111 protein-coding genes, 1 tRNA gene, 2 pseudogenes and 1 riboswitch (2 of these 115 running past the window's edge) are annotated in these 108268 nt (G+C 70.0%); of the genes and pseudogenes, 51 read left to right on the top strand and 63 right to left on the bottom strand.

What is annotated here, in order from left to right:
- Positions 1-140: the beginning of a LysR family transcriptional regulator gene (locus tag AC07PU_RS07020; RefSeq protein WP_495316347.1), read on the bottom strand. Its footprint begins 838 nt before the window's first position; 140 of the gene's 978 nt are visible here — the first part of the coding sequence; the start codon lies at positions 138-140; its stop codon lies beyond the left edge, outside the window.
- Between the two features lie 113 nt (positions 141-253).
- On the opposite strand from AC07PU_RS07020, the gene AC07PU_RS07025 reads away from it, so the two are divergent.
- The 7 genes from AC07PU_RS07025 to AC07PU_RS07055 all read left to right on the top strand — a co-directional run bounded on the left by AC07PU_RS07025 (position 254) and on the right by AC07PU_RS07055 (position 5065).
- Positions 254-1240, top strand: coding sequence for a tripartite tricarboxylate transporter substrate-binding protein (locus tag AC07PU_RS07025; protein WP_495316349.1), 987 nt, complete (start codon positions 254-256; stop codon positions 1238-1240).
- Between the two features lie 25 nt (positions 1241-1265).
- Positions 1266-1808 (top strand): 4-hydroxylaminobenzoate lyase, encoded by a 543-nt coding sequence (locus AC07PU_RS07030; RefSeq protein ID WP_479672168.1) that lies wholly within the window; start codon positions 1266-1268, stop codon positions 1806-1808.
- 3 nt (positions 1809-1811) lie between these two features.
- Positions 1812-2534 (top strand): nitroreductase, encoded by a 723-nt coding sequence (locus tag AC07PU_RS07035; RefSeq protein WP_495316351.1) that lies wholly within the window; start codon positions 1812-1814, stop codon positions 2532-2534.
- Between the two features lie 73 nt (positions 2535-2607).
- Positions 2608-3753: an aromatic ring-hydroxylating oxygenase subunit alpha gene (locus AC07PU_RS07040; RefSeq protein WP_495316353.1), complete on the top strand. Its 1146-nt coding sequence runs from the start codon at positions 2608-2610 to the stop codon at positions 3751-3753.
- A gap of 90 nt (positions 3754-3843) precedes the next feature.
- The gene (locus AC07PU_RS07045; RefSeq protein WP_431512380.1) at positions 3844-4158 is read left to right on the top strand and encodes an ArsR/SmtB family transcription factor; all 315 of its coding nucleotides are present in this window, start codon (positions 3844-3846) and stop codon (positions 4156-4158) included.
- A gap of 2 nt (positions 4159-4160) precedes the next feature.
- A complete protein-coding gene (locus tag AC07PU_RS07050; protein ID WP_203205444.1) occupies positions 4161-4625 on the top strand; it encodes an SRPBCC family protein in 465 nt (154 codons plus the stop codon).
- 23 nt (positions 4626-4648) lie between these two features.
- Positions 4649-5065 carry a GFA family protein gene (locus AC07PU_RS07055; RefSeq protein ID WP_495316356.1) on the top strand — a complete coding sequence of 139 codons (417 nt, stop codon included), beginning with the start codon at positions 4649-4651 and terminating at the stop codon, positions 5063-5065.
- A 125-nt stretch (positions 5066-5190) separates the two neighbouring features.
- Here AC07PU_RS07055 and AC07PU_RS07060 read toward each other — a convergent pair.
- The 3 genes and pseudogenes from AC07PU_RS07060 to AC07PU_RS07070 form a co-directional block, all read right to left on the bottom strand.
- Positions 5191-5823: pseudogene (locus AC07PU_RS07060) on the bottom strand (FABP family protein); the annotation flags it as partial.
- 58 nt (positions 5824-5881) lie between these two features.
- Positions 5882-6856, bottom strand: a complete 975-nt coding sequence (locus AC07PU_RS07065; protein ID WP_495316358.1) for a Bug family tripartite tricarboxylate transporter substrate binding protein — start codon at positions 6854-6856, stop codon at positions 5882-5884.
- Positions 6857-6873: 17 nt separating this feature from the next.
- Complete coding sequence (locus AC07PU_RS07070) at positions 6874-7659, bottom strand: IclR family transcriptional regulator (protein WP_057596327.1); 786 nt, start codon at positions 7657-7659, stop codon at positions 6874-6876.
- Positions 7660-7841: 182 nt separating this feature from the next.
- On the opposite strand from AC07PU_RS07070, the gene AC07PU_RS07075 reads away from it, so the two are divergent.
- The 8 genes from AC07PU_RS07075 to AC07PU_RS07110 are packed head-to-tail and all read left to right on the top strand — an operon-like array spanning position 7842 to position 15999.
- On the top strand, positions 7842-8522 hold the full coding sequence (locus AC07PU_RS07075; RefSeq protein ID WP_495316361.1) for an NIPSNAP family protein: 681 nt from the start codon (positions 7842-7844) through the stop codon (positions 8520-8522).
- 45 nt (positions 8523-8567) lie between these two features.
- Entirely contained in the window at positions 8568-9407 is an 840-nt protein-coding gene (locus AC07PU_RS07080; RefSeq protein ID WP_495316363.1) for an alpha/beta hydrolase, read from the top strand.
- Positions 9408-9431: 24 nt separating this feature from the next.
- Positions 9432-10910, top strand: a complete 1479-nt coding sequence (gene iaaH, locus AC07PU_RS07085) for an indoleacetamide hydrolase (protein ID WP_495316365.1) — start codon at positions 9432-9434, stop codon at positions 10908-10910.
- Between the two features lie 8 nt (positions 10911-10918).
- Positions 10919-12325: an FAD-dependent oxidoreductase gene (locus AC07PU_RS07090; protein ID WP_495316367.1), complete on the top strand. Its 1407-nt coding sequence runs from the start codon at positions 10919-10921 to the stop codon at positions 12323-12325.
- Positions 12325-13167, top strand: coding sequence for a sugar phosphate isomerase/epimerase family protein (locus tag AC07PU_RS07095; protein ID WP_495316369.1), 843 nt, complete (start codon positions 12325-12327; stop codon positions 13165-13167). Before AC07PU_RS07090 ends, AC07PU_RS07095 begins: the two co-directional genes overlap by 1 nt.
- Positions 13154-14023, top strand: coding sequence for a shikimate dehydrogenase family protein (locus tag AC07PU_RS07100; protein ID WP_495316371.1), 870 nt, complete (start codon positions 13154-13156; stop codon positions 14021-14023). The genes AC07PU_RS07095 and AC07PU_RS07100 overlap by 14 nt, the downstream gene beginning before the upstream one ends.
- Positions 14020-14958 (top strand): alpha/beta fold hydrolase, encoded by a 939-nt coding sequence (locus AC07PU_RS07105; RefSeq protein WP_495316373.1) that lies wholly within the window; start codon positions 14020-14022, stop codon positions 14956-14958. Before AC07PU_RS07100 ends, AC07PU_RS07105 begins: the two co-directional genes overlap by 4 nt.
- 48 nt (positions 14959-15006) lie before the next feature.
- Positions 15007-15999, top strand: coding sequence for a tripartite tricarboxylate transporter substrate binding protein (locus tag AC07PU_RS07110; RefSeq protein WP_495316375.1), 993 nt, complete (start codon positions 15007-15009; stop codon positions 15997-15999).
- A gap of 9 nt (positions 16000-16008) precedes the next feature.
- Here AC07PU_RS07110 and AC07PU_RS07115 read toward each other — a convergent pair whose 3' ends face one another.
- Complete coding sequence (locus AC07PU_RS07115) at positions 16009-16404, bottom strand: winged helix-turn-helix transcriptional regulator (protein WP_203205431.1); 396 nt, start codon at positions 16402-16404, stop codon at positions 16009-16011.
- Positions 16405-16506: 102 nt separating this feature from the next.
- Between AC07PU_RS07115 and AC07PU_RS07120 the strand changes: the two genes are divergently transcribed.
- On the top strand, positions 16507-16824 hold the full coding sequence (locus AC07PU_RS07120; protein ID WP_495316378.1) for a DMT family transporter: 318 nt from the start codon (positions 16507-16509) through the stop codon (positions 16822-16824).
- A gap of 5 nt (positions 16825-16829) precedes the next feature.
- Positions 16830-17462, top strand: a complete 633-nt coding sequence (locus tag AC07PU_RS07125; RefSeq protein ID WP_495316380.1) for an FMN-dependent NADH-azoreductase — start codon at positions 16830-16832, stop codon at positions 17460-17462.
- Here AC07PU_RS07125 and AC07PU_RS07130 read toward each other — a convergent pair.
- Together AC07PU_RS07130 and AC07PU_RS07135 are read right to left on the bottom strand one after the other, a co-directional pair.
- Positions 17459-17989, bottom strand: a complete 531-nt coding sequence (locus tag AC07PU_RS07130; RefSeq protein WP_495316382.1) for a DUF2878 domain-containing protein — start codon at positions 17987-17989, stop codon at positions 17459-17461. The two genes, AC07PU_RS07125 and AC07PU_RS07130, sit on opposite strands and share 4 nt — an antisense overlap.
- A gap of 41 nt (positions 17990-18030) precedes the next feature.
- On the bottom strand, positions 18031-18984 hold the full coding sequence (locus tag AC07PU_RS07135; RefSeq protein ID WP_209540817.1) for a GlxA family transcriptional regulator: 954 nt from the start codon (positions 18982-18984) through the stop codon (positions 18031-18033).
- A 110-nt stretch (positions 18985-19094) separates the two neighbouring features.
- Between AC07PU_RS07135 and AC07PU_RS07140 the strand changes: the two genes are divergently transcribed.
- From AC07PU_RS07140 to AC07PU_RS07170, 7 genes are all read left to right on the top strand, one after another.
- A complete protein-coding gene (locus AC07PU_RS07140; protein WP_495316385.1) occupies positions 19095-19931 on the top strand; it encodes an SDR family NAD(P)-dependent oxidoreductase in 837 nt (278 codons plus the stop codon).
- 119 nt (positions 19932-20050) lie between these two features.
- Positions 20051-20434, top strand: a complete 384-nt coding sequence (locus AC07PU_RS07145; RefSeq protein ID WP_490877998.1) for a DUF427 domain-containing protein — start codon at positions 20051-20053, stop codon at positions 20432-20434.
- Positions 20435-20661: 227 nt separating this feature from the next.
- Positions 20662-20982, top strand: a complete 321-nt coding sequence (locus AC07PU_RS07150) for a hypothetical protein (RefSeq protein WP_495316388.1) — start codon at positions 20662-20664, stop codon at positions 20980-20982.
- Positions 20960-21502 carry a hypothetical protein gene (locus tag AC07PU_RS07155; protein ID WP_495316390.1) on the top strand — a complete coding sequence of 181 codons (543 nt, stop codon included), beginning with the start codon at positions 20960-20962 and terminating at the stop codon, positions 21500-21502. The genes AC07PU_RS07150 and AC07PU_RS07155 overlap by 23 nt, the downstream gene beginning before the upstream one ends.
- Positions 21503-21550: 48 nt before the next feature.
- The gene (locus AC07PU_RS07160; RefSeq protein WP_495316392.1) at positions 21551-22072 is read left to right on the top strand and encodes a DUF2199 domain-containing protein; all 522 of its coding nucleotides are present in this window, start codon (positions 21551-21553) and stop codon (positions 22070-22072) included.
- 85 nt (positions 22073-22157) lie between these two features.
- Entirely contained in the window at positions 22158-22745 is a 588-nt protein-coding gene (locus tag AC07PU_RS07165; RefSeq protein ID WP_495316394.1) for a hypothetical protein, read from the top strand.
- Complete coding sequence (locus AC07PU_RS07170; RefSeq protein WP_495316396.1) at positions 22742-23119, top strand: hypothetical protein; 378 nt, start codon at positions 22742-22744, stop codon at positions 23117-23119. The genes AC07PU_RS07165 and AC07PU_RS07170 overlap by 4 nt, the downstream gene beginning before the upstream one ends.
- Here AC07PU_RS07170 and AC07PU_RS07175 read toward each other — a convergent pair.
- Positions 23095-24105 carry an AraC family transcriptional regulator gene (locus AC07PU_RS07175; protein WP_495316400.1) on the bottom strand — a complete coding sequence of 337 codons (1011 nt, stop codon included), beginning with the start codon at positions 24103-24105 and terminating at the stop codon, positions 23095-23097. The two genes, AC07PU_RS07170 and AC07PU_RS07175, sit on opposite strands and share 25 nt — an antisense overlap.
- Before the next feature lie 220 nt (positions 24106-24325).
- Here AC07PU_RS07175 and AC07PU_RS07180 point away from each other — a divergent pair, with 220 nt between their 5' ends.
- The 7 genes from AC07PU_RS07180 to AC07PU_RS07210 are packed head-to-tail and all read left to right on the top strand — an operon-like array spanning position 24326 to position 30854.
- A complete protein-coding gene (locus AC07PU_RS07180) occupies positions 24326-25897 on the top strand; it encodes a long-chain-fatty-acid--CoA ligase (RefSeq protein WP_495316402.1) in 1572 nt (523 codons plus the stop codon).
- A 44-nt stretch (positions 25898-25941) separates the two neighbouring features.
- Positions 25942-27126: a lipid-transfer protein gene (locus AC07PU_RS07185; RefSeq protein ID WP_495316404.1), complete on the top strand. Its 1185-nt coding sequence runs from the start codon at positions 25942-25944 to the stop codon at positions 27124-27126.
- Between the two features lie 29 nt (positions 27127-27155).
- Positions 27156-27596: a MaoC family dehydratase N-terminal domain-containing protein gene (locus tag AC07PU_RS07190; RefSeq protein WP_093342793.1), complete on the top strand. Its 441-nt coding sequence runs from the start codon at positions 27156-27158 to the stop codon at positions 27594-27596.
- Positions 27597-27608: 12 nt separating this feature from the next.
- Positions 27609-28028, top strand: coding sequence for a MaoC/PaaZ C-terminal domain-containing protein (locus tag AC07PU_RS07195; protein WP_093342794.1), 420 nt, complete (start codon positions 27609-27611; stop codon positions 28026-28028).
- Positions 28029-28060: 32 nt separating this feature from the next.
- Entirely contained in the window at positions 28061-28891 is an 831-nt protein-coding gene (locus AC07PU_RS07200) for an SDR family NAD(P)-dependent oxidoreductase (protein ID WP_495316407.1), read from the top strand.
- Between the two features lie 3 nt (positions 28892-28894).
- The gene (locus AC07PU_RS07205; RefSeq protein WP_495316409.1) at positions 28895-29683 is read left to right on the top strand and encodes an enoyl-CoA hydratase/isomerase family protein; all 789 of its coding nucleotides are present in this window, start codon (positions 28895-28897) and stop codon (positions 29681-29683) included.
- Between the two features lie 19 nt (positions 29684-29702).
- Positions 29703-30854 (top strand): acyl-CoA dehydrogenase family protein, encoded by a 1152-nt coding sequence (locus AC07PU_RS07210; RefSeq protein ID WP_495316411.1) that lies wholly within the window; start codon positions 29703-29705, stop codon positions 30852-30854.
- 131 nt (positions 30855-30985) lie between these two features.
- On the opposite strand, the gene AC07PU_RS07215 is transcribed toward AC07PU_RS07210, so the two are convergent.
- A complete protein-coding gene (locus AC07PU_RS07215) occupies positions 30986-31366 on the bottom strand; it encodes a hypothetical protein (protein ID WP_057598380.1) in 381 nt (126 codons plus the stop codon).
- Between the two features lie 269 nt (positions 31367-31635).
- On the bottom strand, positions 31636-32436 hold the full coding sequence (locus AC07PU_RS07220) for an alpha/beta fold hydrolase (protein ID WP_495316414.1): 801 nt from the start codon (positions 32434-32436) through the stop codon (positions 31636-31638).
- A 131-nt stretch (positions 32437-32567) separates the two neighbouring features.
- On the opposite strand from AC07PU_RS07220, the pseudogene AC07PU_RS07225 reads away from it, so the two are divergent.
- Positions 32568-33470 (top strand): annotated as a pseudogene (locus AC07PU_RS07225) (LysR family transcriptional regulator); the annotation flags it as partial.
- A 22-nt stretch (positions 33471-33492) separates the two neighbouring features.
- On the opposite strand, the gene thmT reads toward AC07PU_RS07225, so the two are convergent.
- The 19 genes from thmT to AC07PU_RS07320 all read right to left on the bottom strand — a co-directional run bounded on the left by thmT (position 33493) and on the right by AC07PU_RS07320 (position 49279).
- Positions 33493-33684 (bottom strand): 2-hydroxymuconate tautomerase, encoded by a 192-nt coding sequence (gene thmT / locus AC07PU_RS07230; protein ID WP_495316416.1) that lies wholly within the window; start codon positions 33682-33684, stop codon positions 33493-33495.
- Positions 33685-33703: 19 nt separating this feature from the next.
- Positions 33704-34492 carry a 2-oxo-3-hexenedioate decarboxylase gene (dmpH, locus tag AC07PU_RS07235; RefSeq protein ID WP_495316418.1) on the bottom strand — a complete coding sequence of 263 codons (789 nt, stop codon included), beginning with the start codon at positions 34490-34492 and terminating at the stop codon, positions 33704-33706.
- Positions 34489-35532, bottom strand: coding sequence for a 4-hydroxy-2-oxovalerate aldolase (gene dmpG, locus AC07PU_RS07240; RefSeq protein ID WP_495316420.1), 1044 nt, complete (start codon positions 35530-35532; stop codon positions 34489-34491). Before dmpG ends, dmpH begins: the two co-directional genes overlap by 4 nt.
- A 13-nt stretch (positions 35533-35545) precedes the next feature.
- Positions 35546-36469 carry an acetaldehyde dehydrogenase (acetylating) gene (locus AC07PU_RS07245; protein ID WP_495316422.1) on the bottom strand — a complete coding sequence of 308 codons (924 nt, stop codon included), beginning with the start codon at positions 36467-36469 and terminating at the stop codon, positions 35546-35548.
- A 13-nt stretch (positions 36470-36482) separates the two neighbouring features.
- Positions 36483-37265: a 2-oxopent-4-enoate hydratase gene (gene dmpE, locus AC07PU_RS07250; protein WP_495316424.1), complete on the bottom strand. Its 783-nt coding sequence runs from the start codon at positions 37263-37265 to the stop codon at positions 36483-36485.
- Positions 37266-37294: 29 nt separating this feature from the next.
- The gene (locus AC07PU_RS07255; RefSeq protein WP_495316426.1) at positions 37295-38119 is read right to left on the bottom strand and encodes an alpha/beta fold hydrolase; all 825 of its coding nucleotides are present in this window, start codon (positions 38117-38119) and stop codon (positions 37295-37297) included.
- Positions 38120-38129: 10 nt separating this feature from the next.
- A complete protein-coding gene (locus AC07PU_RS07260) occupies positions 38130-39584 on the bottom strand; it encodes a 2-hydroxymuconic semialdehyde dehydrogenase (RefSeq protein ID WP_495316428.1) in 1455 nt (484 codons plus the stop codon).
- Positions 39585-39594: 10 nt separating this feature from the next.
- Positions 39595-40527 (bottom strand): catechol 2,3-dioxygenase, encoded by a 933-nt coding sequence (locus AC07PU_RS07265; protein ID WP_495316430.1) that lies wholly within the window; start codon positions 40525-40527, stop codon positions 39595-39597.
- Positions 40528-40554: 27 nt separating this feature from the next.
- Positions 40555-40896, bottom strand: coding sequence for a 2Fe-2S iron-sulfur cluster binding domain-containing protein (locus tag AC07PU_RS07270; RefSeq protein WP_495316432.1), 342 nt, complete (start codon positions 40894-40896; stop codon positions 40555-40557).
- A 297-nt stretch (positions 40897-41193) separates the two neighbouring features.
- Complete coding sequence (locus AC07PU_RS07275; protein ID WP_495316434.1) at positions 41194-42252, bottom strand: NADH:ubiquinone reductase (Na(+)-transporting) subunit F; 1059 nt, start codon at positions 42250-42252, stop codon at positions 41194-41196.
- A gap of 28 nt (positions 42253-42280) precedes the next feature.
- Positions 42281-42643, bottom strand: coding sequence for a phenol hydroxylase subunit P4 (locus AC07PU_RS07280; RefSeq protein WP_296777653.1), 363 nt, complete (start codon positions 42641-42643; stop codon positions 42281-42283).
- 53 nt (positions 42644-42696) lie between these two features.
- Positions 42697-44292 carry an aromatic/alkene/methane monooxygenase hydroxylase/oxygenase subunit alpha gene (locus AC07PU_RS07285; protein ID WP_495316437.1) on the bottom strand — a complete coding sequence of 532 codons (1596 nt, stop codon included), beginning with the start codon at positions 44290-44292 and terminating at the stop codon, positions 42697-42699.
- A gap of 58 nt (positions 44293-44350) precedes the next feature.
- The gene (locus AC07PU_RS07290) at positions 44351-44653 is read right to left on the bottom strand and encodes an MmoB/DmpM family protein (protein WP_203205412.1); all 303 of its coding nucleotides are present in this window, start codon (positions 44651-44653) and stop codon (positions 44351-44353) included.
- Between the two features lie 26 nt (positions 44654-44679).
- Positions 44680-45675, bottom strand: coding sequence for an aromatic/alkene monooxygenase hydroxylase subunit beta (locus AC07PU_RS07295; protein ID WP_495316439.1), 996 nt, complete (start codon positions 45673-45675; stop codon positions 44680-44682).
- Positions 45676-45722: 47 nt separating this feature from the next.
- Entirely contained in the window at positions 45723-46001 is a 279-nt protein-coding gene (locus AC07PU_RS07300) for a phenol hydroxylase subunit (protein WP_431512344.1), read from the bottom strand.
- Positions 46002-46202: 201 nt separating this feature from the next.
- Positions 46203-47909 carry a sigma 54-interacting transcriptional regulator gene (locus AC07PU_RS07305; RefSeq protein ID WP_495316442.1) on the bottom strand — a complete coding sequence of 569 codons (1707 nt, stop codon included), beginning with the start codon at positions 47907-47909 and terminating at the stop codon, positions 46203-46205.
- A gap of 91 nt (positions 47910-48000) precedes the next feature.
- Entirely contained in the window at positions 48001-48510 is a 510-nt protein-coding gene (locus tag AC07PU_RS07310) for an RrF2 family transcriptional regulator (protein WP_495316445.1), read from the bottom strand.
- Positions 48511-48583: 73 nt separating this feature from the next.
- On the bottom strand, positions 48584-49000 hold the full coding sequence (locus tag AC07PU_RS07315; RefSeq protein WP_495316447.1) for a cupin domain-containing protein: 417 nt from the start codon (positions 48998-49000) through the stop codon (positions 48584-48586).
- Between the two features lie 54 nt (positions 49001-49054).
- Complete coding sequence (locus tag AC07PU_RS07320; protein WP_495316449.1) at positions 49055-49279, bottom strand: hypothetical protein; 225 nt, start codon at positions 49277-49279, stop codon at positions 49055-49057.
- 161 nt (positions 49280-49440) lie between these two features.
- Here AC07PU_RS07320 and AC07PU_RS07325 point away from each other — a divergent pair, with 161 nt between their 5' ends.
- Positions 49441-50652 (top strand): NAD(P)/FAD-dependent oxidoreductase, encoded by a 1212-nt coding sequence (locus AC07PU_RS07325; protein WP_495316451.1) that lies wholly within the window; start codon positions 49441-49443, stop codon positions 50650-50652.
- A 22-nt stretch (positions 50653-50674) separates the two neighbouring features.
- Here the strand turns inward: AC07PU_RS07325 and AC07PU_RS07330 are convergent, their stop codons facing one another.
- Complete coding sequence (locus AC07PU_RS07330) at positions 50675-51088, bottom strand: hypothetical protein (protein ID WP_495316453.1); 414 nt, start codon at positions 51086-51088, stop codon at positions 50675-50677.
- Positions 51085-52194 carry a hypothetical protein gene (locus tag AC07PU_RS07335; protein ID WP_495316455.1) on the bottom strand — a complete coding sequence of 370 codons (1110 nt, stop codon included), beginning with the start codon at positions 52192-52194 and terminating at the stop codon, positions 51085-51087. The genes AC07PU_RS07330 and AC07PU_RS07335 overlap by 4 nt, the downstream gene beginning before the upstream one ends.
- A 157-nt stretch (positions 52195-52351) precedes the next feature.
- Between AC07PU_RS07335 and AC07PU_RS07340 the strand changes: the two genes are divergently transcribed.
- From AC07PU_RS07340 to AC07PU_RS07355, 4 genes are all read left to right on the top strand, one after another.
- A complete protein-coding gene (locus AC07PU_RS07340) occupies positions 52352-53116 on the top strand; it encodes a DUF1266 domain-containing protein (RefSeq protein WP_177239316.1) in 765 nt (254 codons plus the stop codon).
- A gap of 119 nt (positions 53117-53235) precedes the next feature.
- A complete protein-coding gene (locus tag AC07PU_RS07345; protein WP_495316458.1) occupies positions 53236-56433 on the top strand; it encodes a hypothetical protein in 3198 nt (1065 codons plus the stop codon).
- Positions 56430-58145, top strand: a complete 1716-nt coding sequence (locus tag AC07PU_RS07350) for an SWIM zinc finger family protein (protein ID WP_296777620.1) — start codon at positions 56430-56432, stop codon at positions 58143-58145. Before AC07PU_RS07345 ends, AC07PU_RS07350 begins: the two co-directional genes overlap by 4 nt.
- A gap of 278 nt (positions 58146-58423) precedes the next feature.
- A complete protein-coding gene (locus tag AC07PU_RS07355) occupies positions 58424-60364 on the top strand; it encodes a reverse transcriptase family protein (RefSeq protein ID WP_495316460.1) in 1941 nt (646 codons plus the stop codon).
- Between the two features lie 46 nt (positions 60365-60410).
- On the opposite strand, the gene AC07PU_RS07360 is transcribed toward AC07PU_RS07355, so the two are convergent.
- Positions 60411-61007 (bottom strand): PaaI family thioesterase, encoded by a 597-nt coding sequence (locus AC07PU_RS07360; RefSeq protein WP_093342839.1) that lies wholly within the window; start codon positions 61005-61007, stop codon positions 60411-60413.
- Positions 61008-61608: 601 nt separating this feature from the next.
- On the opposite strand from AC07PU_RS07360, the gene AC07PU_RS07365 reads away from it, so the two are divergent.
- Together AC07PU_RS07365 and AC07PU_RS07370 are read left to right on the top strand one after the other, a co-directional pair.
- The gene (locus AC07PU_RS07365) at positions 61609-62463 is read left to right on the top strand and encodes a PA4780 family RIO1-like protein kinase (protein WP_495316463.1); all 855 of its coding nucleotides are present in this window, start codon (positions 61609-61611) and stop codon (positions 62461-62463) included.
- A gap of 45 nt (positions 62464-62508) precedes the next feature.
- Entirely contained in the window at positions 62509-63435 is a 927-nt protein-coding gene (locus AC07PU_RS07370) for an ABC transporter substrate-binding protein (protein WP_495316465.1), read from the top strand.
- A 16-nt stretch (positions 63436-63451) separates the two neighbouring features.
- Here the strand turns inward: AC07PU_RS07370 and AC07PU_RS07375 are convergent, their stop codons facing one another.
- The 10 genes from AC07PU_RS07375 to AC07PU_RS07420 all read right to left on the bottom strand — a co-directional run bounded on the left by AC07PU_RS07375 (position 63452) and on the right by AC07PU_RS07420 (position 78260).
- A complete protein-coding gene (locus tag AC07PU_RS07375; RefSeq protein ID WP_495316467.1) occupies positions 63452-64720 on the bottom strand; it encodes an NUDIX hydrolase in 1269 nt (422 codons plus the stop codon).
- 37 nt (positions 64721-64757) lie between these two features.
- Positions 64758-66140: a cysteine--tRNA ligase gene (cysS, locus tag AC07PU_RS07380; protein WP_495316469.1), complete on the bottom strand. Its 1383-nt coding sequence runs from the start codon at positions 66138-66140 to the stop codon at positions 64758-64760.
- Positions 66141-66322: 182 nt separating this feature from the next.
- The gene (locus AC07PU_RS07385; RefSeq protein WP_495317248.1) at positions 66323-66907 is read right to left on the bottom strand and encodes a vWA domain-containing protein; all 585 of its coding nucleotides are present in this window, start codon (positions 66905-66907) and stop codon (positions 66323-66325) included.
- An 86-nt stretch (positions 66908-66993) separates the two neighbouring features.
- Positions 66994-68085 carry a magnesium chelatase ATPase subunit I gene (locus AC07PU_RS07390; RefSeq protein WP_495316471.1) on the bottom strand — a complete coding sequence of 364 codons (1092 nt, stop codon included), beginning with the start codon at positions 68083-68085 and terminating at the stop codon, positions 66994-66996.
- A complete protein-coding gene (gene cobN, locus AC07PU_RS07395; RefSeq protein WP_495316473.1) occupies positions 68082-71897 on the bottom strand; it encodes a cobaltochelatase subunit CobN in 3816 nt (1271 codons plus the stop codon). Before cobN ends, AC07PU_RS07390 begins: the two co-directional genes overlap by 4 nt.
- Positions 71898-71910: 13 nt before the next feature.
- Positions 71911-72972: a cobalamin biosynthesis protein CobW gene (gene cobW / locus AC07PU_RS07400; protein ID WP_495316475.1), complete on the bottom strand. Its 1062-nt coding sequence runs from the start codon at positions 72970-72972 to the stop codon at positions 71911-71913.
- Positions 72973-72983: 11 nt separating this feature from the next.
- Positions 72984-73661 carry an energy-coupling factor ABC transporter permease gene (locus AC07PU_RS07405; RefSeq protein ID WP_495316477.1) on the bottom strand — a complete coding sequence of 226 codons (678 nt, stop codon included), beginning with the start codon at positions 73659-73661 and terminating at the stop codon, positions 72984-72986.
- 70 nt (positions 73662-73731) lie between these two features.
- Positions 73732-75300, bottom strand: a complete 1569-nt coding sequence (locus AC07PU_RS07410) for a PepSY domain-containing protein (protein WP_495316479.1) — start codon at positions 75298-75300, stop codon at positions 73732-73734.
- Position 75301: 1 nt separating this feature from the next.
- The gene (locus tag AC07PU_RS07415; protein ID WP_495316481.1) at positions 75302-77497 is read right to left on the bottom strand and encodes a TonB-dependent receptor; all 2196 of its coding nucleotides are present in this window, start codon (positions 77495-77497) and stop codon (positions 75302-75304) included.
- A gap of 141 nt (positions 77498-77638) precedes the next feature.
- A riboswitch (cobalamin riboswitch) is annotated at positions 77639-77917 on the bottom strand.
- Between the two features lie 46 nt (positions 77918-77963).
- Positions 77964-78260 carry a hypothetical protein gene (locus AC07PU_RS07420; protein ID WP_281078545.1) on the bottom strand — a complete coding sequence of 99 codons (297 nt, stop codon included), beginning with the start codon at positions 78258-78260 and terminating at the stop codon, positions 77964-77966.
- Positions 78261-78514: 254 nt separating this feature from the next.
- Between AC07PU_RS07420 and AC07PU_RS07425 the strand changes: the two genes are divergently transcribed.
- Positions 78515-78919: a hypothetical protein gene (locus AC07PU_RS07425; RefSeq protein ID WP_093342855.1), complete on the top strand. Its 405-nt coding sequence runs from the start codon at positions 78515-78517 to the stop codon at positions 78917-78919.
- An 11-nt stretch (positions 78920-78930) separates the two neighbouring features.
- On the opposite strand, the gene AC07PU_RS07430 is transcribed toward AC07PU_RS07425, so the two are convergent.
- A complete protein-coding gene (locus tag AC07PU_RS07430; protein ID WP_093342856.1) occupies positions 78931-80673 on the bottom strand; it encodes a cation:proton antiporter domain-containing protein in 1743 nt (580 codons plus the stop codon).
- 287 nt (positions 80674-80960) lie between these two features.
- Positions 80961-81698, bottom strand: a complete 738-nt coding sequence (phbB, locus tag AC07PU_RS07435; RefSeq protein WP_093342858.1) for an acetoacetyl-CoA reductase — start codon at positions 81696-81698, stop codon at positions 80961-80963.
- Between the two features lie 206 nt (positions 81699-81904).
- On the opposite strand from phbB, the gene AC07PU_RS07440 reads away from it, so the two are divergent.
- The gene (locus AC07PU_RS07440) at positions 81905-82438 is read left to right on the top strand and encodes a CinA family protein (protein ID WP_495316484.1); all 534 of its coding nucleotides are present in this window, start codon (positions 81905-81907) and stop codon (positions 82436-82438) included.
- 12 nt (positions 82439-82450) lie between these two features.
- Here AC07PU_RS07440 and AC07PU_RS07445 read toward each other — a convergent pair whose 3' ends face one another.
- From AC07PU_RS07445 to AC07PU_RS07465, 5 genes are read right to left on the bottom strand one after another with little or no spacing between them, the layout of a single operon-like run.
- Positions 82451-83467, bottom strand: coding sequence for a tripartite tricarboxylate transporter substrate-binding protein (locus AC07PU_RS07445; RefSeq protein WP_208507527.1), 1017 nt, complete (start codon positions 83465-83467; stop codon positions 82451-82453).
- A 59-nt stretch (positions 83468-83526) separates the two neighbouring features.
- Positions 83527-84381, bottom strand: coding sequence for an HpcH/HpaI aldolase/citrate lyase family protein (locus AC07PU_RS07450; protein ID WP_495316487.1), 855 nt, complete (start codon positions 84379-84381; stop codon positions 83527-83529).
- Positions 84378-85559, bottom strand: coding sequence for a CaiB/BaiF CoA transferase family protein (locus AC07PU_RS07455; RefSeq protein ID WP_495316489.1), 1182 nt, complete (start codon positions 85557-85559; stop codon positions 84378-84380). Before AC07PU_RS07455 ends, AC07PU_RS07450 begins: the two co-directional genes overlap by 4 nt.
- Before the next feature lie 28 nt (positions 85560-85587).
- Positions 85588-86475 carry an HTD2 family dehydratase gene (locus AC07PU_RS07460; protein ID WP_495316491.1) on the bottom strand — a complete coding sequence of 296 codons (888 nt, stop codon included), beginning with the start codon at positions 86473-86475 and terminating at the stop codon, positions 85588-85590.
- 19 nt (positions 86476-86494) lie between these two features.
- Entirely contained in the window at positions 86495-87499 is a 1005-nt protein-coding gene (locus tag AC07PU_RS07465) for a tripartite tricarboxylate transporter substrate binding protein (RefSeq protein ID WP_495316493.1), read from the bottom strand.
- Positions 87500-87646: 147 nt separating this feature from the next.
- On the opposite strand from AC07PU_RS07465, the gene AC07PU_RS07470 reads away from it, so the two are divergent.
- Entirely contained in the window at positions 87647-88555 is a 909-nt protein-coding gene (locus tag AC07PU_RS07470; protein WP_495316495.1) for a LysR family transcriptional regulator, read from the top strand.
- 187 nt (positions 88556-88742) lie between these two features.
- On the opposite strand, the gene yghU is transcribed toward AC07PU_RS07470, so the two are convergent.
- Positions 88743-89624, bottom strand: a complete 882-nt coding sequence (gene yghU / locus AC07PU_RS07475; protein ID WP_495316497.1) for a glutathione-dependent disulfide-bond oxidoreductase — start codon at positions 89622-89624, stop codon at positions 88743-88745.
- A gap of 28 nt (positions 89625-89652) precedes the next feature.
- On the opposite strand from yghU, the gene AC07PU_RS07480 reads away from it, so the two are divergent.
- A complete protein-coding gene (locus AC07PU_RS07480; RefSeq protein ID WP_495316499.1) occupies positions 89653-90285 on the top strand; it encodes a glutathione binding-like protein in 633 nt (210 codons plus the stop codon).
- 25 nt (positions 90286-90310) lie between these two features.
- Here the strand turns inward: AC07PU_RS07480 and AC07PU_RS07485 are convergent, their stop codons facing one another.
- Positions 90311-91489 carry an acetyl-CoA C-acetyltransferase gene (locus AC07PU_RS07485; protein ID WP_057596639.1) on the bottom strand — a complete coding sequence of 393 codons (1179 nt, stop codon included), beginning with the start codon at positions 91487-91489 and terminating at the stop codon, positions 90311-90313.
- A gap of 44 nt (positions 91490-91533) precedes the next feature.
- The gene (gene phaC, locus AC07PU_RS07490) at positions 91534-93303 is read right to left on the bottom strand and encodes a class I poly(R)-hydroxyalkanoic acid synthase (protein ID WP_495316502.1); all 1770 of its coding nucleotides are present in this window, start codon (positions 93301-93303) and stop codon (positions 91534-91536) included.
- Between the two features lie 181 nt (positions 93304-93484).
- Between phaC and AC07PU_RS07495 the strand changes: the two genes are divergently transcribed.
- Complete coding sequence (locus tag AC07PU_RS07495) at positions 93485-93808, top strand: hypothetical protein (protein ID WP_495316504.1); 324 nt, start codon at positions 93485-93487, stop codon at positions 93806-93808.
- Here the strand turns inward: AC07PU_RS07495 and pgeF are convergent.
- From pgeF to AC07PU_RS07510, 3 genes are read right to left on the bottom strand one after another with little or no spacing between them, the layout of a single operon-like run.
- A complete protein-coding gene (pgeF, locus tag AC07PU_RS07500; protein WP_495316506.1) occupies positions 93740-94498 on the bottom strand; it encodes a peptidoglycan editing factor PgeF in 759 nt (252 codons plus the stop codon). The genes AC07PU_RS07495 and pgeF overlap by 69 nt on opposite strands.
- Positions 94498-95136, bottom strand: a complete 639-nt coding sequence (maiA, locus tag AC07PU_RS07505) for a maleylacetoacetate isomerase (RefSeq protein ID WP_208509974.1) — start codon at positions 95134-95136, stop codon at positions 94498-94500. Before maiA ends, pgeF begins: the two co-directional genes overlap by 1 nt.
- A 32-nt stretch (positions 95137-95168) precedes the next feature.
- Positions 95169-96086 carry a tetratricopeptide repeat protein gene (locus AC07PU_RS07510; RefSeq protein WP_495316508.1) on the bottom strand — a complete coding sequence of 306 codons (918 nt, stop codon included), beginning with the start codon at positions 96084-96086 and terminating at the stop codon, positions 95169-95171.
- Between the two features lie 172 nt (positions 96087-96258).
- On the opposite strand from AC07PU_RS07510, the gene AC07PU_RS07515 reads away from it, so the two are divergent.
- From AC07PU_RS07515 to AC07PU_RS07530, 4 genes are all read left to right on the top strand, one after another.
- A complete protein-coding gene (locus AC07PU_RS07515) occupies positions 96259-96960 on the top strand; it encodes a fumarylacetoacetate hydrolase family protein (RefSeq protein WP_208509969.1) in 702 nt (233 codons plus the stop codon).
- A gap of 21 nt (positions 96961-96981) precedes the next feature.
- Positions 96982-97533 carry an NUDIX hydrolase gene (locus tag AC07PU_RS07520; RefSeq protein ID WP_093342880.1) on the top strand — a complete coding sequence of 184 codons (552 nt, stop codon included), beginning with the start codon at positions 96982-96984 and terminating at the stop codon, positions 97531-97533.
- A 4-nt stretch (positions 97534-97537) separates the two neighbouring features.
- Positions 97538-98029, top strand: a complete 492-nt coding sequence (locus tag AC07PU_RS07525; RefSeq protein ID WP_495316511.1) for a CreA family protein — start codon at positions 97538-97540, stop codon at positions 98027-98029.
- A gap of 152 nt (positions 98030-98181) precedes the next feature.
- The gene (locus AC07PU_RS07530; protein WP_495316513.1) at positions 98182-98691 is read left to right on the top strand and encodes a murein hydrolase activator EnvC family protein; all 510 of its coding nucleotides are present in this window, start codon (positions 98182-98184) and stop codon (positions 98689-98691) included.
- Between the two features lie 7 nt (positions 98692-98698).
- Here the strand turns inward: AC07PU_RS07530 and AC07PU_RS07535 are convergent, their stop codons facing one another.
- Positions 98699-100318, bottom strand: coding sequence for a phospholipase D family protein (locus tag AC07PU_RS07535; protein WP_495316515.1), 1620 nt, complete (start codon positions 100316-100318; stop codon positions 98699-98701).
- A 235-nt stretch (positions 100319-100553) separates the two neighbouring features.
- Between AC07PU_RS07535 and AC07PU_RS07540 the strand changes: the two genes are divergently transcribed.
- Positions 100554-101291 carry a DUF418 domain-containing protein gene (locus AC07PU_RS07540; RefSeq protein ID WP_495316517.1) on the top strand — a complete coding sequence of 246 codons (738 nt, stop codon included), beginning with the start codon at positions 100554-100556 and terminating at the stop codon, positions 101289-101291.
- A gap of 716 nt (positions 101292-102007) precedes the next feature.
- On the opposite strand, the gene AC07PU_RS07545 is transcribed toward AC07PU_RS07540, so the two are convergent.
- Positions 102008-102238: a hypothetical protein gene (locus AC07PU_RS07545; RefSeq protein WP_093342886.1), complete on the bottom strand. Its 231-nt coding sequence runs from the start codon at positions 102236-102238 to the stop codon at positions 102008-102010.
- A 218-nt stretch (positions 102239-102456) separates the two neighbouring features.
- On the opposite strand from AC07PU_RS07545, the gene AC07PU_RS07550 reads away from it, so the two are divergent.
- Positions 102457-102879 (top strand): hypothetical protein, encoded by a 423-nt coding sequence (locus tag AC07PU_RS07550; RefSeq protein WP_495316520.1) that lies wholly within the window; start codon positions 102457-102459, stop codon positions 102877-102879.
- 72 nt (positions 102880-102951) lie between these two features.
- The gene (locus AC07PU_RS07555; protein ID WP_495316522.1) at positions 102952-103353 is read left to right on the top strand and encodes a hypothetical protein; all 402 of its coding nucleotides are present in this window, start codon (positions 102952-102954) and stop codon (positions 103351-103353) included.
- A 94-nt stretch (positions 103354-103447) separates the two neighbouring features.
- Here the strand turns inward: AC07PU_RS07555 and AC07PU_RS07560 are convergent.
- The 6 genes from AC07PU_RS07560 to rplT all read right to left on the bottom strand — a co-directional run.
- Positions 103448-103524: transfer RNA gene (locus tag AC07PU_RS07560), tRNA-Pro, on the bottom strand.
- 26 nt (positions 103525-103550) lie between these two features.
- Positions 103551-104012, bottom strand: a complete 462-nt coding sequence (locus tag AC07PU_RS07565; RefSeq protein WP_431512303.1) for a MerR family transcriptional regulator — start codon at positions 104010-104012, stop codon at positions 103551-103553.
- Between the two features lie 73 nt (positions 104013-104085).
- Positions 104086-104457, bottom strand: a complete 372-nt coding sequence (locus AC07PU_RS07570; RefSeq protein ID WP_093342889.1) for an integration host factor subunit alpha — start codon at positions 104455-104457, stop codon at positions 104086-104088.
- Between the two features lie 5 nt (positions 104458-104462).
- Positions 104463-106904, bottom strand: a complete 2442-nt coding sequence (gene pheT, locus AC07PU_RS07575) for a phenylalanine--tRNA ligase subunit beta (RefSeq protein WP_495316525.1) — start codon at positions 106902-106904, stop codon at positions 104463-104465.
- A gap of 63 nt (positions 106905-106967) precedes the next feature.
- A complete protein-coding gene (pheS, locus tag AC07PU_RS07580) occupies positions 106968-108044 on the bottom strand; it encodes a phenylalanine--tRNA ligase subunit alpha (RefSeq protein WP_495316527.1) in 1077 nt (358 codons plus the stop codon).
- Positions 108045-108159: 115 nt separating this feature from the next.
- On the bottom strand, positions 108160-108268 hold the end of the coding sequence (gene rplT, locus AC07PU_RS07585) for a 50S ribosomal protein L20 (protein ID WP_012747009.1). 251 nt of this gene lie beyond the right edge of the window; 109 of the gene's 360 nt are visible here — the last part of the coding sequence; its start codon lies beyond the right edge, outside the window — the gene reads right to left on this strand; its stop codon occupies positions 108160-108162.

Genomic DNA, 108268 nt, shown 5'->3' on the forward strand with positions numbered 1-108268 from the left:
AGCTCGCGCAGCCGCGTGAGCGCATGGCTCACGGCCGACTGGCTGAGGTTGAGCCGGCGGCCGGCCAGGATCAGGTTGCGGTCCTCGAAGACCGCGTCGAAGACCTTCAGCAGGTTGAGGTCCATGCGTCCGATGCTCATGGCGCGCTTCTTCGTGAGTTGAATGCCGTGCATTCTGCGCTTGAAAAAGCACCAGTTCCATTCAATTCGGGGCCGGCCGATCATTCGGCCACCCCACACCCACGAGGCCCGCCATGAACGCACTCACACGCCGCCGCTTCGCGCAGGCCGCGCTCGCCCTTCCGGCCGCCGGCTGGCTGCCGCGCGCCTTCGCGCAATCGCAGGGCAGCCCGGGCAAGCTGCTGGTCGGCTACCCGGCCGGCGGCACGCTCGACACCACGGCGCGGCAGCTCGCCGAGGCCTGGCGCAAGCAGGGCCGGCACTACATCGTCGACAACCGCGCGGGCGCGGCCGGGCGCATCGCGAGCGGCCAGCTCAAGCGCGAGAAGCCCGATGCGAGCGTGCTGCTGTGCACGCAGGCCTCGGCGCTCACGATCTATCCGCATGTCTACAGCAAGCTGGCCTACGACCCGGCCACCGACTTCGTGCCGGTCTCGCCGCTGGTGATCGCGACCTGCGCGCTCGCGGTGAGCGCGGCGGTGCCGGCCTCGGTGAAGACACTGCAGGACTACGTGGCGTGGGTGCGCGCCACGCCCACGGGTGCCAGCTACGCCTCGCCGGCTGCGGGCTCGGTGGCGCACTTCCTCGGCTGGCAGCTGTCGGAGGCCGGCGGGCTCAAGCTGCAGCACGTAGGCTACCGCGGCTCGGCGCCGGCGATGCAGGACCTGCTGGGCCGCCAGATCCCCGCCTACCTCGGCTTCGTGGCCGACTTCCTGCCCTACCTGCAGTCGGGGAAGCTGCGCATCCTCGCCGTGAGCGGCGAGCAGCGCTCGCGCTTCATGCCGGCCGTGCCCACCTTCGCCGAGCAGGGCTTCGCGCAGATCCGCGGCGCCGAGAACTACGGCGTGTTCGCGCCGCCCGGCACGCCCGAGGCCGGCGTGCACGCGCTGCACGAGGCGATGGTCGTGGCCAGCAAGGACCCGGGCCTGCGCGCGGCCTTCGACCAGGTCGGCCTCGAGGTCCACACGCTGGCGCCCGACGACTACGCACGCCAGATCCGGCGCGAGCGCGAAGCCTGGGGACCCGTGGTGCGGGCCTCGGGCTTCCGCTCGGACGAATGAAACTTTCAACCCCACGAGCAAAGACATGAGCACGACGCACACCGACCGCGAGGAACTGATCGAGCGAAGCCTTCCCTTCCTCGAGGAGATCAAGGACATGACCACGGGCACCGAGGTCGAGCAGTGGCTCAACCGCACCCATGGCCCCGACAGCGCGCTCTACCAGTCGCTGGCGCGGCTGGTGAGGCAGGGCGTGCGCGACGGCTGGGCCGCCAATGTCGAACTCGACGGGCCCATCTACCGCCGCAGTCGCATCGCCGAGCCCTCGGAGCGCACCTTGGGCTTCAGCATCACGGCCGTCTACATGGACAGCACCGGCAACACGCAGGGCAACCCGGGCCACGCCTACCGCGGGCAGTACCACGCCCATCCCTACGGCGAGTTCAACATGGTGGTGCCGCTCAACGAAGGCGCCGCGCTCAACGGGCCCAACGGCTGGTGCGAAGCTGGCTGGACCGCGCCCGCGCCGGGCAGCCACCATTACCCCGAGGCGCGCGGCGGCGCGGTGATCGCGCTGTTCTTCCTGCCGGCGGGGCGCATCGCCTACCACCCGGCACCACGGGACTGAGCGATGCGGCGGGCCGACGCTCCCACCGACAGCGCACGCCATGTCGACGCGGTGCTGCGCGCGCGCCGCTCGGTGCGCGCCTTTGCGCCGCGGCCGCTGCCGCAGGCGCTGGTGCGCGAGATCCTGCAGGTGGCGGCCACGGCGCCGAGCAATTCGAACACCCAGCCCTGGCGCGTGCACGTGCTGGCCGGCGCGCCGCTGAAGGCGCTCGGCGCTGCGCTAGACGCGGCCTTCGTGGCCGGCGATTTCGAGGCGCCCGCGCACTTTCCCGATCCGCTGCCCGGCCCCTTCTGCGAGCACCAGTCGGCCTTCGCGGCGTGCTACTACGGCGCGCTGGGCATCGACCGCGCGGACGCCGCGGCCCGCGCGCGGCAGACGCGGCGCAACTACGGCTTCTTCGGCGCGCCGGTCGGGCTGATCTTCGGCATCGATGCGCGGCTCGCGCGCCACAGCTGGCTCGACCTCGGCCTGTTCGTGCAGAACGTGATGATCGCGGCCAAGGCGCGCGGCATCGACACCTGCCCGCAGGTGTCGTTCGCGCCCTTCCATGCGCTGATCGCGGCGCGGCTGGGCATGCCACCCGAGGAGGTCACGGCCTGCGGCATGTCGATGGGCTGGGGCGATCCGTCGGCCGAGGTCAACCGGATGGCGATGCCGCGGCGGGCGGTCGAGGACTTCGCGCGCTTCGAGGGATTCGAGGGATTCGACGAAGCCTCGACCAGTTGAGACAAGCCGCGCCGGGCGCCGCTGGCCACAATGAAGCCCCCACCCGTGGAGGCCGCATCGATGGCACAGGCGCATGCAGCATGACGAACAGAAGGCGCTGATCCGGCGCGCGCTGGCATTGATCGCCAGCGGCGGCAGCGAGCGCGGCGAACCTTCGCTGAGCCCGGTGTCGCGCTACCTCGACCCCGAGCGCCATGCGCGCGAGGTCGAGCGCATCTTCCGCCGCCATCCGCTGGCGCTGTGCCCCTCGGCCGCGCTCGCACGGCCCGGCGACACGCTGGCCATCGACGCGGCCGGCATGCCGCTGTTGCTGGTGCGCACGCGCGAAGGCGAGCTGCGCGGCTTCGTCAATGCCTGCCGCCATCGCGGCGCGCGGCTGCGGCCGGCCGGCGCGTCGAACCAGCGCGTGTTCGTGTGCCCGTACCACAGCTGGACCTACGGGCTCGACGGCAGCCTGCGCGGACGGCCCGGCGAGGCCGACTTTCCGCATGCGCCGGCTGCCGACTGCCAGCTCGCGCGCGTGCCCGTGGCCGAGGCGCTGGGCTTCGTCTGGGCGATTCCGCGCGTGGCCCATGGCGAGGACGATGCGCGCATCGACATGGAAAGCTGGCTCGGCCGCTTCGGCGCCGACCTGCGCCACTGGGGCTACGACCGCTGGGTGCCGTTCGACCAGCGCGAGTTCGCGAACGCCGCCAACTGGAAGATCCCGTTCGAGGCCAACCTCGAGACCTATCACTTCCAGTACGCGCACCGCGACAGCATCGCGGGCCTGTTCCACGACAACCTGCTGATCGCCGACCACGAGGGCGCGCACCAGCGCCTCTTCCTGCCCAAGCGCGGCATCGAGCGGCTGAGCGAGCTGCCCGAGGACCAGTGGCAGCTCGGGCCGCATTCGAACGTCATCTACTACTTCTTTCCGGCCACCTTCATCCTGCACGAGGGCGACCATGCGAACGCCTTCACCGTGCTGCCCGAGGCCCCCGAGCGCTCGCGCGTGATCGCGACCATGCTGATCCCCGAGCCGCCCGCGAACGAGAAGGCGCAGCGGCACTGGCACCGCAACCTCGATTCGTACTGGGGCGCGCTGGCCGAGGACTTCGCACTTGGCGTGTCGGTGCAGTCCACGCTCGCGAGCGGCGCGCAGGCCTCGCTGTACCTCGGCGCGACCGAGTGCTGCTCGGCGAAGTTCCACGCGGACGTGGAAGCGGCGATCTCCTGAAGCAACCTCTCGGCCATCGTCGCGGCACGGGTCGGCTTGACATGCAGGTATTTGCCTGCATATCATCCGCTCACGCACGAACAACGACGAATGGACGCTGACAAGGTTTTCAAGGCACTGGGCGACCCGACCCGCAGGAAGCTGCTCGATCTGCTGCACGACCACAACGGGCAGACGCTCGGCGAGCTCTGCGAGCACCTGGACATGGCGCGGCAATCGGTCACGCAGCACATCGGGCTGCTCGAGGCGGCCAACTTGGTGACCACGGTCTGGCGCGGCCGCGAGAAGCTGCACTTCATCAACCCGGTGCCGCTGCACGAGGTCTACGAGCGTTGGGTGCGCAAGTTCGAACATCAGCGGCTCACGCTGCTGCACGACCTCAAGAAGGAACTCGAAGGAGAGTGACGATGAAGCCAGAGAAGATCAGCTATGTCTACGTGACCTACATCCGCTCGACGCCCGAGAAGGTGTTCGAGGCCATCACCCGGCCCGAGATCGCGCGGCGCTACTGGGGCCACGAGAACGTCTCCGACTGGAAACCCGGCTCGCCGTGGCAGCACGTACGCGCCAGCGACGAGCGCACGGTCGAGCTGGTGGGCCAGGTGGTCGAGATCGCGCCGCCGACGCGGCTGGTCATCACCTGGGCCGGCGCCTCGCAGGCGGCCGATCCCCAGGCCTACAGCCGCGTGGCCTTCGACATCGTGCCGTACGAGGACATGGTGCGGCTCACCGTCACGCACGACGAGCTCGAGGCCGGCAGCGGCATGGCCAAGGGCATCCAGCAGGGCTGGCCGATCGTGCTGTCGAGCCTCAAGTCGCTGCTCGAGACCGGCGAGGGCATCGACGTCTTCGCGAAGCCCAAGGCGGCCTGAGGCCGCGCACCAGGAGAAGCGCCATGACCCAGCCCTACACCGGCGGTTGCGCCTGCGGCGCGATCCGCTACAGCACGCCGCATGCGCCGATCTTCCAGAACCATTGCCAGTGCAGCGACTGCCGGCGGCGCAGCGGTACCGGGCATGGTTCGTACCTGACTTTTCCGGCGCGCGCCGAGATGGCGATCACCGGCGAGACCACCGAATGGGAGATCGCGGCCGACAGCGGCCAGCAGAAGCGCCATGCCTTCTGCCCGGTCTGCGGCACGCCGCTGTTCGTGCGCTTTTCGGGCATGCCCGAGCTGATCGCGGTGCATGCGGGCAGCCTCGACGAGCCCGAACGCTTCGCGCCGCAGGTGCTCACGTACCGCGTGCGCGGGCTGGCGTGGGATGCGCTCGATCCCGCGCTGCAGGCCTTCGAGCGGATGCCGACGGCTTAGGCCAGCGCGTCGGGCACGCCCGGCACCGCGGGCTTCACGCTGTCGTCGGCGGGCGGAATCGGAATCATCGTGTCCCCTGCTTCGGCAGCAGCGACCGCCGAAGCCACCGATCCCGCGGCCTCGGCCAGCGCCGCTTGCGCGGTCGGGTTCGGCGTCGGCTCGCCGATCTTGCGCAGCGTGTTGCGGTCGGTATGGGCGAAAGGCTCGGGCTTGCCGCGCACGTCGAGCAGCGTGGTCTGCTCGTACGACCAGCTGCCGTCGTCGTGCAACGTCACGTCGATGGTGTAGCGCAGGGTCTTGAACGCATGCTCGAGGAAGGGGTTGGCGACGATGCCGTTGGTGTCGCCGCCGCGCACGGCCTCGAGGCGGAAGCTGCGCGCGTCGGGCGCGGCCTGGCCGGTGGCCATGGCCGTGAGGCCGCGCGGGATCGACAGGGTCTGCACCAGCGCGCCGGTGGCCGGCTCCCAGAGCCAATAGCCGACCTGGTCGTGGAAGGTCTCGACATCGTCGGGCTTCACGATGCGCAGGTGATAGCGCAGGCCATAGAAGATCTGCGGGCCGTTGGTCTGCGCGTCGATCGGCTGGAACTCGGCATGTTCGATGAAGGCCTCGGCCTCGGGGCCGTCCTCCTTCGGGCTCACGTCGTGGCCCATGGTGCCCATCCAGATGCCGGCCAGGCCGGTCAGCGGTCCGAGGTTGGCGAGCGTGTGCGGATCGGGCTCGGGTTCGGTGTAGATGTCCTGCGGGAAATCGGCCATGGGGCACTCCTCTTGTTCGTTGTTCGTGATGCGATGAGAAACGGATCGAGGGCCGTGATCACTGGTCGAGCCGGATGCCGACCTTGGCGATGATCGCGCCCCACTTGCGGCCTTCGCTGTCGATGAAGGCCCTGAATTCCTCGGGCGAGCCGCCGCCCACGGCCAGCCCCTGGTTGGCGAGCAGCTCGCGCACGACGGGATCGCGCAGCACGGCGTTGACGTCGGCATTGATGCGGCGCACCACCTCGCCCGGCGTGCCGGCGGGCGCGAACAGGCCATTCCAGGCCAGCGACTCGAAGCCCGGGTAGCCCGACTCGGCGACCGTCGGCAACTCCTTCATGAGCTCGAAGCGCTGCGCGCTGGTGATCGCGATCAGCTTCACGCGCTGGCCCTGGATCAGGGGCAGCAGCGCGGGCGCCACGGTGAACAGCGCCTGCGTGTCGCCCGAGGCCAGCGAGAGCCCGGCCGGCGGCGAGCCCGCGTAGGGCACGTGCACCGCCTCGATGTGCGTGACGCTGCGCAGCAGCTCCATCGTGAGGTGCGAGGAACTGCCCGCGCCCACCGAGGCATAGCTGAAGCGGTCGCGCTGCCCCTTCACCCAGGCGATGAACTCGGGCAGCGTGTTCGCCGGGTTGCTGGCCTGCACCGCGAGCACGTTGGGCTGCGAGGTGGTCAGCACGATCGGCAGCAGGTCGCGCGCCGGTGCGTACGGCATGCGCGCGTACATGTAGGGGCCGAAGGCGATCGGGCCGTTGAAGCCGATGCCCAGCACATGGCCGTCGGGCGGCGCCTTCGCCACCGCGTCCATGCCGATCAGCCCGCCGGCGCCGGCCTTGGTCTCGACCACCACCGGCTGTTTCCACGCGGTGCGCAGGCGGTCGGCCAGGGTGCGCGCAATGAGGTCGAGCGAGCTGCCCGCGGGCGCGGGCACGACGATGCGCACGGGCCTCACGGGCCAGTCCTGGGCCTGCGCGCCCAGCGACAGCGTGCAGGCGCACAGCAGCGCGGCGAGGCGGTGGAGCAAGCGGGCCATGGCGGTCTCGTCGTGCGTCAGCGCGCGGGCGACGCCGCGTGGAAGCGCTCGCGCGCCTGGCCCAGCAGCTCGACGCAGCGCGCGTCGAACTCCGGCGTGTAGCGCACGTCGGGCACCACGATGTTGAAGGCCGCGGGCGCGGCCGGGTCGCCCGAATCGATGGCGATGGCGATGCCCACCACGCCCGGCGTGTGCTCGCCGCGCGAATAGGCGATGCCGCTTTCGCCGACCTCCTCGAGCTGGCGCTTGAGCACCGCGAGCGTGGTGGCGGTGGCGGGCGTCTGGGCCTGCAGCCGCACGTTCTTGAGGTAGGCCTGGCGCCGCGCCGCGGGCATGGCCGCGAGGATCGCCTTGCCGGCCGAGGTCGAGTACAGCGGGAAGCTGTCGCCCACCGCCATGCGGTAGGACAGCGGCGCGCGCGACTCGGCCACGCAGGCGCGCTCGACCTCGTCGCCGCGCAGCACCGAGAACGAGGTGGCCTCACCCGCGGTGCGCGCGAGCCAGTCGACGATGGGCCGGGCCTGCGCCATCAGCCGTTCGCGCAGGCCGCTGCCGCGCACCAGCTCGAACACGGCCGGGCCCAGCGCATAGGTGCTCTGCGCGCCGTCGAAGCCGAGGAACTCGCGCGCCACCAGGTTGCGCAGCAGGTGCGTGAGGCTGCTCTTGGGAATGCCGAGCGCGATGCCGATCTCGTGATGGGTCAGCGCCCCGCCCTGGCGCGCGAGGAGCTGGAGGATGTCGAGCACCCGGTCCGCCGACTTCACGGCGGCCGATTCGGGGGGCTTGCTGTCTGCTGCGTCCATGGGTGCCTGTGCTGTGAGGTGCGCCGATTCTAGGAAGCGCGCGGCCCGCGTCCCATCGATCGATGCGCCGGGTGTTTGACAGCCGCGGTTTGCGTGTTTATATTCTGGAACAGTTCATATACATGAACAAACACCGATTCCAGGCCACCTCGCGTTCAAGCATCGAAACACCTCGCCGTCTTATGCAGCGCCTCTATTTCCACGAAATCCTCGACCCCGTGCGCCAGCCCGGCGCCCACACCCGCTATCTCGAGACCCTGGGCCGCCTGGTGCGCACCGAGGGCAATGCGCGCGGTTCTGCCAGCAACGGCTGCATGGCGGCCTGGGTGCCGGTGTTCCTCACGGGGCGCTGGCCCGAGATCGTGACCTTCTGGGAGATGCAGGGCGGCTGGGAGGGCTTCGGGCGCCACTTCGACGCCACGCCCGACCTGTTCCACGAACCGCTCGAGCGCTTCTACGGCGAGCGCACGGGCGGCTTCGACCGCGTGCTGGTGGCGGCCGACTACAGCATCGACCGCGCGCGGCTGCTGGCCGAGGGCGTGCGCGCGCCGGTGGTGCTGCAGCAGACCATCGGCCTCGAGGCCGGCGGCGCATCCGACTACCTCGCGCGGCTCGGCGAGGCCGCCGCGCGCATCGAGGGCCCGGGCGCGCCGCGCCTGTTCGGCGCCTACGAGACCGCGCTGCGCAACGGCAGCGAGGCGCTGGTGCTGTGGGCCTTCGACGACTTCGCCGCGCTCGCCGCCTTGCAGGCGCGGCCCGATGCGGTGCCCGGCTGGGCCGACTGGGCGCGCGCCGCGCGGCAGCACGAACGCACGCACACCGGCCTGGTGCTGCGGCCGGCCGACTGGTCGCCGCTGCGCTGAATCCCCTTTTCTTTTTTCATGAACTTCGAACCTGGAGACAACCCAATGGAACGCAGACGATTCCTCGAAAGCAGCGGCGCGCTCGGTGCCGCGGCGGCGGCCACGGTCGCCTCGGCGGCCGCGACCGCCCTGCCCGGCTGCGGCAGCGCCGCGCCGGCACCGCGCCCCTCGGGCAAGACCTTCGTGCTGGTGCACGGTGCCTGGCATGGCGCCTGGTCGTGGGAGCGGCTGACCCCGCTGCTGCGCGCCCGGGGCCACGAGGTGCGCGTGCTCACGCTGGCGGGCGTCGGCGAACGCATCGGCGAGATCTCGACCGCGATCGACCTCGAGACCCACATCGCCGACGTGACCGGCTTCATCCGCAGCCAGGACCTGCGCCAGGTGGTGCTGATGGGCCACAGCTATGGCGGCTACCCGATCACGGGCGCGCTCGACCGGCTCGCCGCCGAGCGCCGCATCGACACGGTGGTGTACCTCGATGCCTTCGCGCCGCACGACGGCGAACGCATGCTCGACTACCTCGACGCCACCGGCAAGGCCGAGCTGCAGGCCGCGCATCGCGCGGGCAATCCGCGCTGGCCCAAGCTGCCGGCCAAGGCCTTCGGCCTCGGCAATCCGGCCGACATCGCCTGGGTCGACGCGCGCCTGACCGACCACCCGAACGGCACCTACCTGCAGCCGATCTCGCTGCGCGCCGCGCCCGGCGCGGCCGCACGCAAGCGGCTCTACATCGCGGCCTCGGCGCCCGCCATGCCGGTGTTCGACGCGCACAAGGCGCGGCTGCGCAACGACCCGGCCTGGACCTTCGTCGAGGTGCAGGGCGGCCACGACGCGATGGTCGACCACGCCGACACGATCGCGCGGCTGCTCGATGCGCATGCCTGATTCATCCCACCTCCTCTTGCTCCCATGAAGCTCATCCTCCAACCCGCCGCCGCGATCGCCTGCCTGGCGCTGGCCGGCGCCGCGCACGCGCAGCCCGCGCCCATGCCCACGCTGCTCGAGGCCGCCACCGCGATCCGCGAGAAGACCACCACCAGCTGCGAACTGGTCGAGCGCTCGCTGCGCGCGGCCGACCTGCACCAGGAGCTGCACGCCTTCATCACCATCGACCGCATCGGCGCGCGCCGCGCCTGCGCCGAGGCCGACCGCGCCGTGGCGCAGGGCCGCAAGCTCGGTCGGCTGCATGGCGTGCCGGTCGCGATCAAGGACAACATCCTCGTCAAGGGCCTGCCCTTCACCGGCGGCACGCGCGCGCTGCAGGGCTATGTGGCGACGCAGGACGCGCCGGCCGTGGCGCGGCTGCGCGCCGAGGGCGCGATCGTGATCGGCAAGCTCAACCTGCACGAGCTGGCCTTCGGCGCCACCGGCAACAACTTCGCCTATGGCGCGGTGGGCAATGCCTACGACCCGAGCCGCTTCGCGGGCGGCTCCAGCGGCGGCTCGGGCGCGGCCGTGGGCGCGCGCATCGTGCCGGCCGCGCTCGGCACCGACACCGGCGGCTCGGTGCGCATCCCGGCCGCGCTCAACGGCATCGTGGGGCTGCGACCGACCGCGGGCCGCTATTCGGGCGACGGCGTGCTGCCGGTCTCGACCGCGCGCGACACCATCGGCCCGCTGGCACGCAGCGTGGCCGACCTGGCGCTGCTCGACGAGATCCTCTCGGGCAGCCGCGGCGAGGCGCAGCCCAGGCCGCCCGCGGGCCTGCGCCTGGGCGTGGCGCGCGCGGCCTTCTACGACAACGCCGATGAGGCCACGCGCCGCGCCTTCGATGCCGCACTCGACAAGCTCAAGGGCGCGGGCTCGCAGATCGTCGAGATCGAGATCCCGCAGCTGCGCGAGGTCGCGGCCAGGGTCGCGCCGGTCACCGACTACGAAGCGCGCGTGGGCATCGCCGCCTTTCTCGCGAAGTACAAGACCGGCGTGAGCCTCGACCAACTGGTGGCCGACATCGCGAGCCCCGACGTGGCGGCGGGCTTTCGCAACCGCATCGTCTCGGCCAGCGCGCCGACGCGCGAGGCCTACGAGACCGCGCTCAAGGTCGAGCGGCCGAAGCTGCAGGCGCTGCTGCGCGGCGCGTTCGAGAGCAACCGGCTTGACGCCCTGCTCTATCCCGTGACGTTGGCGCCGGCGCTGCCGATCCGCGGCACCGAGATGAGCGTGACGATCAACGGCCGCACCACCAGCACGCTGGCCGCCTACATCGCCAACACCGGCCCCACCAGCACGGCCGTGCTGCCGGGCGTGACGGTGCCGATCGCGTTGTCCGACGAAGGCCTGCCGATAGGCCTGGCCATCGACGGCCTGTGGAACAGCGACCGCGCGCTGCTCGCGATCGCGATGGGCATGGAAACGATCTTCCCGGCGCTGCCGGCTCCCAAGCAATGAAAGAAGGCATGAAGGACAGACAAGACATCCCCGGCGAGAACCGCTTCGACGTGATCGTGATCGGCGGCGGCAGCGCGGGCGTGGCGGCCGCGATCTCGGCCGCGCGCGGCGGCGCGCGCACCCTGCTGGTCGAATCGGCGCCGATGATCGGCGGCGAGCTGATCAGCGGCATCTCGATGCTCGGCTGCCTCTCGACGCGCGGCGACTGGATCGTGGGCGGCGTGGTCACCGAGCTGCTCGACCGGCTCAAGCCGCTGGGCGGCTACATCGGCCCGGTGTTCGACTACCGCGCGCTGCACCTGGTGTGCTTCGACACCGAGCTCATGAAGATCGCCGTGATGCAGGCCGTGGCCGAGGCCGGCGTGCACCTGCGCGTGCAGGCCTTCTTCTGCGGCATCGAGACCGGTGGCGATGAAACCCGCGTGCGGCTGATGCACAAGGGCGGCGAGGCCTGGTACGCGGCGCGCGTGGTGATCGACTGCTCGGGCGATGGCGACGTGGCGGTGGCCGCGGGCGCACCGAGCGAGAAAGGCGCGCCCGGCACCGGCGCGCTGCAGCCGCCGAGCCTGGTCTACCGCGTGTGCGGCGTCGAGACCGAACCGCTGCTGCGCTTCGTGCGCGACAACCCGGCGCACTTCGGCCTCGGCGACTACCCGGGCCTGGGCATGGATGCGCGCCAGTGCGCCGAGGCGCTGTATGCCCAGGGCCAGCCCAAGGTGCTGCTGCGCGGCACGCAGGGCCTGCTCAAGGAGGCGATCGATGCCGGCGAGATGTACCCGACCTCGGTGCTCGCGATCGTGCCGACCTCGACCGCCCGCAAGGAGGTCAGCATCAACTCGACCCAGCTCGCGGGCGTGGACGGCACGCGCGCGGCCTCGCTGAGCGAGGCGCTGCCGCGGCTGATGGCGCAGGTGTCGCAGGGCCTGGCCTTCCTGCGCCGGCGCGTGCCGGGCTTCGAGCAGGCGGCGCTGGCCGCGGTGGCGCCGAAGATCGGCGTGCGCGAGACGCGGCGCATCCTCGGCGAGCACGTGCTCGACGAGGCCGACATCATGCAGGGCCGCAAGCGCGCCGACGGCATCGCCAAGGGCGGCCACGAGCTCGACATCCTCGCGGTCGACGGCCACCGGCACGAGACCATCGCCGAGGGCGGCTCCTACGACATCCCCTACGAATGCCTGGTGCCGCGCGGCCAGCGCCGGCTGCTGGTGGCGGGGCGCTGCATCTCGAGCACGCGCGAGGCGCAGAGCTCGGTGCGCGTGATGGGCACCTGCATGGCGATGGGCCAGGCCGCCGGCACCGCGGCGGCGCTGTGCGCGCTCGACGATGGCTGGAGCGGCGACGTGCGCGACGTGGACCGCGCGCGACTGCGCCGCACCCTGATCGCCGACGGCGCCGTGCTCGAGGGGACGCTGTAGTGGGCCGCACGCTCTCGCTCGCGCACCTGAGCCTGATCGACGCCACGCCGCCCGAACTGGTGCGCGCGGCCGGCGAGGCGGGCTTCCGCTCGGTCGGCCTGCGCCTGCATCCGGCCCGGCCGGGCGAGGCGCCGCACCCGATGCACGAGGGCTCGCCGATGCTGGCCGAGACGCGCGCGCTGATGAACGCGCTGGAGGTGGCGGTGCACGACGTCGAGGTGGTGCGGCTGTCGGCCGGCTTCGAGGCGCGGCGCTTCGAGCCGATGCTGGCGGTGGCGGCGTCGCTGGGCGCGCGCTGGCTGGTGGTGAACGGCGACGACGACGATCGGGCGCGGGCCGCCGCCCACCTCGCGGCGCTCGGCGAGATCGCAGGCGCGCACGGCCTCTCGCTCGGGCTCGAATTCATGGTCTACACGGCCGTGCCCACGCTCGATGCCGCGCTGCGGCTGGTGCGCGAGACCGGACGATCGAACGTGCATGTGCTGGTCGACACGCTGCACTTCTTTCGCAGCGGCGCGGCGGCCGATCGCATCGCGCGCACGCCGAGAATTGCGCGCGGCTGGGCGCAGTTCAGCGATGCGCCCGCGCGGCGCCATCCGGCCCTGTCGCCCGGCGAGGAGGCGCGCGCGCACCGCCTGCTGCCGGGTGAAGGCGCGCTGCCGCTGGCGGATGTGCTCGATGCGGTGGTGGCCGATGCCGTGCTGTCGATCGAGGCGCCCTCGGCCGTGCGCCACCATCACCTCGGCATGGCAAGGCGCGCCGAACTGGCGTACACCACGGCCAGGCGCTGGCTCGATGCCGCCGCACGACCGCAGCAGGAACACGCACATGCCCTCCACTGACACGAAGGTCTCTCTTCAACCCGCGCTGCGGCTCGACGGCCGCACCGCGGTGCTCGGCATCCTCGGCGACCCGGTCGCGCAAGTGAAGGCGCCCGCGCCATTCACGGCCCGGCTGCAGCAGGCGGGCCTCAATGCCGTGCTGGTGCCGATGCATGTGCGCCCCGACGACGTGGCGGCCCTGCTGCCCGCGCTGCTCACGCTGCACAACCTCGCGGGCTTCATCGTCACCGTGCCGCACAAGCAGCGCGTGGCGGACCTGCTCGGCGACGGCCTGCTGCCCGGTGCCCGGCGCGCCAACGCCGCCAACGTGGTGCGCCGCACCGCGCGGGGCGGCTGGCAGGGCGAACTGCTCGATGGCAGCGGCTTCGTGGCGGGCCTGCGCGCCGCGGGCTTCGATCCGCGCGGACGCGCGGCCTGCATCGCGGGCGCGGGCGGCGCGGCCTCGGCCATTGCCTTCGCGCTCGCCGATGCCGGGGCGCGCTCGGTGCGTGTGTGCGACATCGACACGGCGAAGGCCGAGGCACTCGCGCGGCAATTGCAACGGAATGGCGTCGAGGCCGGCACCTGGAACGGCCGCGAGCCCGGCGAGGCCGAACTGCTGGTGAACGCCACGCCCGTCGGCATGCGCGCGGACGATCCACTGCCCGTGCCCGCCAGCGCGCTGCGCACCGGCCTCTGGGTGGCCGAGGTCATCATGGCGCCGGCCGTCACGCCGCTGCTGCAGCTGGCGCGCGAGCGCGGCTGCATCGCGCACGAGGGCCGCCACATGATGGAGCGGCAGCTCGGGCTGATGGCCGGTTTCTTCGAGCCCGCGATCCTCGCGATCGCGCCCGATCGGCTGGAGGTGGCGGCATGACGCGCGCCTTCATCGACGGCTTCGAGCCGCGCCTCGTCGACGTGGGCGAGGCGCGGATCTTCGCGGAGATCGGCGGCTCGGGCCCGCCCCTGCTGCTGCTCCACGGCTACCCGCAGACGCATGCGGCCTGGCACCGGGTGGCGCCGGTGCTCGCGCGCCACTACACGGTGGTGGCGGCCGACCTGCGCGGCTATGGCGACAGCCTCGGCCCGCCCGGCGATCCGCTGCACGCGGCGCACAGCAAGCGCGCGGTGGCGGCCGACCAGGCGGCGCTGATGCGCGCGCTGGGCTTCGAGCGCTTCGCGGCGATCGGCCACGACCGCGGCGCGCGCGTGGCGCACCGGCTGTGCCTCGACCATCCGGAACGCGTCGCGGCCTTCGGCTCGATCACCGTGATTCCCACCGTCGAGATGTGGGCGCGCGCGAACAAGGACTTCGGCCTCAAGAGCTGGCACTGGTTCATGCTGGCCCAGCCCTTCGACCTGCCCGAGCGCCTGCTCGCGGCCGACCCGGCCTTCTTCCTCGACTGGACGCTGCGCAACATGGTGCGGCGCTTCGACGCGGTGACGCCCGAGGCCCATGCCGAGTACCTGCGCGCCTTCTCGCGCGAGAGCGTGCGCCACGCGATGATCGAGGACTACCGCGCCGCCGCGTCGATCGACCTCGAACACGACGAACACGGCCGTGCCGCCGGCGAGCGCGTGCGCTGCCCGGTGCATGTGCTGTGGGAGCGTGGGCGCTTCCCGGCCGAACGCACGCCGGTCCACATCTGGCGCGACGCGGCGGCCGAAGGCACGCCCGTGGGCGGCGGCGAGATCGACTGCGGCCACCTGATGATGGAAGAAGCGCCCGAGGCGGTGCTCGCCGAGCTGCTGCCCTTCCTGCGCGCGCACTGGCCTTCGCCAAGCGCCGCGCATCAGAGCCACATCCCCTGAACACGAACCCGAGGGCGCATCCGCACGCCCTCTTGCTGGAGACATGCCATGACTTTCCGCCATCGCCCTTCCTCGCCGCGCCGCGCGCTGCTGCTCGCCGCCGGCCTCGCTCTGGCCGCGCCCCTGCACGCCATCGCGCAAGGTGCCTATCCCTCGAAGCCGATCCACCTGGTGGTGGGCTTCCCGCCCGGCGGGCCGGCCGACCTCGCGGCGCGCATCGTCGGCGAGAAGCTCGCGCAGGACCTGCGCCAGCCGGTGCTGGTCGAGAACCGGCCCGGCGCCTCGCAGAACATCGCGGCCGACTACGTGGCCAAGAGCACGGCCGACGGCTACACGCTGCTGATGGGCAGCACCGCGGTGGTGGTGAACCACTTCCTCTACAAGGACATGCGCTTCGACGTGTTCAACGACCTGGTGCCCGTGGGCACGGCCGCGCGCACGCCGCTGATGGTGGTGGCCAATCCGCGCTTCGCCGCGAAGAACATGAAGGAGCTGGTGGCCGCCGCCAAGGCCGCGCCCGGCAAGATCAACTACGGCTCGGGCGTGCGCGCGAGCACCACCCACCTGGCGGTGGAGGCCTTCAAGGCGCAGGCCGGCATCGAGGTCTCGAACATTCCCTACCAGGGCGCGGGCCCGATGCTCACCGACCTGATGGGCGGCCAGGTCAGCTTCGCCTTCGACACCATGGTGACCTCGATGCCGCTGGTGAAGGCTGGCCGGCTGCATGCGCTGGCGGTCACCAGCGCCACGCGCTCGCCGATCGCGCCCGAGCTGCCGACCGTGGCCGAGTCGGGCTACCCGGGCTTCGAGGCCATCGGCTGGTTCGGCGTCCTCGCGCCCAAGGGCACGCCGCAGCCTGTGGTGCAGCGGCTCAATGCCTCGCTGCAGAAGGTGCTGGCCGCGCCCGACGTGGCGCAGCGCCTGGCCGGCGCGGGCGGCGACGTGATGCCGGGCACGCCCGAGGACTTCGCGCGGCTGATGCGCAGCGAGTCGGAGAAATGGGGCAGTGTCATCAAGCGCGTGGGCATCACGCTCGACTGAATAGCGACTTCAGAGCGCCGCGATCGCGGCCTGCCGCGCGCGGTCGATCTCCGCGTGATTGGCCTCGGCCCAGCGGTCGACCGCGATCAGCGTGCGGCTCAACGACAGCCCCAGCGGGCTCAGCCGGTACTCGACGTGCGGCGGCACGGTCTGGTGGTCCTCGCGCAGCACCAGGCCGTTGATCTCGAGATCGCGCAGGGTCTGCGTGAGCATCTTCTGCGAGATGCCGCCTACCCGGCGCAGCAGTTCGTTGTTGCGCAGCGGCTCGTCGCGCAGCAGCGGAATGATCAGCAGCGCCCACTTGTTGGCCACGAGCTCGAGCACGCGGCGCGAGGGGCAGCCGGCGCTCCAGACGTCGGCGGGCGCGGGCTCTGCCACGGCGGCGGGTTTCTTCGATGCGGGCATGGCGATTCCCATGGTTACCAGAAGGTGCGTACTTGTGGCTTGGTGCCTGGGCCGGAATTATCCGTCTCCACATCAACCCTGCACACAACGGAGGAACGGATCATGGGATGGTTGTTACTGCTGGCGGCCGGCCTGGTCGAGATCGCGATGGCCGCGGCGCTCAAGCGCTCGGAGGACTGGACCCGGCTCTGGCCCTCGGTCGTCGGCGTGGCGAGCGCGTTGCTGAGCATCTTCCTGCTCGCCAGGTCGCTGCGCTATCTGCCGTTGGGCCCGGCCTATGCGGTGTGGACCGGCATCGGCTCGGTCGGCGTGGTGCTGATGGGCGTGCTCGCCTTCGGCGAGGCGTTGTCGGGTCCGCGCCTGGCCTGCATCGCGCTGGTGGTGGCGGGCACCATCGGCCTGCGCACGCTGGAGGGCTGAGCGGCATGGCTTCGACGATCCTCCACATCCAGGCCTCGCCCTCGGGCACGCGTTCGCGCTCGATCGACACGGCGCAACATTTCCTGCAGCGGCTGCGCGAGCGCGACCCCGCGGCCGAGATCCGCACCCTCGACGTCTGGGCGCTCGACCTGCCGCCCTTCGACGCCACCATGATCGACGCCAAGTTCGCGGTGCTGCGCGCGCAAGCCGCCACCGACGAGCAGCGGCGCCACTGGCAGCGCGCCGTGCGCCTCGCGCAGGAGTTCAACGCGGCCGACAAGTACGTGTTCAGCCTGCCGATGTGGAACTTCGGCCTGCCCTACCGGCTGAAGCACTACATCGACGTCGTGACCCTGCCGGGCGAGAACTGGCGCTGGTCGGCGCAGGAGGGCTACACCGGCCTGCTGCACGGCAAGCGCGCGGTGCTGGTCTATTCGAGCGCGGGCGACTACCCGGTGGGCCTGCCTTCGCATGCGCGCGATTTCCAGAAACCGTACATGCGCACCTGGCTCGAGTTCCTCGGCATCGTCGACGTGGTGGAACTGGCCGTGGCACCGACGCTGGCACCGCCCGAGGCGGTGGCCGCGAACCTCGCGCGCGCCAGGGCGCGGGCCGACGCACTCGCGCGCGACTTCTAGCGCGGCGGCTCGCCCACGCCGTCGAAGCGCTGTGCGAGCCACACCAGCAGCGGCATCGCCACCGCCCAGACGACGGCCAGCACCACGAGCGCCGGCACCCGGTCGACGAACTGGGCCGCGCCCAGCTTCACGCCCGCCACGAACGACGCCGGCCCGCACACCGCGCCCAGCACCGCCGCGAGCAGGTAGCGCCGGTGCAGCCAGCGCAAGGTGACGTTGAGCGCGATCGCGAACAGGCCCCACAGGGCGACCATCCAGTACGGCGCGAGCTGCGCGACCGGCTGGCCCGAGGGATAGCGCACCAGCCCACCGAGCGCATGGCCGGTCTCGATCACCACGCCCAGCGCGCAGGCGATGGCCACCAGCCGGGCCTCCTGCGCGGGCCGGGCCGACACCCACAGGTGCCAGGCGATCGCCGCCGCGATGCAGGCCGTGCCCCACAGCGGATGGCCATGCGCCGCGCCGAGCACGGCCGCGAACCAGGCGAGCTGGAACACGACGAAATTGGCGATCCGAACGGCGGTCATGGCAACAGGTACGCGCGCCACGGCGCTTCGGATGCCGTGATCTACATCGCGGGTGCGTGCGTGCGCGCCGCCGCGCGGCGCAGGCTCTGCGGCGGCTGGCCGAAGGCGCGGTGGAAGGCGCGCCGCATGCGCTCGGGATCGGAGAAGCCGGTCTGGGCCGCGATGCGGTCGACCGACTGGCCGCCCTCCTCGATCAGGATGCGCGCGGTCTCCACGCGCAGCTTCTCGATCGCGCGCGCCGGCGACTGGCCGGTTTCGGCCAGGAAGGCGCGGCTGAACTGGCGCGGGCTCAGGTGCGCCACCTCGGCGAGCTGGTCGACCGAGAGGTTCTTGTGCAGGTTCTTCTTCGCGTAGTCGAGCGCCTGCTGGATGCGGTCGGTGCGCGGTTCGAGCTCGAGCAGCGCCGAGAACTGAGACTGCCCGCCCGCGCGCCGGTGGTAGATCACCAGCTTGCGCGCCACCGCGCGCGACAGCTCGAGGCCCAGGTCGCCCTCGACCAGCGCGAGCGCGAGGTCGATGCAGGCGGTCATGCCGGCCGAGGTCCAGACCGGGCCGTCCTGGATGAAGATGCCGTCCTCCTCCACCTTGATCGCCGGAAAGCCGCGCTGCAGTTCGCGCGCGAAGTGCCAGTGCGTGGTGGCGCGGCGACCGTCGAGCAGGCCGGCCTCGGCCAGCACGAAGGCGCCGGTGCAAATGCTGCCCAGGCGCCGCGTGCGTGGCAGCGCGCGGCGCAGGAAGTCGAGCAGGCCGCCCGAGCTCGGCGGCACCGTGGTCGAGCCCGCGACCAGCAGCGTGTCGAAGCGGCGCCGGTCGAAGGCGCGCGAATCGACCGTGACGCCGGCCGTGCTGGCCACCGGGCCGCCGTGCTCCGAGAGCACCTCGAGCTCGTAGACCGTGCGCCCCGCCTCGGCGTTCGCGAGCTCGAAGACCGAGAGGGCCACCAGGTCGAGGATCTGGAAACCGGGAAAGACGACGAGGCCGATGCGCTGGGTCATTATGTCTTTAAAGGAGGGAAACATGTCATTTGAGACATCAGTGTCCGACCCAAACTCCTGGCTGTCAAACCACCTTTCCTCATCCCCTTCGACATCCAAGGACCTTTCCCATGAGCTCGCAAGACATCGCCATCTCCGCCCCCGGCAAGGGCACCGCGCTGATCACCGGCGCTTCCACCGGCATCGGCGCCGTCTACGCCGACCGCCTCGCGCGCCGCGGCCACGACCTCGTGCTGGTCGCGCGCAACAAGGAGCGCCTCGAGGCGCTGGCCGAACGGCTGGTGCGGGAGACCGGCCGCCGAGTCGAGGTGCTCGCGGCCGACCTCACGGCCACCGCCGACCTGCGCCGGGTCGAGGAGCGGCTGCGTACCGACGAACGCATCACCCTGCTGCTCAACAACGCCGGCCTCGGCGCCACCGCGACCCTGCTTGATTCCGACCCCGACCAGATCGACACCATGATCCAGCTCAACGTGGTCGCGCTCACGCGCCTCACGCGCGCCGTGGCGCCGGGCTTCGTCGCGCGCGGCGGCGGCGCGCTGATCAACATCGCCTCGATCGTCGCGCTCTCGCCCGAGCTGCTCAACGGCAGCTACAGCGGCAGCAAGGCCTACGTGGTCAACCTGAGCCAGTCGCTGCACCACGAGCTCGGCGCCAAGGGCGTGAAGGTGCAGGCCGTGCTGCCGGGCGCCACGCGCACCGACTTCTGGGGCATCGCGGGTGTGCCGGTCGAGCACCTGCCGCAGGAGATCGTGATGTCGGCCGAGGACCTGGTCGACAGCGCCCTGGCCGGCTTCGATGCGGGCGAGCTGATCACCATCCCCTCGCTGCCCGACGTGGAAGACTGGCAGCGCTTCGACGCCGCGCGCCAGGCGCTGGGCCCGAACCTGTCGCGCAGCGTGCCGGCCGCGCGCTACGCGAACGCGGCGATAGCAACAGCAGCCTGAGCGGCGCGCGCTCGCGGCCCGCGCCTTGACCTTGGCGCGGGCAGGTGGATTCGCGCGGGCGGCGCGGCCCGCGCCCGGCCGGCGGCAAGATGGCCGGCCATCCTCAGGAGCCCGCCCCCATGAACAGCCCCCGAAGCATCAAGATCCCCGGCCCCGACCATCCGATCACCGTCGCGCCCAACCCCGCGCGCGTGGTCGTGACCCTCGGCGGCCGCACCATCGCCGACACCCGCGCCGCCCTCACCCTGCGCGAGGCCTCGTACCCGGCCGTGCAGTACATCCCGCGCGCCGACGTCGACATGTCGCTGCTCGAGCGCAGCACGCACACGACCTACTGCCCGTACAAGGGCGAGTGCAACTACTTCAGCATCCCGGCCGGCGGGGAGCGCTCGGTCAACGCGGTGTGGACCTACGAGTCGCCGTATGACGCGGTGGCGGGGATCAAGGACCACGTGGCGTTTTATGCGGATCGGGTGGATGGGGTCGAGGAGCGCGCTGGCTGAGCTGTTCGCCTGATCCGCAACGTCCCCCTTGTGCAGAACCCCGGCGATGAGCCAGCATCGGGGCCACGAACAAGGGAGGACGTGCCATGTGCACCAGGGAGGCGGCGGTCGTTTCATCCACGGGGGCATGGGCGAATCTTCTCGCCGCGTTCCCGTCTCTTGAACCGGAACGTCAGCCCTCGCTCAGAGCATCCTCGACCCTGCGCCGGTCCGCCAAGTGGATCGCCATGAAACTGCTGTCGCGGTGGCTCGCAAGCAATGCCATCGCCGCCCCGCGTTGCGCCGACTTCTTGCCCAAGGAAGGTACATGCGGCCGGTACAACGTATCGCTGGTGGACCTGATCGCCAACTCGGAGCAGTTCGACGGAAAACGCGTTGTCGTCGCGGGTTTTCTCAGCCTTGAGTTCGAAGGCCATGCCCTGTATTCCGATAGTCGCCCAAACCTTGCGGGAAGCGCGCAAGGATACTTGCGTTGTCTCCGTCTTCATCGGATAGCTCTTGCCTCAACGCTTCAGGCGACGACTCATGCATCTCACCATCGACCGTGAAAATTTCGCTGCATTGGAAGCCCGGTTCTTTCTGCTGTATGCAGACCCCTCCCATTCGATCGACCAGTGGAAAGACGAGGTCGATCGCTACGGCCTGCTGGAGGCCTGCAGTGCTGGTCGTTCCTACTATCTCGATGCCGAAACCCTGGCCGAGGGCGCGGCCGACATTGCGCTGAAGGACCTCGAGCGCGTGCTCGCCATGAATGGGGTGGCGATCGGCAATCCGACAGTGGAATACGATCCTCTCAAAGATGAAACCATCCTGAGGGTCGACGGAAAATGCTGGCCCTTGTGCGCGCATCCTTCCTCCTCCCTGGACAGCTGGGCCGCCTTCTCACGGGGATTCTTTTCCATGGTGAACGGCCTGCTGGCGTCTGTTGGATCGCAGGAGCGGCTCTACGCTTTCAGACCCTATGCCAACGACCAGATGGGCATCTTCCTCACACCGCCGCTGTTCGAAGCACTCGCGGACACTGGCTTGGCCGCCCGTTTGGAACGCATCGACGTGCCGAGCTTCTGAACGGCAAGCAGACATCGATACAGCACCCGAGCAAAGGACTCACAACCGATGACCGCCATCTTCACCTTCAAGTGCAGCCGTTGTGGCGACATCCACGAAGGTTCGCCCAGCTTTGCTTTCAGAGCGCCCGACCACTATGCCTGGCTCTCGGACGAGCAGAAGGCCTCCTTGGGGAAACTCAGCGATGATTTCTGCACCATCACGCACGACGAGGGTACCGACTACTTTGTCCGAGCCATCCTCGAAATCCCCATTCACGGGGTCGAGGAGCCATTCCTCTGGGGAGTCTGGGTCTCGCTGAGCAAGAAGAGCTTCGATCGCTATGACGAGACCTTCGACGATCCGGTCGAGGGAGAAGGATTCTTCGGTTGGGTCTGCAATGACATCGAGGTCTATCCGTATCCGTCGAGGCGGCCCGCCGATGTCCGGGTTCAACTCGGCAACCAACGCCCCAAGGTGATCCTGCACAAGAGAGACTCGGAGGATGACCCCTTGGTCATCGACCAGACCCGAGGCATCTCGGTGGCACGTGCGCAAGAACTGGCCGAGCAGGTGCTGCACAGGACTTGAAGAGAGCGGCCTGCGAAAGAGACGTTCCGGACCGTTTCGTTCACCGGCTCTTTCCAGAGGGGCCACAGACTCACTTCAGATTTCCATGCCCCTACTGCACATCACGAAGAACGACATCCACCTCTGCAGCGTCGGCTCGGACGACGTGTGGATGTTCTCCGCCTCCGTCCACGCAGACATCTGGGGGCCGGCTTGCTCCGAACTCACGGTCACGGGCGGCGGAAAACGACGCTCCGACGGCTCGTTCGACTTCCTGATCTGGGAGATGGCGCATGCGTTGCGCAAGGGTGACCGCATCGTCTTCTCGTTCGAGGAGGGCTCGGCCTCATCGCCCAGGCAGCCCGCCATCGATGACGAGACGCCGTCCGAGGACATGCCGACCGATCTCGCCGCTTCCGAGGAGGACATCACCCGGCTGGCGGCGCGACCGAAGTCGAACCAGGATTGCAGGTGGCGATGCGTCGTGTCCGGGGAACCGGAAATCCTCATGCTTCCGGACGACCACCGCCAGAACCTGGACCTCCACTTGCTCTGGAACGAAATGCGCGCCCACCGGGTTCGGGTCGGCCTGTCCAGATCGTCGCTGGACGAGGTCATGAGCCGAAGCGGGGGCGAGGACGTCTTTCTCGAGTACATCGAGGGAGCTGCTCGCATCGAGCTCGGCATCGAATGAACCCCGCCCTCCGCCACGCCCTCCAGGTCTTCCTCCGCGCGATCCTGGCCCTGTGCGTGGCCGCCGCGCTGCCCTTGGCGCATGTCGAATGGGGAGAGCCCTATCCAGGCGAAGGCCAGAAATCCTTCGGGATGGTGCTGATGTTTTTCCTGGTCGGCATGGGCGTTGCGCTCGTCTACTTCATCGTCGGTACGGTGGCGCAAGTGCTCCTGCAGCGAAGACCGCCCAAGGTCTCGCTGGGCCTCGATCTAGGGTTTGCCTTGCTGCTGGGTTTGCTGCTCGCCTACGGCGGCGTCACGGCCCACTATCTCGATGAATCACCCACCCAGCCCGAAGCCGACACCACGGCTCACGCGCCCCCACCCCGCCGATAGACCCCCGGCGCGCTCCCGGTCCAGACCTTGAAGGCCCGCTGAAACGCCGAGCTGTTGGCGAAGCCGAGCTCGTCGGCCAGCTCGGCCAGCGGAACGGCGCTGGTGCTGAGCCGGACGATGGCGGTGTCGCGGCGCAGCTCGTCCTTCAGCGCCTGGAACGAAGTCCCCTCGAGCGCGAGCCGCCGCTGCAAGGTGGAGACCGTGACATGCAACGCGTTCGCCGTGGCCACGAGGTCGGACCATGCGGGCTGCATGAACTGAAGATGGGCCCGCACGCGCGCACTGACCGCGTCGCTGCCCCGGCGCGGCACGAGCATGTGGAGCTGCGCATCGGCGAGAAAGCTGCGCAGCGCGGCCTCGTCGCGGCGCACGGCGTCGTTCAGGCGCCTGGCATCGAACCAGAAGGCCGAGCGCTCGCTGTCGAACTGCTGCAGCGCGGGGAAGATCTTCCCGTAGCCGCCGGCATGCGCGGGCGGACCGAACGCGAAGTCGAAGCGCACGACCGGCAGCTGGCCGCCCACCACCCAGGCCATCAGGCGCCATGTGGTGCGCAGCAGCACCTCCTGCAGGAACACGGTCCGCAGGGCGGCGGGACCGTTGAAGCGCATCACCACGCCGGCCAGGTCGTCCCTGCACACCGCCTCCAGCACCACGTCGTCCTGCAGCAGGTGAAAGGTTCGCGTGGCGCGGCGGATGGCGACCTCCAGCGTCGGGGCGCCCAGCGTCGAGCGGGCGATCAGCGCGAAGCTGCCGCGCTTGAGGGGACGACTCAGCAAGCCGATGAAGTCGTCGTCCAGGCCTTCGGTGAGCGCACGGAACAGCTTCGCGTACTGCTGCGCCGTGACGCGGGCATCGGCCTGCGCGAGCAGTTCGGGAGCGATGCCGGCCTCGGAGAGGAAGGGCTCGCACGGCCGGCCGCTGGCGCGGACGCCCGACAGCATGCCGTGCACGAAGCTGATGGAGACCGTCTGGGGAGGATGAAGCATCGAGGGCAAGGCGCTGGAACGGAACGGCATCGACTGTGCACCGGCAGGCACCGCCGAGGCAAGCGCCGCGCCCCGCACGGGGCGCGAGGGCGACATCAGATTGAGGTCTTCCGACATCCGAACAACGCAAAGCGGCATCGTGCAAACGGCGATCGATTCCTAGCATTGGCGGCATGGGCATGAGCCCGCGAACGAAGACCCACGAGAAGGAGACGATGCCATGTACGTGACCCAGGCACTGCACCGCGCGGTGCAGCAGCACCCCGACAAGGTGGCGGTGCGCTTCGCCGGCCGCACGCGCACTTTCGGCACCTATGTCGAGCGCGTCGCCCGCCTCGCCGGTGCGCTGCAGCAGCTCGGCATGCGGCCGGGCGACCGCGTGGCCATGCTGGCGCTCAACTCCGACCGCTACCTCGAATACCAGATGGCGGTGCCCTGGGGCGGCGGCGTGCTCAATCCCTGCAACATCCGCTGGTCGGCCGCGGAGATCCTCTACTCGCTCGAGGACTCGGGCTCGACCCTGCTGCTGGTCGACGAGACCTTCCGCCCGATGGTCGAGAAGATGCGCGCCGAGTCGGGGAGCCTGCGCGAAGTGATCTATTGCGGCAGCGGCGTGGAAGACGGCGAGGTGCCGCTCGGCATGCACGGCTACGAGGCGCTGCTGGCGGCGGCCTCGCCCGTCGCCGACGCGGTCCGGCGCGACGAGGACCTGGCCGGCATCTTCTACACCGGCGGCACCACGGGCTTTCCCAAGGGCGTGATGCTGAGCCATGCCAACCTGTGCAGCTCGGCGATGGCGATGCAGGCCGAAGGGCTGGCGGCATCGGGCGGCAACTACCTGCATGCGGCGCCGATGTTCCACCTCGGAGACATGGGCCTCGCGATGCCGCACTGGCCCGCGGGCAACACGCACACGATCATCCCGATGTTCAGCCCGCAGGGCGTGCTCGATGCGATCGAGCGCGACCGCGTGACCAACACGCTGCTGGTGCCGACCATGATCCAGATGCTGGTCGACCATCCGTGCATGAAGGAGCCGCGCGACCTCTCCAGCCTCAAGTGCATCTTCTACGGCGCCTCGCCGATGCAGGAGGCCGTGCTCGAACGCGCGATGGCCGCGCTGCCCCACGCGGCCTTCGTGCAGGGCTACGGCATGACGGAGCTGGCGCCGCTGGCCACCATCAATCCGCCGAGCTCCTACACGGCCGAGGGCCACGCGCTGGGCCGCCATCGCTCCGCGGGGCGCGCGAGCGTGTGCATGGAAGTGCGCATCCTCGACCCCGAGGGCATCGAGGTGCCGCGCGGCACGGTGGGCGAAGTGGCGGTGCGCGGCCCCAACGTGATGCAGGGCTACTGGGGCAAGCCCGAGCAGACGGCCGCGGCGGTGCGCGAGGGCTGGATGCACACCGGCGACGGCGCCTGGATGGACGACGGCGGCTACATCTACGTGGTCGACCGCATCAAGGACATGATCATCAGCGGCGGCGAGAACGTCTACTCGGCCGAGGTCGAGAACGCCATCGCCCAGCACCCGGCCGTGGCGGCCTGCGCGGTCATCGGCATCCCCAGCGACGAGTGGGGCGAGAGCGTGCACGCGGCGCTGATCCTCAAGCCGGGGCACGGCGTCACCGGCGACGAGGTCATCGCCCACTGCAAGGCGCTGATCGCGGGCTACAAGTGCCCGCGCAGCGTGGCCTTCGTCGATGCCCTGCCGATGTCGGGCGCCGGCAAGGTGCTCAAGACCCAGCTGCGCGAGCCATTCTGGCAAGGCCGCCAGCGCAACGTCGCCTGAGCCATTTCACCCTTCCCCTTCCTCTCCACCTTCAGGAAATCTCCATGCATCACGATGTGTTCGTCAGCGGGGTCGGCATGATCCCCTTCACCAAGCCCGGTGCCAGCGAGTCCTACCAGGCGATGGCGGCCGAAGCCACGCGCCGCGCGCTGGCCGATGCCGGCATCGGCTACGAGCTGGTGCAGCAGGCCTACGTGGGCTATGTCTATGCCGACTCGACCGCGGGCCAGAGCGCGCTCTACGCGGTCGGCATGACCGGCATCCCCGTGGTCAACGTCAACAACAACTGCTCGACCGGCTCGACCGCGCTGTTCCTGGCGCGCCAGGCCGTGGCCAGCGGCGCCGCCGATTGCGTGCTGGCCCTGGGCTTCGAGCAGATGATGCCCGGCGCGCTGGGCGCGGTGTTCAAGGACCGGCCCAGTCCCTTCGAGCGCTTCGACCGGGCCACCGACGAGCTGGTCGAGGAAGCCGGCATTCCGCTCGCGCTGCGCTACTTCGGCGGCGCGGGGCTGGCCCACATGCAGCAGTACGGCACCAAGCTGTCGACCTTCGCGAAGATCCGCGCCAAGGCCAGCCGCCATGCGGCCAACAACCCGGTCGCGCTGTTCCGCAACGTGGTGAGCGAGGACGAGGTGCTCGCCACGCCCGTGATGTGGCCCGGCGTGATGACGCGGCTGATGGCCTGCCCGCCGACCTGCGGCGCGGCCGCCGCCATCGTCTGCTCGGCCGAGTTCGCGCAGCGCCATGGTCTGAACCGCAGCGTGCGCATCAAGGCCCAGGCCATGACCACCGACCGCCCGGTGAGCTTCGAGGCGCGCGACATGCGCGAAGTGGTCGGCTTCAGCATGGCGCGCGAGGCGGCGCAGAAGGTCTACGAAGCCGCGGGCGTCGGCCCGCAGGACATCGACGTGGTCGAGCTGCACGACTGCTTCGCGCACAACGAACTGATCAGCTACGAGGCGCTGGGCCTGTGCCCGGTGGGCGGGGCCGAGAAGTTCGTGGTCGATGGCGACAACACCTATGGCGGCAAGGTCGTGACCAATCCCTCGGGCGGCCTGCTGTCCAAGGGCCACCCACTGGGCGCCACCGGGCTCGCGCAATGCACCGAGCTGGTCGAACAACTGCGCGGCACGGCCGACAAGCGCCAGGTCGAGGGTGCGCGGCTGGCGCTGCAGCACAACCTGGGCCTGGGCGGCGCCTGTGTGGTCACGCTCTACGAACGCGTCTGAACCCCCTCAACGACAAAGGAGACCTTCCCATGATCGACAAGAAATGGATCGGCCACGAGCTGCCGGCCTCGGTGCTGCCGATCGAGCGCAGCCGGCTGCAGTTCTTCGCCAAGGCGATCGGCGAGACCGACCCGGTCTACACCGATGCCGCCGCCGCGCGCGATGCCGGCTACCCCGACCTGCCGGCACCGCCCACCTTCCTGTTCGCGGCCGAGCTCGACTCGGGTGCGTCCGACCGGCTGCTCGCCGACCTGCAGATCCCGCTGGCCAAGCTGCTGCATGGCGAGCAGAGCTTCAGCTACCACCGCCCTGCCTGCGTGGGCGACACCGTGACGGTGCGCTCCACCATCGGCGACATCTACGACAAGAAGAACGGCGCGCTCGAGTTCGTGGTGAAGACCTCGCGCGCCACCAACCAGCGCAACGAACTGGTGGCCGAGCTGCGCACCGTCATCGTCTGCCGCAACTGAAGGAGCACGCCCATGACCTCCCCCACCTTCGACACCGTGCAGGTCGGCGACGCGCTGCCCGCCGTGCAGCTGCCGGCCGTGAACCGCGGCACGCTCGCGCTGTTCGCGGGCGCCTCGGGCGACCACAACCCGATCCACATCGACACCGACATGGCGCGCCGCTCGGGCATGCCCGACGTGTTCGCGCAGGGCATGCTGGGCATGGCCTGGCTCGGCCGCGTGCTCACGCAGTGGGCGCCGCAGAGCCGGCTGCGCCACTTCGAGGCGCGCTTCCAGGGCATCACGCACCTGGGCAACGCCATGCGCTGCAGCGGCCGCATCGCCGAGAAGACCGAGCGCAACGGCGAACGCGGCGTGCGCATCGAGCTGCAGAGCACCAACCAGTTCGGCCAGACCAGGATCGTCGGCGAAGCCTTCGTCGCCCTGCCCTGACATCCCATCCCCCGCAAAGAAAAGAGAACACCATGACACGCAAACTCGAAGGCAAGGTCGCCCTCATCACCGGCTCGGGCCGCGGTATCGGCCGCTCGATCGCGCTCAAGCTCGCCAGCGAAGGCGCGCGCATCGTTGTCAACGACCTCGACGCCGAACCCGCGCAGGAGGCCGTGCAGGCCATCCGCGAGGCCGGCGGCCAGGCCGTGGCCTGCGTGGGCAACGTGACGGCGCCCGATTTCGCCGAGCGCTTCGTCGGCACGGCGGTGAGCGAATTCAAGGGCCTGGACATCGTCATCAACAACGCCGGCTACACCTGGGACAACGTGATCCAGAAGATGACCGACGAGCAGTGGTACGCGATGATCGACTGCCACCTGACGGCGCCGTTCCGCATCCTGCGCGCCGCGCAGCCGGTGATCCGCGCGCTCGGCAAGGCCGAGGCCGAGGCCGGGCAGCGCGTGATGCGCAAGGTGGTCAACATCTCGTCGATGGCGGGCCTGTTCGGCAACCCGGGCCAGACCAACTACGCGGCGGGCAAGGCCGGCATCGTCGGCATGACGCAGACGCTGGCCAAGGAATGGGGCCGCATGAACGTCACCGTCAACTGCGTGGCCTATGGCCTGATCAAGACCCGGCTGACCGGCAATGCGGCCGAGGGCGGCACGGCCCATATCGACGGCCGCGACATCAAGGTGGGCGTCAACCCCGACCTGATGGCCGCGATGGAGCGCGGCATTCCGCTGGGCCGCGGCGGCACGCCCGAGGAAGCGGCCGGCGCGGTGTACCTGCTGTGCATTCCGGAATCGGACTACGTGAGCGGCCAGACGCTGGTGTGCAGCGGCGGCCTCACGGGGTTCTGAGCGATGGCTGCCGCTGTGCGCAGCGAGGTGCGCGAAGGCATCGCGACCCTGGTGCTCGACCGGGCCGAGGCCCTCAACGCGCTGGGCCCGCCGCTGCTCGACGCGCTGCTGGCGGCGCTGCGCGCCTGCCAGGCCGATGCGCAGGTGCGTGCCATCGTGCTGACCGGCGCGGGCCGCGCCTTCTCGGGCGGTGGCGACATCGGCTACTTCGGCGACGTGCTGGCCGGTGGTCCGCAGCATGCGCAGGAGCAGATCGGCCGCGGCATGGAACAGGTGGGCAACCCCATCGCGCAGGCCATCGCCGACAGCGCGGTGCCGGTGGTGGTGGCCGTCAACGGGCCCTGCGTGGGCGCGGGCGTCGGCATCGCGCTGGCGGCCGACGTCGTGATCGCGGCGCGCTCGGCCTACTTCCTCGTGCCGCAGGTGGCGCAGCTCGGGGCGGTGCCCGACCTGGGCGCGACCTGGTCGCTGCCGCGGCTGGTCGGGCGCAGCCGGGCGCTCGGCATCGCGCTGCTCGGCGAACGCATCGACGCGGCGCGGGCCGAGCAATGGGGGCTGATCTGGCGCTGCGTCGACGATGCCGCCCTGCTCGACGAGGCGCATGCACTGGCCCGGCGGCTGGGCAGCGCATCGGCCGCGGCGCTGCGCGACACGCGCCAGCTGATCGACGCGGCCACCGACCGCACGCTGGCCGAGCAACTGGCCGGCGAATGCGAAGCCCAGCGCCGGCACGTGGCCGGCGAATTCTTCAACGACGCCTGCGCGCGCTTTCTCGCGCGCGCCAGGGCCTGAACGAACACCCGAAAGAACCATGCTGCCCCAACTGCTGCGCCATCGCTGGATGGACGAAGACATCGATGCCTTTCGCGAACAGGTGCGCCGCTACATCGCGGCCGAGCTCTCGCCGCAACTGGAAGGCTGGCGCCGCCAGGGCTTCATTCCGCGCGAGGTCTGGCGCCCGTTCGGCCGGATGGGCTTCCTGCTGCCCGAGATCGACGAGGCCTACGGCGGCGCCGGCGCCTCGCTCGCCTACCAGATGGTGGTGCAGGACGAACTGGCGAAGGCCGAGTTCCCCGCCAACACCGGCGTGCACAACCTCGCCGCGCACTACATCCTCGACTACGGCACCGAGGCGCAGAAGCAACGCTGGCTGCCGCGGCTCGCGAGCGGCGAGCTGCTGGCCGGCATCGCGCTCACCGAGCCCGGCTGCGGCTCGGACCTGAAGGCGCTGCGCACCCGCGCACGGCGCGAAGGCGAGCACTACGTGATCGACGGCGCCAAGACCTTCATCACCAACGGCTTCTCGGGCAACCTGCTGGTGGTGGCGGTGCGCACCGGCGAGGCGGGCAGCCGCGGCGTGTCGCTGGTCGTGCTCGAGACCGAAGACCTGCCGGGCTTTCGCGTGGGACGGCGGCTCGAGAAGCTGGGCCAGCACGCGTCGGACACGGCCGAGATCTTCTTCGACGGCGTGCGCGTGCCGGCCGACCATCTGCTCGGCGGCAAGGAAGGCGACGGCTTCATCCAGCTGATGAGCCAGCTCTCGTACGAACGGCTGTTCCTGTGCGTGCCGGCCGCGGCGGTGATCGAGCGCGCGGTGGAACTGACGGTGGAGTACACGCAGCAGCGCAAGGCCTTCGGCCACAGCGTGTTCGATTTCCAGAACACGCGCTTCAAGCTCGCCGAGTGCGCCACCATCGCGCACGTGGTGCGCAGCTTCGTCAACGACTGCATCCAGCGCCTGGTCGACGGCACCCTCGACCAGGAGGCCGCCTACATGGCCAAGCTGTGGTGCACCGAGCAGCAGGGCAAGGTGACCGACGAGTGCCTGCAGCTGTTCGGCGGCTACGGCTACATGGTCGAGTACCCGATCGCGCGCATGTATGCCGATGCGCGCGTGCAGCGCATCTACGGCGGCACCAGCGAGATCATGAAGGACCTGATCGCGCGCAAGCTGGGCGCGTGAATCGCGCGGCGCGCGGGCGCCCTCCATGAAAAAGCCGGCCCCTGCTTTCGCAAGGGCCGGCTTCATGTTGGCTGAACCGCTGGCCTCAGTGCGGGGCTGACCCCGCGGTGCGACCTGGTTCTATGCGCCGATTACAGCGGCAGCGAGTCGCCGCGGGCAGCAGCGCGGGCTTGTGCGCGCACTGCGTTGCGGTCCACGGTGCTGGCGACCAGCGGAGCCACGCCCGACGAAGCGCCTTCGGCGTAGGGGTTGTCGCTGTGTGCCGCGGCAACTGCTTCGGCACGCACGGCAGCACGGCTGGTCTGCGACACGATCACCTGGGCCGGGCCGGCGTTGGCGCCTTCGGCATAGGGGTCGGCGCTGCGGGCGGCGATGACGGCTTGGCCGGCAACTTCGGCGCGGCTGGCGGCCGAGGTCAGGGGATGCACACCCTCGTAGGTTTCTGCATGGGCTGCACCGGCAGCGGCGAGCAGGGAGAGGGCAACGGCGGAGAGGAGCTTCGAGGCGTTCATTTGAGTATTCCTTCAATTCTTGTGACTTGACTTTGGATGATTCGAACCGGTCTTGGTGGGGCGCCGTCCCTTCGGGGGCGGCCACCTCGTCAGTGCCTGTTCACCCAGATCAGTCGCTGCCTTCTGCTTGTCTTGGAGTCGGCGGCTGGTCCGTGAGATGAATTGTGCGCCTCGAACCTAGGTAAAAACCCTAGGCAAATGGAACCGCGGCGTTCACGAGAAGGAAACAATCGATCGCCCGCGACCCTCCTACCCCCTTCTGCCTCCCCTCATCGGCCCTCGAGGAAATCGACCACCGCGCCCACGAACTCCTTCGGAAACTCCACGTTCGACAGATGCACCGCGGGCAGGGTCAGCAGCCGCGCGCCCGGCACGGTGGCCGCGATCAGCTCGCCGTGGCTCGCGGCCGTGACCGGGTCGAACTCGCCCGCGATCACCAGCGTGGGCCGCTCGATCAGCGCGATGGGCCGGCGCAGGTCGGCGTCGCGCACGGCGGCGAGCGCGCCGGCCAGGCCCTGCGGGTCGATCTCGAGCAGCACCTGGCGGAAGGCCTGCACCACGGGGCCGTTCTCGGTCAGCAGCCGCTCGGGGAACCAGTTGCGCAGGAAGCCCTCGGCCGTCTCCTTCATGTCGGGGGCGGCGAGCACGCCGACGATGCGCTCGTCGAACACGCTGGCCGGGCCGAGCCACGAGGAGGTGTTGGCCAGCACCAGCCGGTCGATGCGTTCGGGCGCATGCACGCCCAGCCACTGGCCGATGAAGCCGCCGAGCGAGAGGCCGAGGAAATGCGCGCGCTCGATCTTCAGCGCGTCGAGCAGCTCGATCACGTCGCGGCCGAGCCGGTCCATCGAATAGGCGCCCGGCGTGACACCCGAGCCGCCATGGCCGCGCGTGTCGTAGCGCAGCACGTGGAAATGCCGGCCCAGCGCCTCGACCTCGCCGTCCCACATCGAGAGCGCGGTGCCGATGGAGTTCGACAGCAGCAGCACGGGCTTGCCGGCATCGCCATCGAAGCGGTAGGCGATGCGGGCGCCGTCGCCGGCGGTGGTGGTGTGGGTGAAGTGGCTCATGGCGTGCTTTCCTTGGCATGGCTTCGGAGCCTCGGGCCCCTGCAACGGCGATCACCGTGGCACAAATCGTAGTTGCGCCCCTTGGCGAAAGAAATTACAAAGTTCGATCAATCTCTGTCAGCAAATCGAACATGAGCGAATTCACCCTGCACGACCTCCAATGCTTCGACGCGGTGGTGCGCGCGGGCGGCTTCCAGGCCGCCGCCACGCAGTTGCATCGCTCGCACCCGGCGGTGTTCGCGGCCGTGGCCAAGCTCGAGCGGCAGCTCGGCCTGGTGCTGCTCGACCGTGGCGGCTACCGCGTGCAGCCCACCGAGGCCGGCCGCTCCTTCCATACGCGCGCGCAGTCGCTGCTGCGCGAACTCGAGGGCCTGCGCGGCCATGCGCGCCAGCTCGCGGTGGGCGAGGAAAGCGAGCTGCGCGTGGTGATCGGCGACCTGTGCCCGCGGCCGCAGGTGCTGGCGATGCTGGCGCGCTTCTTCGCGCAGTGCCCGGGCACGCGGCTCGCGCTGTACTTCGAGGCGGTGGCCGGTCCGGCCGAACGGCTGTTCGACGGCGAGGCCGACCTGATCCTGCACGGCATCGACAAGCGCGATCCGCGGCTCGAATGGATCGACCTGTGCAAGGTGCCCTTCGTGCCGGTGGTGGCGCCGGCCCTGCTGGCCGAGCCGCTGCCGCGCGCGCCGGGGCCCGAACGCATGCGTGCCTACACCCAGTGCGTGATGCGCGACACCGCGCGCCACACGCCGCCCAAGGACCACTTCCTGATCGAGGGCGCGCACCAGTGCACCGTGGCCGACCAGCTCATGAAGAAGGAAGTGATCCTGCTGGGCCTGGGCTGGGGCCACATGCCGCACTTCCTGATCGAGGAGGAGCTGCGCGACGGCCGGCTGCGTTCCATCGCGGGCCGCCACCTGCCCGGCAGCGTCGAGGAGCTGGTGGCCGCGCGCCGGCGCGACCGCTCACCGGGGCCGGTCGCGAGCCGGCTCTGGGCCCACATCGAGGCCGAGGCGCCGGCATTGCGCCGCGCGCTCGCCGGCGGCAATGGCGAGGCGGCTAGCGCCCCAGGTCCTTCGCCGACACCCCGGCGATCCCCCAGTTCTCCTTCGGCACGTCATGCAGCCACACGCGCACGTTCTCCTTCGGCGCGTTGACGGCCTCGACGATGGCGGCCGTGACCTTCTCGATCAGCGCGCGCTTCTGCTCCTCGGTACGGCCTTCGATCAGGTAGATCTGTGCAAACGGCATGGTCTGGCTCCTTCCGTGTTCAGACGAAGCGCAGCCCGACGCTGCCCATGCCCTGCACCTTGAGCGTGACCGAGTCGCCTGCCTGTACGGCCACCGCCTCGGTGATGCCGCCTGACAGGATCAGCGTGCCGGCAGGAATCTCCTCGCCGCGCGCGCCCAGGTGGTTGGCCAGTATCGCGATGGCCGCGGCCGGATGGCCGAGCACCGCCGCGCCGGCGCCGAAGGCCACGGGCTGGCCGTTCTTCTCGAGCACGATGCCCACGGTGCGCAGGTCGACCTCGCTCGCGGGCACGGCCCGGCCGCCGACCACGAAGCGCGAGGCCGAGGTGTTGTCGGCCACCACGCTCTTGAGGTCGAACTTGAAGTCGCGGTAGCGGCTGTCGATCACCTCGATGCCGGGCAGCACGAAGTCGGTGGCCGCGAGCACCGCGCCGATGTGGCAGCCCGGGCCCCTGAGCGCGTGCTTCGTCACGAAGGCGATCTCGGGCTCGATCTTCGGATGGATCAGCTCGCTCACCCTGCACTCGCCGCCCTCGGGCACGGCGTAGTTCTCGGCCATGAAGCCGAAGACCGGCGTGATCACGCCCATCTGCTTCATCTTGGCGTGCGAGGTCAGGCCGGCCTTGAGGCCGACGATGCGCAGGCCGCGCGACGTCTTGCGGCGGCGGATCTCGTCCTGGATCGCATAGGCGTCGTCCCAGTCCATCTGCGGGTATTCGTCGGTGATCTTGGGCGTGTCGCGCGCCTCGAGCTCGCAGGTCTCGAGGTGCGCGGCGAGCGCGGCGATGGTCTTCGCATCGAGCTTCATGCCGCCACCTCCTGACGCGAGCGCGCCAGCGTGATCGCAGTGTCCTCGATCATGTCCTCCTGCCCGCCGACCATGCCGCGCCGGCCCAGCTCGACCAGGATCTCGCGCGCCGGCACGCCGTATTTCTTCTCGGCGCGCTTGGCGAACAGCAGGAAACTCGAGTACACGCCCGCGTAGCCCAGCGTCAGCGAGTCGCGGTCGACGCGGATCGCGTGGTCCATGATCGGCACCACGCGGTCCTCGGCCACGTCCTGGATGCCGAACACGTCGACGCCGGTCTCGATGCCCATGCGGTCGCAGACCGCGACGAACACCTCCATCGGCGTGTTGCCCGCGCCCGCGCCCAGCCCCGCGGCGGCGGCGTCGATGCGGTTCGCGCCCGCCTCCACCGCGGCGATCGAGTTGGCGATGCCCATCGCGAGGTTGTGGTGGCCGTGGAAGCCCAGCTCGGTGTCGGGCTTCAACGCCGCGCGCACCGCGCCCAGCCGCGCCTTCACGTCCTCGGGCAGCATGTGGCCGGCCGAGTCGGTCACGTAGATGCAGTTGGCGCCATAGCCTTCCATCAGCAGCGCCTGGCGCACCAGCAGTTCGGGCGAGGCCATGTGGGCCATCATCAGGAAGCCGACCGTGTCGAGGCCCAGCTTGCGCGCCATCGCGATGTGCTGCTCCGACACGTCGGCCTCGGTGCAGTGGGTGGCCACGCGCACCGTGTGCACGCCCAGGCCGTGCGCCATGCGCAGGTGATCGACGGTGCCGATGCCCGGGATCAGCAGCGCCGAGACCTTGGCGCGCTTCATCAGCGGGATCACCGTACCGAGGTACTCCTCATCGGAGTGGGCCGGAAAGCCGTAGTTGACCGAGCTGCCGCCCAGGCCGTCGCCATGCGTGACCTCGATCAGCGGCACGCCCGCCTCGTCGAGGCCGGTGGCGATGTGCTTCATCTGCTCGAGCGTCATCAGGTGGCGCTTGGGATGCATGCCGTCGCGCAGCGTCATGTCGTGCACGGTGACACGGCGGCCCTTGAGGGTGGTGGTGTTCATGGGATGGGTGCTCCTATGCCGCGACGGCTTCGGGTTGCGGGGCGCCGGCGAGCATCGCCTCGGCGAACATCTCCGCCGTGCGCGCCGCGGCGGCGGTCATGATGTCGAGGTTGCCGGCGTACTTGGGCAGGTAGTCGCCCAGGCCCTCGACCTCGAGGTAGATCGACACGCGCCTGCCGTCGAACACCGGCCCGTTGACCAGCTTGTAGCCCGGCACGTAGCGCCGCACCTCGGCGATCATGGCGTGCACCGAGGCGGTGATGCGCGCCTCGTCGGGCGTGTCCTCGGTCAGGCAGTGCACCGTGTCGCGCATGATCAGCGGCGGCTCGGCGGGGTTGACGATGATGATCGCCTTGCCCTTCGCGGCGCCGCCCACGCGTTCGACCGCGCCGGCCGTGGTGCGGGTGAACTCGTCAATGTTCTTGCGCGTGCCCGGGCCGACCGAGCGGCTCGACACGGTGGCAACGATCTCGCCGTAGGCCACGGGCTGCACGCGCGACACCGCCGCCACCATCGGGATGGTGGCCTGGCCGCCGCAGGTGACCATGTTGACGTTGGCGGGCCGTTCGCCGGCCTGCGCCATCAGCGCCTGCAGGTTGACCGGCGGCACGCAGAACGGGCCGATGGCCGCGGGCGTGAGGTCGATCATCAGCACGCCGAGCGCGTTGAGCTTCGCGCTGTTCTCGGCATGCACGTAGGCGCTGGTGGCATCGAAGGCAATCCGCACGCCGTCGGCCTTCACGTGCGGCAGCAGGCCGTCCACGCCCTCGGCGGTGGTCTTCAGGCCCATCTCGCGGGCACGCTTCAGGCCGTCGGACTCGGGGTCGATGCCCACCATCCACACGGGCTCGAGCACCGGGCTGCGCTGCAGCTTCGCGAGCAGGTCGGTGCCGATGTTGCCCGGGCCGATCAGCGCGCACTTGATCTTGTTCGTCATGGGTTTTTCTCCGTCAATGGAAGCGCACCGAGCAGCCGCCGAGGCCGCCGATGGAGACGCGGAAGTTGTCGCCGGCCTGGGCCGGGAACATGGCGGCGAGCGCGCCCGAGAGGATCACCTCGCCGGCCTTGAGGCCGATGCCGAGCGCGCCGAGGGTGTTGGCCAGCCACGCGACCGCGTTGACCGGCGAGCCGAGCGCGGCGGCGCCCGCGCCGGTGGCGATGATCTCGCCGTTCTTCTCGAGCACCATGCCGCAGGTCGAGAGGTCGACGCGGCGCGGATCGACCGCGCTGTCGCCGAGCACGAACACGCCGCACGAGGCGTTGTCGGCCACGGTGTCGGCGATCCTGATCTTCCAGTCGCGGATGCGCGAGTCGACGATCTCGAAGCAGGGCATCACGCATTCGGTGGCGGCCAGCACGTCGGCGTTGACTATGCCCGGGCCCATCAGGTCGCGCTTGAGGATGAAGGCGATCTCGCCCTCGGCCTTGGGCTGGATCAGCGTGGTGCTGTCGATCGACTCGCCCTCGCCGACGATCATGCCGTCGAGCAGGTAGCCGAAGTCGGGCTGGAACACGCCGAGCATGTTCATCACGGCGCGCGAGGTCACGCCGATCTTCTTGCCGACGATGCGCTCGCCGGCCTCGAGGCGGCGCGCGATCATGCGCTGCTGCACGCCGTAGGCATCGGCCACGGTGATGCCCTCGTGGCGGCTGGTGAGCGGATCGACGACGCCGCGCGCGCGCAGCGCCTCGTAGAGCTCGTCGCCGAGCTGCTGGATCAGTGTGGGGTCCATGGTCTCTCTTTGCGTTGGGATGGAAGAAATCAGTCGGCCTCGGCCAGGAAGTCGCCGACCAGCCGCGCGAAGCGCGCGGCATGCTCGATCTGGGTCCAGTGGCCGCAGCGGCCGAACACATGCAGCTGGCTGTCGGCGATCCACTCGGACAGGGTCAGCGAGGTGGCGAGCGGGATCACGCGGTCCTCGCGGCCGTGGATCAGCAGCGTGGGATGCGGCAGCGCGCGGATGTCGACCTCGGCACTTGCCAGCGCATCGACCCAGCGCTGGCGCGGCGCCGGGAACATGGCGCCGAACGACTCCTGGAAGCCGGGCCGGATGCTGGCCTCGTAGCGCAGCTGCGCGAGTTCGTCGTTGACCAGCGTGCGGTCGAAGGCGAACACGTCCATGATGCGGCGCATGTTCTCGAACGAGGGCGTGTAGCCCCAGACGGCGTCGAGGCCCGGCGTGATCGCGAAGGGCACGCCCACGCTGCCCATCAGCACCAGCCGGCGCACGCGCTGCGGCGCGCGGATAGCCAGCGCCAGCGCGAGCGCGCCGCCGAAGGAATTGCCGACCAGGTCGGTGCGTTCGATGTCGAGCGCGTCGAGCAGGTCGAGCGCCTGGCGCACCCAGCCGTCCATGTCGTAACGCGCGCCGGGCACGCGCTCGGTGAAGCCGAAGCCGGCCATGTCGGGCGCGATCGCGCGCCGGCTCGCGGCCAGCACCGGCAGCACGAGCCGCCAGTTGGCCCAGGCGCTGACGCCCGGGCCCGAGCCGTGGATCAGCAGCACGGGCGCGCCCTGCCCCAGGTCGTGCACGTTGGTGGCGAAGCCGCCGGTGCGCACGCTGTGGGCGATCTCGGGATGGGTCACGGCCGTGTCCTCAGAGCTTGATGCAGACGTTGCGGAGCTCGGTGTAGAACTCCAGCGAATGCACGCCGCCTTCGCGGCCGATGCCCGAGGCCTTGGCGCCGCCGAAGGCGGTGCGCAGGTCGCGCAGGAACCAGCTGTTGACCCAGCAGATGCCGACCTCGACGCGCTTGGCGACGCGGTGCGCGCGGCCGAGGTTCTCGGTCCACACGGTGGTGGCGAGGCCGTAGTCGGTGACGTTGGCGAGCGCGATCGCCTCCTCCTCGGTGTCGAAGGGCGCGATGTGGCAGCAGGGACCGAAGATCTCCTCGCGGATCACCGCGGCCGTCTCCGGCAAGCCGGTCCAGATGGTGGGCTGCACCCAATTGCCTTCGGCCAGCGCGCCCTTCATGGCCGGCACGCCGCCGCCCGTGACGACGATGGCGCCCTCCTGCACGGCCTTCTCGTAGTACGACAGCACCTTGCGCTGGTGCTCGCGCGAGATCAGCGGGCCGAGGCCGACGCCGGGCTCCTCCGAAGGTCCTGGCTTCAACGCCTCGGCCTTGGCCTTGAGCGCCGCGACGAACCTGTCGAAGATCGGCCGCTGCACATAGACCCGCTCGGTGCCCAGGCAGACCTGGCCGCAGTTCTCGAAGGCCGAGCGCGTGATGCCGGCCACGGCCTTGTCGAAGTCGGCATCGGCGAACACGATGCCGGCGTTCTTGCCGCCGAGCTCGAAGGACACGGGCCGCACGCCCTTGGCGGCCGCGGCCATGATGGCCTCGCCGGTGCGGGTCTCGCCGGTGAAGGTGATGCCGTTCACACCCGGATGCCGGGTCAGGAACTCGCCGGCCGAGTCGGGCCCGAAGCCGTGCACGACGTTGTAGACGCCCGGCGGAATGCCGACGGCGTTCATCACCTCGCCGAGCAGGGTGGCGGTGGCGGGCGTTTCCTCCGAGGGCTTGACGACGACGGTGTTGCCGCAGGCCAGCGCGGGGCCGACCTTCCAGGTCATCAGGAGCAGCGGCAGGTTCCAGGGGCAGACGACGCCGATGACGCCCAGCGGCGAGCGCACGGCATAGTTGAGCGCCTGGCCGCCGTCGGGCGTGGCCATCTCGAAGCTCTCGGTGGGCACATTCTTCACGATGTCGGCGAACACCTTGAAGTTGGCCGCGCCGCGCGGGATGTCGACATGCGAGGCCAGCGCATGCGGCTTGCCGGTGTCGGCCATCTCGGCGGCGAGGAAGTCGTCGAAGCGCCGGTTGATCTCGTCGGCCACCGCATGCAGCAGCTCGACGCGGCGCGCGACGCTCATGCGGCCCCACTCGCCGTCGAGCGCGGCGCGGGCCGCGCGCACGGCGGCATCGACTTCAGCTGCCCCGGCCTCGTGCACCAGGCCGATCAGGCGGTTGTCGACCGGCGCCCGGTTCTCGAAGGTCTTCGCGCCGGCGACGAACTCGCCGCCGATGAAGTTCATGAACTGCTTCATCGAACGCTCCTCAGGTCAGCACGCTCAGGAAGTTCTCGTTGAGCTTGCGGTCGTGATAGAAGATCGCGCGCCCGAGCTCGTCGTCGGTCCACACCAGCGGCGGCTTGTCCGGGTAGTAGATGTAGCCGCCCGAGAACACCTCGTTGCGGTTGCCGCTCGGGTCGAAGAAGTAGATGGTCTCGCCGCGCGTGATGCCGTGGCGCGTGGGACCGATGTCGAGCGACACGCGCTTCTTCGAGATGATGTCGGCCGCTTTCAGCACCTCGCCCCAGTTGTCGAGCAGGAAGGAGGCGTGGTGGAACTTGTTCTTCTCGGCATGGCGGATGAAAGCGATGTCGTGCGGCTTGGTCGAGCAGGTCAGGAAGGCCGCGATGTACATGCGCTCGGGACCGGCCACCACGCTCTCGGCGAGCTGGAAGCCCAGCACGTCGATGAACAGCTTCATGGTGCCGTCGAGGTCGTCGCCGTACAGCAGGCAATGGTCGAAGCGCGAGGGCGCCATGCCCTTGAGGTCGTCGGGATAGACCTCGGGGTTCTCGTAGGACATGCCGTTGCCGACCTTCTCCTTCTCGGCAAACAATTCGATCGCATGGCCGGTGGGCACGGTGAAGCGGAAGCGCCGGCCCGTGCGCAGATGCTCGCCGGCCTCGATCCACTGCAGCTCGGTCGCGAGGCCGCTGGCCTTGACGTCGGCCGCGAGCTTCTCGAGCGTGGCAGGCGAATCGACGCGAAAGCCCATGAAGTCCATGCCGGCCTCGTCGGCCTCGCGCAGCACCACGCTGTGGTGATCGTGCTCGTCCCAGGCCTTGAGGTAGATGCGGCCCTGCGGGTCGCGAGCGGTTTCGATCAGGCCCAGCACGTCGCGGTAGTGCTTGAGCGCGGCCTCGATGTCGAGCACGCGCAGTTGCACGTGTCCGGGACGGATGACGCCGGTGATTGCCATGAGAGTCTCCTTGGTGGTTGAAAAGGTTCAGGTGGGGGAACTGGAATTTCTGGAAGCCGTTGCTGCATGCCGTTCGATGCAGCGGGCCAACTTGTCGACGGCGCGCAGTGCGAGGTCGCTTTGCGGATAGGCCCTGCAGGCGAGCACGTAGCCCTGGGCTTCTTCCGCGGCGCTGACGTGGCAGCGGCTCATGCGCTCGTGACGCACATGGCCCGATTCGATACGGACCTTGCAGACGCCGCAGCCGCCGCCTCGGCAGCCGACGGGGATGCCTTTGCGGCCCAGTTTTTCCATGCCGCCGAGCAGGGTCTGGTTGGGTTGGCAGTCGTATTGCTCGCTGGTGTTGGCGATGGCTATCGAGAAGGGCATGTTTTTTCTTGGTTGGTCGGGGACGCGTGCACAGGACAGTGGGTACTTCCCTCCGCGAATGTCCCCCGGCCTGCGGCCTCCTCCTTTATTTCGCTGCGGGAAGCACCCACTGCCCTGTGCACGGGGGACGCAGCGGTAGTGCAGCCGGTTTGACGGCCGCGTCCAGGCGCACGTCGATGGGGTACTCCCCGCAGCGAAATAAAGGAGGAGCCGAAGGCGGGGGACATTCGCGGAGGGGAGTACCCCGTCGGCGTGCGCCCGCCCCGACGCCTCCTCGATGAAACGAAGCCACGGCATCTAGAGCGCCTTGAACAAGGGACTGCGAGGCGCGGCAGAAGCCGCATCCGCCGCCGTAAAGAACTTCTCGGTATAGATATCGCGCTCGAACAGCCGCCCCTGCATCAGCGTCGCGATACAGGCCTCGGTCATCGGCGGCGGACCGCACAGATAGGCCTTGTGCCCCCGGAAGTCGTTCGCGAAATGCGCCTTCAGCGCTTCGTGCGCATAGCCCCGCGCACCGGCCCAGTCCGAGCCTTCGGGCAGCTCCGACAGCACCGGCAGATAGGTGAAGTTCGGATGCGCGTCCGCCAGCTGCTCGAACAGCTCGCGGTAGTACAGCTCCTCGGGATTGCGCGCCCCCTGGATCAGCGTGATCGGCAAGGTGCAGCCCTCGGCCAGCAGGTCGAGCACCATCGACTTCGGGCTCGACAGCCCCGAGCCGCCGGCCACGAAGATCATCGGCAGCCGCGCCGACTTGCGCACGAAGAAGCGGCCGTTGGGAGCCGTGAAGCGCAGCCGCTGGCCCGGCTGCAGCGCGTCGTGCAGCCAGCCCGTGGCGCGGCCGCCGGGCACGCGGCGGATGTGCAGCTCGATCAGGTCGTCGCCGGGCGCATTCGCGATCGAGAAGGCGCGCTCCCCTTCCACCCCCGGCACCTGCAGCATCACGTACTGCCCGGCCTGGAACGAGGCCGCGCGCTCCGTGCGCAGCCACAGGCCGCGGATCGTCGGCGTCAGCATGCGCGCCTCCACCACCTCGGCATCGAAGTCCTCGAGCGGCAGGAAGCGCGCGTCGGGGTCCTCGTCGATCTCGGCCTCGATCACCAGGTCGGCCTGCGCCATCGCGCAGCACGCCAGGATCTTTCCCTCGTCGCGCTCGAAATCCATCAGCGCGAAGTTCGAGGCATCGCCGTGATCGCACTCGCCCTCGAGCACCTGCACCTTGCAGGTGCCGCACACCCCGTGGCCGCAGGCGTGCGGCAGCCACACGCCCGCGCGCAGGCAGGCATCGAGCACCGTCTGGCCGTCGCGCGCCGCCACGCCCTGGCCCAGCGGCTCGATCATGATCTGGAAGCTCATGGCATCGCTCCTTGCTCGGTGGGCAGCCTCAGCTGCACGAACCCTCGATGCCGCGCAGGCCCGGCGTGCGGAAACGGATCGCCGACTTGTGGACCAGGCCGTTGTCGGCCAGCGACTTCGCGGCATCGGGCACGAAGGGCTTGCCCGAGTCGAACCACTCGGCCGTGGTCCAGTCGATCTTTTCGAAATCGGGATGGCTGCCGTAGACGCCGGGCAGCACCTCCGACAGCAGCGCGCCGAAGGGCATGGCCGCGGGCAGCGGCAGGCACACGGGCGAACAGAACAGCAGGTGGTCTTCCCAGCCGATGTAGAGCAGGCGGTTGCCGTGGAAGCGCTCCTCGGCATCGGCGACGGTGCCGGTGTAGCCCGGCGCGAGTGCAATGACGGACATGTGTTTTCTCCTTGATGAGTGACGGCTTCGGCAGCGCGGCTTCGCCCTGTCGGTCAAGCGACGATCGCCTCTTGCTCGGGCGGGGCGCGGCGCTCGCCCGAGGTGTCCTGTCCCGTCCACCGATCCCAGTTCGCCTGGTCCGGGGAGCCGTTGAACTCGCCGTTGTCCGCGCCCGCGTTGATGTGGTAGTAGTCAAGCACCGCCGCGAGCGGGTTGAAGCCCTCGACCGTCGGGTCGGTGCCCTCGGGGAAGCAGTTGCCCTGGTAGATCTGGTGCACCGGCAGCCAGGCCTGCACGTACTTCTCGGGCTCGCCGTCGAACACCTCCTTGCAACCGTCGGAGCAGAAGTGGTACTTCATGCCGTGGTAGCTGCTCTCGCGATAGCAGATCTTCGTGGGGTCGTCGGGCTCGGTGAAGGCCATCGGGATCTGGCAGGTCTGGCACAGCATCGGCAGCGTGTTGTTGAACCAGCGCTTGCCCTGCTGTTCCTGCGCGGCCAGCCATTCGAAGCGCGGGCGGTACAGCGCATCGAAGGTGTCGGGGTACTTGGCCGACAGCCACTCCATCTCGTCGGGGCGCGGTGCCCACACGTTGATGTTGGCCGCGTGGCCGTAGTTGTTGAAGATGGCCCAGGCCTCATGCGAGAGGCGGCCCTTCTCCTTGCTCGCCACCTCGTGGTACTTGGGCATGCGGATGCCGTAGCGCGAGAGGTCCTGGAACAGCGCGCCGCCGTTCTTCTCGAAGTACATCTCCCAGGCCTCGGACCAGCTCATCACCCGCTTGGGCAGCATGTAGTCCATCATCATCGACACCAGCGTCAGCAGCCGGTAGCCGCGCCAGAACCACTTGTCGACCCACTTCTGCACGATCGGCACGTTGCCCGGGTCCTGCTCGAGGATGAACTTCACCACCTCCAGGCCCAGCGTCATGTGGCGCGACTCGTCGCTCTGGGCCGAGAAGCCGAAGGTCACGGTGGCCATGTCGCCGTTGTAGGCGGCGCCGCTCATGAAGGGCATGAACAGCAGGTTGGTCAGCACGTACTCGAACGAGAACGAGATCGCGGTCACGAACTCGAAGGGCCCCGCGCTCATCGCGTCCTCGAAGTAGCTCTTGGGCACCGACAGGTACCACACGCGGTCGTGCATGTGCTGCGGATCGTGCAGGCCGTTGAAGTACTTGTTGAAGTGGCTGATGGTGTGGAACTGCGTCTGCGCATGGCGCAGCTCGTCGATCGACTGCATCTGGCAGGCCACGCGCGCGCCCACGCCGCGGAACGACCGCCCGGCCATCGCATAGCCGCGGTGCGCCGCGTACTCGAGCGGCGACACGCCCGTGAGGAACAGCTTCAGCGTGTTCAGGTAGCGCGGGTCGCTGATGTTGAACTGGCCGTTGTTCTGCTGGAACGCGTCGATGATCGCGTAGAGCTTCTTCTCCTTCTCGCCCTGGAACTTCCAGTAGGCGTCCATCGTGAGGCGGAACGGGTCCTCCCACTTGTCCCAGTCGTGGATCTTGATGCCCTCGAACTGGTCGAAGGGGAACACGTCGTCCATCGACTGGTAGCTGGTCTCCCAGCCGAGGCCGCGGGTCATCATGGCGTAGCGTTCCTTGAGGCCGAGGCGCTTGCCGGTGCTGCTGTTGGGGGTCGTCATGGCGTTGTCGTCCTGTGCGTTGTCGTTGTGGGTGCGGTGGTCGTCGGGGTGCGCGCGCTCAGGCGCCCCAGTGCAGCGAGAACTCGTCGTCGGTCTCCTCGATGCTTCCCGACAGCGAGATCAGGCTCAGGTGCAGCTCCTGCAGGTCCCAGCGGCGGCCGAGCAGCGACTCGACCGTGGCGCGGCGCAGCGTGAGCCGGCCGGGCGCGTCGATCTTGACCATGGCGGGGTACTCGCTGACGCTGGCCTCGGGGTTGTCGGCCACGATGGCCTCGACGATGGCGCGCGCGCTCTCGCTGATCTGCAGCGCGATGAAGACCGGCGTGCGGGACAGTGCTGCGGTGGCGGTGGCGGTGGTCATGGGGACGGTCTCCTTGCGGTGGTGATTCAGGCGGTGCGCACCGAGCGCGCGAAGCGGGCGTCGAGCGCCGTGGCGAGTTCCTGCAGCGCCGGCGCGCCCTGGGCGCCGAGCGCCAGCGCGGCCAGCGGCGCGAGCGCCTCGGCGATCTGCACGCGCCAGTCGGCGTACCAGGCCGCGAGCCTTGCTGCATTGGCCGGCGACTCGTCGGCCGCGGTCTTCAGCGTGGCATCGACCCAGCGCGCGTTCTCTTCGAACCACTCGTTCATGAACTCGGTGAGCATCGCCAGCGCATGGCCGGTGGCCGCGCCCTGCGCGTTCACGTAGTGGCGATAGACCAGCGGATACAGCAAGCCGTCGAACACCAGGTTCTGCGCCACGAACAGCTCGAACCAGTCCTTGGTGACGAACAGGTTCTCCATCGTGCGGCGCACGCCCTGCCAGGCCGGATGCGACATCCAGGCCTCTTTGCCCGCGTCGAGCGCCTGGCCCGAGTTGCCATCGAGCTGCAGGCCGATGCGCGAGAGGTACTGCGCGATGCCGAGCCGGTCCATGGCCGCGAAGACGAAGGGCTGCGTGATCGCCGTGCCGTAGCCGTAGCCGCAGCAGTAGCTGTGGTTCATGTTCGCGCCCCACTCGTAGTGGCGCAGCGGCACCAGCACCTGCTGCAGCGACTCGCGCACGCCGGCATCGGCCTGCGCCAGCAGCTGGCGCTTGTCGGCGAACTCGAACTGCCGGTCGGCGCCCTCCTGCTGGCGCGCGCGCGTCATCGTGTAGACGCCGTAATAGAAATGGCGCGGGTCCTTGAACGCATACCAGTCGGCCATGACGATCGCGGTGCGGCGCTTGTCGTAGAGCTCGTGCTGCGGATCCCACAGCGGCCGGTAGTGGAAGTTGGCCGTGGGCTGCATGTCCAGCGTGGCTTCCTGGTAGCGCGAGGCCGGCTTGTCGCCGAGCCGCCGCGCCACGTGCGAGAAGGTCTGGCGGATCGGCCGGATGTCCGAGGTCTTGATGTCGACTTGCACGGTGGTGTCTCCTTGGGTTGTCTTCGGGAAAACGGTGGGTGGGCGTGTCAGTGCTCGATGCCGGGCGCGCCGAAGCGCCACTTCATGCGCTCGAAGTCCAGGCGCGCGCCCTCCTCGGTCGTCAGGTGGCGCACCTCGTGGCGGGCGCAGAACTCGCGGAACTGGTCGAACAGCAGCACCAGCTCGACCGCGAGCTCGGGGTCGCCGATGGCGAACTCGAACTCGACGAAGCGGGCGTCGCGGGTACCGGTCACGCGCACGAAACAGGGCTGGCCGGTCATCCGGGCCGCGCTGTCGCTGGGGTGGCTCGCAGGCATCGAAGGCATCACTTGTTCAATCCATCACTTGGTGGACGACAACGGCGCCGCCCGTGCCTACAGGGGCAACGGGCGTGCCAGCGCGGCTAAGTGATTGATTTGCAAAGGCCCGCGATGCCGGCGGGCCGCGAGCACCGGGTAGTCCCGGATGCTCGTTTGATCATTTGCTGCGGTGCAGCTTGATCAAATGGTGAAAACGCCGCGAACGGCTCAGGAGGCCGGCAGGCCTTCCTTCTTGAGGCGGTAGGCCAGCTGCGGCCGCGTGATGCCCAGCAGGCGCGCGGCCTGCGACAGATTGCCCTTGGCGCGCTGCATCGCGGTCTGCATCAGGCGCCGCTCGAGCGAGGCGATGTCGATGTTCTGCTCGAGCACGCGCTGGCACAGCGCGTCGAGCTCGCTGCCCTCGCCCGCGGCTTCGACCGGCGCGCCGACCTGGCCCTTGGCGTCGAGCCCGCTGCCGTCGGGCGTGCCGGGCGGCGACATCCACAGGTGGCTGGCCTCGATGTCGCCGTGGTCGGGTGCCAGCAGCACGGCGCGCTCGATCACGTTCTCGAGCTCGCGGATGTTGCCGGGCCAGGCGTGCTTCTGCACGTCGCGCGCGGCCTTGTCGGTCAGGCCGCGCAGCTTCTTGCCGTAGAGCGCGCTGTACTTCTCCACGAAACGCGTGACCAGCGCCGGGATGTCGGCCGTGCGCTCGCGCAGCGGCGGAATCGAGATCGGGAAGGTGTTGAGCCGATAGAACAGGTCGGTGCGGAAGCGCCCGGCCTGCATCGCCTGCTGCAGGTTGACGTTGGTCGCGGCGACGATGCGCACGTCGACCTTGATCGGCTGCTCGGCGCCCAGGCGCTCGACCTCGCCGGTCTGCAGCACGCGCAGCAGCTTGACCTGCGCGGCCAGCGGCAGGTCGCCGACCTCGTCGAGGAACAGCGTGCCGCCGTGCGCGCGCTCGAAGCGGCCGGCGCGTGCATGGTGGGCGCCGGTGTAGGCGCCCTTCTCCACGCCGAACAGCTCGGCCTCCATCAGCTCGGCCGGGATCGCGGCGCAGTTCACCGCGATGAAGGGCTGGCGCGCGCGCGGGCCGTTGTCGTGCAGCCAGCGCGCGAACACCTCCTTGCCCACGCCGGTCTCGCCGAGCAGCAGCACCGTGATCGCGCTGTCGACCGCGCTGCGCATCAGCTCGAAGGCGGCGCGGAAGCCCGGCGACACGCCGACCAGCTTCTGGTCGTATTCGCGCCGCGGTTGCAGCCGGCGGATGTGCTGCAGCCCGAGGTTGAACTCGATCAGGTTCTCGGCCACATGGTGCTGGCGGAAGTAGTCGAGGTAGTGGTCGTCGTGCCAGTCCTCGGCCGGCTGGCCGACGATGCGGCAACGGCTGTCGCCCATGCTCGTGCACTCGACCTCCTTGAACACCACCATGCGCCCCATGAAGGCCGTGGTGTAGCCCGAGGCATAGCCGATCTGCGACCAGCACTGCGGGTCCTCGCCATAGCCGAAGTCGGCCACGTGGGCCTCGCACTCCCACGAGTTCTCCCAGAGGAACTCGCCGTAGAACTGCCTGGTCGCGATGTCGAACTCGAGCTGCGTCTTCTGCACCGAGACGATGCCCTCGATCGAATGCAGGCGCGGGCCGAGCATGAAGGCGTCTTCGGCCCGCATGCCGGCGCGGCGCTCGCGCACCGCCACCTCGCCGTCGCGCAGGCCCGACGCGAAGCCCATGCGCACCAGCAGGCCGCGCGCACGCTCGATGCCGAGCGAATCGAGCAGTTCCTTGCGCAGCTCGGCGAAGGCGCGCGCATGCAGGAGCAGCATGCGCTGCTCGTCCAGCCAGATATGGCCCGAGCCGGCGCTGAAGCGCAGGAGCGAGAGAAGTTCTCCCACGGGGTGTCTCCTAGATCTTGGGGGCGTGTCGGCCCGCATTGTGCGGCACGGTACGGCGCGCGGGGAGCGCGTTTTCGCGGGGGCCTGGCTTCGGTCGCCGGTTCTCTTCCGGGGACTCAGCGGGAAGGCGTCAAGCCTGTTCCTTGCGCGTCTCGATCCAATGCACGATCTTGCCCGCATGGCTGTGCGGTGCCTTGGCGCCGACACGCCGGGCCAGGTCGGCCAGCGTCTGGGAGGACAGCACCTGGCGCATCCGTTCCTCGGCCTCGAGCATCACCGCGTGGATCGAGCAGACACCGTCCATCGCCCAGCGCGGCGCCTCGCCGTCGAAGACCGCGCAGCGTCCGCGGATCTCGCGGCATTCGAACAGCGCCTTCGGACCGTCGATGGCTTCCACCACCTCGAGCACGCTGATCCGGTCGGCAGGCTTGGCCAGGCGGAAGCCGCCGTTCTTACCCTCGGTCGCCTCGGTCAGGCCGGCCTTGCGCAGCTTGGTGAAGAGCTTGGCCACGAACTCCACCGACAGGCCCTGGAGCTCGGCGAGGTCGCGCACGCTGGCTTCGGTGCCTCCGGTGGGAGGCCCCGACAGATAGAGAAGGCAATGCAGTCCGTATTCGACACCGGCACTGATGTGGCTCAAGCTGGCTCCCGTGGGAATGGAGGGGCGGATCGTAACTGAGCCACCCCTCGCGCTGCGCGGCGCGCGGCGGCACTCACTTCTTGTCGAGCGTGACCAGGTTCTTCTCCTTCGAATCGGCCACGAAGATCGCGAGCAGCTTCGCGGGCTCGGTGGCGCTCGCGTTGTCGCTCACCGCGTGGTGGGCACCGGGCTGCTCGGTCCAGCTCTCGCCCGCGCGGTAGACGACCTCCTGGCCGTTGTCGAGCTTGCTGCGGATCGCGCCTTCCAGCACGTAGCCCACCACGAAGGCCTGGCCGTGGCGATGCGCGGGCGTCTTCGCGCCGGGGGCGTAGCTGACGACCAGCGCCGTGAGCGTCTTGCCGGGCACGTTGGCGATCGCGTGGGCGAAGGCCGGAACGATGACTTCGCGCTGCGGCTCGGGCGGTGCCGCGACGGCGGAGCCCGCGGCGGTGAAGGCGAAAAGAGCGAGTGCGAGCGATGCGGTTTTCATGAGAGGTCTTCCTTGGGTTGACGTTGCGGATATGCACGAGCCGATGCCGTGCGTCTAACTCGGGTCGTTGGCGGCGACCCGCATGGATTCGCCGTCGACATGGACATCGACGACCAGCCGTTCGAACGTTCGCTGCTCCTCCGCGCTCAGCCCCCGGGCCAGCACCTTCAGCGCGTTGCGATAGCACGGCAGCATGAGCGCGGCGATCGCGCGCCACGTCTCGTCGCCCGCCGCGATCGCGGACTCGCATCGAAGGATGTTTCTGTACGCGCCCAGCATGGCGAGGGGTCGGTTCATGAAATCGGCGATTGAATTTTTTACTACGACCAGTATAGTCGTAGTTAAGCGATCCGCACCGGATCGTCTTGAAGACCCCGCGCGCACCGCACCCTTCGCGGTGCGCCGCGGGACATGAACCTCACAGAACCGAACCATCCAAAATGACCCAACGAATCCTGGTTGTAGGCGCCGGCTTTGCCGGCATGTGGAGCGCCTTGAGCGCCGCGCGCGCCCTCGACATGGCAGGCCATGCGAACGACGGCGTGGAGATCCTGCTGGTCGCGCCCGAGCCCACGCTGCATGTGCGCCCTCGCCTCTATGAAGTACCGCAGGAGGCGATGAAGGCGCCGCTGCAGTCCGTGTTCGATACCGTCGGCGTGCGCTTCCTCGCGGCACGCGCGGAGCAGATCCGCACCGATGCGCAGGAGGTCGACGTGGTCGACGCCGCGGGGGCGCGCCAGACGCTCTCCTACGACAGGCTGGTGCTCGCGGCCGGCAGCCAACTCTTCCGCCCGCCGGTGCCCGGCCTGCATGCGCACGCGCTGAGCGTCGACCAGTACGAGGACGCCGTGGCGCTCGACGCGCACCTGCGCATGCTCGCCAGGCAACCCTCCTCGCTCGCTCGCAACACCATCGTGGTGGTCGGCGGCGGCTTCACCGGCATCGAGACCGCGGCCGAGATGCCCGCGCGGCTGCGCGAGATCATGGGCGGCGACATCGAGCCGCGCGTGATCGTCGTCGAGCGCGCCGATGCGATCGGCCCCGACCTCGGATCGGGCCCGCGACCGGTGATCGAGAAGGCGCTGAAGTCGCAAGGCGTCAGCTGGCGGCTGGGCGTGGAGGTCGAGAGCATCGACGCCGAGGGAATCACCACCTCGGGCGGCGAACGCATCGAGGCAGCGACGGTGATCTGGACCGCCGGCATGCGCGCGACCGCGCTGACGCAGCAGATCCCCGCCGAGCGCGATGCCGCGGGCCGGATCCTCGTCGACCGCAACCTGCAGGTGCCGGGCGTTCCGAACGTCTTCGTCACGGGCGATGCCGCGCGTGCCGCCACCGACGACGAGGGCAACGTCGCGATGATGTCGTGCCAGCACGCGATGGCGCTCGGACGCTCGGCCGGCCACAACGTCGCGGCCGATCTGCTGGGACTGCCCAAGATCGCCTATTCGCAGCCCAAGTACGTGACCTGCCTGGACCTCGGTCCCTGGGGCGCCGTGTACACCGAAGGCTGGTCGCGCGAAGTGAAGATGGAAGGTGCCGAGGCCAAGGCGCTCAAGCACCAGATCAACACCGAGTGGATCTATCCGCCCACCGGCGACCGCGCCGAGATCCTGCGCTCGGCGGACCCGGGCCGCATCGTCGTGGCCTGAGCCGCGTCGCGGCTGCCGGGTGTCAGTACCCGGTCCGCTTCCAGGCGATGCCGTCGGTGGAGCGGTAGGTGCCGCCGGTGGCGCAGCAACCGCCAGCACCGACCGCCATGCGACCCAGCTTGGCCGTCATCACGCTGCCCTCGACCTGCAGCGACTGGCGCTGGCAGACGCTGAAGAAGGGATAGAACTCGGGCTTGAGCACCGAGGTCCATTCGACCTCGCCGCCCTCGAGGCTGCGCACGCTGTAGACCTCGCAATCGTTCACGACCAGGTGGATCGGCCGCCCGGCGAAGGTGCCGCGGAACATCAGCTCGGGCGGCGCATCGCGCGTGATCTGCGCCTCCTTGCTCAACGGTGGCGGCGGCTCCGGACGATCGCAGCCCGCGAGCGCGACGATCATGGCCAGGCCGCAGGCGATGCGGTGCAGGCCCCTCACGCGACGTCGCTCCCGTCGTCGCGCTCTTCTTCCGCGACCGCACCGCGGTCCTTGATGCGCGTGACCTGCGTGAGCAGTGCATCTTCGGCCGCCATGTCGGGCCGCTGCCCGCGATAGACCGGCTGCTCGAAGCTGCCGCCCGCATAGCGATAGAGATAGCGCACCTCGACCAGCGTGCCGGGCACGGGCAGCGCCTCGTTCGGCGGCACGGTCACGTTGCCGAGATCGACCAGCACGCCGGCCTCGTCGCGCAGGCCCACGGCCACCGAGCGTTGCGCATTGACGCGCAGCACCTCGCAGGTGGCGCTCTGCTGGAATTTGAACTTCAAGCTCGCGGCACTGCGCCCCGCGGTGAAGGGCGCGGCCAGCGCCTTGAGCACGAAGCCCTCGCCATGCGTGGCACGCAACTCGGCCGCGCGCCGGTGCTTGGCCGAAGCCTCGGTCTCGAGCGGCAGCACGGCCATCCATGGCAGCGCGGCCGCGAAGGCCTCGAGCCGGCGGAAGCGTTCGACGAAAGCCTGCGCGCGCAGATCCTCGCCGCCGGCCTCTAGCAGGTCGAAGGCCAGGAAGCCGTCGCCCACGTGTTCGCCCGCGATCACCGCGCGGCCGGCCGGCAGCGCGGCGGTCGCGACCCAGGCCTGCGGGATGTCGACGAACAGGCCACGGCGGTTGGTGCCGCGCACCGCGCCTTCCTCGATCAGCAGCATGCGGTTCTCGCCATCGGCCTTTTCCTGCAGGCCCCAGCAGGGGTCGTCGAGGTAGCGCGCGAGCTGCGTCTCGGCGATCAGGGTCGGCAACTGCGGCAGCTCGCCACTCCTGCGGCCCGCGAACTCGGACGCGGTGTAGAGCGCGCCCGAGGCATCGGTGGTGTAGCCCTTGCCGGTCTTCTCCTTCACCACCTTCTGGTAGATCTTGAGCGCGGCCTCGTAGCCGACCGGGCTGCTGGTCTTGGTGCCGGTGGCGAGCGTGCCGCCGCGCCGGCCATTGCCGTAGTCGACCACCCAGCCCTCGTCCTTCGGCCGCAGGTGGACCTGGTAGACCTTGTCGGAGCCCTGGCCCGTGAAGTAGAGGAAGCTGGATTGCGCGAGAGGTTCGGTGCTGGACATGGCGGCGGATGCGATGGAACGAACGGCGCCGTGGCGTTGCACGACGCTGCGATGCTACACAGCACGCGCCGCGCCGCCGAATGACTTTAGGCACTGGTGCCGCACGCCCGGCGCACCTAGCCTACGCCCGCACAGGCGAACACAAGGGGACGGCGCCATGGGATTTCTGGACAAGGTCCGCAAGCTTTTTTCATTCAGTTTCAATCGGCTCGAGGACGGCACGCCGCTGACGCCCGCGCAGCATCGCGGCCTCGCGCTCGGCGCGGTCTATGCGGCCGAGTCCTACCTGCCGATCAATGCGCTCACCGCGGAATCCGACCGCGCCACCGCCGTGGCGCTGCTGGCCTCGGCCTGGGGCGTCACCGGTGCCGGCAGCGCGCGCGAGGTCACCGAGTCGCTGCTCTCGCAAGGCCATCGCGCCCACTACGCGGTGGTGAACCCGCGCGTGGAACGCCTCTACCGTGGCAGCCGAAGCGACGCGGCGGCGGTCGCGCAAGCCAACCTCGCGGCGCTGCCCGGCGAGGCCGTGGCACGCGGCCTCGACCTCGAAAGCACGCGCGACTACTACGAAAGTTGGCACGAGGCCGCCGAGGAAGGCCTGTTCGACAAGCTGCCGCGGCCGCTGCCCGCGAGCATCATGGCCTGGGACATGGGCCGGCTGGTGCAGCTGCACCGGCTGATCCAGGACGCGCGGCTGCTGCGCGCCGAGGAGTCGTGGAACGCGATCGCGAGCGCGGCGCGCCTCGCGCAGCCCGCCTACCAGTCGTGGCGCGACTTCGGCGACAGCTTCGTGGTCGGGCGCGCGTTCTGGCTCGCCACCCACGACCTCGACCGCATCGCCGAGGACACCGACACCTTCCAGCGCGCCACGGCCCACCTGCTCTCGCACGAGCACAGCCCTTGGCGGCAGATGGCATGGTGAGCCGGCGCTCATTCGAGCGTCATCGAAGCATGCGGGAACAGGGCCTAAGATAGCTGGATGCCCCGATCGGCCACACCGCGCGATCGAGGGCATTCAACCGAAGGCAGGGAGGCCTCCGCGTGAAGCGCATTCGATCCGAGAAACTCACACGAACGAGACCGGGGACATCGACGGTCACGGAACACGTCACCATCGAACTGTTCGAGCTGCCCGCCGACGCCGGGCACGTGGTGCACCTGAGCAGCAGCCGCGACGGACTGCAGTGGCGCGAGACCGTGCTGACGCCCGCGCCGCTCGCGCTCGACAAGGCGATGGCGGTGTTCGGCGACGCGCTCGCCGCGCAACTCGCGCGTGGCCTCGCGCTCGAAGGCGCGCCGCTCGTGGCATCGGCACCGGCCGCACCCATCGCCGCCGCCGCATCCCTTTCCCCTGCCGACACCCTTCTTCTGAACCGCATCGCGCCCGATGCCTGGCGCCTGCTGCCGCCGCTGCGCCGCAGCCGCACCGTGTGGCGCCTCGGCGAACGCCGGCTCGCGCAGGCGGTGCCGCGCCTGGTCGAGCTGATCGAGACCGGCGACGCGATGCTCGACTACTGCATCGCCTGGGCCATCGGCCGCTGCGGCGACGCGGGCGCCTTCGAGGCGATGGTCGAGCTCTCGCGCCGCGCGTCCGACCCCAAGGTGACGCGCATCGCGCGCTGGGCCGCGCTCGCGCTGTGGCCCGCCGAACGGCGTGCCGCGGAGGCCGAGCGCATCGTCGACGACTGGCCCGGCTCGCTGCGCCGCGCCTGGACCGAGGCACAGGTCGTGCCGGTGGCCGAGGCCGCCGCGCTGCTGCGCGAACGGCTCGCCGATCCCGCGCACTGGCAAAGCCTCGCGCACACCGACTGGACACAGCAGCTGTTCGAACTCGCACTGCTCGAAGGCCTCGACGAGGAGCAGCCCGCCGGCCTGGCGCGCCGTGCGCTGCATGACGTGGCGCAGCAGCTGTCGCTGGCCGCGGGCAGCTTCCGCGCCTGGCGCCGGCTCTACAAGGGTGCCGAGTTCGCGGGCGACTACCGCCTGCTGGGCCTGCTGAACCAGCGCCTCGAAACGCAGCGCGCGGGCTTTCGCGGCACCAGCCAATGGGCCATGCTCAACGGCCGCTACGTCGACATCGCGAAGGAGATCGTGCGCCCCGACAGCCGGCTCGCGCTGAGCCAGCGCACGCACGACTACCTGCGCCGCCGCACCTGGCGCACCCTGCGCCGGCTCGCGCTGCGCGGCGCGGCCGACGAGCGCGACTGGCTGCGGCTCGCGATGGGCGTGCTGCTCGCTGCCGACGATGCGAATGCGTCCGTCGCGGCGCGCCATGAGGATGCGGGCTGGAACCGCGAGACGCGCGTCTGGCACAGCGGTCCCTACAGCCGCTGGCTGGTCGTGATGCAGCTGCTGCACCGCCACGACCCCGAATGGACCGCGCTGGCCGGCGGCCTCTACTGGCGCCGCGAGACACCGCCGGCCGAGCACCGCGCGCAACGCGGCGAGGCCTGGCCCGAACGCTGGGACCGCCATCCCGAGGCGCTGCTGCAGCTGATGCAGCAGTCGCGCTGCGCCGGCGTGCATGCCTTCGCGGCGCGCGCGCTGCAGGACAACCGCAGCTTCTGCCAGGCGCTCGATGGCTCCGTGCTGCGCGAGCTGCTCGCGAGCGCCTGGAACGACACGGCGCGCTTCGCGTTGACGCTGGTGCGCGAGCGCATCGAGGCCGGCGAGCCGGCCGGCCCGTGGCTCGTGCCGCTGATCGATTCGCCACTCGATGAAGCACGTCGCCATGCGCTCGACCTGATCGCCGAGGACCCGGCGCGTTACAGCCGCGACGTCGAGCTGCTGCTGCGCCTGCTGGTCTCGGCCGATGCCGAGGTGCGCCGCGCCTCGCGCCTGCTGCTGCAGGCCGCGGCCGGCCAGCCCGAGGCCGCCGACGTTTTCGACGCACTGTGCACCGCGCTGCTCGGCTGGCTCGCGCGCTGCGATGCGCAGGCGCCCGAGCTCGCCGCCATCTGCGAGGACCTGCAATGGGCGCTGCAGAACCCGCTGCGCGAAGCCGGCGCGAAGGCGCCGCTGGCCGAGCTGCTGGCCCTGTTCGACCATGCGAGCCCCGACGTGGTGGCGCTTGCGGCCGAGTGGCTGTTGCTGCATCCGGCGTCCGTGCAAGGCCTGCCGATCGAGGTGCTGACGCGGCTGCTGCAGTCGGACGACGAGCGGCTGCGCGGCGCCGGCGTGCGCCTGTTCACCGCGCTGCCCGACGACATGCTGCTCGCGCAGCCGGCGCTGTTCGCCGTGTTCTGCGCCAGCCCGATGCCGCGCGTACGCAGCGCGGTCGCGCCCAAGCTCGCGCAGTTGCTGCCTGGCCATCCGGACTTCGGCGCGGCGCTGATGCCGATGCTGCGCGACGAGTTGTTCCGCACCGAAGCGGCCGAAGGCGTGTTCGATTCGCTGCTGCAGTGGCTGTGCGGGCCGCTGGCCGAGCACACTCGCGCGGGCGACAGCGCCACCACCGTGCGGCTGCTCGAGGCGCGCAGCAAGGGCGCGCAACGGCTGGGCGCCTGGCTGCTGCCGCAGCAGCCGGCCGAGGCCTTCGACGTGCTGCAGACCGCGAGCCTGGGGCTGGTCGATGCCGCCGCCGCGCGGCAATGGGCCTGCGAGCAGCTCGCCGCGCAACCCGAGCGCACGCTCGCGCAGCTCGACGACGCGCTGCGCATCTTCGACAGCCGCTGGGACGACGCGCTTGCCTGGGCGCGCCAGTGGTTCGCGGCGCAAGGCCAGTCGCCGCAATGGACACCCGCGCTGCTGGTGCGCCTGTGCGACCACAAGGATCCCGGCGCGCAGCGCCTGGGCCGCGAGCTGCTCACCGCGCACTTCGAACTCACCGACGTCACCACCTACATGCTGCAGCTGAGCCAGCATCCCTCGAGCGGCATGCAGCTGTTCGTGACCAACTGGCTGGCGGCCGCCGCGGGCGGCAAGCCCGAGGTGCTGGCGCGGCTCGAGCCCTACTTCCTCACCGTGCTGTCGCAGGCCAACCGCGGCCGGCTCGCCAAGGCGCGCGTGAGCGAATTCCTCGCGGCGCAGGCCGAGCAGTCCGAAGAGGCGGCGCGCATCGTCGCGCGCGTGTTCGCGCGCCAGGCCGTGAGCGGCGCCATCACCGAGCGCGCCCGCTACGTGGCCGGCCTGCGCAGCATCCAGCAACGCTATCCGGCGCTCGAGAACCCGCTGCAGGCTGCGCCCGTGCGCGCCGTCGCGCCGCGCCGGGCCGCCGTCGCCGGGGGTCCCGCCGCATGAAGTTCCAGTACCGCTATTTCGGCCACTCGGGCGCGCAGCAGACGCCCACCAGCACAGCGCTGCAGTTCGCGCCCGACACCCTGCGCGCGCCCGTGCACTTCATCGGCGAGGTCAACCGCCACCTGCCGTTTCGCGAAGGCATGTCGGCGCTGCACGACGTGGTGGTGGGCGACCTGCGCTTCCAGCCGCGCGACAAGAGCGCCTACCTCGAATGGCTCGCGAGCCAGGAAGGCGAGCTGCTCGCGCAGTACATGGCGCGCAGCGACGAGCTCAAGGCCCGCATGGCGCCGCTGCGCGAGGAGCTCGACGTGCTGCGCCAGCGCAAGTCGGCCATGCTGCAGCCCTTCTACAAGGCGCAGAAGCGCTACTTCGACCACCTCTACAAGGTCAACCGCGAAGCCTGGTTCGTGCTCGATCCGGTGATCACGGTGCATCCCGACCGCGTGTTCTTCGAGTGCTTCAGCCAGGACGAGTCGAGCTACGGCATGTTCTCCTGCGGCCACGAAGTCTTCGACCGTGTGAGCGACCATGCCTTCGGCACCACCAACGTCGACTACTCCGAGTCGCTCTACGACGAGTTCCAGAAGATCCGCGACTACAAGGCCACGCGGCTGGCGATCGATCCCGGCGGCTTCCAGGTACAGAGCGGCAACGACCCGGCCTTCCACGAACCCAAGATCGAAGTGCCCGACAGCTGGGTGCGCGGCTTCCTGCAGGTCAGCAGCGCGATGCTGCTGCCCGCGCACCGGCTGCAGTTGCACCCGATGGACGTGCACAACATCTGCCTGGTGCTGCGCCGCCGCAAGGAGCGCGCGGGCCCGCGCTCGCTGCGCTTCATCCTGCGGCCCGGGCAGCCGGTGCGCATCCTGTTCGAGCCCTGGGGCCATGAACTGGTGTGCCCGCGTTCCTCGCACGACGCACCCGCCGACATCGACATCCGCGTCTGGGGCCGGCGCCGGCTGCTGCAGCTCGAACGGCTGGTGCCGGTGGCGCAGGGCTTCACGGTGCACCTGCTGGGCACCGGCATGCCGAGCTTCTGGGTCGCGCGGCTGCCCGACATGGAGTTCACGCTGGGCCTGTCGGGCTGGACCGCCAACGACTGGTCGCGCAACGGCCACTTCGAGCTGCTGCAGCCGCGCCACGACGTCGACCAGGACAGCCTGCTGCGCGTGTTCGCGGCGCTGGGCGAACGCTGGCGCGCCACCACCGCCGAACTGGCCGCGGCCACCGGGCTTTCGCCTCTCACGGTCGAGTCGGCGCTCGGCGGCTATGTGCAGGCCGGGCGCGTGGTGTACGACATCGCGCACGGCGTGTGGCGGCTGCGCGAGCTCAGCCGCGAGCCGCTGCCGATGGAACGGCTGCGCCATGCCAGCCCCGAGGAAGCGGCCGCGGCCGAACTGGTGCAGGCCGGACGCCTGAAGGACACGAAGGTCGAGGCCCGTGCCGATGGCGGGCTGCTGCTCAGCGGCCTGTGCGGCACCCAATCCTCGCGCCAGTACCAGGTGCGGCTGCAGCTCGATGCCGACCAGCGCGTGGCCACCGGCGAATGCCAGTGCGACCACTTCATCCGCCTGCGCATGACGAAGGGGCCGTGCGAACACATGCTCGCGCTGCGCCTGGCCACCGCTTCGGCCGCGCTGGCCCTTGGCACCACCGCGGGCGCACCGACGCCCGCGACCGACTCGGAAGAAAGGACTGCAAGCATCGGCTGATACACTGGTTTTGCGAACGGGGCGGGAAGGCTCTTGCAATCCGGATGGCGCATCGCCATCCTCGATCTCAGCACTTCCCAGGCTTCACTGGACATCTCTTCACTGTGCCGTACGCGCATGGTGGCGCGATGACGGTGCGGCTTCTTCGAAGCTCATCGCGCCACCATGCGCGTACGGCGTCGAGTGGAGCTGTCCAGTCTTCAGGCTCTTCGACGAGATTCCCGTCCCGTTCGCATCTTTTTCTTCCAGTGCATCGGTCCATGCGGCGCACACCGCCCATGACCCCACCCTCTCCCTCCTCCGTACCCGATTCGGCGCTCACGCGCGAGGAGCTCTACGCGCGCATCCGCGGGAGTTCCAAGCAGGAGGTCGTGCTCGAGGAGATGCAGCGCCTGGGCTTCTGGCCGCGCGACACGGCGCAGCCCACGGTCGAAGCCCAGTTGATCCGCCGCGAGGGCGAGCTGCAGACCGCGCTGCGCGATCTCGGCGACGAGCTGCGCGGCATCGAGGACCGCGAGACCGCGCTCAAATCGATGCGCAAGGAACGCATGGCGCGGGCGCGCGAACGCCGTGAAGAAACCCGCCAGCGCCTCGCGCAGCAGCGCCATGCGCGCGCGCTCGACTGGCATGGCCGGCGCCAGCGCGAACTGCTGTACCTGGGCGAAGGCGTCTCGGGCGGCCTCAACGAGGCGCGCAGCGACGAGCAGGCGCTCGCGCGCCATGCGCTGCCGGCGCTGCACGACGCCACCGACCTCGCGCGCGCCATGGGCCTGGAACTCGGGGAACTGCGCTTCCTGGCCTGGCACCGCGAGGTCGCGCGCGTGAGCCACTACCAGCGCTTCACCGTGCCCAAGAAGACCGGCGGCGAGCGCCAGATCTCGGCGCCGATGCCGCGGCTCAAGCGCGCGCAGTACTGGGTGCTCGACAACGTGCTGGCCAAGGTGCCGGTGCACGAAGCGGTGCACGGCTTCCTGCCGGGCCGCTCGATCCTCAGCAATGCCGCGCCGCACGTGGGGCAGGCGGTGGTGGTGAACCTCGACCTCAAGGACTTCTTTCCCTCGATCGGCCTGCGCCGCGTGCGCGGCGTGTTCCGCCAGCTCGGCTACTCGCCGCAGGTCGCGACCCTGTTCGCGCTGCTCGCGACCGAAGCGCCGACCGACGAGGTCGAGCTCGACGGCGAGCGCTACTTCGTCGCGCGCGGCGAGCGCGTGCTGCCGCAGGGCGCGCCCACCAGCCCGATGCTCACCAACGTGCTGTGCCGCCGGCTCGACGCGCGGCTGGCCGCCTGCGCCGCCAAGCTGGGCTTTCGCTACACGCGCTATGCCGACGACCTGAGCTTCTCGGCCGATGCCGAGCATGGCCGCGATGTCGGCAAGCTCTTGTGGCGCGCCAAGCAGATCGTGGCCAGCGAAGGCCTCGTGGTGCATCCCGAGAAACAGCAGGTGATGCGCCGCCACCAGCAGCAGCACGTGACCGGCATCGTGGTCAACGACAAGCTCTCGACCGACCGGGACACCCTGCGGCGCTTTCGCGCCGTGCTGCACCAGGCCGAGCGTCACGGTCCGCAGGGTCTGCACTGGAACGGCCAGCACGACCTGATCGCCGCGCTGCGCGGCTATGCGAACTTCATCGCGATGGCCGACCCCGCGCGCGCCGAGCCCTACCTGCGGCGCGTGAAGGCGCTGGCCGCGAAGCATGCGGCGGCGCCCGCGACGGTCGCGACGCCGGCCCGCGCGCCGCTGCCCGCGGGCCACTTCCGCCAGCAGTCGGCCGCCGGGCTCGCGCCGCTGTCCACGTGGTGGCAGCCCGCGCGCGCGCCCGAGCCGGTGCTCGAGAAGACACCCGAGCAGATCGCGGCCGAGAAGAAGGCGAAGCGCGAGGCCGAGCGCGAACGCCAGCGCGCGCTCGACGACACGCAGCGGCGCGAACAGGCACCGCCACGCAACGACACGCGCCCGGCCGAGCCCGCGGCGGCAGCGCAACCCGCGAAGCCGCGCAGCGCGCTGTCGCTGCTGGGCCTGTGGGTCAGCATCGCGATACAGGGCACCTACGTGCTGGGCTTCCTGCTGTCGCTGCGCGATGCCTGGCTGATCGGCCTCGTGACGGGCGCGATCTGGGTCGCCAACATCTACCAGCGCAAGGCCGGCTGGATGCGCTTCTTCATCGCGCTGATCGCCGGCTCGGGACTCTCGGCGGTGCTGCGCAAGATGTGGTCCTGAAAAGGCCGGCCCCCAAAGAAAAATCGCCCCGAAGGGCTATGCGCTTCTAGGACGCGGCCGATGTCGAGGGCCGCGATGCCACCGCGGGTGCCTGCGCCTGCGCCGGCGCGCGCATGTCGAACAGCCGGCACTCGGTGGTGGCCTTGGCATACAGCGTGCCGTCCGGACCCACGAGGCTGGCTTCGGCCAGCGCCACGCGGCCTTCGATGCGCGTGACCGTGGCCTCGGCGCGCACGCGCCGCACGTCGAGCGTGAGGCCTTTCAGGTAACGGGTCTCGAGGCTGGCCGTGGTGTAGACCTGCCCCGGCGGCAGCGACGCGAGCACCGCGCAGCCCAGCGCCGAATCGAGGATCGAGGTCATCCAGCCGCCGTGGATGGTGCCCATGGGATTGAGGTACTCGCGCTGCGGCGTGCCCTGGAACACGGCCGAGCCCGGGCGCGCGACGATCGCATAGAAGGTCAGGTGCTTGGCGAACTCCGCATAGGGAAGCTGGCCGTTCATCATCGCGTGCATCACTTCGAGGCCGCTCTTGCCGACGAGCTGCGCGGGCCGTGCCACACCGACACCGGGACCCGAATTAAGCAGTTCGACTACCTCGCGTTCCTCGGAGAGCCACAGGTCCAGTCGTTGTTCAGGCGTCATTTGAAAAGATCTCGAAAGCAATGCGGATCGGATCGGGAGAAGTGGCACGCGACGGTGCTTTCTCATGCATCTTCTTGTCGCGACCAGTTTAGCAATTGCCTGCTGCGAAGACGATGCTTTCAAGCGCCCGCACCACGCATTCCTTGTCGAATCCTTAAGCCGCGTGCGTTAAGTGGCGCTGTCGCGCGCCGAACACAGCGCCGGCCCCGCGCGAACGATGGGCTTCACAGTTCGCGCGCATGCGACTACATTCGCATCCCTCGACAACCACGCACCATAGGAGGTACGCAATGAACAAGCCAGTCCTTGCCCCCACCACCGTCTCGGTGCCTGGCCGCTCGATCGCGTTGCGCACACGCCGCTGATGCCTTCGCCTCGCTGAGCGTCGCAGCCCTCCCGCTGCACGCAAGGCCGCCCCGCCCGAGATTCGCCAAGCCCGCCGCGCGCGCCATCGCGTGCGGCGCCCGGTCTTTCGTTTTCGAATCAAGGTGCCCACACCCATGCTCGATACAGCAGCCGCGCACGCGCGGCATCGTTTCGTTTTTCTCTCGACCGTCCGCATCGCCATCCTTCCCGCCCGCGCAAGGAAGGAGGTGGCCCCATGAAGATCCCGCCCCGACTCCAACCCCTGGTCGACGAAGGCCTGATCGACAGCGTCAGCCGCCAGCTCATGAGCGGCAAGGAGGCGATGGTCTACGTCGTGCACAGCGGCGACGAAGCCCGTTGCGCCAAGGTCTACAAGGAGGCCGACAAGCGCGCCTTCCGGCAAGCGGTGGACTACACCGAGAACCGCAAGATCCGCAACTCGCGCGAGCGCCGCGCCGTCGCCAAGGGCACGCGCTTTGGCCGCCGCATGACCGAGAGCCACTGGCAGAGCGCCGAGGTCGATGCGCTGCACCGGCTGGCCGACGCGGGCGTGCGCGTGCCCGAGCCCTTCGGCTTCTGGGAGGGCGTGCTGCTGATGGAGCTCGTGACCGATGCCGAGGGCGCGGCCGCACCGCGGCTCAACGACGTCGAGTTCACGCCCGACGATGCGCGGCGCCATCACGCCACGCTGGTGCGCGAGGTGATGCGCATGCTGTGCGCGGGCATCGTGCACGGCGACCTCTCGGAGTTCAACGTGCTGCTCGGCGCCGGCGGCCCGGTGATCATCGACCTGCCGCAGGCCGTCGATGCCGCGGGCAACAACCATGCGCAGCGCATGCTGCTGCGCGACGTGGCGAACCTGCGCGAGTTCTTCGGCCGCTTCGCGCCCGAACTGCACGAGACGCGCCATGGCGAGGAGATCTGGCATCTCTACGAGCGCGGCCTGCTGCGGCCCGAGACGCCGCTGAGCGGCGCGCCGCTGCGCGACACCGGGCCGGTCGACCTCGGCGAGGTGCTGCGCGCGGTCAATGACGCGCGCGCCGAGGAGGCGCTTCGGCGCGAGCGGCTGGCGAACCGGGGCGAGCCCTGAGCCCGGCGGCGACAATCGGCGCAGCACCGCCCTCCCTCCTCCACGATGTTCCAGCCCCCCGACCTCGCGCCCTCCCCGCGTCCCGCGCGCCACTTCGCCTCGGCGCTCTCGCTGGCCGCGGCCTTCGCGCTCGGCGGACCGGCGCTGGTCCATGCGGGCGTGCGGCTCGACGACGACCGCGGCAGCGTGCTCGAGCTGCCGGCGCCCGCGCGGCGCATCGTCTCGCTGATGCCCTCGCTGACCGAGACCGTGTGCGCGCTCGATGCCTGCGACCGGCTGGTGGGCATCGACCGCCACGCCAACTGGCCGGTGGCGGTGCAGCGGCTGCCGCAGGTGGGCGGCATCGACGACGCGAACATCGAGCGCATCGTCGCGCTCAAGCCCGACCTCGTGCTGCTGCGCCCGCGCAGCCGTGCCGCCGAACCGCTCGAGCGGCTCGGCATCCGCGTGCTGGCGCTCGATGCCAAGACCCATGCCGACATGCGCCGCGTGATGGAGACCGTGGCGCGCGCCACCGGCCAGCCCGGCAAGGGCGAGGCCTACTGGCGCCGGCTCGATGCCGGTCTCGACGCGGCGCGCGCACGCGTGCCCGCGGGCTGGCAGGGCCGGCGCGTCTACTTCGAGGTGCATGGCGGCATGGCGGCCGCGAGCGAGAGTTCCTTCATCGGCGAGACGCTTGCGCGGCTGGGCCTCGCGAACGCGGTGCCCGGCACACTGGGGCCGTTTCCGAAGATGAGCCCCGAGTTCGTGGTGCGCGCCGACCCCGACGTGCTGATGGTGTCGGCGCTCGGCGAGCTGTCGGCGATGGCCGCGCGGCCCGGCTGGTCGGCGATGAACGCGATCAAGCGCGGCCGCGTCTGCAGCTTCGCGTCGGCGCGCTTCGACCTGATGATGCGGCCCGGTCCGCGGCTGGACGAGGCGGCGGATGCGATCGTCGACTGCCTGGTACGGCTCGGCGATCCGCGCTCCTGAAGACGGCGGGCCGCGCTCAGTCGGGCGCGTGGCACACGACGAAACCGCGCACGGGCGCAATCCATTCGACCGCCGCATCCTCGGGCCATGCCACGGCCGCGCCCTGCGCGCTGCCCGAGAACAGCAGGCGCTCCTCGACCAGCAGGAAGCGCCGCGCGCCGGCCTCGTCGCCGCCCAGCACCCGCAGTGTCGCGCCGCCGAGGTCCAGCGACTCCCCAGTCTTCGGCGCGACCGCACGCGCCTCGGGCCAGCCGGCGGCCGATACCTCGCCGCGCGTGGCCAGCACCCAGCGCACCGGCCCGGGCGCCGCGGCGCGCAGCGCCTCGCCCGGCACCGGATCGATCAGCGCCCACCCTTCGTCGCCCCCCACGAAATGGCTGTGCGTTCCATCGGCGCCCGTCACGCGCCACACGCGCGGCGACAGCCGCATCGAAAGCCCCGCTTCGTGCGCATAGCGCCCGCCGCCCTGCCCGTCGGGATCGATCAGCGCCACCTCGTCGTAGGGCGCCTCGTCCACGTTCACCGGCCGCCGGCCTTCGGGCCCGTCGGCCAGCCGCGGCATGTTGAGCCGCACGCGCGCACGAGCGCGCGCCTGCGCGAGGCAATCGACCACCGAGGCGAAGCCCGCGAGCTCCAGCAGCACGCGCCGCGTCACGTTCATCAGCTTGAGCCCGAGTGCCGGGCTCGCGGCCTCGGCCGGCGGCAGCCAGCGGTGCTCGACGATCTCGAAGCCGTCGACCTGCACCTCCTGCCCCGGGGGCATGGCCGCGACGAAGAAGCGCGTGTCGAAGCGCCGCGGCATGCCGGGCGGCGTCAGCCAGTGGCTGAAATAGGCGAACTGGTCGACCGCGAGCCGCCAGCCCTGGGCGTCGCACAGCGCAAGCAGCGCCTCGGTGCTGTCGGCCACCGCGGCGCGCATCGCGGCCAGCCGCTCGGGATCGACGCGCTCGAGCGCGACCAGCGCGCCGTCGGCGTCGCTCGCGAACAGCACGCCGGCCTCCTCGAAGCATTCGCGCACCGCGGCGGCGTAGTAGTCGAGGCCGCCCGCGGGCAGCGCGAGCCGCGCGCTCGCGGCCGCATCGTCGAGCCCCGCGCAGCGCGTGTGCAGCTCGCGATCGTGCGCGTCGACCACGCCGCCCGGGAACACGCTGGCGCCGCTGTTCTGGTCGTCGGGCTTGTCGGCCCGGCGCAGCATCAGCACCTCGAGGCCGCCGGGCCCGTCGCGCAGCAGGATCAGCGAGGCGGCGGTGCGGATCGGGCGTGGCTTGGGCGGCGTGGCGTTCATGGGAAGCGATTGTCGGTCCGCGGCCGCCGGCCTGCTGTCACGCACGTCCACGGCTGAGCCGGGGGCCGGCCGCGCCGTCCTCGACCTGCCAGCCCTGCGCGCGCAAGTCCTCGCGCAGCCGGTCGGCCCGGGCCCAGTCGCCCGCGGCACGGGCCTCGAACCGCTCGCGCGCCAGGGCCGCGATCGCCTCGGGCACCGCGTCGCCCTCCTCGCGCCAATCGGCCAGCCGCAGCCCCAGCACGGCCTCGAACACATCGACCGTGGCGCGCCGCGTCGCCGCCGGCAGGTCGCTGCGCACCAGCTCCCAGAGCACGGCCAGGCCGCGCGGCAGGTTCAGGTCCTGCTCGACCTCGGCGCGGAAGCGCGCGACGAAGCCCGCGTCGGCCATGCCGCCCTCCGGCCAGCCCGCATAGGCGCGACGCAGGCGGTCGAGCGCCGACTGCGCGCCCGCGATCGCGGCCTCGTTGAAGCGCAGGCTGCTGCGGTAGTGCGCGCCCAGGCACAGGTAGCGGTAGGCCAGCGGATCGATGCCGCGGTCGACCAGCGTCTGCAGCCGCACGAAGTCGCCGTTGGACTTCGACATCTTCAGGTCGTCGTCGAGCGTGAGGAAATAGCCATGCAGCCAGAAGTTGGCGAGCCGCGTGCCGTGGCAGGCCTGGGTCTGCGCGATCTCGTTGCTGTGGTGCACGCCGATGTGGTCCTCGCCGCCGCAGTGGATGTCGAACCAGGGCCCGAGGTAGCGGGCCGACATGGCCGAGCATTCGATGTGCCAGCCCGGGAAGCCGCGGCCCCAGGGGCTGTCCCATTCCATCTGCCGCTGGGCGCCGGGCGGGCTGAACTTCCAGAGCGCGAAGTCGGTGGCCTCGCGCTTGTCGCCCATCGCCACGCGCTGGCCCGCGCGCAGGCCGGCCTTGTCCAGCCGCGCGAGGTGGCCGTAGTCGTCCTGCTTCGAGGTGTCGAAGTAGATGCCGTCGGCGGTGCGGTAGGTGAAGCCCTTGCGCTCGAGCTCGGCGATGAAGGCGAGCTGCTCGGGGATGTGGTCGGTGGCGCGCGGCCATTCGGCGGGCTCGCGCAGGTTCAGCGCGCGCCAGTCGGCGCGGAAGGCGGCGGTGAAACGCTCGGCGATGGCCCAGGCCGATTCGCCCGCGCGCCGGCTGCCCTTCTCCATCTTGTCCTCGCCCTCGTCGGCGTCCGAGACCAGGTGGCCGACGTCGGTGATGTTGACCACGTGCCGCACCTCGTGGCCGCCGAATTCGAGCACGCGGCGCAGCAGGTCCTCGAACACGTAGGTGCGCAGGTTGCCGATGTGGGCATGGTCGTAGACCGTGGGACCGCAGCAGTAGAGCCCCACCGGGCCGGGGCGCAGCGGAACGAAGGGGCGCAGGGAGCGCGACCAGGTGTCGTGGAGGACGAGGGACATGCGTGTGGACTCTCGAGGTCGTTGCAGAAAACAAAAAGGCCACCGGTCTTGCAACGGGTGGCCATCGGGCATGCGGGTTCGCGCGAAGTCGCTCTAGCCGCCATCTCCCCATGGCAGAACGCGACAGCAGGTGCCGGCGAGGTGGAGGGAAGGACGGGTGAGCATGGCCGGCATCCTAGCCGCTAGGCCTGCCGCGGGTCAAACGCGGCCGCGTCGAGGTAGCGCGCGTCCCACGCCGCGGCCAGCGACTGCGCGCGATGCAGCGGCACGCGCGCGGTCTCGAAGCCGACCACGCAGGCCACGTCGGCCGCCCCGGGCCGCGCGGGCGACTCGGCGCTGCGGCCATCGGTCAGCAGCCAGAGCCAGCGCCGCCGATCGGCATGGCGCTCGAGCAGCTCGTCGGCGCGCTGCACGCCGAGCGCCAATGGGGTGCCGCCGCCGGCGCCGATGGGCGCGATCCAGTCGTCGTTCCAGGCACTGGCGCGGCGCGGCGGCAGCCGCAGCTCGACCACCGAGCCCGCGAAGCACAGCAGCGCGACATGGTCGCGGCGGCGGTAGGCCTCGTCCATCAGCGCGAGCAGCAGGCCCTTGGCGCGCGCGAGGCTGCCGTCGTTGCGCATCGAGGCCGAGGCATCGAGCAGGAAGCAGTGCAGCGCGCCCTCGCGCGTCTCGCGCGGGCGGCGGCGCAGGTGCTCGCGGCGCAGCGGGCCGGCGCCGCGCGCGACGAGCGTGCGCGGCCAGTCCAGCGCCGCGTCAGCGGCGGCGATGCCATGCCAGGCTTCGCGGCCCGGTCCCGATGACGCCTGCCTCCGGTCACCCTGGCGCGCGCCAGCGGGTGCGGTGTTCCGGAGGCTCAGGCTTTTTTTGCGAGCGAGGCGGCCGGGATCAGCGGGCGCAGCGGCTTGACGCGGGCGACGCCGACGGGCTCGGGGGGCAGCGCGCCCCAGTCGCCGTCGCCGCCGTCACCGGAATGGGCGCCTTCATCGATAGCGTTTTCACCCTCGGCGGCCGATGGCGGTGGCGCGCTCGACGACTGCGCGGGCGGCGTCGCCTCGACACCCGGCTTGCGCCGATGCAGCAGCACGGCCTCGGCCACGCGCCGCACATGCTGCTCGCCGATGGCCTCGGCGCCTTCGAGCGCGGCCAGCGCGCGCGCCGCGCGCAGCATCACGAGGTCGGCGCGCAGGCCATCGACCTGCGCGGCGATGCACAGCGCACCCACGGCCTCGTGCACCGCATCCCCATACGGCAACGCGGTGGCATCAGCCAGCGTCGCACGGGCGCGCCGCAGCGACGCGGCGAGCTCGGCCTCGGCCGCCGCATGCCGCGCGCGAAAGCCCTCGGGATCGCTGTCGAAGGCCAGCCGCGCGCGCACCACGGCCTGGCGCTCGGACGGGTCCTCGAGGTTGCGCAGCTGCACGCAGAGGCCGAAGCGGTCGAGCAGTTGCGGGCGCAGGCTGCCCTCCTCCGGGTTCATGGTGCCCACGAGCACGAAACGCGCGGCATGGCGGTGCGAGATGCCGTCGCGCTCGACCACGTTGACGCCGCTGGCGGCCGCATCGAGCAGCGAATCGATCAGCGCATCGGGCAGCAGGTTGATCTCGTCGACGTAGAGCACGCCGCCATGGGCGCGCGCGAGCAGGCCCGGCGCGAACTTCAGCGCTTGGCCGGCCAGCGCCTGGCCGAGGTCGAGCGTGCCGACCAGGTGCTCGAGGCTGGCGCCCAGCGGCAGGGTGACGAAGGGCGCGCCGGGCAGCAGCTCGGCCAGCGCGCGCGCGGCCGTGGTCTTGGCGGTGCCGCGCGGGCCCTCGATCAGCACGCCGCCGAGCGCGGGATCGGCCGCGGCCAGCAGCAGCGCCTCGCGCAGCAGCGGCTGGCCGGCGATGGCGGAAAAGGGGAACGACGCCGGCAGCGGCGCGGCCTCGGCATTCGGGTGGGCGGTCATCGCGTGTGTCCTTCCATCCGCTGCTCGTGCGCGAGCAGCAGGTTCTCGATGCGTTCGCGGTAGTCGCCGGGCGACTGCCAGAGGCCGCGCTGCATGGCCTCGAGCAGGCGGCTCAGCATGTCGTGCAGCGCGCGTGGATTGTGCGTGTCGACGAAATCTCGGTTATCGGCGTCGAGCACGTAGGCGTCGGCCACCATCGCGTACTGGTGGTCGCCGACCACGCGCGCGGTGGCGTCGAAGCCGAACAGGTAGTCGACCGTAGCCGCCATCTCGAAGGCGCCCTTGTAGCCATGGCGGCGCGCGCCCGCGATCCACTTGGGATTGACCACGCGCGCGCGCACCACGCGGCCGATCTCCTCCTTGAGCGTGCGCACGCGCGGTGCATGCGGATTGCCATGGTCGCCGTGGTACATGGCCGGCTGGTGCCCGCTCAGGTGGCGCACGGCGGCGGCCATGCCGCCCTGGAACTGGTAGTAGTCGTTCGAGTCGAGCAGGTCGTGCTCGCGGCTGTTCTGGTTCTGCAGCACCACGTTCATTTCGCCGAGCCGCCGCACCAGTGCCTCGGTGGCGGGCACGCCGTCGCTGTCCTGCCCGTAGGCATGGGCGCTGCCGCCGACATAGGCGCCGGCGAGGTCGTCGTCGCTCTGCCAGTCGCCGCTGTCGAACAGCGGCTGCAGGCCCGAGCCGTAGTGGCCGGGCGCCGAGCCGAACACGCGCCAGCCGGCCTGGGTGCGCGCGGCCTCGGCCGGCAGGCCGCCGGCCTCGAGCGCCGCGGCCTCGCGCAGGATGCGCGCGCGGATCGGGTTGCGTTCGGCATCCTCGTCCTCCTGCGCGGCCACGGCCTGCACGGCCGCGTCGAACATCTGCACCGCGGCCGGGAAGGCATCGCGGAAGAAGCCCGAGATGCGCAAGGTGACGTCGATGCGCGGACGCCCGAGGCCGACCGTGGGCAGCACCTCGAAGTCGACCACGCGCTGACTGCCCGCGGCCCACTTCGGCCGCACGCCGATCAGCGCGAAGGCCTGCGCGAGGTCGTCGCCGCCGGTGCGCATGGTGGCCGTGCCCCAGACCGACAGGCCGATGCCCGCGGGATAGTCGCCATGCTCCTGCAGGTGGCGCTCGACCAGCTGGGCGGCCGACTTGAGGCCCAGCATCCAGGCGGTGGGGGTGGGAATGGCGCGCGTGTCGACCGCGTAGAAGTTGCGCCCGGTCGGCAGCACGTCGGGCCGGCCGCGCGAGGGCGAGCCGCTGGGCCCGGGCGGCACGAAGCGGCCCCGCAGCGCGCGCGACAGCTGCAGCAGCTCCTGCGCGCCGCAGGCATCGAGCGCGGGCGCGAGCCGCTCGGCGATGCGTCCCAGCACGGCGGCGGTGCGCGGCATGCCGGCCGGGCATTCGCCCGCTTCGACAAGCCGCGTCGCCAGCAGCTCGAGCCGCTCGCGCGTATCGCCCTGGTGGCGCCAGGGGTCGTCGCTCACCGCTTGCAGCAGCGCGGGCCGCGCGCCCTGCCAGGGCGTCGCGGGCTCGATGTCGAGCGGATCGAAGTGCTCGCCGGGCAGCAAGTCGTGCGACAGCGCACCCAGCAGGCCCGCATCGGCGCCGCTGCCGTCGCCCGCCGGATAGCGCGCCAGCGCCAGCAGCGTGTCGCGCCGCAGCCGGCCCTCGGGCGAGGCGCCGAACACGTGCAGGCCGTCGCGGATCTGGGTTTCCTTGAGCTCGCAGAGGTAGGCATCGACGCGCGCGAGCACGGCATCGTCCTCGGCGCCCGCCGCGTCGAGCTCGTCGACCAGGTGCTGGGCGCGCACGGCCGCGAGGATCTGCGCGCGCAGCACGCGCGCGCGGCGCGCATCGACCAGCAGCGCGTCGTAGTACTCGTCGACCTGGCGCTCGAGGTCCTGCATCGGGCCGTGGTTCTCGGCGCGCGTGAGCGGCGGCATCAGGTGGTCGACGATCACGGCCTGGGTGCGGCGCTTGGCCTGCGCGCCCTCGCCCGGGTCGTTGACGATGAAGGGATAGACGTTGGGCAGCGGCCCGAGCACCGCGTCGGGCCAGCAGGCCTGCGTCAACGCGATGCTCTTGCCCGGCAGCCATTCGAGGTTGCCGTGCTTGCCGACGTGCACCACCGCGTCGATGCCGAACGCATCGCGCAGCCAGAAGTAGAAGGCCAGGTAGCCGTGCGGCGGCACGGCCTCGGCGTCGTGGTAGCTCGCATAGTCCTGCGAGCCCGAGAGGTTCAGCGCGCGCGCGGGCTGGATGCCGACGAAGACCTGGCCCAGCCGCAGGCCCGCGATCATGAAGCGGCCCTGGCGCAGCATCGGATCCTGCTCGGGCGGGCCCCAGCGTTCGTCGATGGCCGCGGCCATGCCTTCGGGCAGCGCGGCCAGGCGCGCGCGGTAGTCGGCCAGCGCGTAGCTCTGCCAGGCGGGCCGCGCGGGCCATTCGCGCGGGTCGTTGGCGATGCCCTGCTGCAGGGTCTGCATCAGGCTGTCGCCATCGGCCGGCAGCGCCTTCGGATCGCCGAGCGCATAGCCTTCGGTGCGCAGCGTTCCGAGGATCGCGATCACCGAGGCCGGCGTGTCGAGCCCCACGCCGCTGCCGATGCGCCCCTCGCTGCCCGGGTAGTTGGCGAGCACCAGCGCGAGCCGCTTGTCGGCCGCCGGCAGGCTGCGCAGGCGGCACCAGCGGCGCGCGAGCTCGGCCACGAAGGCGATGCGGTCGGGCTCGGCGCGGTAGCCCACCACCTCGGTCTGGGTCAGCTCGCAGCGATGCAGCAGGCCCTTGAAGCTCACGGCGCGCGTGACGATGCGGCCGTCCATCTCGGGCAGTGCGACCTGCATCGCGATGTCGCGCGGCCGCAGGCCCTGGCTGTCGGCCAGCCAGTCCTCGCGGTTGCCGCCGCTCACGATCACCTGCAGCACGGGCGCGTCACCGGCCAGCGTTGGTGGTTCGCCGCCCTCGCCGCCGTCGTGCCCCAGCGCCGCGAAGGCGGTGGTGTTGAGCACCAGCTGCACCGCATGCGTGGCGCAGAGTTCGCGCAGCGCCGACAGGCACAGCGGGTCCTTGAGCGAATCGAGCGCCAGCGGCAGCGGGTTCAGGCCCTCGGCCGACAGCGCCTCGGCCAGCGCATCGAAGGCGGCCGTGTTGCCCGACAGCAGGTGCGAGCGGTAAAACACCAGCGCCACCACCGGCGCGCCGGGCCGCCAGCGCGCGCGCAGGTCGTCGATGCCGGGCACGGCCGAAGTGGCGGGCAGCCCCGGCACATGCAGCGCCACCTGCGGCAGGCTGCGCGGCGGCAGCGGCTCCTCGCCATGGCGCAGGCCATGGAAGGCCACCGCGCGCAGGAACTGCAGCGCATTGGCCGGCCCGCCCGCGCGCAGGTACTGCCACAGCCGGTGGCAGACGGCGCGCGGCGCGGTGCTGCGCGCGAGCAGGTCCTCGTCCTCCTGCAGGTCGCCCGAGAAGATGGCGAGCTGCTGGCCGTGCCGGCGCGCGAGCTTCTCGAGCTGCTGCAGGCCGTAGGGCCAGGCCGAGGCCGCGCCCAGGTGGTCGACCACCACCACGCGCGCATGCCGCAGCACCTCGTCGGCATAGAGGTCGAACGAGGCCGGCTGGCGCAGGTACATGAGGTTGGCCAGCCGCAGCGAGGGATAGCCGGGATCGCTGGCCGCGAGCGCGCCGCGCGCGGCCGACAGCAGGGCCAGCGTGGTGTCGGCCGAACTGAGCACCACGATCTCGCCCGGCGTCTGGTCGAGCCGGGTGACGACGCCCGGGTCGTCCTCGACGAAGCGTCCGGGCTGGGTGCTCAGCAGGTGCATGGAGCGGGTGCGCTCAGGCCGGCAGCGCCGCGCCCTCGAGCACCTCGCGCAGCGCGGCCTCGTCGAGGTCCTCGCCGATGAAGACCAGCTGCGTGCGCGGCGCCTCGCCGTCGCGCCAGCGGCGGTCGAAGTGGTGGTCGAAGCGCCGGCCCACGCCCTGCACCAGCAGGCGCATCGGCTTGCCCGGCACGGCGACGAAGCCCTTGACGCGGTAGATGGTGTGGCGCTCGACCAGCGCGGCCAGCGCGGCCAGCAGCCGCTCGCGGTCCATCGCAGGCAGGTCGATCACCAGCGAGTCGAACTCGTCGTGGTCGTGGTCTTCCTCGTGGTCGTGGTGGCTCTCGCGCAGGTGGATGGTGGTCTCGGCGGCGCGGCCCTGGCCCAGCAGCAGCGCGAGCGGCAGCTTGCCCTCGGTGGCCGTCACGATCTTGACCTCGGGCGGCAGTTCCTCGCGCACCAGCGCCTCGACGCGCGCGCGCGCGGCTTCGTCGAGCAGGTCGGCCTTGTTGAGCACCACCAGGTCGGCGGCCGAGAGCTGGTCCTCGAACAGCTCGTGCAGCGGCGACTCGTGGTCGAGGTTGGGATCGGCGCGGCGCTGCGCGTCGACCGCCATCGGGTTCTCGGCGAACTGGCCCGCCGCGGCGGCCGGGCCGTCGACCACGGTCACGACCGAGTCGACGGTGAAGACGTTGGCGATGTCGGGCCACTGGAAGGCCTGCACCAGCGGCTTGGGCAGCGCCAGGCCCGAGGTCTCGATCAGCACGGCGTCGAGCTGGTCGCGGCGCTCGGCGAGCTGCAGCATCACGGGCAGGAATTCCTCCTGCACGGTGCAGCAGACGCAGCCGTTGGCGAGTTCGTAGAGCGCGCCCTCGCGCTCGTTGCCCTCGTCGTCGCAGCCGATGCCGCAACCGCGCAGGATCTCGCCGTCGATGCCGAGCTCGCCGAACTCGTTGACGATCACCGCGATGCGGCGGCCCTCGGCGTTGCCGAGGATGTGGCGCATCAAGGTGGTCTTGCCGCTGCCGAGGAAGCCCGTGACGATGGTGACGGGGATTTTTGCGTTGCTGGTGGTCATGGAGATTTCTTTCAGGCGCCGGTGTAGAGGCGACGTTCGACGAAGGCCGAGCCCTGGAGCCGGCGCCAGGCCTTGGCACCGGCGAGCACGCCGAGGTCGACCAGCGGCTCGACCAGCACCACCGTCATGTAGGCGGCGCCGAAGCTGGCGATCTCGCCGAGGTTCGCGAGCCCGGTGCCGCGGCCGTAGAGCGCCCAGAAGCCGACCCACACCACGATGCCGCCCTGGTAGGCCACCGACAGCTTGAAGGCCTCGCGATAGCCGATGTCCACGTAGGCCAGCTTCTCGGGAATGATGCGGCGCGCGAGCACGGCCGTGGCGAACAGCGGCACCAGCAGGGTCGTGACGTTCATGCCGTACTGCGGCAGGTCCTGCGGCTCGAAGAACAGGCCCTGCACCAGCAGTCCGCCCGCCAGGCCGATGGCCGCGGGCGCGAGCCCGAACACCAGCAGCAGGGTGGTGCCGAGGATCAGGTGCACCTCCGACACGCCCACCGGGTGGTGCGGCAGCACCTCGAAGAAGCAGAACACCAGCGCCACGGCGATCGCCGAGCGCAATGCCAGGGCGGCCAGGCCGTCCTTCAGCAGGGTGTCGAAAGCCACCTTGCCCGTGTAGGCGAGCGCCGCGGCGCCGGTGGCATAGCTCAGAAAGATCTTGGTTCCGTCGACGAGACCGGGTTCGATGTGCATGGGACAGCTCCTGAATGGCACCGCAGTGCGAAAGTGGATTGGATCATGGACCCGCGATGGCAGGTCCGCGTCATGAACGTTGCGACAGGCGCCGCGCGAGCGTCACGGTGGGAGAACGCGAGCGCGGCCGCAGCCGGCGCCAGCCGATCACCACGCCGCTGGCCGAGGCCACGGCGCCGACGATCGACAGCAGCCACACCACCAGGTCCCAGGCCGGCCGGTACTGGATCAGCCAGGGGAAGTCGAGGCTGTGGGCCGCATTGAAGAGCCAGCGCCGCAGCCGCGCATTGCGGTCACTGCTGCCGGCCAGCTGGCCATTGGCCGGGTCGATGTAGAGCCGGGTGCGCGCGGGATCGTCGAACTCGAGGCGCCAGACCGGCAGCACGCGCTCGCGGTGGTGGCCGTACCAGTGGAAGTCGTAGGCGGTCTGCAGCACGGCCTCGCTCACCGTGGCGCCGGGGCGCAGCCGGGCGGCCGCGCGCACGATGTCCTCGCGCGCGATCGAGGCCGGCGCGCCGCTCGCGGCATCGACCACGCGCACGCGTGCCTTCGCATCGCGCAGCTGCAGCAGCGGCCGGCCGTCGAACCATTGCAGCAGCGCCTCGCGCGGCGCCGCGGCGCCCTCGCCCGCCGGCGGCGTGGCGGGCGGCCACGGAAAGGCCGATACATCGCCACCGGTGTAGCGCGCCATCGCGGCCACGTCGACCGGGTTGCGCTCGAACCAGCGGTTCGGGTTCATCGAGAGCCAGCCGCTCACGATCCAGGTCAGCACGAAGAAGCCGCCGACCAGGCCCGCGATGTGGTGCCAGGCCATCCAGCCGGTGTAGGGCGTGACGGACCCGTTGCGGAAGCGCCGGCGCAGCCGGAGGCGCAGGATGCCGATCACGATGCCGGTCACGGCCGAGACGATGCAGGCGGCCGAGAGCCACACCACCACGTCGTGCCACAGCGGCGGATCGGCGCGCAGCGGCGTGAAGTAGATCCAGTGCGGCACCGAGCCGAGCCAGTTCCAGAAGCGCTCGGAGCGCGTGGTGTCGCGCACCACCTCGCCGGTGCGCGCCGACACGTAGAGCTCGGTGCCCGCCGCGTCGTTGAGTTCGATGCGGTGCAGCGGGCGCAGCGGATTCAGGCCCTGCGGCACGGTCCACTGGTCGCGCTCGAGCGTCTCGGCCCAGCGCGCGCCGGGCTGGCCCGAGAAGTCGCGCGCCACGGCCTCGGCCTGCGCGGCGTCGGTGCCGGCCAGCAGCCGGCCATCGCGCGCCGACACCGCATGGCGACCGCCGCGCGCATCGACGATGCGCCACACCGGCTGCGGCTGCGCGCCGCCCTGCATCTCGAGCGCGACGCGGCGCGGCGGCTGCTGGCGCGCTGCTTCGGGCAGGGCCTCGAGCGCGGCCACGGGCGAGACCCGGGCCCGCCCGACGTCGAGCGCGCGCAGGCCCGCGAGCCGCTCGGCCTCGGTGAGCGTGGGATAGCCCACGTACATCATCACCACGCCCGAGACGAACCACATGACGAACAGCAGGCAGCCGCCGATGCCGAGCCAGCGGTGGGTCCAGTAGAGCCAGTGGCGCACGAGCGGCCACGCGCGCTGCCAGGCAGTGCGGTCGGCGCGGGCGCGGCGCGCGGCGTGCGTCATCTCAGAAGTTCACCAGCGCCGACAGCTCGAAGGAGCGCGGACGGCCCAGCAGCCACTGGTTGCCGCTGTTCGAGAACGACAGCGGATAGCGGCGGTCGCCGAGGTTGTAGCCGCGCAGCGCGAGCTTGAGCGACTTGTTGGCCTGCCAGCTCACCGAGGCGTCGGCCACGGTGTAGGAGCCGATCTTGCGCGAGTTGGCCGCGTCGACCTGGCGCGAGCCGACATAGCGCACGCCGAACTCGGCCTCCCACTGCGGCAGGAAATGCCAGTGCAGGAACAGGTTGGCCGCTTCCTCGGGCACGCCGAACGGCGTGTTGCCGGCGCGCGAGACCAGCCGGCCGCTCACGACCTCGTTGAAGTCGTCGTAGCGCGCGCGCAGCTTGGCCGCATTGGCCTCGAGCCGCAGCGTCGGGGTCAGCGCGAGGTCGAGCGTGGCCTCGATGCCCTCGGACGACTGCTTGCCGACCTGCTGCGAGACGGTGGGGTTGTTCTGGTCGCGCGACAGCAGCTTCTTCTTCTCGATGCGGTAGGCGGCCACGGTCCAGGCGCCGCGGTTGTCGGCCAGCTGGCGCTTGTAGCCGACCTCGACCTGGTTGCCGGTGCTGAGGTCGAACGGCGCCTGCGTGGTCGAGGTGCTGATCAGCGAGGTCAGCGGGTCGGCCGCGTGCGCCAGCTGCGCATAGAAGGACTGCGAGGCATCGGGCGCATACACCGCGCCGATGCGGCCGGTGGCGTACTCGAAGGTCTTCGTGAGGCTGTTGGCCGCGTTGGCCAGGTCGGTGCGCGCCACCTTCGCATGGTCCCAGCGCAGGCTGGTGACCAGCGACCAGCGCTCGTCGAAGGCCAGCTTGTCCTCGGCGAACACGGCATAGGTGCTGGTGCGGGTCCGGTAGCGCGGCAGGTAGGGCGACGGCGACTGGTAGTAGCCGGGCAGGAAGACGAAGGGGTCGACCACCGAGCGACCGCCGTAGGGCGAGTCGCTCGAGTTCAGGAAGTCGATGCGGTTCACGTCGAAGCCCACCAGCACCTGGTTTTTCATGCCGAACAGTTCATGGCGGAAGGTGGCGTCGGTGCGGTTGCCGACCTGCTCCTGGTCGTGGCCGATCTCGAGGTAGTCGCCGCGCGTCACGCGGCGCGTGGCGGCATTGAAGGTATAGGTCTCGCTGTTGCGCCAGTGGCGCTGGCTCGCGAGCCGGTAGAGCTGGTTGTGCACGGTGACGGCATCGCTGGGCGTCCAGAGCGCGTCGAGGCGGGTCCACTTGTCGTCGTACTTGAGCTCGGCGTCGTCGACGTTGTAGTTCTGGCGCAGGGTCCGGCTGTCGAGGCGCCCGTCGATCAGCGGTACGCCCTGGTAGCGCTGCGGCGACTGGCGGCCCTCGTCGTGCGACAGGGTGAACTGCAGCTCGGGCGAGACGTCCAGCCGCAGCGCACCACCGACGGCCAGGCTCTCGCCCTCGCCGCGCGCCATGAAGCCGTGGGTGGCGCGGTGGCTGATGTCGAAGCGGTACGAAAGCTTGTCGTTGATCGCGCCGCCGCTGCCGAAGGCGGCCTGGCGCGTGGCGTCGGAGCCGTAGCTCAGCAGCGCCTCGTTGTGGATCGGTCCGCGCGTGGGCTTCTTGGGCACCACGTTGATCGCGCCGCCGATCGCGCCTTCGCCGTACATGACAGAGGCCGCGCCGCGCAGCACCTCGATGCGGTCGACCGACCAGGTGTCGAACGGGAAGGTGACGGTGCCCGCGCCCGCGAACAGCCGCGTACCGTCGAACAGCTGCATCACCGAGCCATGGCCCGAGAAGCCGCGCGCGGCCATCGAGGTGCTGCCGTTGCCCGGCGCGGGCGCCCCCGTGATGCCGGTGGCGCGGGTGGCGGCGTCGATGACGGAGACGTCGCCGCGCGCGCGGATGGTCTCGCCGGTCAGCACCTCGATGCTGGCGGGCGTCTCGAGCGGCGTGAGGCCGAGGCGGCTGCCGGTCTGCGTGGGCTCGGCGAGCGACAGCGCGGTCTGGGCACCGGCCTCGACCTGCACCGGCGGCAGGCTGGTGGCGGCCTGCTGCGCGAAGCCGCTGCCGGCGCCGAAGGCCAGGCCGATGGCGGCGGACATGCCGCCGAGGCGGCGGGCGGCGGGGCGACCCCGGTGGCGGTGCGGGCGGCGGCCGGCCGCGCCCGTGCGATCGCCCGACGGCGATGCGTGATCCATGTGACTTCTCCTCCGACCCGCGTCCCCGCAGGTTCTCTGACCGAACGTGGACACGGCGGGAAGTCGATCGATGGCCGGGACCGGCGGCGGGAAAAGCAAGCGCTTCGCCGGCCGGCGGCCCGGACACGCACTCCCGCAGCGTCCGAGGCGGTGACGAAGGCCGGTATCCGGGCTCGCGGAGCGCAGCGGCGCGCAGTCGAAACTGCAGCGCCGTTGCGGAAGCCCTCGCCTTCCCACGCCTTGGGGGCGCAGTGGCTGCCGATGCTCTGGGGGCATGGCGTGAGGACTTCCAGATCCGCTGACCGTTGCGGGGGCAGCGCAGGAATGGAGGCGTCCGGACGACGCGTCGCACCTGCTTCCCGTTTAACCCCGTGGCCATGGCATGCATGGCTGGCGGGGCACCTTCGAACCGTGGTGCCGGTGCGGTCTTTGTTTTTAGAAGAAAGACTGCACCGAACGGCGGGGATTATAGGGAGCGGGTGCCGCCGGGGACGTCCGGCGTGCGGGTGTCCTGCGGCCGGCCCGGGCCTTCGGTGCCGAACAGCCGGCGCAGCACGCTGACGCCGGCCACCAGCGCATTGGAATAGCTGGAATGCGGCTCGATGGCGGCCTCGAGCGGCAGGTAGGAATGGACCGCGCCCTCGCCCGCGGCATCGTCGACCGCCTCCATCAGCACCCAGTAGAACTCGCCGGGCTCCAGCTCGTGGACGGTCAGCGCGAGGTTGCGGGGCGACGGCGACAGGGTGGCGGGGATGGTGTTCACGCGAAGCTCTGGAAGGTGGGCGTTGGCGAAAGCGGCGCAGCGCCGGAATCGTAGACACGCCCTGTCACAACGCGCGGGCACTTCATCACGTTCACCGCCGGCGAAAACCCTGTGTGCTTCCTGCGGCAGGCGGTGGCCCCGACCGTTCCCAGCTTCCGGGCTTCTCCTACAGGCGGGCGTTGGTGCGCGACCTAAGTTTTGCCCATGGATCAAACACCCGCGGCACGCCGCAAGCCCAGACGACAGGAGGCCCCATGAAGCGATTCACCCTGGATCCCTCGATGCGAGCGACCATCGGCGGCGCGTTCTATCCCACCGGTTACTCGGTGGTGATGTTCGCGAGCGCCGAGGACGCCGAGCGCATCGGCCGCCAGCTCGTCGAGCAAGGCGTGAGCGCGGACGACATCTTCCTGCTGCCGCCCCGGACGGTGCTGGCCGAGATCACGCCCACGGTGGCCGATGCGGACAACCCCCTGCCCTCCGCAGGCACCGAGGGCGCGACGGTGCGTGCCTACACCAAGCTGGCGCGCGAAGGCCACACGGCGCTGCTGGTGCGCACCGAGGAACAGGACGATGCCGAACGCATGATGGAGGTGGTGCGCACGGTGCCGTACTCGATCGCCCAGCGCTATCGCATGCTGGTGATCGAGGACCTCTAACCTGGCGTACGTCAGGCCGGCGCGCCCGGCACGGTGGGCGCGCCATTCGCGCCATGGGGCGCGGGCGGCGCCACGGCGCGGCGCACCACGTCGCGCGCCATCGCCTGGGCCAGCTCGTGCTCGCCGAGGAACACGGTGGCCGAGACCTCGCGCGTGAGCAGATCGGCTTCCGCTTCGTTGTGGCTGCGGATGACGGTCTCGATGCTGGGGTTGAGGGTGCGCGCGGTCTCGATCATCTGCCGCACGTTGAGCGCGGCCGGCGTGGCCACCACCAGCACCCGGGCACGCGCGATGTGGGCCTGGATCAGCACCGCGGGATCGGCCGCGTCGCCGTAGACGGCGGCGCCGCCCTCCTCGCGCAGCTTCTCGACCAGCTCGCGGTTCTGCTCGGCCACCACGTAGGGGATGTCGTGCGCCTTGAGCTCGGCCGCGATGCGGCGCCCGACCCGGCCATAGCCGACCAGCACCACCTGGCGCGAGAGGTAGCGCGCCTCGGTGCTCATCGGCAGCTCGGCCAGCGGATCGTCGCGCGCCTCGAGGCGGCGCGCGAACGAGGAATGGGCATGCAGCCATTTCTGCAGCGGCGCGATCAGGCTGAACCACAGCGGATTGGTGGCGATGGAGATCAGCGCGCCGGCCAGGATCAGGCTCTGGCCCTCGGCGGGCATCAGCCCGAGCGAGACGCCCAGGCCCACGAGGATGAACGAGAACTCGCCGATCTGCGCCAGGCTGGCGCTGACGGTGAGCGCGGTGGCCAGCGGGTAGCGCAGCACCAGCACCAGCGCGGAGGCCGCGAGCGACTTGCCCAGCACGATGACCAGCACCACGGCCAGCACCTGCAGCGGGCGCTCGATCAGCACCGAGGGATCGAACAGCATGCCGACCGAGACGAAGAACAGCACGGCGAAGGCGTCGCGCAGCGGCAGCGATTCCTGGGCGGCGCGGTGGCTGAACTGCGACTCGCGCATCACCATGCCGGCGAAGAAGGCGCCGAGCGCGAAGGAGACGCCGAACAACGCGGCCGAGGCGAAGGCGATGCTGACGGCGGCGGCCACCACGCACAGGGTGAACAGCTCGCGCGAGCCGGTGCGCGCGACCTGCCAGAGGATCCACGGGAACACGCGGCGCCCGACAATCAGCATCAGGGCGACGAAGCCGCCGACCTGCAGCAGCGTCAAGCCCAGGGTCTGCCACAACGGCGAGGCATCGGTGCCGGCGGCGCGGCCGCCGAGGGTTTCGGCGAGCGGGGGCAGCAACACGAGCACCAGCACCATGGCGAGGTCTTCGACCACCAGCCAGCCGACGGCGACGCGGCCGGTGAAGGAATCGAGGATGCCCAGGCTCTCGAGCGCGCGCAGCAGCACGACGGTGCTCGCGACCGACAGCGCCAGCCCGAACACCAGCGCCGCGCCCAGGTTCCAGCCCCACCACAGCGCGAGCCCGCCACCGAGCAGCGTGGCCACGGTGATCTGCGCCAGCGCGCCGGGCAGCGCGATCTTGCGCACGGCCAGCAGGTCGTCGAGCGAGAAATGCAGCCCCACGCCGAACATCAGCAGCATCACGCCGATCTCGGCCAGCTGCGCGGCGATGCCGGCATCGGCCACGAAACCGGGCGTGAAAGGACCGATGATGACGCCGGCCAGCAGGTAGCCGACCAGCGCCGGCAGGCGAAGGCGCGCGGCGAGAAAGCCGAACACCAGGGCCAGGCCGAGGCCGGCGGCGATCGTGTTGATGAGTGAGACGCTGTGGGGCATCGGCCGATTTTGCAGGAACGTGGGGGGATCGTTCATTACACGTATGCAAGGCGGTTGCATTTCTCGGGGTTTGTTTGTTCGGGGCGGTTCGTTCGGGGCGCGTGCACAGGACACCGGGTACTCCCCTCCGCGAATGTCCCCCGGCCTTCGGCCTCCTCCTTGATTTCGCTGCGGGGAGTACCCGGTGCCCTGTGCACGGGAGGCGCTGTGCTCCGGTGGTCCGCTCGGGAAGCTGCGGGCATGAAAAAACCCGCCGAAGCGGGTTTGTGTTTTCTCGCGAAGCTCGCTCAGTGCATGTGCAGGCCGCCGTTGACCGAGAAGTCGGCACCGGTCGAGTAGCCGCCCTCGTCGGTGGCCAGCCACGCGATGATGGAAGCGATCTCACTCGGTTCGCCCAGGCGCTTGACCGGGATCGTGGCGACGATCTTGTCGAGCACTTCCTGGCGGATGGCCTTCACCATGTCGGTGCCGATGTAGCCGGGGCTCACGGTGTTGACCGTCACGCCCTTGCCCGCGAGCTCCTGGGCCAGCGCCATCGTGAAGCCGTGCATGCCGGCCTTGGCCGCCGAGTAGTTGGTCTGGCCCGCCTGGCCCTTGGCGCCGTTGACCGAGCTGATGTTGATGATGCGGCCCCAGCCCTTTTCGACCATGTCGCCCACCACCTGCTTGGTGACGTTGAACATGCTGTTGAGATTGGTCTCGATGACCGCGCTCCAGTCTTCGGGCGTCATCTTGAGGAACATGCGGTCGCGCGTGATGCCGGCGTTGTTGACCAGCACGTCGATGGCGCCGTGCGCCGCCTTCGCGGCCGAGAAGGCCTCGACCGTGGATTGCCAGTCGCCGACATTGCCGACCGAGGCGTGAAACTCGAAGCCCAGGGCTTTCTGTTCGGCCAGCCACTTCGAATAGTCACGGGTGGGACCGCAACCGGCGACGACGCGGAAGCCGTCCTTGTGGAGACGCTGGCAGATGGCTGTTCCGATGCCACCCATGCCTCCAGTGACATATGCAACTTTCTTGCTCATGAGAAATTCCTTGTGTGTACTTGTCGAAAGCCTTTGAACGGCCGCCTTCACTCTAGCGAGTTTCGGACCACCCTCCGTCTCGGGAAAAACACTGACCCGCCGTGTTTATCGGGTGTCACGATGTATTCGCGGTACGGCGTTCCATCCATTCTCCACGCGGGCAGATACGCTCTTGCGTTCGCTTCGTTTCGAAGGAGTTCCAAAGTATGAATGGCGATCTCAGCGTAAGTCCCGAGGCGGCAAACCCTGAGCCGCTCGCGGTGCTCGCCGCGCGCGTCGGCGCGCTGCTGCGCGAGCGCGGCCAGACGGTGGCGGTGGTCGAGTCCTCGGCCGGCGGCCTGGTGTCGGCCGCGCTGCTCGCGATCCCCGGTGCCTCGGCCTACTTCCGTGGCGGCGCGGTGGTGTATTCGCGGCGCGCCGGTCGCGCGCTGCTCGGGCTCACGGCCGAGGACATGACCGGACTGCGCGGCGAGACCGAGCCCTATGCCTTGCTGGTGGCGCAGCGCGTGCGCGACAACCACCATTCGGGCTGGGGCATCGCCGAGAGCGGCGCGGCCGGTCCCTCGGGCAGCCCCTATGGCGATCCACCGGGGCGGGTGTGCCTCGCGGTGGTCGGCGGGCCGGACCCGGTGTCCCGGAGCCGCACCATCGAGACCGGCGGCAACGACCGGCCCGCGAACATGGACCTGTTCGCGCGCCACCTGCTCGCGCTGTTCGAGCAGGTGCTGCGCGCGGGCTGACTACCTCATGCCTTAGTCGGCCTGCACGCCGGCCGCCTTGATCACCTTGCCCCACTTGTCGATCTCGGCCACCAGATGGGTGCGCAGCCCCTCGGGCGTCTGCTTGTCGAGCGGCACGATCTCCGAGCTCAGCTCGGCCAGCCGCTGCTTCACCATGTCGTCCTGCAGGGCCGCGCGCAGCGCGACGTTGAGCTTCTCGAGCACCGCCGGCGGCGTGCCCTTGGGTGCGTAGATGCCGTGCCAGACCTTCACGTCGAAGCCCTTGAGGCCCTGCTCGTCGAGCGTGGGCAGGTTGGGCATGCTCGACAGCCGCTTGGGCGTGGTCACGCCGAACACCTTCACGCGCGTGCCGTCCTTGATCACCGGCGCGGTCTGCGTGGTCTGGTCGCACAGCAGGTCGACCTGCCCGCCCATCAGGTCGTTGAGCGCGGGGCCGGCGCCCTTGTAGGGCACGGTCGTGAGCTGCACGCCGATCTGGTGCGCGAACAGCATGCCGCACAGCTGCGAGACCGCGCCGATGCCGGCATTGGCGAGCGAGACCTTGTCGCGGTTGGCCTTCACGTAGGTCAGCAGCTCCTGGAAGTTGTTGGCCGGGAAGTCCTTGCGCGACAGCAGGGTCATCGGCACGTCCATCACCTGGCCGATGTACTCGAAGTCCTTGAGCGGGTCGTAGTTGAGCTTCTTGTAGAGCGCGGGCGCGGTCGCCATGCCCATGTGGTGGATCAGGATGGTGTTGCCGTTGGGCGCGGCCTTGGCCACGCGCGTCGGCGCGATGGTGCCGCCCGCGCCCACGGTGTTCTCGACCACCACCGTCTGGCCCAGCGACTTGCCCATGGGCACCGCGAGCATGCGCGCCACCACGTCGGTGGGGCCGCCGGCCGAGTACGGCACCACCATCACGATCGGCTTGTCGGGCCAGGCGCCCTGGGCCGAAGCGCTCCAGGGCGCGGCCACGAGGCCGATGGCCAGGGCGGCGGCCGCGGCGAGGCGCAGGGGGCGGCGCTGGCGCGCGGGATTCGATGCATTCATGTCTCTTGTCTCCTTCTTCTTGCCTTGGGTTGATGAACGAATGAATGTCCTGGGAAGGCTCAGGCCTGCGCAGCGAGCGCGAGCAGGCGCTGCGCGAGCCTGACCACCGGCGCGTCGACCATGCGGCCATCGAGGTTCACGACCCCGCCGCCGGCCCGCGCCACGGCCTCGACCACGCGTCGCGCCCAGGCCAGTTCCTCGGCGCCGGGCCCGAGCGCCGCATGCACCGCAGCGACCTGCGCGGGATGGATGCAGAGCTTGGCGCCGAAGCCGCCGCGCCGCGCGCGTGCCGCCTCGGCCGTGAGCCGCTGCGGGTCGCGCCAGTCGGTCGCGATGCCGTCGATGGGCGCGGCCAGGTTGGCGCGGCGCGAGGCCAGCACCAGCGCGAGCCGCACCGGCACCAGCTCGGCTTCCTGCGCGTCGCAGGCCATGCCGAGGTCGGCCTGGAAATCGAGGTGCCCGAAGGCCAGCCGCAGCACCTGGGGCGCGGCGGCGATCGCATCGAGCGCCGCGAGGCCCGCGGCCGATTCGATCAGCGGCACCAGCACGGCTTCGGGGCCCGCGGCCTCGGCCAGCCGTGCCAACTGGTCGGCGCTCTCGGCCTTGGGCAGCACCACGCCCGCGATGGCGCGCGCCGCGGCGAGCCGCGCGACCAGCGCGAGGTCGTCGGCATGCCAGGGCGTGCCCGGCGGGTTGATGCGCAGCAGCAGGCGCGCGCGGTCGGCCGCGGGCAGCGCACCGAAGACTTCGGGCAGGACCTCGCGCGCGGCGGCCTTGCGCTCGGGCGCGACCGCGTCCTCGAGATCGACGATGGCCGCGCCCGCGCCGCTGGCCAGCGCGCGCGCATGGCGCTCGGGCCGGTCGGCCGGCACGAACAGGAAGGTGCGCGCGAGCCCCAGGGCCTGGACGCTCATACGGCCCTGGCCTCGCGCAGCGCCGCGATCTGTTCCTCGCTGCGGCCCAGCGCGCGCAGGATCGCGTCGGTGTGCTCGCCCACGGCGGGGATGGCGTCCATGCGGTAGTCGAAGGCGCTCTGGCGCCCGGCCGGCAGCAGCGCGGGAATGGGCCCGGCCGGCGAGTCCACCTGGCGCCAGCGCTCGCGCGCCTGCAGCTGCGGATGCGCCCAGAGCCCGGCCATGTCGTTCATGCGCGCATTGGCGATCTGGGCGGCGTCGAGGCGCTCGAGCACCTGCGCGGTGCTCAGCGCGCCGAACAGGCCGACGATGATGGCGCGCAGTTCCTTGCGGTGTTCGTTGCGGCGCGCATTGCTGTCGAAGCGCGCGTCGGTGGCGAGCGCGGGCTGCAGCAGCACCTTCTCGCAGAACAGCTTCCACTCGCGCTCGTTCTGCAGGCCGAGCATCACCGTGCCGCCGTCGCCCGCGGGGAACGGGCCATAGGGATAGATGGTGGCGTGCGAGGCGGCGCTGCGCGGCGGCGGCGTCGCGCCCTGGTAGGCGTAGTACATCGGAAAGCCCATCCACTCGGCCAGCGACTCGAGCATCGAGACATCGATGTGCGAGCCCTTGCCGGTCTTGCCGCGCTGGAGCAGCGCGGCCAGGATGCCGGTGTAGGCATACATGCCCGCGGCGATGTCGGCGATGGAGTTGCCCGACTTGCAGGGCTCCTCGGGCGTGCCGGTGACCGAGAGGAAGCCGGCCTCGCTCTGGATCAACAGGTCGTAGGCCTTCTTGTCGCGGTACGGGCCGTCCTCGCCATAGCCCGAGATGTCGCAGACGACGAGCCGCGGATATTTCGCCTGCAGCGCCTGCGCGCCCAGCCCCATGCGTGCCGCGGCGCCCGGTGCGAGGTTCTGCACCAGCACGTCGGCGCCGGCCACCAGTTCCTGCAGCACCTCGAGCGCGGCGGGCTGCTTGAGGTCGAGCGAGATGCTTTCCTTCGAGCGGTTGACCCAGACGAAGTGCGAGGCCTCGCCGGCCACGCGCTGGTCGTAGGCACGCGCGAAGTCGCCCACGCCCGGGCGCTCCACCTTGATGACGCGCGCGCCGAGGTCGGCGAGCTGGCGGGTGCAGAAAGGCGCCGCGATCGCATGTTCGAGCGACACCACCGTGATCCCGTCGAGGGGTCTTGTCATTGCTTGATTTCCCGAGAAAAGAAGAAGCTCAGGCCAACACCGCGGTGGCCTGCATCGTGAGCCAGCCCTCGGCGTCCTCGCCCCAGAGCGCGAAGCTCTTGCCGTCGGCGCCGGGCTTGCCATGCACGCGGAACGGCGCGATGTCGAAGGTGGGCCGCACGGCGCGGAACTCGAAGCGCGCGAGCGGAGCGTCGCCCGTGTGCCGGCGCAGCAGGTCGACCAGCAGGGTCGCGATCAGCGGGCCGTGCACGATCAGGCCCGGATAGCCCTCGACCTCGGTGACGTAGCGCCGGTCGTAGTGGATGCGGTGGCCGTTGAAGGTCAGTGCCGAGTAGCGGAACAGCAGCACGTCGTCGGGCACGATGTCGCGGCTGAAGGTGGCGTCCTTCGGCGCGGCCTTGGGGGGCGGCGCGGCCTCGCCGGGTTGCGGCGCGGCGCGGTAGACGATGTCGTGTTCCTCGGTCAGCGCGAGGCCGCGCGCGTTGTGCACCTCGTGGCGCACCAGCACGAACACCAGTTCGCCGCTGCGGCCGGTCTTGTGCTCGACCGAGACGATGGTCGAGCGCCGCTCCACCGTGTCGCCCACGGCCAGCGGATTGCCGGCCTCCCAGCGCAGCCGGCCGCCGGCCCACATGCGGCGCGGCAGCGGCACCGGCGGCAGGAAACCGCCGCGCTTCGCGTGGCCGTCGGGGCCGATCTCGGACTGGCGGTGGTGCGGCAGGAAATAGAGCCAGTGCCACAGCGCGGGCAGCGGCGTGCCGGCGGTCGGCGCGGGATCGTCGCGGTCGAGCGTGGCCGAGAGCGCGCGCACCGGGCTCGCGACGATCTGGTCGTGCAGGCTTTCGCTGCGGCCCTGCCAGGCCTGCAGGCCGGCGAGCGCGGCGGCGTCGATGGTGGGGGTGTTATCTGGGGTCATCCGTTCTCCTGAATCCGGGTCAATCGACCGAGGCACCCGATTGCCTGACGATGCGCGCCCACTTGCCGAGGTCGTCGTGCAGCAGCGCCGCGAACTGCTCGGGCGAGGTCGGCGGCGCGACCTCCACGCCCTGCTGCTCAAGCTTCTCGCGCAGGTCCTTCGCGGCCAGTGCCTTGTGCATGGTGTCCTGCAGCTTCGCGAGCACCTCGCTCGGCACGCCGGCAGGCGCAAACAGGCCGATCCACAGGGTGCCGTCGTAGCCCGGCACCGCCTCGGCGATGGCAGGCACCTCGGGCAGCGCCGGCGAACGCTTCGCGCCGCTGACGGCCAGCGCGCGCAGCTTGCCGGCCTTGATGTGCGGCAGCGCCGAAGGCAGGCTCGCGAACACGATCGGCAACTGGCCGCCGAGCACGTCGTTGATGGCCGGTGCCACGCCCTTGTAGGGCACGTGCTCGAGCGAGAGGCCGGCCATGCTGTTGAGCATCTCGCCGAGCAGGTGGTTGAGCGTGCCGTTGCCGGCCGAGGCGTACTGGTAGTGCGCGCCCTTCTGCCGCGCGAGCGCCAGCAGCTCGGGCAGGGTCTTGGCGGGGAAGCCGGGGTTGACCAGCAGCACGTTGGGCACGGCGCCGATCAGGCCCACGGGCTTGAAGTCCTTCTCGGGATCGAAGCCGGGGTTGCGATAGAGCGCGGGGTTGATCGCCTGGCTGCTGCTGATGGTCATCAACAGCGTCTGGCCGTCCTTCGGCGCCTTGGCCGCGAGCTGCGTGCCGATGTTGCCGCCCGCGCCCGGGCGGTTGTCGACCACCACGCCGACGCCGAGCAGCTCGCCGAGCTTCTGGCCCACGAGCCGGCCGACGATGTCGTTGGTGCCGCCCGCGGCCTGCGGCACGATCAAGGTGACGGGGCGCGTGGGATAGGTGCTGGCCGCCGGCTGCGCCGAGGCGCCGGCCGACAGCACGGCGATCGATGCCGCCGCGAACCACGAGAAAAGAGAAGAAGAAAGCGCCGTTGCGCGAGAACCCATGCCTGTCTCCGGTGTGTTGTAAGGGCCGCGGTGCTCCCCGGCCATGGCGGCATGGTGCGCCGCGCCTCCACCTCGGCGCAATCTCCGATTTCGGAACCCAGCCTTCGGTTTGGCCGAAGCCTCGCGGTCGACGGCTACCATCGGGCCATGCTCTTCGACCTCACCGACCTGCGCCTGTTCGTGGCCACGGCCGAGCTCGGCAGCCTCACGCGCGCGGCCGACCGGCAGCACCTGTCGCTGGCCGCGGCGAGTGCGCGCATCAAGGCGCTCGAGAACCAGGCCGGCCTGCAGCTCCTGCAGCGCGAGGCACGCGGCGTGCGCCTGCTGCCGCCGGGCGAGGCCTTCCTGCATCACGCGCGGCTGCTGCTGAACCAGACCGACCAGTTGCGCTCCGACCTGCTCGAGTACGGCGGCGGCCTGCGCGGCCACCTGCGCGTGTTCGCCAATACCACGGCCGTGACCGACTTCCTGCCCGAGATCCTGCCGGCCTTCCTCGCCGCCAATCCGCGCATCAACGTCGACCTTCAGGAAAAACCGAACGCTCAGATCCCGCGCGGCGTGCGCGACGGGCGCGCCGACATCGGCATCGTCGCGGGCAGCGTCGACACCCTGGGCCTGGAATCGATCCACTTCAGCACCGACCGGCTGGTGCTCGTGACCTCGCGCCAGCACCGCTTCGCGCACCTGCGCACCATCGCCTTCGCCGAGACGCTCGACGAGGACGCCGTCGGCATGCAGCAGGGCAGCACCTTGCAGGCTTTCCTGGGGCAGGTCACGGACCGCATCGGCAAGCGCCAGAAGCTGCGCATCCAGCTCGGCAGCTTCGACGCCATGTGCCGGATGATCGGCAGCGGCGTGGGCATCGGCGTCGTGCCCGAGTCGGCCGCGCGCCGCAACCAGGAGGGCATGAAGCTCGCGCTGATCGAGCTCAGCGATGCCTGGTGCGTGCGCGAGCGCTACCTGCTGGTGCGCGAGCGCGCGGCGCTGCCGGTGTATGCGCAGGCGCTGGTCGACACGCTGTGCCGCCACTACGCGGCCGATGCGGCCGGCGCCTGAGGGAGGTTTTCCGTGGGACTGCGCCTACTTGCGCGCGACTCCTGAGTTCCGCCGCTTCATCCCCACTTTCTGTGCACAACTTTGGGGACAACTCATGTGGAGCCTTGTAAAACGAATTTAAGTTGTTGTTTTATAAAGGGATTCCACACTTTGCTCAAAAAACGGGCGGTGTACAAGATGAACAGGCTCAGCCCGGGTTGGCGCCGAGCTTGTCCTGCGTGCGGGTCTGGAAGTCGCCCGCGTCGTGGCGCTCGTGCAGCTGGCTCTCGGGCTGGCCCCAGGCGCGGTTGACCATGCGGCCGCGCTGCGCCGCCGGGCGTTGCGCGATCTCGTCGTTCCAGCGCAGCACGTTCCTGTATTCGCTCACCTGCAGGAACTCGCCCGATTCGTAGAGCTGCCCCTTGGCGAGCGCGCCGTACCAGGGCCAGACCGCGATGTCGGCGATGGTGTAGTCGTCGCCCGCGAGGTAGCGGCTCTCGGCCAGCCGGCGATCGAGCACGTCGAGCTGGCGCTTGACCTCCATCGCGAAGCGGTCGATCGCGTATTCGATCTTGGTCGGCGCGTAGGCGTAGAAATGGCCGAAGCCACCGCCCAGATAGGGCGCGCTGCCCATCTGCCAGAACAGCCACGACAGGCATTCGGCGCGTGCGGCGCGCTCGGTCGGCAGGAAGGCATTGCCGAACTTCTCGGCGAGGTACTGCAGGATCGCGCCCGACTCGAACACGCGGATCGGCGTGGCGCCGCCGCGGTCCAACAGTGCGGGAATCTTGGAGTTGGGATTGACGGCCACGAAGCCGCTGCTGAACTGGTCGCCCTCGCTGATGCGGATCAGCCAGGCGTCGTACTCGGCGCCCGCGTGGCCCAGCGCCAGCAGTTCCTCGAGCATCACCGTCACTTTCACGCCATTGGGCGTCGCCAGCGAATAGAGTTGCAGCGGATGCCGTCCCACCGGCAGGTCCTTCTCATGGGTGGCACCCGCGATCGGGCGATTGATGTTCGCGAAGCGGCCGCCGCTTTCCTTGTTCCAGGACCAGACGGTGGGCGGCGTATAGGCGGTCGTGCCATTCATGCAATGAGTTCCAGGAGTTGGACAGACGATGAACATTCTCTATGACTGCGCCACCGCGCCGAGTCCGCGCCGCGCGCGCATCCTGCTGGCCGAGAAGGGCATTGCCCACGAGACGGTGCAGGTCGACCTGGTTCGTGGTGAGCAATTGGGCGAGGCCTATCGCGCCATCAATCCGCAGTGCACGGTGCCCGCGCTGCGCACCGCCGAAGACGGCCTGCTGACCGACAACGCCGCCATCGCGGCCTGGGCCGAGGCGCGCCATCCCGAGCCACCGCTGATGGGCCGCACGCCGGCCGAGAAGGCGGAGGTCGCGAGCTGGAACTGGCGCGTGGAATTCGAAGGCCTGCTGGCGATCGCCGAGACCCTGCGCAACGGCTCGCCGGCCATGGCCGGCCGCGCGCTGCCGGGCCCGGTGAACTACGCGCAGATCCCCGAGCTCGCGCAGCGCGGGCTGGCGCGGGTGCAGCATTTCTTCGAGACCTTGAACGACCGGCTGGCCGGCCGCGAGTTCATCGCGACCGACCGCTTCAGCCTGGCCGACATCACCGCCGTGGTGGCGGTGGATTTCGCGCGCATCGTGCGCGTGAAGCCCGGGGAACAGCACCCCGAGCTGGTGCGCTGGCGCGCGGCGATGGCACAGCGGCCGTCGATGTCGCTCTGAGCGACGACGACGGCGCGCCGAAGGGTCAGCGCTCGATGGTGAGCGCGACGCCCATGCCGCCACCGATGCACAGCGAGGCAATGCCCTTCTTGGCGTTCTGGCGCTGCATCTCGTGCAGCAGCGTCACCAGGATGCGGCAGCCCGACGCACCGATCGGATGGCCGATGGCGATGGCGCCGCCGTTGACGTTGACCTTGTTGATGTCCCAGCCCATTTCCTTGTTCACGGCGCAGGCCTGCGCGGCGAAGGCTTCGTTGATCTCGAGCAGGTCGAGGTCGGCGGCCTTCCAGCCGGCGCGCTGCAGCGCCTTGGTCGAGGCCGGCACCGGGCCCATGCCCATGATCGCGGGGTCGAGGCCGGCGGTGGCGTAGCTGGCGATGCGGCCCAGCGGCTTGAGGCCGAGGGCGGCCGCCTTCTTGGCGGTCATCACGAGCACGGCGGCGGCGCCGTCGTTCAGGCCCGAGGCATTGCCCGCGGTCACGCCGCCGGCCTTGTCGAAGGCGGGACGCAGGCCGGCCAGGCCTTCGGCGCTGGTCTTGCGGTTGATGAACTCGTCCTTGTCGAAGACGACCGGGTCGCCCTTCTTCTGCGGGATGGTGACGGGAACGATCTCGTCCTTGAACTTGCCGGCGTCCTGCGCGGCGGCGGCCTTGGTCTGGCTGGCGAGCGCCAGTTCGTCCTGCGCGGCGCGGTCGATGCCGTACTTCTTGGCCACGTTCTCGGCCGTGATGCCCATGTGGTACTGGTTGTAGACGTCCCACAGGCCGTCGACGATCATGGTGTCGACCAGCTTCCAGTCGCCCATGCGCTGGCCGTTGCGCGAGTTCGGCAGCACGTGCGGCGCGAGGCTCATGCTCTCCTGGCCGCCGGCCACGACGATGTCGCTGTCACCCGTGGCCACGGCCTGGGCCGCGAGCATCACGGCCTTCAGGCCCGAGCCGCAGACGGCGTTGATCGTGAGCGCGGGCGTCTCCTTGGCGCCGCCGCTCTTGAGCCACGCCTGGCGCGCGGGGTTCTGGCCGGCGCCGGCCGCGAGCACCTGGCCCATGATGGCTTCGCCGACCTGCTCGGGCGTGAGGTTGGCACGCGCGATCACTTCCTTGATGACGATGGCGCCCAGTTCGGTGGCCGCGATGCCGGCGAGCGAGCCGCCGAACTTGCCGACGGCGGTGCGCGCGGCCGAAACGATGACGATGTCTTCCATGAGGTTCTCCGTTGAGGTGATTTGAAATTCGGGGGTGCGGGACGTCAGGCGCGGGCTTTGACGTAGCGTCCGGGGGCGGGCTCGATGGCCTGGTAGGCCTTGCCCTTGCCGTAGGTCTTGGGCGCGGGGATCTGCTTGCCCGCGTGGCCCTTGAGCCACTGGGACCAATCGGTCCACCAGCTGCCCGGATGCTCCTGCGCGCCGGCCAGCCATTCGGCCTGCGTCTTCGGCAGCTTGCCGTCGGCGCGGATCCAGTGGCTGCGCTTGTTCTTGGCCGGCGGGTTGATCACGCCCGCGATGTGGCCCGAGGCGCCCATCACGAAGCGCTTCTTGCCCGGCAGGATCTGGGTCGAGGCGTAGGCGCCGCCGATCGGCACGATGTGGTCCTCGCGCGAGCCGTAGACGTAGGCCGGGATGTCGATGCGGCGCAGGTCGATCTTCTCGCCGCAGACCGTCAGCGCGTCGGGCTCGGCCAGCTTGTTCTCGTGGTACGTGTTGCGCAGGTACCAGGCGTAGAACGGGCCCGGCAGGTTGGTCGCGTCGCTGTTCCAGTAGAGCAGGTCGAAGGGCGGCGGGGTCTCGCCCTTGAGGTAGTTGCCCACCACGTAGTTCCAGACCAGGTCGTTGGGACGCAGGAAGCTGAAGGTGGAGGCCAGGTCGCCGCCGGGCAGCAGGCCGCCCTTGCCGAGCTGCATCTCGCGGTACTGCACCATGGGTTCGTCGACGAAGATGTCGAGGATGCCGGTGTCGCTGAAGTCGAGGAAGGTGGTCAGCAAGGTGACCGAGGCGGCCGGCTTCTCGCCGCGCGCGGCCAGCACCGCGAGCGCGGTCGACAGGATGGTGCCGCCGACGCAGAAGCCCAGCGTGTTGATCTGCGGGCTGCCGCTGATCTCCTGCACGCGGTGGATGGCCTCGATCGCGGCCTGCTCGATGTAGTCGTCCCAGGTCGCCTGCGCGAGCGATTCGTCGGGATTGCGCCAGCTCACCACGAACACGCGGTGGCCCTGCTCGTTGGCATAGCGGATCAGCGAGTTCTCGGGCTGCAGGTCGAGGATGTAGAACTTGTTGATGCACGGCGGCACCAGCAGGAACGGGCGCTCGTAGACCTTGGCGGTCAGCGGCTTGTATTCGAGCAGCTGGAAGAACGCGTTCTCGAACACCACCGCGCCCTCGGTGGTGGCGACGTTGCGTCCCACTTCGAAGGCGCTCTCGTCGGTCATGCTCAGGTGGCCCTGGCGCACGTCGTGCAGCAGGTTCTGGATGCCCTTGGCGATGCTCTCGCCCTGGGTCTCGATGGCCTTCTTCTGCGCCTCGGCATTGAATGCCAGTGAGTTGCTCGGCGACGAGGCCGCCATCCACTGCTCGACCGCGAAGCGCAGCCGCGCCTTGGTCTTCTCGTCGGCATCGATGGCCTCGGCCATCTTCAGCAGCGTGCGGCCGTTGAGCAGGTAGATCGCGGCCGAGAAGGCCGACAGCGGGTTGCCGCTCCAGGCCTCGCCGGCGAAGCGCCGGTCGCCCTCGGGCCTGGCCTGGAAGCCCTGGCCCCAGAGCGCGGTGGCCTCGGCGATGTACTGCTGCTGGATGGCCTGCAGCGCCGCGGGATCGATCGAGAACTTGGGCAATTCCGGCATCGCGCCCAAGGAAGGCATGCCGGGCATCTCAGGTATTTGCGGCATCTGCCATAGGGGCTTGCCATTGCCGGTCCAGGCGCCCTGCCCGGTCGGCTGCTGGAAGGACTCCAGCGCCTTGCGCCACCCCTGGGTGAGCGCCTGTTGAAAGGGTTCGAACGCGTCGGCCCCCGTTGCTTTCGTCATGGTGTCTCCTGCTCCTCGCCTGAAATCGATCCGGATGGCTTTGCGTCGTTTGAGTATGCTGCATTCGCAAGACGCTCACAACGCCGCGCCGGCGCGGTCCGGACCCCGGTGGCCGTCATCGCACGGCCGGTGTGGAAACACGCTTTACTTCCTCTTTCGTTCGCCCCGCTCTCCTTTTCCCATGTTCATTCATCTCGTCGTGATCGGCTGGCTCTACGTGGTGCTGATGATGGCGGTGGCCGAGGCCACCAACACCACCGGCACCGTGCTCGGCGCCATCATCACCTTTCTACTGTACGGGCTCGCCCCCGTGACACTGATGGTTTACCTGATGAGCACGCCCGCGCGGCGGCGGGCGCTGAAGGAAAAGGAGCTGGCCGCGCAGGAGGCGGCACGGCGCGCGGCCGCCGAGGAGCTGGCGGCGCGGGCCGGGCATTCAGACCTTCCAGACCAGCGCGGCGAAACGCCCGCTGACCCCGTCGCGCCGGTGCGAAAAGAACCCTGAGGCATTGCGCACGGTGCACCAGGCATCGCCGCCGTCGTTGCCGTGGATCCGCTCGATGCCGAGCGCGCGCAGCCGCTGGCGCGCGAGGGCGGGCAGGTCGGCCAGCCACTTGCCCGGCGCGGCGCCCGGCCGGAAGCAGCCGGCGGCCTCGGGCGCATGGGCCTCGAAGGCGGCCTTGACCTCGGCGCCGACCTCGAAGGCCGACGGGCCGATGCAGGGGCCGAGCCAGGCGATGACATCAGCGCCGGATTGCCCGTCGTCCTCGAAGGCGCGGAAGGCCTGCTCCAGCACGCCGCCCGCGAGCCCGCGCCAGCCCGCATGGGCGGCCGCCACGCGCCGGCCCTCGGTATCGCAGAACAGCACCGGCAGGCAGTCGGCGACCATGATCGTGCAGGCCGCGCCCGGCACCGTGGCGGTGCAGGCATCGGCCGCGGTGCCGTCGGCCACGCCCGGCGCGTCGAGCGACACCACGCCCGTGCCGTGCACCTGCTGCAGGAACACCGGCCGCGCGCCGATCGCCTCGCGCAGCCGCGCGCGGTTGGCCGCGACATGGGCCGGGTCGTCGCCGACGTGGTCGCCGAGGTTGAAGCTGGCATAGCGCCCCTGCGAAACGCCGCCCTCGCGCGTGGTGCAGACGGCGCGCACATGGGCCGGCACCGGCCAGTCGGGCACCAGCCAGGGCTGCGCCATCAGGCCTCCGCGTCGGGCGACTGCGAGGGCTGCGCGCGCTGGAAGGCGTCGAGCTGCATGCAGGCGTCGAAGGCGGCCATGCTGCGCGGCAGGTCGCTGAAGTCGCAGTCGAAGCGGCGGCCGTTGAAGACCTGCGGCACCAGGCAGCAGTCGGCCAGCGTGGGCTTCTCGCCCCAGCAGAAGGTGCTGGCGGGCTGCAGCGCGAGCTGGCGCTCGAAGGCCAGCATGCCGTCGCGCACCCAGTGGCGGTACCAGGCGTTCTTGGCTTCCTCGTCGAGCTTGAGTTCCTTCACGAGGTACTTGAGCACGCGCAGGTTGTTCAGCGGATGGATCTCGCAGGCGATCGACTGCGCCAGCGCGCGCACATGGGCGCGGCCCGCGGGATCGCTGGGCAGCAGCGGCGGCTCGGGATGCACCTCGTCGAGGTACTCCATGATCGCCAGCGACTGCGAGAAGCGTTCGCCCTCGTCCTCCAGCATCGGCACCAGCTTGTCGGCCGAGATCGCCGCGTACGGGCCGGTGCGGTGCTCGCCGCGCGCGATGTGCACGGGGATGTATTCGTAGTCGAGTCCCTTGAGCTCGAGCGCGATGCGCACGCGGAACGAGGAGGAGGAGCGGAAGTAGTTGTGCAGCTTCATGGTCATGGTTTCGAGGATAGCGTCGGTGCGATTCATGAGCGGGGCGCTGCGGCAAGCACGCAGCGCAGGTCGCGCGGGGCGGCCGCGGGATGTTCCCGCTGCCAGTCGTCGAGCAGGGCGCGGGCCGCGGCCTCCCCGCGCGTGGCCAGGCCCAGGCGCCAGGGCCCGCGCGGGCCCACGGTCTGGTCGGCCGGATGTTCGTGGCCCTCGCCGTCGCCATAGGGCCGGCCTTCGGAACAGGCCGCGCACAGCATGCGGATGCCGAGGCTCCAGTTCTCGGCGCCGTCGCCCATCGCGTGGAAGCGCGCGATCAGGGTGTCGATCTCGTCCTGCGACGCCTCCTCGATCCAGAGCTCGAAGGTGGCGTAGTCGGAAGGCGCGATCAGCGCGAGCGCATCGAACACCGCCACCTCGCGCCCCTGGTGCAGCCGGTAGCCGTTGGGCGCGCCGTCGTGCAGCACGAGGTCGCCGTAGCGGTGGCCCGAGCCCGGCAGCGGCACGTTGCGCAGGATGGCGCGCGCGGGATCGATGCGGTCGGCCCACAGCACCTCGCTGGCCTCGTCGCCATGCACGCGGATCGGCGTCAGGCCGGCGAAGTGGTCGACCGGGCCCTCGCCCTCGGCCAGCGGGATGCCGTAGAGGCGCCAGGCGCGGCGCGCCGTGGCCCAGTCGCCGAGCGCGGTGGCGGCGATGCCGAGGTTCCAGACCGCGCCCTCGTTGCCCGGATCGCACTGCACGGCGCGCGCATTGGCCTCGAGCGAGGCGGCCCAGTCGCCGCGGTACTTGTGGATCAGGCCGGCGTTGTACCAGGGCACGGCCCAGTCGGGACGGTGGCTGCTGGCCTCGGCATAGGCCTGCAGCGCGCCATCCTCGTCGCCGTCGTCCTGGCGCGTGTTGCCGAGGTCGTTGCAGGCCTGGGCCTTGCCGGCTTTTCCGAATCGAAGGGGCATGGGGAGGAGCGAAGCGGTCGGGGGCGGAAAACGGGCCGTATTCTGCGCCCTGAACGCGGCACCACGGACCGCATACCCCGATGGCCGGCCCCGGTGCCCGGCGGCCGGCCGGCGCCTCTGGCACACTGCCGGCTTCCCCCTCTCCCGCTTCGCCTCCAAAGGATACTTTTCCATGGCCTCCGAGTTCGTCTTCGCCCCGCCTGCGACCGTTTCCGTTCCCGTCGTCGGACAGACCGCCCGCTTCCCGGTGCACCGCATCTACTGCGTGGGCCGCAACTACGAAGATCACGCCAAGGAAATGGGCTTCACCGGCCGCGAACCGCCGTTCTTCTTCATGAAGCCCGCCGACGCCGCCGTGGTGGTCGAGGCCGGCCAGACCGGCACCGTGGACTACCCCACCCTGACCAAGAACCTGCACCACGAGATCGAACTGGTGGTGGCGATCGGCACCGGCGGCAAGAACATCGCGGCCGCCGATGCGCACAAGCACATCTTCGGCTACGCCGTGGGCCTGGACATGACCCGCCGCGACCTGCAGAACGAGATGAAGAAACAGGGCCGCCCCTGGGACATCGGCAAGGGCTTCGAGCAGAGCGCGCCGATCGGCCCGATCGTGCCGGTGGCGCAGGCCGGCGACGCGGAGAAGGCCGAGATTTCGCTGCAGGTGAACGGCAGCGATCGCCAGCGCAGCAACGTGAGCAAGCTGATCTGGAACGTGGCCGAGACCATCGAGCACCTGTCGGCCGCCTGGGAGCTGCAGCCCGGCGACCTGATCTACAGCGGCACGCCCGAAGGCGTGGCGGCGGTGGTCGCGGGCGACACGCTGGTGGGCGAGGTCGCCGGCCTGCCCGTGCTGACCGTCAAGATCGTCTGAGGCCGCGAGCACGCCCGCCCCATGCTGCTGCGCATCCCCATCAAGCATTGCAAGAACTGCGGCACGGCGGTGGTCTACCGCGTGCCCGACGACGGCGACACCAAGGAACGCGCCGTCTGCCCGGCCTGCAACACGATCCACTACGAGAACCCGCTCAACGTGGTGGGGACCATCCCCGTGCTCGGCGACAAGGTGCTGCTGTGCAAGCGCAACATCGAGCCGCGCTGGGGCAAGTGGACGCTGCCGGCGGGCTTCATGGAGCTCGAGGAGACCACGGCCCAGGGCGCGGCACGCGAGACCGACGAGGAAGCCGGTGCGAATTTCGAGATCGAGGGCCTGTTCGCGGTGATGAGCGTGCCGCGCGTGGGGCAGGTGCACCTGTTCTATCGTGCGCGCCTGCTCGACGACCGCTTCGATCCGGGCCACGAGACCATCGAGGCGAAGCTCTTCGCCGAAGAGGAGATTCCCTGGGACGAGATCGCCTTCCGCACGGTGCGCGAGGCGCTGCAGCACTACTTCGAGGATCGGCGCCGCGGCAGTTTCGACCGCGTCCACACGATCGACATCGTCTGAACCGATGAAGCACGCCATCTTCCTTCGACGCGGCGCGGCGCTCGCGTTCGCCGCCGCCCTGCTGGCCGCCACCGCGGCCCATGCCGAGACCGTGGGCGAGGTCGACACCGCCTTCAAGCTGATCGGCCCCGACCACAAGATCGTGATCGAGGCCTACGACGACCCCAAGGTCAACGGCGTGACCTGCTATGTCTCGCGCGCCAAGACCGGCGGCATCGCGGGCGCCTTCGGCGTGGCCGAGGACAAGGCCGAGGCCTCGATCGCCTGCCGCCAGGTCGGCCCGGTGAACGTGACGCAGCCGCTGCCCAAGCGCGAGGAGGTCTACAGCGAACGGCTGTCGGTGCTGTTCAAGCGACTGCGCGTGGTACGCATGGTCGACGCGCGGCGCAACACGCTGGTCTACCTCACCTACTCCGACCTGCTGATCGACGGCTCGCCGAAGAACAGCGTCACCGCGGTGCCGATCGACCGCGGCACGCCGATCCCGCTGAAGTGATCGCCTGAAGCCGCGCGCCCCCCCGCGCATGGGAAGTCCCTGCCGGCCCGATGGGAACGTGCCGGCGACTTTGCTAGCATCGACCGGCCGGGACCACCCGGCCCCGAGATCCGAAGGAACCCTTCAGAACGCCCCCGTTCCAACCGAGCGCCATGCACCTTCAGACTTCCGTTTTCCGAATCGGCGCCGCGGCGCTGCTCGCCGCCGGCATCGCCGCCTGCACGACCACGCCGCTGCCGCCCATGCAGCAGCCCGGTCGCACCGCGACGGCCCCGCCACAACGCCAGGCCATGTTCATCCGGCCCGCCGCCGGCACCACCATCGGCCGCTTCGACGGCGTGCGCAACAAGGGCGTGGACATCGCCGGCAACCTCGGCGACCCGATCGTGGCCTCGGCCGACGGCCGCGTGGTGTACGTGGGCAACGAGCTGGCCGCCTACGGCAACATGGTCATCGTCAAGCACAACGAGACCTTCCTCACCGCCTATGCCCACGCGAGCACCATCCTCGTGAAGGAAGGCGCGGTGGTGCGCCAGGGCGAGAAGATCGCCGAGATGGGATCGGGCGGCGACGCCAACCGCGTGAAGCTGCGCTTCGAGATCCGCAAGAACGGCGTGGCCGTCGATCCCGAGCCCTACCTGAGCGGCCGGCTGCAGCAGTAAGAGAGCCTCACAGCAGGCTCTCGGGCACCAGCGGCGCGAGCAGCTCGAGCCGCCAGCGCGCCCAGAAATTCGTCTCGGGTTCGGTGTGCAGGATGGTGTCGGCACCATCGCCAGCGGCCGGGCTCACCCATTCGATGCCGCCGCGCGGCCCGAGCTGCAGCTGGTAGGCGCCGTCGAGCCGGATGAAGCCGATCAGGCTGTTGAGTTGCTGCGCGATCTGCGGGCTGAAGATGAAGAGCCCGATCTCGGTGTTGTGCAGCACCGAGCGCGGATCGAAGTTCATCGAGCCGATGAAGACCGTGCGCCCGTCGATCACCGCCGACTTGCCGTGCAGCCGGCCGCTCGAGGTCTCGTACATGCCGAAGCGCCGGCTCTGCTCGACCCGCTTGGGACTGAGTTCGTAGAGCGCCACGCCCAGGCGCAGCATCTCGGCGCGGTAGCGGCGGTAGCCGATGTGCACCAGCGACTCGTCGGTGGCCGCCAGCGAGTTGGTGACCATGATGTAGCCCACGCCGTTGCCGCGCACATGCCGGATGGTTTCCATGCCGCCGCGGCCCGGGATCAGGTAGGGCGTGGTCTGCATGATCTCGGTGCGCGCGCCGCGCAGGTGGCGCTGCAGGTTGAACTGCACGCTGTCGGGCGAGACGTCGGCCGGCGCGCCGCGGCTCTCCTCGGGCGCCAGCGCCTTGGCGGGCGCGTCCGCGTAAGCCTCGGCGCGCGCCCACGCCAGTTGCAACTGGCCTGCGTCGAGGTCGGCGGCCAGCGGATGGTGGCCCAGCAGGTCGGTGGCCGAGGGCTGTTCGGGCTCGGGCGTGCCCGGCCCGCTCGTGAGTTCGTCGAAGCGCGAGCGCAGTGCCTGCGGCGATGCGCCGTCGGCCGACACCAGCGACTCGATCGGATAGACGTAGGGACTGTTCCAGTAGATGTCGAACAGCGAGGACAGCTTGTGGACCACGGGCCCGGCCACCAGCGTGTCGATGTCGATGAAGTTCGAGCCGCCGTCGCGCAGGAAGTACTCGTTGGCGATGTTGCGCCCGCCCATCACCGCCATCGTGTCGTCGACCACGAACAGCTTGTTGTGCATGCGGCGGTGCACGCGGTTGAAGTCGAGCAGCGACGCGGTCCAGCGCGTGCCGAAGTGCTCGCGGCCCGCGGGGAACGGATTGAACATCCGCACTTCGACGTTCGGATACGCGGCCAGGCCCCGGAACAGCGGATCGGCGCCGGCCGTGTAGAGATCGTCGACCAGCAGGCGCACGCGCACGCCGCGCTGGGCCGCGTCGCGCAGGTGGCGCAGCAGGTAGCGGCCGGTCTCGTCGTTCTGCACCAGGTAGTACTGCACGTCGATCGAGCGCTCGGCACGGTGGATCAGCTCGATGCGCGCATGCAGCGAGAACTGCGCCATCGGCAGCAGGCGGAAACCGCTGAGCGGCTCGTCCTCGCTGCGCGGCGCGGTCGCCGCCACGAGGCGGCCGAGCGTGGTGTCGGCGCCGTTCGGGATCGTCACCGACGACCGGCGCGCGACCTCGGTGGGCAGGCCCGCGCAACCGCCCAGCAGCAGCGCGAAACCGAGCGTGAGCCAGAGGACGAGCGTCGGCCCTGCGCGGCCGATGCGGTCTGCGGGCAAGGTGGCGGACGAAGCGGATGTGTGTGGCAAGGGGATGGCCGCACCGGAAGGCGATGCGGGCGGCGGTTTCTACCACGAGGCGACGACCCACGCAGCCTGCGTAATGTTGAGGCAATGCGCCTGCCTAGCATCGGTGGCCGACGCGCATCGCCCACGGCCCTGGCGTCTCGCACCTGGCGGCCTGCCGCGCCATGCCGGGTTCCCTCCATCGCTTCGCAGACCCTGCCGCACATCGATGACCCTCGGACTCGCCACGCCGCCTCTTTCTCTTTCTTCGACCTGGCCGATGGCCCGCACTGCCGCCGTCGCGGAAGCCACCAGGCCGCGCCGGCTCGAACTCGTCGACGCCTTGCGCGGCTTCGCGTTGTTCGGCGTGCCGGTCGTGGGCCTGCGCGGCTTCTCGCCGCTCGACTTCACGGGTGCCGCCATCTCGTGGCCGCTCCTTGTGCTGGGGGCACTGCTGGCCGGCCTTGTCTTGGGTCATGCGGACGCGGTGCGGCAGTCGGTGGCCCATCGGCGGTTCTGGCGCCGGCTGCTGCTGGCGAGCCTCGCAACGGGCATGCTGCTCGCGCTGCACGTTCCAGCGGGCCGATTCACGACCGGCCTGCCGCACGCGGTGGCGGCACTGGCCCAGGGGCTTTTCTGCATCGCGGCCTTCGTGCTGCTGTTCCAGCGTGCCGCCTGGCGGCGCCGGCTGCGCAAGCTGACACCGCTGGGGCGCATGGCATGGAGCAACGGTCTCGTGCAAATGCTGGTGGGCCTGAGCCTGTTCTACGGCGTCGGCCCGGGCCTGTGCCCGAAGTTCGGCGTGGCGGGCCTGGCCGTGGCCTGCATGGCGATCCTGGCGCTGCAAGCGGCCGCGAGTTGCTGGTGGCTGCGGCGCTACCGGCTCGGCCCCCTGGAATGGGCCTGGCGCAGCCTGGTGCAGGGGCGCATGGCACCGATGCGCTCGAAGCGGGAAGGACAGGTCTGATGCCGGCGGGCGCCTCTAAGAGAGATTTAACAATGCACTGCAACAATTCTCGGCGGATGGCCGGAGAGCCTCCCAGGGACCACGCAACACCGCGCCCGCGCCGGGAATTTCATGGCCAACCCGTTTTCGCCCTGCCCCTGCAGCATCGAGCATCTGGACAGCAGCCCGCAGCAGGCCTGGATGCGCTTCTTTCCGTGGCTGAAACCCTACCGCTGCAAGAACTGCGGCAAGTCGCAGCTGCTGCCCCCACGGGACGTGGAACGGGCCCTCGCCAGCCTGAGCAGCAGGAAGCCTCCGCGCCGGGGCCCACCCAAGCGGGCCAGGGTTCTGTAGCACGCCCGTCACGGGTGGGGGCTCTGCTCTTCCGGTCCCTGCTGGCTTGCGGTACAAACGTATATGTGTAACCCCCTGTAAACCGTGGGGTGCGAACTTACGTTAGGACCGCATGCGAGCATCCGACCCTTTCTTTATCGCTTTCGTTTTCATAGCCGGCATCGGTGCAGGCGCTGCCCTCATGGCCATGCTGGCCATCCTGCGGGCGGAGAAGCCGCGACGACAGCCGAAGCCTCGGGTCGAACGCGAGCATGTCGTCATCGGCCAGACCGGCTTCGGCAGCCTCTGAGAGGCCCGGCGGCGGCTCGGTGAGCGTCAAGCGCGGCGCTGTGAGCGTGCGCGCCGCCTGAGAGTGCGAGGGCCCAGCGTCGAGGCCCCGCGGTTCAGAGGCGAAAGCCCGTCTTTCCTTCGTCGATCATGCGATGGGCAAAGGCAACGCAGTTCGAGAGAAGCTCTTCTTCGGACCTGAAGGTGCCGATGCCGTGGCGGATGCGCCGAGTGGCCTGGCCTTCCTTCTCGAAAGTCACCCACGCGGGCCATTCGCCATTTTCTCGGTCCTGGATGTGGCGGCGTGCAACGAAGCCGCCCTTCTTGAGGATTTCGATGTGCTGCATCGGATGTCCATTTTTTTCTTGAGTGCGGGATTATTCTCGCGACAAGGTCTCAGGAACATGTCAGGCGCCGGCGGAGTTGTGACGGTCGGTAAAGGGTTGGCGGCGATATCGCGCGGCCGCGCGGATCCAGGCGGCAAGGGTCGGCTCATCGCGTTCAGACACCTGTTCGTCGCGAAATCACTGTATATTCAAACAGTATTTCCACGCCGATTCTTCCCATGACCCAAGTTGAGCTGTTCCATCAACCGGCCATCGTCGATGGCGCCCTTCCAGAGCCCTTCGAAGAAGCACCGCCAGCGCGGCAGAAAGCCGGGCCCGCGCTGTCTTCCACGGAACTCGACACCGAGCCTCCCGCCGCTTACGAGGTGCTCCTGGCCGACTATGCCCACGCCAGCGACGAAGCCATCGGCCTGGCGCAGCGGCGTTTCCAGCGCGAGCTCGAGCGGCAACTGGGCGGCGACGTGCTGCCGGCGCTGCGCGCCTTCCAGAACGCGAGCGAATCGAGCGAGAACGAACTCTCGAAGGCCGACATCGCGCTCGCGCGCCGCTGGGCCAAGGCCTACGACACCGCCAGGACGGCGGGCTTCCGGGATCTGGGCGATACGGACGAGGCCTTCTTCGAGGTCCGGGCGACGGCGTAGCCCTCGAGCGCCGGGTTCGGTCGGCCCGGCACAATGGACTCCTCCCATCCAGGTCCCGAGGAACATCCGCATATGGCCGACGACGTCTCCATGGTCTTCTTCGCATCGAGCGCCGCCTGCCCCGATCTGAACGAGGCCTCGCGCCTGTTGACCGAGCAAGGCCTGGATGTGGCCGCCGATGGCGAGGCGCTCGTCGTTCGATGGGAGGACGACGGGCCCGCCCTTCGGATCAGGCTGTCCGCCGCGCCGCACGTGAACGCGGAAGCCATCGAGATCGCCGAAGGTACGGCGCATGCCGCCGGCATGAGCAAGTGCAATGCACGCTTCGAGATCGACATCGACGACCTCGACGAAACGCTGGACGAGATCAACACGCTGATCGAGGTCCAGGCGACGCTGCAGGATGCGACGGACGGCTACTTGTTCAATTCGTGGAACGGCGAACTGAGCGCGCCGGACTCATCGCGCGCCTGATCGGGCTTGGCAAACGCACGCCTCTCGAAAGCACCAAAGAAAAACGGGTCAGAGCTTGTGGCTCTGACCCGTTGTTCCATCTGACGATGATTGTTGGTCGGTGTGAAAGGATTCGAACCTTCGACCCCTTGCACCCCATGCAAGTGCGCTACCAGGCTGCGCCACACACCGAAGCTCTCGATTATAGCCTTCTCTTTTCAGCGTCCGACAGTCAGCAACTCACGAATTTCAAAAAGCTCGCGGCGAAGCTGCAACAACTGCGACAGGTCGACACTGCGAGCCGCGTTCGGTGCGGCTTCTTCGTCGTGCAGCGCGGCCTCGAACTCCTCGTGATCGATCTCGACGGCCTCCATGCCTTCGAGCGGAACCTCGCCGGCCTTGCGGCGGTCGCGTTCGTGCTGCACCAGTTCCTGCAGCTTGTTGCGTGCACCGCTGATCGTGAAGCCCTGGTCGTACAGCAGGTCGCGGATGCGGCGGATCATCAGCACCTCGTGGTGCTGGTAGTAGCGCCGGTTGCCGCGCCGCTTCATCGGGCGCAACTGCGTGAACTCCTGCTCCCAGTAGCGCAGCACATGCGGTTTCACCCCGCAGAGTTCGCCGACCTCACCGATGGTGAAGTAGCGTTTGACGGGAATGGGCGGGAGTGCCTTGTCGGCCATGTTCTCCATTGAAATCAAGTCTGCGCGCGGCAAACCTCAGAGGTTACTCCACGGAAGCGCGCCCGAACAAGTCCTATTCGGAACCCAGGCTCCACTCGACCTCGGGTGCGGCGTTCGGATCGATGTTTCCGTGAATCTGTTCCTTGAGCTTCGCGCTCGCATGGAAGGTCGCGACGCGACGCTCGCCGATCGGAATGGCTTCGCCGGTGCGCGGATTGCGGCCCGGACGCGGCGCCTTCACACGGATCTGGAAGTTGCCGAAGCCCGAGATCTTCACGTCGGTGCCTTCGATCAGGCTGTTGGCAACCAGGTCGAAGAAAGCCTCGACCATGTCCTTGGACTCGCGCTTGTTCAGGCCGATCTGCTCGAACAGCAAGTCGGCCAGATGCGCCTTGGTGAGCGCGGGCGTCTCGAGTGCTTCGAGCGTGAATTCGACGGCATTCATTCGGGTCATCCTCTCAGGCGTCCGCCCACCTTCGCAGCCAGTTGATCGACGATGGCGCGCACGGCCGGCTCGACCTGCTCGTCGGTCAGGGTGGCGCTGTCGCCCTGGAAGCTCAGGCGCACCGCCATGCTCTTCTCGCCGGGTGCAAGGCCACCGGCCGCGGCCACCGTGTCGTCGCGCGCGGGCTGCGGACGGTAGATGTCGAACAGCACGGCGTCGCGCAGCAGGCCTTGCGCGGCGCCGGTCGAACGGATGGCGTCGATCAGCGCATCGTGCGTGACGGCTTCCGCCACCACCACCGCGATGTCGCGCTCGACCGCCTGGTGCTTGGGCACGGCTTGCGCCACCGGCACGGGCCGCGCGGTGACGGCGTCGAGGTCGAGTTCGAATAGCACGGCGGGCTGCGCGAAGTCCCACTTCTGGCGCCAGCGCGGATGCAGCTCGCCGACGAAGCCGATGGCCTTGCCGTCGATCGTCACGCGCGCCGAGCGGCCCGGATGCAGCGCCGGGTGTTCGGCGGATTCGAAGCGCGGCACCAGCGGCGCGAGCAACGCCTCGACGTCGCCCTTCACGTCGTAGAAGTCGACGCGCTGCGCCTTGCCGTCCCAGCGCGCTTCGTCGGCATCGCCCCAGGCGAGGCCGGCCACGCGCATCGGCTGGTGCACGCCGCGCACGGTGCTGTCGGTGGTGGCCACGCTGTCGTCGCGCAGGAACACGCGGCCCACCTCGAACACGCGCACGCGCGGCGCCTTGCGGTCGAGGTTGAACTTGAGCACCTGCAGCAGCGAGCCGAGCAGCGACGAACGCATCACGCTCATCTGGCTCGCGATCGGGTTCAAGAGCTTGACCGGGTTGTCGTTGCCCGCGAGCTCCTTCTCCCAGTCGGCTTCGACGAAGCTGAAGTTGATGGTTTCCTGGTAGCCCAGCGCGGCGAGGCCGCGGCGCACCGCGAAGCGGCTGCGCTGCGCCTCGGGACGCACGCGCGCGGTGATCGGCGCGAGCGGCGCGGTGGTCGGCAGGTTGTTGAAGCCAATCAGGCGCGCGACCTCTTCGATCAGGTCTTCCTCGATCAGCAGATCGAAGCGGTGCGGCGGCGGCACGATGGTCAGCGTGCCATCGCCCTCGGTCAGCGCGAAGCCCAGCCGGCGCAGCGCGTCCACGCACTGGGCCTGGGTCAGCGGCATGCCGATCACGCGCGCGGCGCGCGCCACGCGCAGGGTCACGGGCAGGGCCTCGGGCACGCGCAGGATCTGGTCGTCCATGGCGCCGGCCTGGCCGCCGCAGATCTCGACGATCAGTTGCGTGATGCGCTCGATGATCTCGACGGTGCGGCTCGGGTCGACGCCGCGCTCGTAGCGATGGCCGGCGTCGGTCGAGAAGTTGAAGCGGCGCGAGCGGCCCTGCACCGCTTCGGGCCACCAGAACGCGGCCTCGACGTAGATGTTGCGCGTGTCGTCCGAGACCGCGGTGGCGTCGCCGCCCATGATGCCCGCGAGCGACTCGACCTCGCGTGCGTCGGCGATCACGCCCACCTTGTCGTCGACCGAGATGGTGTTGCCATTGAGCAGCTTGAGCTGTTCGCCGGCCTTGCCCCAGCGCACGGTGAGGCCGCCGTGGATCTTGTCGAGGTCGAAGATGTGGCTGGGCTGGCCGTACTCGAACATCACGTAGTTCGAGATGTCGACCAGCGGCGTGACGCTGCGCTGGCCGCAGCGCGCGAGGCGCTCGACCATCCAGGCCGGGGTGGCGACCTGGGTGTCGACGCCGCGCACGATGCGGCCCGAGAAACGGCCGCAGAGCTCGGGCGCCTCGACCTTCACGGGCAGCTTGTCGGCGAAGGCCACCTCGACCGGCGCCACGGCGCGCGGCTTGAGCGGCGCGCCCGTCAGCGCGGCGAGCTCGCGCGCCACGCCATACACGCTGAGACCGTGCGCGAGGTTGGGCGTGAGCTTGAGCGTGAGCAGCGTGTCGTCGAGCTTGAGCACTTCGCGCACGTCGACACCGATGGGCGCGTCGGCCGCGAGTTCGAGCAGGCCGCCGTGGTCTTCGCTCAGCTGCAGCTCGCGTGCCGAGCACAGCATGCCCTGGCTCTCGACGCCGCGCAGCTTGCCGAGCTTGATGACGAAGGGCTTGCCGTCCTCGCCGGGCGGCAGTTCGGCGCCCACCAGCGCGCACGGCACCTTGATGCCGACGCGCGCATTGGGCGCGCCGCACACGATGTTGAGCAAGGCGCCCTGCCCCGCGTCGACCTGGCAGACGCGCAGGCGATCGGCGTTCGGGTGCTGGACGGCTTCCTTGATCTCGCCCACCACGATGCGCGTGAAGGGCGGCGCCGCCGGCCGGCGCTCCTCGACCTCGAAGCCGCCCATGGTGAGGGTCTCGGCCAGTTCGGCGCTGTCGATGGGCGGGTTGCAGAACTCGCGCAGCCAGGATTCCGGGAATTGCATCTCTTCGATCTCGATCTGTTTTTCTGGTGTGGAAGGTCTCGTTTCGTCTCGCGCGTCAGCCGATCACTGGAATTGCGAGAGGAAGCGCAGGTCGCCGTCGAAGAACAGGCGAAGGTCGTTCACGCCGTAGCGCAGCATCGTGAGGCGGTCGGGGCCCATGCCGAAGGCGAAGCCGATGTAGCGCTCGGGGTCGAGGCCCATGTTGCGCACCACGTTCGGATGCACCTGGCCCGAACCCGACACCTCGAGCCAGCGGCCGGCCAGCGGGCCGCTCTGGAACTGGATGTCGATCTCGGCGCTGGGCTCGGTGAACGGGAAGAAGCTGGGCCGGAAGCGCAGCACGAGGTCGTCGCGCTCGAAGAAGGTGCGGCAGAAGTCGGTGAAGACGACCTTGAGGTCCTTGAAGCTCACGTTCTCGCCGAGCCACAGGCCTTCGCACTGGTGGAACATCGGCGAATGGGTGGCGTCGCTGTCGACGCGGTAGGTGCGGCCCGGCGCGATCACGCGGATCTCGGGCGCCTTGAACGTGCCGGTGGTGTCGGCGGCCGCGGCCGCGAACTCGGCCGCGTACTTCTTGATGTGCTGGTGGGCGTAGCGCACCTGCATCGGGCTGGTGTGCGGACGCAGGTTGTAGGGGATGCCGTCCTCGCCGTTCAGGTCAACGTAGAAGGTGTCCTGCATCGAACGCGCCGGATGGTTCGGCGGGTTGTTGAGCGAGGTGAAGCTGTGCCAGTCGCTCTCGATCTCGGGGCCGTCGGCCACGTCGAAGCCCATGCTCGAGAAGATCTCCTCGATGCGCTCGAGGGTGCGGCTCACCGGGTGCAGGCCGCCCGGGATGCGGCGGCGGCCGGGCAGGCTCACGTCGAGCGCCTCGGCGCGCAGCTGCTGCGAGAGCTCCTCGTCGGCCAGTTGCTGGCGGCGTTCGTTGAGGGCGGACTCGATCGCCTGCTTGGCCACGTTGATGGCGGCACCGCGCGACTTCTTCTCGTCGACGCTCAGTGCGGCCATGCCCTTCATCAGCTCGGTGATGCGGCCCGACTTGCCCAGGAACTGGGCCTTGGCGTTCTCGAGCTCTGCGGGGGTCTTCGCCTGCGCGAAGGCGGCACGTGCGGTGTCGACCAGGGAGTCCAACTCGTTCATAGCAACAACAGATTTCTTCGGGGAAAAATAAAAAAGGGCTGGTGCTCTTTCAAGCGCCAGCCCTTGTGCCGTGGGCGCAGGAAACTGTCCGGGGACGGTCTCCCGCTGTGCAGAATCAAGCAGCCAGCTTGGCCTTGACCTGCTCCACGATGCCCGCAAAAGCGGCCTTGTCGTGCACGGCGATGTCCGCAAGCATCTTGCGGTCGATCTCGATCCCGGCCTTG

It is taken from the genome of Variovorax sp. GW821-FHT10D07, from assembly GCF_059415325.1.

What these genes read in the sequence shown, in the direction of transcription:
- AC07PU_RS07510 (WP_495316508.1), bottom strand. Translation starts at nt 96,086, where the DNA reads ATGCCCCTTCGATTCGGAAAAGCCGGCAAGGCCCAGGCCTGCAACGAC.
- AC07PU_RS07350 (WP_296777620.1), top strand. Translation starts at nt 56,430, where the DNA reads ATGAAGTTCCAGTACCGCTATTTCGGCCACTCGGGCGCGCAGCAGACG.
- AC07PU_RS07515 (WP_208509969.1), top strand. Translation starts at nt 96,259, where the DNA reads ATGGCCTCCGAGTTCGTCTTCGCCCCGCCTGCGACCGTTTCCGTTCCC.
- AC07PU_RS07370 (WP_495316465.1), top strand. Translation starts at nt 62,509, where the DNA reads ATGTTCCAGCCCCCCGACCTCGCGCCCTCCCCGCGTCCCGCGCGCCAC.
- AC07PU_RS07040 (WP_495316353.1), top strand. Translation starts at nt 2,608, where the DNA reads ATGCAGCATGACGAACAGAAGGCGCTGATCCGGCGCGCGCTGGCATTG.
- AC07PU_RS07080 (WP_495316363.1), top strand. Translation starts at nt 8,568, where the DNA reads ATGGAACGCAGACGATTCCTCGAAAGCAGCGGCGCGCTCGGTGCCGCG.
- pgeF (WP_495316506.1), bottom strand. Translation starts at nt 94,498, where the DNA reads ATGGCGCAGCCCTGGCTGGTGCCCGACTGGCCGGTGCCGGCCCATGTG.
- iaaH (WP_495316365.1), top strand. Translation starts at nt 9,432, where the DNA reads ATGAAGCTCATCCTCCAACCCGCCGCCGCGATCGCCTGCCTGGCGCTG.
- AC07PU_RS07180 (WP_495316402.1), top strand. Translation starts at nt 24,326, where the DNA reads ATGTACGTGACCCAGGCACTGCACCGCGCGGTGCAGCAGCACCCCGAC.
- phaC (WP_495316502.1), bottom strand. Translation starts at nt 93,303, where the DNA reads ATGACGAAAGCAACGGGGGCCGACGCGTTCGAACCCTTTCAACAGGCG.
- AC07PU_RS07340 (WP_177239316.1), top strand. Translation starts at nt 52,352, where the DNA reads ATGGGATTTCTGGACAAGGTCCGCAAGCTTTTTTCATTCAGTTTCAAT.
- AC07PU_RS07480 (WP_495316499.1), top strand. Translation starts at nt 89,653, where the DNA reads ATGAACATTCTCTATGACTGCGCCACCGCGCCGAGTCCGCGCCGCGCG.
- AC07PU_RS07220 (WP_495316414.1), bottom strand. Translation starts at nt 32,436, where the DNA reads ATGAGCCACTTCACCCACACCACCACCGCCGGCGACGGCGCCCGCATC.
- AC07PU_RS07430 (WP_093342856.1), bottom strand. Translation starts at nt 80,673, where the DNA reads ATGCCCCACAGCGTCTCACTCATCAACACGATCGCCGCCGGCCTCGGC.
- AC07PU_RS07075 (WP_495316361.1), top strand. Translation starts at nt 7,842, where the DNA reads ATGCAGCGCCTCTATTTCCACGAAATCCTCGACCCCGTGCGCCAGCCC.
- AC07PU_RS07305 (WP_495316442.1), bottom strand. Translation starts at nt 47,909, where the DNA reads ATGCGGGCCGACACGCCCCCAAGATCTAGGAGACACCCCGTGGGAGAA.
- AC07PU_RS07100 (WP_495316371.1), top strand. Translation starts at nt 13,154, where the DNA reads ATGCCCTCCACTGACACGAAGGTCTCTCTTCAACCCGCGCTGCGGCTC.
- AC07PU_RS07365 (WP_495316463.1), top strand. Translation starts at nt 61,609, where the DNA reads ATGAAGATCCCGCCCCGACTCCAACCCCTGGTCGACGAAGGCCTGATC.
- AC07PU_RS07440 (WP_495316484.1), top strand. Translation starts at nt 81,905, where the DNA reads ATGAATGGCGATCTCAGCGTAAGTCCCGAGGCGGCAAACCCTGAGCCG.
- AC07PU_RS07150 (WP_495316388.1), top strand. Translation starts at nt 20,662, where the DNA reads ATGAAACTGCTGTCGCGGTGGCTCGCAAGCAATGCCATCGCCGCCCCG.
- AC07PU_RS07355 (WP_495316460.1), top strand. Translation starts at nt 58,424, where the DNA reads ATGACCCCACCCTCTCCCTCCTCCGTACCCGATTCGGCGCTCACGCGC.
- AC07PU_RS07495 (WP_495316504.1), top strand. Translation starts at nt 93,485, where the DNA reads ATGTTCATTCATCTCGTCGTGATCGGCTGGCTCTACGTGGTGCTGATG.
- AC07PU_RS07405 (WP_495316477.1), bottom strand. Translation starts at nt 73,661, where the DNA reads ATGCACATCGAACCCGGTCTCGTCGACGGAACCAAGATCTTTCTGAGC.
- AC07PU_RS07450 (WP_495316487.1), bottom strand. Translation starts at nt 84,381, where the DNA reads ATGAGCGTCCAGGCCCTGGGGCTCGCGCGCACCTTCCTGTTCGTGCCG.
- AC07PU_RS07565 (WP_431512303.1), bottom strand. Translation starts at nt 104,012, where the DNA reads ATGGCCGACAAGGCACTCCCGCCCATTCCCGTCAAACGCTACTTCACC.
- AC07PU_RS07550 (WP_495316520.1), top strand. Translation starts at nt 102,457, where the DNA reads ATGACCCAAGTTGAGCTGTTCCATCAACCGGCCATCGTCGATGGCGCC.
- maiA (WP_208509974.1), bottom strand. Translation starts at nt 95,136, where the DNA reads ATGAAGCTGCACAACTACTTCCGCTCCTCCTCCTCGTTCCGCGTGCGC.
- AC07PU_RS07135 (WP_209540817.1), bottom strand. Translation starts at nt 18,984, where the DNA reads ATGACCCAGCGCATCGGCCTCGTCGTCTTTCCCGGTTTCCAGATCCTC.
- AC07PU_RS07270 (WP_495316432.1), bottom strand. Translation starts at nt 40,896, where the DNA reads ATGCCCTTCTCGATAGCCATCGCCAACACCAGCGAGCAATACGACTGC.
- AC07PU_RS07105 (WP_495316373.1), top strand. Translation starts at nt 14,020, where the DNA reads ATGACGCGCGCCTTCATCGACGGCTTCGAGCCGCGCCTCGTCGACGTG.
- AC07PU_RS07115 (WP_203205431.1), bottom strand. Translation starts at nt 16,404, where the DNA reads ATGCCCGCATCGAAGAAACCCGCCGCCGTGGCAGAGCCCGCGCCCGCC.
- AC07PU_RS07185 (WP_495316404.1), top strand. Translation starts at nt 25,942, where the DNA reads ATGCATCACGATGTGTTCGTCAGCGGGGTCGGCATGATCCCCTTCACC.
- AC07PU_RS07520 (WP_093342880.1), top strand. Translation starts at nt 96,982, where the DNA reads ATGCTGCTGCGCATCCCCATCAAGCATTGCAAGAACTGCGGCACGGCG.
- AC07PU_RS07170 (WP_495316396.1), top strand. Translation starts at nt 22,742, where the DNA reads ATGAACCCCGCCCTCCGCCACGCCCTCCAGGTCTTCCTCCGCGCGATC.
- AC07PU_RS07165 (WP_495316394.1), top strand. Translation starts at nt 22,158, where the DNA reads ATGCCCCTACTGCACATCACGAAGAACGACATCCACCTCTGCAGCGTC.
- AC07PU_RS07445 (WP_208507527.1), bottom strand. Translation starts at nt 83,467, where the DNA reads ATGAATGCATCGAATCCCGCGCGCCAGCGCCGCCCCCTGCGCCTCGCC.
- pheT (WP_495316525.1), bottom strand. Translation starts at nt 106,904, where the DNA reads ATGCAATTCCCGGAATCCTGGCTGCGCGAGTTCTGCAACCCGCCCATC.
- AC07PU_RS07360 (WP_093342839.1), bottom strand. Translation starts at nt 61,007, where the DNA reads ATGACGCCTGAACAACGACTGGACCTGTGGCTCTCCGAGGAACGCGAG.
- AC07PU_RS07035 (WP_495316351.1), top strand. Translation starts at nt 1,812, where the DNA reads ATGCGGCGGGCCGACGCTCCCACCGACAGCGCACGCCATGTCGACGCG.
- AC07PU_RS07130 (WP_495316382.1), bottom strand. Translation starts at nt 17,989, where the DNA reads ATGACCGCCGTTCGGATCGCCAATTTCGTCGTGTTCCAGCTCGCCTGG.
- AC07PU_RS07525 (WP_495316511.1), top strand. Translation starts at nt 97,538, where the DNA reads ATGAAGCACGCCATCTTCCTTCGACGCGGCGCGGCGCTCGCGTTCGCC.
- AC07PU_RS07285 (WP_495316437.1), bottom strand. Translation starts at nt 44,292, where the DNA reads ATGACGACCCCCAACAGCAGCACCGGCAAGCGCCTCGGCCTCAAGGAA.
- AC07PU_RS07050 (WP_203205444.1), top strand. Translation starts at nt 4,161, where the DNA reads ATGAAGCCAGAGAAGATCAGCTATGTCTACGTGACCTACATCCGCTCG.
- AC07PU_RS07215 (WP_057598380.1), bottom strand. Translation starts at nt 31,366, where the DNA reads ATGAACGCCTCGAAGCTCCTCTCCGCCGTTGCCCTCTCCCTGCTCGCC.
- dmpG (WP_495316420.1), bottom strand. Translation starts at nt 35,532, where the DNA reads ATGAACACCACCACCCTCAAGGGCCGCCGTGTCACCGTGCACGACATG.
- AC07PU_RS07485 (WP_057596639.1), bottom strand. Translation starts at nt 91,489, where the DNA reads ATGGAAGACATCGTCATCGTTTCGGCCGCGCGCACCGCCGTCGGCAAG.
- AC07PU_RS07200 (WP_495316407.1), top strand. Translation starts at nt 28,061, where the DNA reads ATGACACGCAAACTCGAAGGCAAGGTCGCCCTCATCACCGGCTCGGGC.
- AC07PU_RS07055 (WP_495316356.1), top strand. Translation starts at nt 4,649, where the DNA reads ATGACCCAGCCCTACACCGGCGGTTGCGCCTGCGGCGCGATCCGCTAC.
- cobW (WP_495316475.1), bottom strand. Translation starts at nt 72,972, where the DNA reads ATGACCACCAGCAACGCAAAAATCCCCGTCACCATCGTCACGGGCTTC.
- AC07PU_RS07315 (WP_495316447.1), bottom strand. Translation starts at nt 49,000, where the DNA reads ATGAAAACCGCATCGCTCGCACTCGCTCTTTTCGCCTTCACCGCCGCG.
- AC07PU_RS07155 (WP_495316390.1), top strand. Translation starts at nt 20,960, where the DNA reads ATGCATCTCACCATCGACCGTGAAAATTTCGCTGCATTGGAAGCCCGG.
- AC07PU_RS07410 (WP_495316479.1), bottom strand. Translation starts at nt 75,300, where the DNA reads ATGACGCACGCCGCGCGCCGCGCCCGCGCCGACCGCACTGCCTGGCAG.
- AC07PU_RS07065 (WP_495316358.1), bottom strand. Translation starts at nt 6,856, where the DNA reads ATGGCCCGCTTGCTCCACCGCCTCGCCGCGCTGCTGTGCGCCTGCACG.
- AC07PU_RS07325 (WP_495316451.1), top strand. Translation starts at nt 49,441, where the DNA reads ATGACCCAACGAATCCTGGTTGTAGGCGCCGGCTTTGCCGGCATGTGG.
- AC07PU_RS07195 (WP_093342794.1), top strand. Translation starts at nt 27,609, where the DNA reads ATGACCTCCCCCACCTTCGACACCGTGCAGGTCGGCGACGCGCTGCCC.
- AC07PU_RS07120 (WP_495316378.1), top strand. Translation starts at nt 16,507, where the DNA reads ATGGGATGGTTGTTACTGCTGGCGGCCGGCCTGGTCGAGATCGCGATG.
- AC07PU_RS07300 (WP_431512344.1), bottom strand. Translation starts at nt 46,001, where the DNA reads ATGCCTTCGATGCCTGCGAGCCACCCCAGCGACAGCGCGGCCCGGATG.
- AC07PU_RS07555 (WP_495316522.1), top strand. Translation starts at nt 102,952, where the DNA reads ATGGCCGACGACGTCTCCATGGTCTTCTTCGCATCGAGCGCCGCCTGC.
- AC07PU_RS07570 (WP_093342889.1), bottom strand. Translation starts at nt 104,457, where the DNA reads ATGAATGCCGTCGAATTCACGCTCGAAGCACTCGAGACGCCCGCGCTC.
- AC07PU_RS07335 (WP_495316455.1), bottom strand. Translation starts at nt 52,194, where the DNA reads ATGTCCAGCACCGAACCTCTCGCGCAATCCAGCTTCCTCTACTTCACG.
- AC07PU_RS07190 (WP_093342793.1), top strand. Translation starts at nt 27,156, where the DNA reads ATGATCGACAAGAAATGGATCGGCCACGAGCTGCCGGCCTCGGTGCTG.
- AC07PU_RS07280 (WP_296777653.1), bottom strand. Translation starts at nt 42,643, where the DNA reads ATGTCCGTCATTGCACTCGCGCCGGGCTACACCGGCACCGTCGCCGAT.
- AC07PU_RS07375 (WP_495316467.1), bottom strand. Translation starts at nt 64,720, where the DNA reads ATGAACGCCACGCCGCCCAAGCCACGCCCGATCCGCACCGCCGCCTCG.
- AC07PU_RS07265 (WP_495316430.1), bottom strand. Translation starts at nt 40,527, where the DNA reads ATGGCAATCACCGGCGTCATCCGTCCCGGACACGTGCAACTGCGCGTG.
- cysS (WP_495316469.1), bottom strand. Translation starts at nt 66,140, where the DNA reads ATGTCCCTCGTCCTCCACGACACCTGGTCGCGCTCCCTGCGCCCCTTC.
- AC07PU_RS07030 (WP_479672168.1), top strand. Translation starts at nt 1,266, where the DNA reads ATGAGCACGACGCACACCGACCGCGAGGAACTGATCGAGCGAAGCCTT.
- AC07PU_RS07245 (WP_495316422.1), bottom strand. Translation starts at nt 36,469, where the DNA reads ATGACGAACAAGATCAAGTGCGCGCTGATCGGCCCGGGCAACATCGGC.
- phbB (WP_093342858.1), bottom strand. Translation starts at nt 81,698, where the DNA reads ATGAGCAAGAAAGTTGCATATGTCACTGGAGGCATGGGTGGCATCGGA.
- AC07PU_RS07530 (WP_495316513.1), top strand. Translation starts at nt 98,182, where the DNA reads ATGCACCTTCAGACTTCCGTTTTCCGAATCGGCGCCGCGGCGCTGCTC.
- AC07PU_RS07460 (WP_495316491.1), bottom strand. Translation starts at nt 86,475, where the DNA reads ATGACCCCAGATAACACCCCCACCATCGACGCCGCCGCGCTCGCCGGC.
- AC07PU_RS07545 (WP_093342886.1), bottom strand. Translation starts at nt 102,238, where the DNA reads ATGCAGCACATCGAAATCCTCAAGAAGGGCGGCTTCGTTGCACGCCGC.
- AC07PU_RS07275 (WP_495316434.1), bottom strand. Translation starts at nt 42,252, where the DNA reads ATGAGCTTCCAGATCATGATCGAGCCGCTGGGCCAGGGCGTGGCGGCG.
- AC07PU_RS07175 (WP_495316400.1), bottom strand. Translation starts at nt 24,105, where the DNA reads ATGCTTCATCCTCCCCAGACGGTCTCCATCAGCTTCGTGCACGGCATG.
- AC07PU_RS07425 (WP_093342855.1), top strand. Translation starts at nt 78,515, where the DNA reads ATGAAGCGATTCACCCTGGATCCCTCGATGCGAGCGACCATCGGCGGC.
- cobN (WP_495316473.1), bottom strand. Translation starts at nt 71,897, where the DNA reads ATGCACCTGCTGAGCACCCAGCCCGGACGCTTCGTCGAGGACGACCCG.
- dmpH (WP_495316418.1), bottom strand. Translation starts at nt 34,492, where the DNA reads ATGAAGCTCGATGCGAAGACCATCGCCGCGCTCGCCGCGCACCTCGAG.
- yghU (WP_495316497.1), bottom strand. Translation starts at nt 89,624, where the DNA reads ATGAATGGCACGACCGCCTATACGCCGCCCACCGTCTGGTCCTGGAAC.
- AC07PU_RS07110 (WP_495316375.1), top strand. Translation starts at nt 15,007, where the DNA reads ATGACTTTCCGCCATCGCCCTTCCTCGCCGCGCCGCGCGCTGCTGCTC.
- AC07PU_RS07455 (WP_495316489.1), bottom strand. Translation starts at nt 85,559, where the DNA reads ATGACAAGACCCCTCGACGGGATCACGGTGGTGTCGCTCGAACATGCG.
- dmpE (WP_495316424.1), bottom strand. Translation starts at nt 37,265, where the DNA reads ATGGACCCCACACTGATCCAGCAGCTCGGCGACGAGCTCTACGAGGCG.
- AC07PU_RS07125 (WP_495316380.1), top strand. Translation starts at nt 16,830, where the DNA reads ATGGCTTCGACGATCCTCCACATCCAGGCCTCGCCCTCGGGCACGCGT.
- AC07PU_RS07090 (WP_495316367.1), top strand. Translation starts at nt 10,919, where the DNA reads ATGAAGGACAGACAAGACATCCCCGGCGAGAACCGCTTCGACGTGATC.
- AC07PU_RS07290 (WP_203205412.1), bottom strand. Translation starts at nt 44,653, where the DNA reads ATGACCACCGCCACCGCCACCGCAGCACTGTCCCGCACGCCGGTCTTC.
- AC07PU_RS07415 (WP_495316481.1), bottom strand. Translation starts at nt 77,497, where the DNA reads ATGGATCACGCATCGCCGTCGGGCGATCGCACGGGCGCGGCCGGCCGC.
- AC07PU_RS07140 (WP_495316385.1), top strand. Translation starts at nt 19,095, where the DNA reads ATGAGCTCGCAAGACATCGCCATCTCCGCCCCCGGCAAGGGCACCGCG.
- AC07PU_RS07390 (WP_495316471.1), bottom strand. Translation starts at nt 68,085, where the DNA reads ATGACCGCCCACCCGAATGCCGAGGCCGCGCCGCTGCCGGCGTCGTTC.
- AC07PU_RS07260 (WP_495316428.1), bottom strand. Translation starts at nt 39,584, where the DNA reads ATGAAGCAGTTCATGAACTTCATCGGCGGCGAGTTCGTCGCCGGCGCG.
- AC07PU_RS07070 (WP_057596327.1), bottom strand. Translation starts at nt 7,659, where the DNA reads ATGGACGCAGCAGACAGCAAGCCCCCCGAATCGGCCGCCGTGAAGTCG.
- AC07PU_RS07145 (WP_490877998.1), top strand. Translation starts at nt 20,051, where the DNA reads ATGAACAGCCCCCGAAGCATCAAGATCCCCGGCCCCGACCATCCGATC.
- AC07PU_RS07045 (WP_431512380.1), top strand. Translation starts at nt 3,844, where the DNA reads ATGGACGCTGACAAGGTTTTCAAGGCACTGGGCGACCCGACCCGCAGG.
- AC07PU_RS07540 (WP_495316517.1), top strand. Translation starts at nt 100,554, where the DNA reads ATGACCCTCGGACTCGCCACGCCGCCTCTTTCTCTTTCTTCGACCTGG.
- pheS (WP_495316527.1), bottom strand. Translation starts at nt 108,044, where the DNA reads ATGAACGAGTTGGACTCCCTGGTCGACACCGCACGTGCCGCCTTCGCG.
- thmT (WP_495316416.1), bottom strand. Translation starts at nt 33,684, where the DNA reads ATGCCGTTTGCACAGATCTACCTGATCGAAGGCCGTACCGAGGAGCAG.
- AC07PU_RS07465 (WP_495316493.1), bottom strand. Translation starts at nt 87,499, where the DNA reads ATGGGTTCTCGCGCAACGGCGCTTTCTTCTTCTCTTTTCTCGTGGTTC.
- AC07PU_RS07320 (WP_495316449.1), bottom strand. Translation starts at nt 49,279, where the DNA reads ATGCTGGGCGCGTACAGAAACATCCTTCGATGCGAGTCCGCGATCGCG.
- AC07PU_RS07210 (WP_495316411.1), top strand. Translation starts at nt 29,703, where the DNA reads ATGCTGCCCCAACTGCTGCGCCATCGCTGGATGGACGAAGACATCGAT.
- AC07PU_RS07160 (WP_495316392.1), top strand. Translation starts at nt 21,551, where the DNA reads ATGACCGCCATCTTCACCTTCAAGTGCAGCCGTTGTGGCGACATCCAC.
- AC07PU_RS07025 (WP_495316349.1), top strand. Translation starts at nt 254, where the DNA reads ATGAACGCACTCACACGCCGCCGCTTCGCGCAGGCCGCGCTCGCCCTT.
- AC07PU_RS07470 (WP_495316495.1), top strand. Translation starts at nt 87,647, where the DNA reads ATGCTCTTCGACCTCACCGACCTGCGCCTGTTCGTGGCCACGGCCGAG.
- AC07PU_RS07205 (WP_495316409.1), top strand. Translation starts at nt 28,895, where the DNA reads ATGGCTGCCGCTGTGCGCAGCGAGGTGCGCGAAGGCATCGCGACCCTG.